The 115343-nt window shown below is 70.7% G+C and carries 81 protein-coding genes (1 of these 81 running past the window's edge); 43 read left to right on the top strand and 38 right to left on the bottom strand.

Annotated elements, in window-relative coordinates; translation table 11 throughout:
* Positions 1 to 583 carry the end of a M4 family metallopeptidase gene (locus JGU66_20000; protein MBJ6763056.1) on the top strand. Its footprint begins 1565 nt before the window's first position, so 583 of the gene's 2148 nt are visible here — the last part of the coding sequence; the start codon falls outside the window, past its left edge; it ends in the stop codon at positions 581 to 583.
* A 71-nt stretch (positions 584 to 654) separates the two neighbouring features.
* On the opposite strand, the gene JGU66_19995 is transcribed toward JGU66_20000, so the two are convergent.
* Together JGU66_19995 and JGU66_19990 are read right to left on the bottom strand one after the other, a co-directional pair.
* A complete protein-coding gene (locus JGU66_19995) occupies positions 655 to 1965 on the bottom strand; it encodes a M18 family aminopeptidase (protein ID MBJ6763055.1) in 1311 nt (436 codons plus the stop codon).
* A gap of 54 nt (positions 1966 to 2019) precedes the next feature.
* Positions 2020 to 2811, bottom strand: coding sequence for a hypothetical protein (locus JGU66_19990; protein ID MBJ6763054.1), 792 nt, complete (start codon positions 2809 to 2811; stop codon positions 2020 to 2022).
* Positions 2812 to 2930: 119 nt separating this feature from the next.
* Between JGU66_19990 and JGU66_19985 the strand changes: the two genes are divergently transcribed.
* Positions 2931 to 3641 carry a hypothetical protein gene (locus tag JGU66_19985; protein MBJ6763053.1) on the top strand — a complete coding sequence of 237 codons (711 nt, stop codon included), beginning with the start codon at positions 2931 to 2933 and terminating at the stop codon, positions 3639 to 3641.
* 66 nt (positions 3642 to 3707) lie between these two features.
* On the opposite strand, the gene JGU66_19980 is transcribed toward JGU66_19985, so the two are convergent.
* Positions 3708 to 4652 (bottom strand): acyl-CoA dehydrogenase family protein, encoded by a 945-nt coding sequence (locus JGU66_19980; protein MBJ6763052.1) that lies wholly within the window; start codon positions 4650 to 4652, stop codon positions 3708 to 3710.
* A gap of 25 nt (positions 4653 to 4677) precedes the next feature.
* Complete coding sequence (locus JGU66_19975; GenBank protein ID MBJ6763051.1) at positions 4678 to 5340, bottom strand: SET domain-containing protein; 663 nt, start codon at positions 5338 to 5340, stop codon at positions 4678 to 4680.
* Between the two features lie 101 nt (positions 5341 to 5441).
* Here JGU66_19975 and JGU66_19970 point away from each other — a divergent pair, with 101 nt between their 5' ends.
* Positions 5442 to 5816, top strand: coding sequence for a DUF423 domain-containing protein (locus tag JGU66_19970; GenBank protein ID MBJ6763050.1), 375 nt, complete (start codon positions 5442 to 5444; stop codon positions 5814 to 5816).
* A gap of 43 nt (positions 5817 to 5859) precedes the next feature.
* Here JGU66_19970 and JGU66_19965 read toward each other — a convergent pair whose 3' ends face one another.
* The gene (locus JGU66_19965) at positions 5860 to 6168 is read right to left on the bottom strand and encodes a hypothetical protein (GenBank protein ID MBJ6763049.1); all 309 of its coding nucleotides are present in this window, start codon (positions 6166 to 6168) and stop codon (positions 5860 to 5862) included.
* A 131-nt stretch (positions 6169 to 6299) separates the two neighbouring features.
* Here JGU66_19965 and JGU66_19960 point away from each other — a divergent pair, with 131 nt between their 5' ends.
* Positions 6300 to 7577, top strand: a complete 1278-nt coding sequence (locus JGU66_19960; protein MBJ6763048.1) for an amidohydrolase family protein — start codon at positions 6300 to 6302, stop codon at positions 7575 to 7577.
* Here the strand turns inward: JGU66_19960 and JGU66_19955 are convergent.
* Together JGU66_19955 and JGU66_19950 are read right to left on the bottom strand one after the other, a co-directional pair.
* Positions 7546 to 8802, bottom strand: a complete 1257-nt coding sequence (locus tag JGU66_19955; GenBank protein MBJ6763047.1) for a DUF2029 domain-containing protein — start codon at positions 8800 to 8802, stop codon at positions 7546 to 7548. The genes JGU66_19960 and JGU66_19955 overlap by 32 nt on opposite strands.
* 73 nt (positions 8803 to 8875) lie before the next feature.
* The gene (locus JGU66_19950; protein MBJ6763046.1) at positions 8876 to 9838 is read right to left on the bottom strand and encodes a 1-phosphofructokinase family hexose kinase; all 963 of its coding nucleotides are present in this window, start codon (positions 9836 to 9838) and stop codon (positions 8876 to 8878) included.
* 218 nt (positions 9839 to 10056) lie between these two features.
* Here JGU66_19950 and mug point away from each other — a divergent pair, with 218 nt between their 5' ends.
* The gene (gene mug, locus JGU66_19945) at positions 10057 to 10557 is read left to right on the top strand and encodes a G/U mismatch-specific DNA glycosylase (protein ID MBJ6763045.1); all 501 of its coding nucleotides are present in this window, start codon (positions 10057 to 10059) and stop codon (positions 10555 to 10557) included.
* A gap of 4 nt (positions 10558 to 10561) precedes the next feature.
* Here the strand turns inward: mug and JGU66_19940 are convergent, their stop codons facing one another.
* Positions 10562 to 11395, bottom strand: coding sequence for a 3'(2'),5'-bisphosphate nucleotidase CysQ (locus JGU66_19940; GenBank protein MBJ6763044.1), 834 nt, complete (start codon positions 11393 to 11395; stop codon positions 10562 to 10564).
* A gap of 212 nt (positions 11396 to 11607) precedes the next feature.
* Here JGU66_19940 and JGU66_19935 point away from each other — a divergent pair, with 212 nt between their 5' ends.
* Both JGU66_19935 and JGU66_19930 read left to right on the top strand, forming a co-directional pair.
* Entirely contained in the window at positions 11608 to 12114 is a 507-nt protein-coding gene (locus JGU66_19935) for a DUF3592 domain-containing protein (protein ID MBJ6763043.1), read from the top strand.
* Positions 12115 to 12251: 137 nt separating this feature from the next.
* Complete coding sequence (locus tag JGU66_19930) at positions 12252 to 12743, top strand: GNAT family N-acetyltransferase (GenBank protein ID MBJ6763042.1); 492 nt, start codon at positions 12252 to 12254, stop codon at positions 12741 to 12743.
* A gap of 36 nt (positions 12744 to 12779) precedes the next feature.
* On the opposite strand, the gene JGU66_19925 is transcribed toward JGU66_19930, so the two are convergent.
* The 3 genes from JGU66_19925 to JGU66_19915 all read right to left on the bottom strand — a co-directional run bounded on the left by JGU66_19925 (position 12780) and on the right by JGU66_19915 (position 16914).
* Entirely contained in the window at positions 12780 to 14468 is a 1689-nt protein-coding gene (locus tag JGU66_19925; protein ID MBJ6763041.1) for a glutamine--tRNA ligase/YqeY domain fusion protein, read from the bottom strand.
* Positions 14469 to 14578: 110 nt separating this feature from the next.
* Entirely contained in the window at positions 14579 to 15724 is a 1146-nt protein-coding gene (locus JGU66_19920; GenBank protein MBJ6763040.1) for a glycosyltransferase, read from the bottom strand.
* 26 nt (positions 15725 to 15750) lie between these two features.
* Complete coding sequence (locus tag JGU66_19915) at positions 15751 to 16914, bottom strand: GNAT family N-acetyltransferase (GenBank protein MBJ6763039.1); 1164 nt, start codon at positions 16912 to 16914, stop codon at positions 15751 to 15753.
* Positions 16915 to 17226: 312 nt separating this feature from the next.
* Here JGU66_19915 and JGU66_19910 point away from each other — a divergent pair, with 312 nt between their 5' ends.
* Positions 17227 to 18009, top strand: a complete 783-nt coding sequence (locus tag JGU66_19910; GenBank protein ID MBJ6763038.1) for an alpha/beta fold hydrolase — start codon at positions 17227 to 17229, stop codon at positions 18007 to 18009.
* 4 nt (positions 18010 to 18013) lie between these two features.
* Here the strand turns inward: JGU66_19910 and JGU66_19905 are convergent, their stop codons facing one another.
* A complete protein-coding gene (locus JGU66_19905) occupies positions 18014 to 18781 on the bottom strand; it encodes an arginyltransferase (protein ID MBJ6763037.1) in 768 nt (255 codons plus the stop codon).
* Positions 18782 to 18911: 130 nt separating this feature from the next.
* On the opposite strand from JGU66_19905, the gene JGU66_19900 reads away from it, so the two are divergent.
* From JGU66_19900 to JGU66_19890, 3 genes are all read left to right on the top strand, one after another.
* Positions 18912 to 19145: a hypothetical protein gene (locus JGU66_19900; GenBank protein ID MBJ6763036.1), complete on the top strand. Its 234-nt coding sequence runs from the start codon at positions 18912 to 18914 to the stop codon at positions 19143 to 19145.
* Between the two features lie 204 nt (positions 19146 to 19349).
* Positions 19350 to 20192 (top strand): glycosyltransferase, encoded by an 843-nt coding sequence (locus JGU66_19895; GenBank protein MBJ6763035.1) that lies wholly within the window; start codon positions 19350 to 19352, stop codon positions 20190 to 20192.
* 16 nt (positions 20193 to 20208) lie between these two features.
* Complete coding sequence (locus tag JGU66_19890) at positions 20209 to 21660, top strand: pyridoxal-dependent decarboxylase (protein ID MBJ6763034.1); 1452 nt, start codon at positions 20209 to 20211, stop codon at positions 21658 to 21660.
* Between the two features lie 186 nt (positions 21661 to 21846).
* Here the strand turns inward: JGU66_19890 and JGU66_19885 are convergent, their stop codons facing one another.
* Positions 21847 to 23124, bottom strand: a complete 1278-nt coding sequence (locus JGU66_19885; protein MBJ6763033.1) for a carbamoyl-phosphate synthase — start codon at positions 23122 to 23124, stop codon at positions 21847 to 21849.
* A 332-nt stretch (positions 23125 to 23456) separates the two neighbouring features.
* Positions 23457 to 24269: a methylase gene (locus tag JGU66_19880; protein MBJ6763032.1), complete on the bottom strand. Its 813-nt coding sequence runs from the start codon at positions 24267 to 24269 to the stop codon at positions 23457 to 23459.
* Between the two features lie 353 nt (positions 24270 to 24622).
* Here JGU66_19880 and JGU66_19875 point away from each other — a divergent pair, with 353 nt between their 5' ends.
* From JGU66_19875 to thrS, 3 genes are all read left to right on the top strand, one after another.
* Complete coding sequence (locus tag JGU66_19875) at positions 24623 to 25639, top strand: hypothetical protein (protein ID MBJ6763031.1); 1017 nt, start codon at positions 24623 to 24625, stop codon at positions 25637 to 25639.
* Between the two features lie 200 nt (positions 25640 to 25839).
* Positions 25840 to 27687, top strand: a complete 1848-nt coding sequence (locus tag JGU66_19870) for an OPT/YSL family transporter (GenBank protein ID MBJ6763030.1) — start codon at positions 25840 to 25842, stop codon at positions 27685 to 27687.
* A 289-nt stretch (positions 27688 to 27976) separates the two neighbouring features.
* Positions 27977 to 29179: a threonine--tRNA ligase gene (gene thrS / locus JGU66_19865; GenBank protein MBJ6763029.1), complete on the top strand. Its 1203-nt coding sequence runs from the start codon at positions 27977 to 27979 to the stop codon at positions 29177 to 29179.
* 87 nt (positions 29180 to 29266) lie between these two features.
* Here the strand turns inward: thrS and JGU66_19860 are convergent, their stop codons facing one another.
* A complete protein-coding gene (locus JGU66_19860; GenBank protein ID MBJ6763028.1) occupies positions 29267 to 29683 on the bottom strand; it encodes a CBS domain-containing protein in 417 nt (138 codons plus the stop codon).
* Between the two features lie 211 nt (positions 29684 to 29894).
* On the opposite strand from JGU66_19860, the gene msrB reads away from it, so the two are divergent.
* Positions 29895 to 30317 carry a peptide-methionine (R)-S-oxide reductase MsrB gene (msrB, locus tag JGU66_19855; GenBank protein MBJ6763027.1) on the top strand — a complete coding sequence of 141 codons (423 nt, stop codon included), beginning with the start codon at positions 29895 to 29897 and terminating at the stop codon, positions 30315 to 30317.
* A gap of 55 nt (positions 30318 to 30372) precedes the next feature.
* Here msrB and purL read toward each other — a convergent pair whose 3' ends face one another.
* The gene (purL, locus tag JGU66_19850) at positions 30373 to 34272 is read right to left on the bottom strand and encodes a phosphoribosylformylglycinamidine synthase (GenBank protein ID MBJ6763026.1); all 3900 of its coding nucleotides are present in this window, start codon (positions 34270 to 34272) and stop codon (positions 30373 to 30375) included.
* Positions 34273 to 34465: 193 nt separating this feature from the next.
* On the opposite strand from purL, the gene JGU66_19845 reads away from it, so the two are divergent.
* Complete coding sequence (locus JGU66_19845; protein ID MBJ6763025.1) at positions 34466 to 36337, top strand: M4 family metallopeptidase; 1872 nt, start codon at positions 34466 to 34468, stop codon at positions 36335 to 36337.
* A gap of 60 nt (positions 36338 to 36397) precedes the next feature.
* Here JGU66_19845 and JGU66_19840 read toward each other — a convergent pair whose 3' ends face one another.
* Positions 36398 to 37576 carry an SDR family oxidoreductase gene (locus tag JGU66_19840; GenBank protein MBJ6763024.1) on the bottom strand — a complete coding sequence of 393 codons (1179 nt, stop codon included), beginning with the start codon at positions 37574 to 37576 and terminating at the stop codon, positions 36398 to 36400.
* A 184-nt stretch (positions 37577 to 37760) separates the two neighbouring features.
* Between JGU66_19840 and JGU66_19835 the strand changes: the two genes are divergently transcribed.
* Both JGU66_19835 and JGU66_19830 read left to right on the top strand, forming a co-directional pair.
* The gene (locus JGU66_19835; protein ID MBJ6763023.1) at positions 37761 to 38321 is read left to right on the top strand and encodes a DUF2378 family protein; all 561 of its coding nucleotides are present in this window, start codon (positions 37761 to 37763) and stop codon (positions 38319 to 38321) included.
* Between the two features lie 29 nt (positions 38322 to 38350).
* Positions 38351 to 39445 carry a hypothetical protein gene (locus JGU66_19830; GenBank protein MBJ6763022.1) on the top strand — a complete coding sequence of 365 codons (1095 nt, stop codon included), beginning with the start codon at positions 38351 to 38353 and terminating at the stop codon, positions 39443 to 39445.
* A gap of 16 nt (positions 39446 to 39461) precedes the next feature.
* Here the strand turns inward: JGU66_19830 and JGU66_19825 are convergent, their stop codons facing one another.
* Positions 39462 to 40268: a hypothetical protein gene (locus tag JGU66_19825; protein MBJ6763021.1), complete on the bottom strand. Its 807-nt coding sequence runs from the start codon at positions 40266 to 40268 to the stop codon at positions 39462 to 39464.
* 201 nt (positions 40269 to 40469) lie between these two features.
* The gene (locus tag JGU66_19820) at positions 40470 to 40901 is read right to left on the bottom strand and encodes a DUF2383 domain-containing protein (protein ID MBJ6763020.1); all 432 of its coding nucleotides are present in this window, start codon (positions 40899 to 40901) and stop codon (positions 40470 to 40472) included.
* A 241-nt stretch (positions 40902 to 41142) separates the two neighbouring features.
* Between JGU66_19820 and JGU66_19815 the strand changes: the two genes are divergently transcribed.
* From JGU66_19815 to JGU66_19780, 8 genes are all read left to right on the top strand, one after another.
* Complete coding sequence (locus JGU66_19815) at positions 41143 to 42633, top strand: hypothetical protein (GenBank protein MBJ6763019.1); 1491 nt, start codon at positions 41143 to 41145, stop codon at positions 42631 to 42633.
* Between the two features lie 690 nt (positions 42634 to 43323).
* Positions 43324 to 48774, top strand: coding sequence for an amino acid adenylation domain-containing protein (locus JGU66_19810; protein MBJ6763018.1), 5451 nt, complete (start codon positions 43324 to 43326; stop codon positions 48772 to 48774).
* Positions 48775 to 48850: 76 nt separating this feature from the next.
* The gene (locus JGU66_19805; protein MBJ6763017.1) at positions 48851 to 53527 is read left to right on the top strand and encodes an SDR family NAD(P)-dependent oxidoreductase; all 4677 of its coding nucleotides are present in this window, start codon (positions 48851 to 48853) and stop codon (positions 53525 to 53527) included.
* A gap of 47 nt (positions 53528 to 53574) precedes the next feature.
* Positions 53575 to 59553: an SDR family oxidoreductase gene (locus JGU66_19800; protein MBJ6763016.1), complete on the top strand. Its 5979-nt coding sequence runs from the start codon at positions 53575 to 53577 to the stop codon at positions 59551 to 59553.
* A 1-nt stretch (position 59554) separates the two neighbouring features.
* Complete coding sequence (locus JGU66_19795; GenBank protein ID MBJ6763015.1) at positions 59555 to 62887, top strand: amino acid adenylation domain-containing protein; 3333 nt, start codon at positions 59555 to 59557, stop codon at positions 62885 to 62887.
* The gene (locus JGU66_19790) at positions 62880 to 67409 is read left to right on the top strand and encodes an acyltransferase domain-containing protein (protein MBJ6763014.1); all 4530 of its coding nucleotides are present in this window, start codon (positions 62880 to 62882) and stop codon (positions 67407 to 67409) included. Before JGU66_19795 ends, JGU66_19790 begins: the two co-directional genes overlap by 8 nt.
* Positions 67410 to 67496: 87 nt before the next feature.
* A complete protein-coding gene (locus JGU66_19785; protein ID MBJ6763013.1) occupies positions 67497 to 68906 on the top strand; it encodes an MFS transporter in 1410 nt (469 codons plus the stop codon).
* Positions 68903 to 71332, top strand: a complete 2430-nt coding sequence (locus JGU66_19780; GenBank protein ID MBJ6763012.1) for a penicillin acylase family protein — start codon at positions 68903 to 68905, stop codon at positions 71330 to 71332. The genes JGU66_19785 and JGU66_19780 overlap by 4 nt, the downstream gene beginning before the upstream one ends.
* A gap of 25 nt (positions 71333 to 71357) precedes the next feature.
* Here the strand turns inward: JGU66_19780 and JGU66_19775 are convergent, their stop codons facing one another.
* Positions 71358 to 72203, bottom strand: a complete 846-nt coding sequence (locus JGU66_19775; GenBank protein ID MBJ6763011.1) for an NAD-dependent protein deacetylase — start codon at positions 72201 to 72203, stop codon at positions 71358 to 71360.
* A gap of 47 nt (positions 72204 to 72250) precedes the next feature.
* Positions 72251 to 73702, bottom strand: a complete 1452-nt coding sequence (locus JGU66_19770; GenBank protein MBJ6763010.1) for a tetratricopeptide repeat protein — start codon at positions 73700 to 73702, stop codon at positions 72251 to 72253.
* Between the two features lie 556 nt (positions 73703 to 74258).
* Here JGU66_19770 and JGU66_19765 point away from each other — a divergent pair.
* The 5 genes from JGU66_19765 to JGU66_19745 all read left to right on the top strand — a co-directional run bounded on the left by JGU66_19765 (position 74259) and on the right by JGU66_19745 (position 79385).
* On the top strand, positions 74259 to 75530 hold the full coding sequence (locus tag JGU66_19765) for a hypothetical protein (protein ID MBJ6763009.1): 1272 nt from the start codon (positions 74259 to 74261) through the stop codon (positions 75528 to 75530).
* Positions 75531 to 75660: 130 nt separating this feature from the next.
* The gene (locus JGU66_19760; protein ID MBJ6763008.1) at positions 75661 to 77061 is read left to right on the top strand and encodes a hypothetical protein; all 1401 of its coding nucleotides are present in this window, start codon (positions 75661 to 75663) and stop codon (positions 77059 to 77061) included.
* A gap of 151 nt (positions 77062 to 77212) precedes the next feature.
* Positions 77213 to 77575: a YciI family protein gene (locus JGU66_19755; protein ID MBJ6763007.1), complete on the top strand. Its 363-nt coding sequence runs from the start codon at positions 77213 to 77215 to the stop codon at positions 77573 to 77575.
* A gap of 48 nt (positions 77576 to 77623) precedes the next feature.
* On the top strand, positions 77624 to 78898 hold the full coding sequence (locus tag JGU66_19750) for a sigma-70 family RNA polymerase sigma factor (protein ID MBJ6763006.1): 1275 nt from the start codon (positions 77624 to 77626) through the stop codon (positions 78896 to 78898).
* 25 nt (positions 78899 to 78923) lie between these two features.
* Positions 78924 to 79385, top strand: a complete 462-nt coding sequence (locus JGU66_19745; GenBank protein MBJ6763005.1) for a GNAT family N-acetyltransferase — start codon at positions 78924 to 78926, stop codon at positions 79383 to 79385.
* On the opposite strand, the gene JGU66_19740 is transcribed toward JGU66_19745, so the two are convergent.
* Complete coding sequence (locus JGU66_19740) at positions 79382 to 80848, bottom strand: amidase (GenBank protein ID MBJ6763004.1); 1467 nt, start codon at positions 80846 to 80848, stop codon at positions 79382 to 79384. The genes JGU66_19745 and JGU66_19740 overlap by 4 nt on opposite strands.
* 137 nt (positions 80849 to 80985) lie before the next feature.
* On the bottom strand, positions 80986 to 81711 hold the full coding sequence (locus JGU66_19735; GenBank protein MBJ6763003.1) for a L,D-transpeptidase family protein: 726 nt from the start codon (positions 81709 to 81711) through the stop codon (positions 80986 to 80988).
* Between the two features lie 346 nt (positions 81712 to 82057).
* On the opposite strand from JGU66_19735, the gene JGU66_19730 reads away from it, so the two are divergent.
* A complete protein-coding gene (locus JGU66_19730) occupies positions 82058 to 84265 on the top strand; it encodes a hypothetical protein (protein MBJ6763002.1) in 2208 nt (735 codons plus the stop codon).
* 49 nt (positions 84266 to 84314) lie between these two features.
* Here JGU66_19730 and JGU66_19725 read toward each other — a convergent pair whose 3' ends face one another.
* Together JGU66_19725 and JGU66_19720 are read right to left on the bottom strand one after the other, a co-directional pair.
* Positions 84315 to 84941, bottom strand: coding sequence for a LysE family transporter (locus JGU66_19725; protein MBJ6763001.1), 627 nt, complete (start codon positions 84939 to 84941; stop codon positions 84315 to 84317).
* An 11-nt stretch (positions 84942 to 84952) separates the two neighbouring features.
* Positions 84953 to 85894: an NAD-dependent epimerase/dehydratase family protein gene (locus JGU66_19720; protein MBJ6763000.1), complete on the bottom strand. Its 942-nt coding sequence runs from the start codon at positions 85892 to 85894 to the stop codon at positions 84953 to 84955.
* 115 nt (positions 85895 to 86009) lie between these two features.
* Here JGU66_19720 and JGU66_19715 point away from each other — a divergent pair, with 115 nt between their 5' ends.
* Positions 86010 to 86936, top strand: coding sequence for a LysR family transcriptional regulator (locus JGU66_19715; GenBank protein ID MBJ6762999.1), 927 nt, complete (start codon positions 86010 to 86012; stop codon positions 86934 to 86936).
* Between the two features lie 45 nt (positions 86937 to 86981).
* Here the strand turns inward: JGU66_19715 and JGU66_19710 are convergent, their stop codons facing one another.
* From JGU66_19710 to JGU66_19690, 5 genes are all read right to left on the bottom strand, one after another.
* Positions 86982 to 87878, bottom strand: a complete 897-nt coding sequence (locus tag JGU66_19710) for an alpha-ketoglutarate-dependent dioxygenase AlkB (GenBank protein ID MBJ6762998.1) — start codon at positions 87876 to 87878, stop codon at positions 86982 to 86984.
* Positions 87879 to 87883: 5 nt separating this feature from the next.
* Complete coding sequence (gene deoD / locus JGU66_19705) at positions 87884 to 88597, bottom strand: purine-nucleoside phosphorylase (GenBank protein MBJ6762997.1); 714 nt, start codon at positions 88595 to 88597, stop codon at positions 87884 to 87886.
* A gap of 13 nt (positions 88598 to 88610) precedes the next feature.
* Positions 88611 to 89999 (bottom strand): penicillin-insensitive murein endopeptidase, encoded by a 1389-nt coding sequence (locus JGU66_19700; protein MBJ6762996.1) that lies wholly within the window; start codon positions 89997 to 89999, stop codon positions 88611 to 88613.
* Positions 90000 to 90191: 192 nt separating this feature from the next.
* Positions 90192 to 91295 carry a peptidase M35 gene (locus JGU66_19695; GenBank protein MBJ6762995.1) on the bottom strand — a complete coding sequence of 368 codons (1104 nt, stop codon included), beginning with the start codon at positions 91293 to 91295 and terminating at the stop codon, positions 90192 to 90194.
* A 162-nt stretch (positions 91296 to 91457) separates the two neighbouring features.
* Positions 91458 to 91919 (bottom strand): putative toxin-antitoxin system toxin component, PIN family, encoded by a 462-nt coding sequence (locus JGU66_19690; protein MBJ6762994.1) that lies wholly within the window; start codon positions 91917 to 91919, stop codon positions 91458 to 91460.
* A gap of 197 nt (positions 91920 to 92116) precedes the next feature.
* On the opposite strand from JGU66_19690, the gene JGU66_19685 reads away from it, so the two are divergent.
* Both JGU66_19685 and JGU66_19680 read left to right on the top strand, forming a co-directional pair.
* Positions 92117 to 92455 carry a hypothetical protein gene (locus JGU66_19685; GenBank protein MBJ6762993.1) on the top strand — a complete coding sequence of 113 codons (339 nt, stop codon included), beginning with the start codon at positions 92117 to 92119 and terminating at the stop codon, positions 92453 to 92455.
* A 9-nt stretch (positions 92456 to 92464) separates the two neighbouring features.
* Positions 92465 to 94072 (top strand): amidohydrolase family protein, encoded by a 1608-nt coding sequence (locus tag JGU66_19680; protein ID MBJ6762992.1) that lies wholly within the window; start codon positions 92465 to 92467, stop codon positions 94070 to 94072.
* A 3-nt stretch (positions 94073 to 94075) separates the two neighbouring features.
* Here the strand turns inward: JGU66_19680 and JGU66_19675 are convergent, their stop codons facing one another.
* Positions 94076 to 95359, bottom strand: a complete 1284-nt coding sequence (locus JGU66_19675) for a S8 family peptidase (protein MBJ6762991.1) — start codon at positions 95357 to 95359, stop codon at positions 94076 to 94078.
* A gap of 121 nt (positions 95360 to 95480) precedes the next feature.
* Positions 95481 to 97028 (bottom strand): DUF4173 domain-containing protein, encoded by a 1548-nt coding sequence (locus JGU66_19670; protein ID MBJ6762990.1) that lies wholly within the window; start codon positions 97026 to 97028, stop codon positions 95481 to 95483.
* 234 nt (positions 97029 to 97262) lie between these two features.
* On the opposite strand from JGU66_19670, the gene JGU66_19665 reads away from it, so the two are divergent.
* Together JGU66_19665 and JGU66_19660 are read left to right on the top strand one after the other, a co-directional pair.
* Complete coding sequence (locus JGU66_19665) at positions 97263 to 98540, top strand: alpha-amylase (protein ID MBJ6762989.1); 1278 nt, start codon at positions 97263 to 97265, stop codon at positions 98538 to 98540.
* 100 nt (positions 98541 to 98640) lie between these two features.
* A complete protein-coding gene (locus JGU66_19660; GenBank protein MBJ6762988.1) occupies positions 98641 to 99606 on the top strand; it encodes an endonuclease/exonuclease/phosphatase family protein in 966 nt (321 codons plus the stop codon).
* Positions 99607 to 99621: 15 nt separating this feature from the next.
* Here the strand turns inward: JGU66_19660 and JGU66_19655 are convergent, their stop codons facing one another.
* A complete protein-coding gene (locus tag JGU66_19655; protein ID MBJ6762987.1) occupies positions 99622 to 100761 on the bottom strand; it encodes a hypothetical protein in 1140 nt (379 codons plus the stop codon).
* A gap of 153 nt (positions 100762 to 100914) precedes the next feature.
* Here JGU66_19655 and JGU66_19650 point away from each other — a divergent pair, with 153 nt between their 5' ends.
* Positions 100915 to 102540, top strand: coding sequence for a glucosyltransferase domain-containing protein (locus JGU66_19650; protein MBJ6762986.1), 1626 nt, complete (start codon positions 100915 to 100917; stop codon positions 102538 to 102540).
* A 27-nt stretch (positions 102541 to 102567) separates the two neighbouring features.
* Here the strand turns inward: JGU66_19650 and JGU66_19645 are convergent, their stop codons facing one another.
* Positions 102568 to 102822 carry a hypothetical protein gene (locus JGU66_19645; GenBank protein MBJ6762985.1) on the bottom strand — a complete coding sequence of 85 codons (255 nt, stop codon included), beginning with the start codon at positions 102820 to 102822 and terminating at the stop codon, positions 102568 to 102570.
* Between the two features lie 246 nt (positions 102823 to 103068).
* On the opposite strand from JGU66_19645, the gene JGU66_19640 reads away from it, so the two are divergent.
* Entirely contained in the window at positions 103069 to 103725 is a 657-nt protein-coding gene (locus JGU66_19640; GenBank protein ID MBJ6762984.1) for a hypothetical protein, read from the top strand.
* A gap of 10 nt (positions 103726 to 103735) precedes the next feature.
* Here the strand turns inward: JGU66_19640 and JGU66_19635 are convergent, their stop codons facing one another.
* Entirely contained in the window at positions 103736 to 105916 is a 2181-nt protein-coding gene (locus JGU66_19635) for a DPP IV N-terminal domain-containing protein (GenBank protein MBJ6762983.1), read from the bottom strand.
* A 54-nt stretch (positions 105917 to 105970) separates the two neighbouring features.
* Positions 105971 to 106483: a DUF2007 domain-containing protein gene (locus JGU66_19630; protein ID MBJ6762982.1), complete on the bottom strand. Its 513-nt coding sequence runs from the start codon at positions 106481 to 106483 to the stop codon at positions 105971 to 105973.
* Positions 106484 to 106664: 181 nt separating this feature from the next.
* Between JGU66_19630 and JGU66_19625 the strand changes: the two genes are divergently transcribed.
* Together JGU66_19625 and JGU66_19620 are read left to right on the top strand one after the other, a co-directional pair.
* The gene (locus tag JGU66_19625; GenBank protein ID MBJ6762981.1) at positions 106665 to 107900 is read left to right on the top strand and encodes an APC family permease; all 1236 of its coding nucleotides are present in this window, start codon (positions 106665 to 106667) and stop codon (positions 107898 to 107900) included.
* Positions 107901 to 108101: 201 nt separating this feature from the next.
* Entirely contained in the window at positions 108102 to 108827 is a 726-nt protein-coding gene (locus tag JGU66_19620) for a hypothetical protein (protein MBJ6762980.1), read from the top strand.
* 3 nt (positions 108828 to 108830) lie between these two features.
* Here the strand turns inward: JGU66_19620 and JGU66_19615 are convergent, their stop codons facing one another.
* Together JGU66_19615 and JGU66_19610 are read right to left on the bottom strand one after the other, a co-directional pair.
* Positions 108831 to 109718, bottom strand: a complete 888-nt coding sequence (locus JGU66_19615; protein MBJ6762979.1) for an RNA polymerase subunit sigma-70 — start codon at positions 109716 to 109718, stop codon at positions 108831 to 108833.
* Positions 109715 to 112840, bottom strand: a complete 3126-nt coding sequence (locus JGU66_19610) for a tetratricopeptide repeat protein (GenBank protein MBJ6762978.1) — start codon at positions 112838 to 112840, stop codon at positions 109715 to 109717. Before JGU66_19610 ends, JGU66_19615 begins: the two co-directional genes overlap by 4 nt.
* Positions 112841 to 113166: 326 nt before the next feature.
* On the opposite strand from JGU66_19610, the gene JGU66_19605 reads away from it, so the two are divergent.
* The gene (locus JGU66_19605; GenBank protein ID MBJ6762977.1) at positions 113167 to 113691 is read left to right on the top strand and encodes a hypothetical protein; all 525 of its coding nucleotides are present in this window, start codon (positions 113167 to 113169) and stop codon (positions 113689 to 113691) included.
* Positions 113692 to 113995: 304 nt separating this feature from the next.
* Positions 113996 to 115343: AMP-binding protein (locus JGU66_19600; protein ID MBJ6762976.1), on the top strand; the 1348-nt coding region annotated here is incomplete at its 3' end.

The following is a 115343-nucleotide window of genomic DNA, read 5'->3' as shown; positions in this document are numbered from 1 at the left end:
TGCCGGCCCGCTCACCACGCTCGACATCGCGGGCCATGAGATCACCCACGGCCTGACCGAGCGCACCGCCGGCCTGGTGTACAGCGGCGAGTCCGGTGGCCTGAACGAGGCCATGAGCGACATCATGGGCACGGGCGTGGAGTGGTACGCCGCGCAGAAGAACCCGGGCGTGAAGGCCAACTGGACGGTGGGCGAGGCTGCCTGGACGCCGAACAACGGCGACCCGAACGACGGCCTGCGCTACATGAACGACCCGACCAAGGACGGGTACTCGATCGACAACTACAAGAACTACCCGAAGCAGACGGAGGTGCACGGCTCCAGCGGTATCGCCAACAACGCCTTCTACCTGCTCGTCGAGGGCGGCAAGAACCGCACGTCCGGCCTGGAAGTGAAGGACGGCATCGGCATGGAGAAGGGCCTCAAGGTCTTCGGCCGCGCGCTGACCACGTACATGACCCCGAAGACGACGTTCGCCCAGGCCCGCGAGGCCACGGTGAAGGCGGCCACGGACCTGTACGGCGCGAACTCCACCGAGGTCCAGAAGGTGAAGGACGCCTGGACCGCGGTCGGCGTGAACTAGTCTTCCTGTCGTAGTTCCCCGAGGCGGGCCCGGCCAACCAGCCGGTGCCCGCCTCGTCATTTTTCAGCGACTCACGCGAACAAGCGGCGCAGCACGGACACCATCGCGTGCACGTCCGAAGCCGCCGCCATCTCGCGGATGGAGTGCATGGACAGCATGGGGTTGCCCACGTCCACCGTGCGGATGCCCAACTGTCCAGAGGTGATGGGCCCGATGGTGCTGCCACAGCCCAGGTCCGTGCGCGTGACGAAGTGCTGGGGCTTCACGCCCGCCTCGCGGCACAGCGCCGCGAAGTGCGCCCACGACTCGCCGTCGGTCGCGTAGGACTGGTTCACGTTGGACTTGATGACCGGCCCACCGCCCAGGAGCGGATGGTGCTTGGGCTCGTGCAGCGAGGCGTAGTTGGGGTGCACCGCGTGCGCCATGTCCGCGCTCACCAGGAACGAGTGCCGGATGGCCCGGAGCAGCGCGTCCGCCTTCCCGTCCGAGTGCGTGAGCACGATGCGCTCCAGCACGTCCTTCAGGAACGGAGACGCCGCGCCCTGCGCGCTCCGGCTGCCGCACTCCTCGTGGTCATACAGCACCACGCCGCACGTGGCCTCGCGAGGGCCCGAGTCGGCGAGGAGCGCGGAGAGGCTCGCGTGGCAGCTCGCCAGGTTGTCCAGGCGGGCCGCGTGGAGGAACTCGCCATGCGCGCCCGAGCGGGTGGAGGGCTGCACGTCGTACAGGCACAGGTCATAGCCGAGGATGTCTTCGCCGCTCACCTTCACGCCGGCTCGCGCCAGCTCCTCGGTGAGCAGTCCGCGCAGCTCGACCTCACCGGAGCGCTCCAGGCCGAGCACCGGCACCATGTGATCCTGGGCGTTGAGCTTGAGCCCGTCCGTGTTGACGCCGCGGTTGAGGTGGATGGCCAGGTTGGGCACGCGCAGCAGCGGGCGGCGGAAGTCCACCAGGTGGTGCCGCGGACGGCCGTTCTCCAGGACGACCACGCGACCGGCCAGCGACAGGTCTCGGTCCGTCCACGTGTGCAGCAGGACCCCGCCGTAGATCTCCACGCCGAGCTGCTGATAGCCGTGGCGAGACACCTGCGCGTTCGGCTTCAGCCGCAGGTTGGGCGAGTCCGTGTGCGCGCCCACCAGCCGGAAGCCGACCTGATCCACCGGACGCGAGCCCACGTGGAAGGCGGCGATGCTGGTGTCTCCGCGCACGACGAAGAAGCGGTCGCCGGCCTTGAGTGACCAGCTCTCTCGCTCGTCCAGCGGGCGGTAGCCGGCCTCGGTGAGGCGGCGCGCCGTCTCGCGCACGGCGTGATACGGCGTGGGAGAGGCGTCGATGTACTGCAGGAGGTCGGTGGCCAGGGCGTCGGTATCGGTGGGGCTCATGGGCGTCCCACGCTAACCCCGTCCGGCCCCTCCGCCACTCCCAACCGACGCTCCCTAGGCGGGCGTCCTGGCCCCCGCTGGGTGGATCACCTTGGAGGCGCGCGCCCCCGGGGCCGCATCCAGGAAGGTGCCGAGCAGCACCCAACGCCGCGCGTCCGCCTCCTTCCCCCGCCGCGCCAGCAGCGGCGTGGTGTAGTGCCAGAAGGGCAGCCGGTACACCGTGATGCCCCCCACGGTGCTCACCGGGGTCATCTCGGAGAAGTGCCCGTCCTGCGCATACACGAGGTACTGATGATCCACCCCGGGCAGCGTGAGGCTGAGGTGCATGTCCACGTAGCCGTCGCGGGCCTCGGGCTCCTCGGGGTGATGATCATTGTGCGGCCCGCTGTAGTCCCCCGGGCTGTAGCACAGCACCTGGATGCCCCAGGGTCGGCTCAGCGCCCGCCCGCTCACCACCGCCGCGAAGGCCGCGTAGGTGTCCGAGCGCATCATCGCCGTGAGCCCCACCGACTCCGCCGCGCGCCACGAGCGCGAGCGACGGTTCTCCATCAGCGCCGTGCGCACCCGCACCGTCTTGGGCAGCCGCTCCTCGTAGTTCTCCACCATCCCCTGGATGGAGTCCTCGGGGATGGGGTCCTCCATCAGCACCAACGTGTCGCGCATCGCCTTGTCCAACGCATCGCGGCATCGCGTGGCCTTGCCCGCGTCGATGACGCCCTGGAGCGACACGAAGGGCCGAGCCGGGTCGAGCAGCACACCGCACACGGCGCGGTCCTTCCCCTCCAGGATGCGGCGCCCCTTGGGCGTGAGGAGATCGGCGAACTCGGAGGGAAAGGGCTGGGGCATGCGCGCACCATACCCAGCACGGACGGGAACGCACGCTCCGGCTGCGCTCCGGCGCAACTCCACGCATTCCCTGACGATAATGTCTTATTCCGGAATCCCTGTACGGAGAGCCGCCCCGCATGAGCTCCATTCGTCCCCGCCCCAACTTCATCCCGCCCTCCCCCGTGCGCACCGCCGCGCCGCAGTCCTCCGCGCAGACGGCGGCGGCCGCGCAGACGAGCGCTGCCTCGCGCGTGAAGGAGAGCAGCTTCGAGTCCGCCACGCCCGCGCGCGCGACGGCCGCGGCTCAGCCCACGGCGGGGGCATGGCGTGGTGGGCCGGACACCGAGGTGGGCAAGGCCATCAACCAGATGCTGACGCGCCTGGAGGGCACCAACATCACCATCAAGGGTGACACGCCGACGAGCCTCTTCAGCCGCGCCATCCTCGACAACAAGCACATCACCAACGAGCAGCTGCTCGCGATGACGCAGGTGAAGCTGGAGCAGCTCGCCACGTCTCCCGAGGACCGCGCCAAGGTGCTGGAGAAGGTCCCGAACGCGCGCGAGCTGCCCGTGCACAAGTTCACCGTGGCCATGCTGTCCGCCGCCACGGGCGTGGATCCCAAGGAGCTCTCCGAGGCCTGTCCCGACCTGGGCCTCACGGGCGCGACCAACACGCCCATCCTCTACGCCGCCAAGACGGAGCGCATGCAGCGCTCCACCGCGCTGCACGACTTCACGGACTACCTGCGCGGCGCTGGCATCAAGGGCGTCAACAAGGCCGTGTGGGGCGTGGAGAACCGCGTCCTGTCCGCGCTCGTCTCCGCGCTCGGCGGCGGTCGCTACTAGTCCCTCCGCGCGTCGCGCGTCGCACCCCAGGGCCGCGTCCTCCACCTGGGAGGCGCGGCCCTTCGTTCATTCTTCCGACGACGACGACGCGGAGCCCGCGAGCCGCTGGCGCGCCGCGGACAATCGCTTGGCGCGCACCTTCCCGGCGACGTCGAGCAGCCGCCGATCCCTCTCCCAGCGCTCGCGCGTGACGGCATCCACGCGCGCCCACTCCGGCTCGGCGCTCGTCAGCGTGCGACGCACCTGCTCCAACGCACCGCCCAGAACCACGTGGGTCTCGGACGCGGAGGGATCCGCGTGGGAGACTCCTCGCAGCATCACCGCGAGGGCCAGCAACTCCTCGCGCAAGCTCTCTGGCCACCCGTGGCGCCGCCCCAGTTGGCTCAACCAGCCCACGAGCGCGAGCTGGACGTGGCAGTCCTCCACGGTGCGGAACGGCTTGAGGTAGCGGGCATATCCGTCTCCTGGCAGCACGTCCGACGCGGACACGCGCACGCTTGCGAGCCGCAGCTCCGCGTGGGGAATCTCCGGCACGAAGGGCAGCTCGGGCAGTGCCTCGACGTGGACCCCCGGAGACTGCGCGTCCACCGCCACCAGGCGCAGGCGGTTGCGGCCTTGCGCATCCTGCCCCTCGGTGGCCACCACGAGCAGCAGCTCCGCGCGCGTCCCGAGCGTGACGAAGGTCTTCTCACCCTCCAATCGCCAGCCCTCGCCGTCAGGGACGAGCCGCGTCTGGATGGCGCTGGGGTGCGCGCCCCCCGGCTCGGTGGCGCAGAGCGCGGTGGGCCGCTCTGCGGGGAGTTGGGGGAACAAGCAACGATGCGCGGCGTGGTAGCCCGACGCGAACGCATAGCCGAGGCGATCCGCGCTGAAGCCTCCCGCCAACGCCAGATCCGCCGCGTCCGGGAAGCGCGGCAGCAGCGCGCGATGGCGCTGCCACCAGGCCTCCACGCCGTCGAGGGCGGGAGGCTCACAAGGCTCGGTGAGCAGGAAGCGCAGGATGTCTTTCACGGGTCTTCCTCCCACCGCGCGGACTTCAGCCGCTGACGCGACGCCCGCGTCCCGCCGACTTCTTGGACGACTTGCGCCCCGGCGACGACGACCGCTTCGCCTGCGTCTTCTTCACGCGCGAGTCCTGGCCACGCGCCTTCGACTTCGCGCCGGAGTCCTTGCCCCGCACCTTCGACTTCGCGCGGGTCGCGGGCTTCTTCTTGCGCGCCGGTGCCTTCGCGGGCGGCGCCAGGATGGTGCCTCGGCACGAGGGCGTGCCGCAGCGGCAGACATAGAGGGCCTCCGCATCGGGGCCCATGTCCTCGCCGCGCTCGTAGGCGTAGTCGTACGTCAGCTCCTCGCCCGGCTCCAAGGAGCGCAGCGCGAAGACGTAGATGCGCTTCTTGTCGATGAGCGCCTGGCAGTTGGGCTCGCACGAGTGGTTGATGTAGCGCGACTCGTTGAAGACGTTCCCCGCGTCCAGCACCGTCTTGGCGTCGAGGTTGAAGAGGAACGTGTGGTGGCGCTCCATGGACTCGTCGTCGTAGCGGCGGTCCGCCTCATCCTGGGTGATGCGCTCACCGATGTACTCGATGATGCGCGCGCCCTTGCGGATGCGGCGCGTGGCGAAGGCCCCGAGTCCCTGGATGGGAGACGGGCGAAGCTCGAAGGGAATGTCAGCGGTCGTTCGTGGCGTGGGGGATGTCATCGGGGGACGGGAGCAACCTGGGGAGGAGTGCACATCGGCCAGGACGCTCCACCTGTGGCGGTGTAGCGTGCCGCAGTCGGACACGCGAAGGAAGGCAATCGATGACGCGGTGGTGGATGGCCCTCGGGGCGGTGAACGCATTCCTGGCCGTGGCGGCGGGCGCTTTCGGCGCGCATGCGCTCAAGGCCCGGCTCTCGCAGGACCTGCTCGTCATCTTCGAGACAGGGGCCCGCTACCACATGTACCACGCGCTCGCGCTCGTCGCGGTGGGGCTGCTCGGACTCTCGCGGCCCAGTCCCCTGTTGACGGCCGCGGGGGGCGCGATGCTCGTGGGAATCGTGCTGTTCTCCGGCAGCCTCTACGCGCTCGCGCTCACCGGCGTGCGCGGCCTGGGCGCCATCACCCCTCTGGGCGGCCTGGGGTTCCTCGCGGGCTGGGCCCTGTTCGCCGTGGCGGCCTGGCGAAGCGCGGCGTGAGGCGCTGAACGCTCGGCTTGCCCTCGGGCCCGAGCGGGCGCGCTCAGCCCCGCCACTTCGGTGGCATGGGGTAGACGACATCGAGATCGCGGTGGCTGCGCATGCCCACCGCCTCGCGCTGCACCATGAGGTTCCAGCGCTGACGCTCGGCCTCCTGGTAGCGCTCGCGGTAGCGAACAAGACTCGACTCCCGCGCGGCGCCCGTCGAGGCTCGCAGCGCCTGCTCCGCCTGAGCCAGCGCCTCCAGGGCCTTCTCCACCTTCTCGCCCGTGCGCCGCAGCCCCGAGGCCCGCTCCTTCTGGAACTCGACCTCGACCGGCAGCAGCGCGCTGATTTTCGGAGGCTGGGGCATGGCCTGCTCTAACTCCGAGCGAGCCGCTTCGCCGCCCGCACATGAGCCGCACTGAACGGAGCCACGAGGCGACCTTGTCCGCCCGTGTGGTCGCGCGCCATCATCGCGCCTCCCTCCTCCCCCACTCTCCCATGCGCGCCTCCCTCCTCCTTGCCTTCGTGGCCGTGCTCGCGACGCCGCTCGTCCAGGCCCAGCCTGCCGCTCGCTCGTACCTGCTGCGCCCCGCCCGGGTGTTCGACGGCGTCGACGCGAAGCCCCACGCGGGCTGGGCCGTGCTGGTGACGGGCGAGCGCATCGTCGCGGCGGGACCGCCCGAGAGTCTCACGGTGCCCGCAGGCGCGGAGGTGCTCTCACTGCCGAACACCACGCTGCTCCCGGGTCTCATCGAGGGCCACTCGCACCTGTTCCTCCATCCGTACAACGAGGCCTCGTGGGATGATCAGGTGCTCAAGGAGCCCACGGCGCTGCGCGTGGCGCGGGCCACCCAGCACGCGCGCGCGGCGCTCCAAGCGGGCTTCACGACGACGCGGGACCTGGGGACCGAGGGCGCCGGCGAATCCGACGTGGGCCTCAAGCAGGCCATCGCGCAAGGCATCATCCCGGGGCCTCGCATGGTCGTCACCACGCGGGCCATCGTCGCCACCGGCAGCTACGGCCCCAAGGGCTTCTCGCCCGAGTGGCACGTGCCCCAGGGCGCCGACGAGGCCGACGGCGTGGACGCCCTCGTGCGCGTGGTGCGCAAGCAAGCGGGGATGGGCGCGGATTGGATCAAGGTCTACGGCGACTACCGCTGGGGTCCCAACGGCGAGGCCCGCCCCACCTTCTCGCTGGAGGAGATGCGCCTCATCGTGGACACGGCGCGCTCGAGCGGACGCCCGGTGGCGGTACACGCGGGCACGGCGGAAGGCATCCGCCGCGCGGTGCTCGCGGGCGCGGAGAGCATCGAGCACGGCGATGACGGCACGCCGGAGGTGTGGAAGCTGATGGCCCAGCGGGGCGTGTTCCTGTGCCCCACGCTCGCCGCCACCGAGGCGATGCAGCTCTACCGAGGATGGAAGCGAGGCGTGGAGCCAGAGCCCGCGCCCCTCCAGAAGAAGCGCGACAGCTTCCGCGCCGCGCTCGCCGCGGGCGTGCCCATCTGCGCGGGTGGCGACTCCGGCGTCTTCGCCCACGGCACCAATGCGCGCGAGCTGGAGATGATGGTCGAGTCCGGCATGACGCCCGCGCAGGCGCTCCAGTCCGCGACCTCCGTCAACGCTCGGATGCTGCACTGGGAGGACCGCGTGGGTCAGGTGAAGCCGGGCCTGCTCGCGGACCTCGTCGCGGTGGAGGGAGACCCCACCCAGGACATCACCGCGCTGCGCCGGGTGCGCCTCGTCATGAAGGGGGGAGCGCAGGTTCCCCGCTGACGCCGACCTCGGCCGAGACGCCCTGCCCCGCCGCGCGCCACACCTCCCACGTCCACGCCACCGCCGTGCCCAGCAGCATGAAGTTGCGCACGAGCAGGAGCACCGTGTGGGGCCACTCCAGGCCGATGCCGTAGGTGCTGCCGGCCCACAAACCTCGGGTGATGGCCGCGGCGACGAGCAGCACCGCGGGCGGCGTCACCGGACCGGAGAGCAGCGCGAGCGCGGCGGCCCCCGTGAGCCAGATGAGGTACTGCGGGCTCAGCACCGGGTTGAGGATGACGAAGGCGGAGAGCGGCACCAGCGCCAGCCGGGCCAGGTCCTCCATGCGCCGAGGCGTCACGCGCCACACCGTGCGCACGCTCACCGCCGCGGCGGCCAACGAGCCCACCACCCACGCGTAGCGCGTCACGGCCTTCACGGCCTCGGCGGCCTCGCCATGCAGCTCGAAGGAGGCGGGCGCGTGCACCCACTCCACCTGCGCGCGGCCCCATAGGTGCACCGCCCACAGGAGCCCCGCGCTCAGGGCCTCCACCTGCAGCCCGCGCTCGACATGGAACGCCGCGAAGTTCCACCACGGCCACACGGCGCTCAGCGGCACCAGCGGCAGCACACCCGCGACAAGCCCGCCCACCAGTGACTTCACCGTCCCGCGCCGCCAGCACAGCACCAGTGCGAACGGCACGAGGACCACCGGATACAGCTTCGTCACGATGCCCACCGAGAGCGCCACGCCCGCCCACGCGTCGCGCTTGCGCATCAACGCCACCAGCGCGCCCAGCGTCAGCGCGGCGGGGATGAGGTCATAGCGCTTGAGGTAGTGGACGCTCTGGATCCAGCTCACCACCGTATACGCGCCGAGCGGCAACCACGCCCGCGCCGAGGTTCCCCAGCGCCGCACGCCCTCGGACAACAGCAGCCACTTGATGAACGCGTCGAAGAGCGTGAGCTGCAAGCCGAACGCGAGGATGAAGCCACTCAGGTCACCGCCCAGCCACGCGGCGGGCACGAACCAGAGCAACGCATAGGGCGGATACTCGAAGCGGAAGTCGCGGTTGGGGACCGCGCCCTCCAGGAACGCGTGGGCCGTCCGGAAGTACAGCGGGAAGTCCCCGGGGCGGGTGGAGAACGCATAGGCCACCAGGGGCAGCACGCTCACGGCGAACGCGAGCCAATGCCAGGGGCCCAGCCGGGACGCGGAGGGCGCGGACGGAGAGGGAACGGACACGCGCGCGACTCTGCCCGGCCCACCGCCCGCTTGTCGCGGAGAAAGGGGGAGCCCGCGCTCCCCTCCTCGCCTGCTACGCCGGGACGCCCGAACCCGGCGACACCGGCCCTGGCTGCACCCGAGGCAGCAGCCGATCGAAGTCCGCCCGGTGGCAGAGGTCGGTGCCCGCGGACAAGAGCGCCGCGGTGCCCGACGCGATGCCCCAGCGCAGCGCCTCCTCCGGCGGAAGTCCGCGAGACAGCGCCAACGTCATCCCCGCCAGGAAGCTGTCGCCCGCGCCCACCGAGCTGCGCGGTTCCACCGGAGGCGGCTTCGCGTGGAGCTGCGCGGTGCGCGTGGTGAGCATGGCCCCATCCGCGCCCAGCGACACCACCAGCAGCTCGGCCTTGCCCTTCGCCACCAGCTCGCGCGCGGAGGCCGCCTGCGTGACGAGGTCCTCCGAGGTCTCGCCCGTCAAATCCCTCAGCTCGCGCCGGTTGGGCTTGGCCAGGTGGACGCCCTCTTCCAGCGCCGCGCGCAGCGGGTCGCCCGCGGTGTCCACCACCGCCTTGGCGCCCAGCTTCTTCGCCAGCCGCGCCACGCGCGCGTAGAAGTCCACCGGCACGCCGGGCATCAAGCTGCCGCTGGCGATGATGAACGACGCGCCCACGCCCACCTGGGCCACCGCGTCCAGGCACGCGCTCCACTCGCGCTCGGTGAGGGTGGGCCCCGGAAGGATGAAGCGGAACTCGCGCGAGCTGCCGGCCTCCGCCACGGTGAAGCTCTCGCGCGTGTACGCCGCGATGGGAATGGAGCGGCGCGTCAGGCCATGCTCCTCCAGCAGGTGCTCCAGGAGCTGCCCGGTGGGACCGCCCCGCGTGTAGAGGGCGATGGACTCGCCGCCCAGCTCGCGCACCACGCGCGCCACGTTGATGCCGCCGCCACCTGGGTCGTACCGCACCGGACCGCAGCGCAGCTTGTGCTCGGGCGTGACCTCCGGCACCTCCGTCGCCAGGTCGACCGCGGGGTTCAAGGTCAGCGTCACGATGTGCGCCATCTCGCACGTCCTCCAAGAGAGCCCCAGAAGTGGGCCCCAGAAGTGGGCCCGAGCGGGCGCGGCCCAGCCTGCCCCACCGTGGCCCTCTCGACCAGCCGCGCGTACCGAGCCTGTCCCGCACGCGAAGGGATAGGCTTCGGGTGTCATCCCCCGGACACGCGCCCATGCCTCCTCGCGGCCCCACGAAGGACGAACTGCTCGCCGCCACCGGCAGCACCATGCCGGACCTCATCGCGCCGGGGCTGCGCGTGCTCTTCTGCGGCATCAACCCCAGCCTCTACTCCGTGGTGGTGGGCTTCCACTTCGCGCGGCCCGGCAATCGCTTCTGGCCCACGCTGCACGCCTCGGGCTTCACGCCGCGCCGCCTCGACCCCTCCGAGCAGGACCTGCTGCTGGAGTGGGGCTGCGGCATCACCAACGTGGTCGACCGCGCCACCGCGTCCGCGGATCAGCTCGCCCCCGAGGAGCTGCTCGAGGGCGGTCGCGCGCTGGAGCGCAAGGTGCGCCGCCACCGGCCGACCTTCCTCGCGGTGCTGGGACTGGGGGCCTACCGCGCCGCGTTCAACCGGCCCAAGGCGAAGTTCGGACTCCAGCCGGAGACGCTGGGCGCCACGCGCCTGTGGGCCCTGCCCAACCCGAGCGGGCTCAACGCGAACTACCAACTCGCGGACCTGGCGCGCCTCTACGCCGAGTTGCACCAGGCCGCGATGTCGCCCTGACGCCCTACTTCAGGATGCCCGCCTCACGCGCGAACTGCTCCACCACGGGCTGCACGCGCGGGAAGGCCGCGGCGTTGCACGCCAGGAGCCCCCGGTGGTTCTGCAGCTCCGAGCCGTCATAGCGATACGCCACGCCGCCCAGGTCCGTGAGGATGCCGCCCGCCGAGCGGAGCACCGCCTCCGGCGCGCAGTTGTCCCAGCGGTAGCTCTTGCCGCTCACGTGGATGTAGAGGTCCGCGTGCGCCTCGGCGAGCAGGCCGCACTTGAGTCCCACCGAGCCGGACTCCTTCTCCCGCGTGATGCCCAGCCGCTGGACGACCTGATCCGTCAGCGCCGAGCGGTGCGAGCGCGACACCACGAGCCGCAGCTCCGAGGGCTCGGCCACGTCCGAGACGCGCAGCGCGCGACGTCCGCCCGCGTCCTCCACGAAGCCCTGCTGCCCCACCACGCCCGCGAAGAGCGTGTCGCCCACGGGCCGGTACACCACGCCCACCGCGGCCTTGCCCGCCACCGCCAGCCCGATGTGGATGGCGAACTCGCCGTTGCGCTTGACGAACTCCTGGGTGCCATCGAGCGGATCCACGTACCAGCACCGATCGAAGCGCTTCGCGTCAGAGGCGTCCTCGGACTCCTCCGCGACCACCCCGTCCCCCGGGAAGGCCTTGCGCAGCTCGCCCACGATGAAGGCGTTGGCGCGCTCATCCGCCACGGTGACGGGGCCGGCGCCGCCCTCCTTGGCCTGCACGGAGAAGTCCGTGGCGTAGACCTGCTGGAGGATGTCTCCCGCCTGGCGAGCGATGCGCCGGGCGATTTCGAGTTCACGATCGAGGATGGACATGGAGGCCCGGCAGTCTGCCCTGCTCCCCTGTCAGGGGGAACCCAGGCGCTCACAAGCTGGGGCACATTGCCCCATTCGGGGCACATTGCCCCGGCCCTTTGCGCCCCGCGCGCCCGCCCCCCCGAGTGAGGCCCAGGTGGCCCGACGCCTGCACAACCTGCGGGATACGTCTCCTGGGTCCGGGCACCTGGGAGCAACAAGGACTGCCGACGATGATGAAGTGGCTGATGGGGCTGATGCTGCTGGTGTTCGGAGCCGGGTTGGCCTTCTCGGGCGGCCGCATGGTGTACCGGTCCCAGGTGAGCCCGGGCTGGCCCACCGTGGAGGGCACCGTGACGAGTTCCACCGTGGAGACGCTGCGCAGCAAGCGCTCCGTGAGCTTCCACCCCGAGGTGCGCTACCGCTACGCGGTGGGCTCCGAGGTGTTCACCTCGGACACCCTGTCCTTCGGTGGCAATGACTCAGGCGTGCTGGCCGATGCGCAGTACTACACCCGGCACTACCCCTCGGGCGCGAAGCTCACCCTGCACTATCAGCCCTCGGATCCGACCGTGTCCTGCGTCGAGTGCGGCAGCGCGGGCGTGGCCAACTACGTGGTGACGCTGGGCGGCGCCGCGCTCGCGGTGGTGGCCGCGGCGGGCCTGCTCGACATGGCGCGAGCGAGCCGCAAGGAGAAGAAGCGCACGCAGCAGCCCGCCCGAGCCGGCGCCGCGCGCTAACCGCGCAGGCACTCCGACGGCTGCGCCCTCGCGCAGGCACACCGACGACTGTCTCGGCGAGGACGGCGAAGGCACAAGACAGTGGGGTCCCCGTGGGGTTCCGTGGCAGCGTCGCGAGGAACCTGAAAGGACCCCACATGCCCGTCATCGTGCGTCCCGCGACCCCCTCCGACGCGCCCGCCCTGGGCCGCATGGGCGCGTCGCTCGCGCGCCAGCACCACGACTTCGACTCGCAGCGCTTCATGCTCCCCGACGACGTGGAGTCCGGCTATCGCTGGTGGTTGGGCAAGGAAGCCCAGCGTCCCCAGGAGGCCGTGGTGCTCGTGGCCGAGCTGGGCGGCGCGGTGGTGGGCTACTGCTACGGCCGCGTCGAGGGCGTGGACTGGAACATGCTGCTGGACCGCCACGGCGCCCTGCACGACCTCTGGGTCGAGGAACAGGCGCGAGGCACCGGGACCGGCAGGCTGCTCGTGGAGGAGATGGTGAAGCAGCTCACGGCACTGGGCGCGCCGCGCATCGTGCTGTCCACCGCCGCGAAGAACGAGGCCGCGCAGAAGGTGTTCGCGCGGCTCGGCTGGCGCCCCACCATGGTGGAGATGACGCGCGAGACTTCGGCACCGAGCAAGTGAGCCCGGGGCACTCGCGCGCCCCGGGCCCGGCGAGGGCTACTTGCCCTTCGCCTGCTCCTTCGTCCACGAGTCCTTCAGCGTGACGGTCCGGTTGAAGACGGGCCGGCCCGCGGTGGAGTCCTTGGGGTCCGCGTAGAAGTACCCCAGGCGCTCGAACTGGAAGCGCGACTCCGGCGCGGCCTGCGCCAGCATCGGCTCGACGCGCGCCGAGGTGATGACCTCGAGGCTGTTCGGGTTGAGGAACTCCTTGAAGTCGCGGTCCTTGTCCTTGTCCGGGTGCTCCACGGAGAAGAGCCGATCGTACAGGCGAACCTCGGCGGTGGGCGCGTTGCCCGGCACCCAGTGCAGCGTGCCCTTCACCTTGCGACCATCCGGCGAGTCACCGCCGCGCGTGGCCGGGTCATAGGTGCAGCGCAGCTCCGTCACGTTGCCCGCGGCGTCCTTGATGACCTCCTCGCACTTGATGAAGTACGCCGAGCGCAGGCGCACCTCCTTGCCCGGCGCCAGCCGGAAGAAGCCCTTCTGCGGGACCTCCTGGAAGTCATCCGCCTCGATGAACAGCTCGCGCGAGAACGGGACCTGCCGCGTGCCCAGCTCCGGCTTCTGCGGGTGGTTGGCGACCTCCAGCAGCTCCGTCTGGCCCTCGGGGTAGTTCGTCACCACCACCTTGAGCGGGCGCAGCACGGCCATGGCGCGCGGGGCGCGCTCATTGAGGTCCTCACGGATGCTCAGCTCGAGCACGCCCATGTCGATCCAGCTGTCCGTCTTGCTCACGCCGATGCGCGTGGCGAAGTCGCGCAGCGACTCGGGCGTGAAGCCCCGGCGACGCAGGCCGCTGATGGTCAGCATGCGCGGGTCATCCCAGCCGGACACGCTCTTGTCGCCCACCATCTGGAGCAGCTTGCGCTTGCTCATCACCGTGTAGGTGAGCTTGAGCCGCGCGAACTCGTACTGGTGCGGGCGGTCGCCCTTGATCAGCGCGTCGACAATCCAATCGTAGAGCGGGCGCCGGTTCTCGAACTCCAGCGTGCAGATGGAGTGGGTGATGCCCTCGATGGAGTCCGACAGGCAGTGCGCGAAGTCGTAGAGCGGGTAGATGCACCACGCATCGCCGGTGCGGTGGTGGTGCGCGTGACGGATGCGGTAGATGGGCGGGTCGCGCAGCACCGGGTTGGGCGACGCCATGTCGATCTTCGCACGCAGGGTGTGCTTGCCGTCCGGGAACTCGCCCGCGCGCATGCGGCGGAAGAGGTCCAGATTCTCCTCCACCGTGCGGTTGCGATACGGGCTGTCACGCCCCGGCGTGGTGAAGTCGCCGCGCCACTCGCTGATCTCCTCCGCGGTCAGGCTGCACACGTAGGCCTGGCCCTGACGGATGAGCTGCTCGGCGTAGGCGTAGAGCTTCTCGAAGTAGTCGGACGCGAAGAACTTGCGGTCGTCCCAGTCGAAGCCGAGCCACCGCACGTCCCGCTGGATGGACTCGACGTAGTCGGTGTCCTCGGTGAGCGGGTTGGTGTCGTCGAGGCGCAGGTTGCACTTGCCGCCATACTGCTGCGCCAGGCCGAAGTTGATGCAGATGGCCTTCGCGTGACCGATATGGAGGTAGCCATTGGGCTCGGGCGGGAAGCGGGTGTGCACCCGGCCGCCGTACTTCCCGGCCTGCTTGTCCTCCGCGACAATCTCCTGGAGGAAGTTGCGGGCCTGCGTCTCGTTGCTCGTCGTCATGATGGGCGAATCCTGTTGAACCCTCTTCAACCCCGCAAGGGATTCCTGACATTCCGCGTCGTCCGTCCCACGTCGCGCCCCCGCCCCATTCCACCCGGGTGCCTGGGAGTTCACACGGAGGCCAGCAGGGAATCCCAGGTCTTGAGGGCCCGCTCGGCGGAAAGCTCCTCGGCCCGCTGGCGCGCCCGGGAGGCCAGCTCCGCTTGGAGCGTCGGGTCCGACACCACCTTCATCAGCGCGTCCGCCAGGGCCTGGGGCGCGTCCACCGGGACGAGCAGCCCCGCCCGCCCCCCATCCAGCGCCTCGGCCGGGCCGGAGGGGCAGTCCGTGCTGACGATGGGGCAGCCCAGCGCCAGGGCCTCCAGGAGGACCATGGGCAGGCCCTCGAAGCGCGAGGACAGGGCGAAGACGGTGGCGTGGCGCATGAGCGCGTGAGGGTTGGGCGCGAAGCCCGGCATGAAGACCGAGTCCTCCACGCCCAACGCCCTCACCAGGGCCTTGAGCGCCTCCCCCAGCGCCCCCACCCCGAGGATGAGCAGGTGATGGTCCACCCCCGCCTTGCGCACGAGCGCGTGGCTGCGCACGAGCACGTCGAACGCCTTCTGGTGCTCCAGCCGCCCCACGGCGATGACCACGGGCTTCTGGAAGATGGGGACGGCCCAGTCCGGAAGCGGTGCCTCGCCCGCGGCGCGGATCCGCTCCCCGTGGACGAAGTTGGGGATGACCTGGAGGCGGCGCGGGTCCACGTGCACCAAAGTCGAGAAGGACCGGGCCGAGTCATGCCCGCACGACACGATGCGGGACATGCCCGGGTAGAGCACGCGCAGGCCCCAGAGCTGGCGCTTGCGCTGCTCGCGATGAAACGCGCCCCAGTCGAAGTGGATCATCCCCACCACGGGCTTGCGCAAGAGCCACCCCGCCAGCCGAGCCAGCAGCGTGGCGCGGCCCTCCTGCGCGGCGACGATGACGTCCGCCTTGCGCGCCTCCCGCAGGAGCCGCCAGAGGTAGCGCGGGAGGTTGAGCCGGCGGTAGGCCCCCTCGGTGGCCCAGGACACCTGGGTGTCCTGCGGGATGCGGTCGCGGTGGCCCTCGGGTGGAGGGCCGTGGTGGAAGAAGAGCGCGGTGTCGAACTGGGCGCGGTCGAGCCCGGCGAGCACGTTGCATACCGAGCGCTCGATGCCACCGGGCCCCAGGTACACCAGGGTGAAGAGGATGCGGCGCTTGCCGGCCGCTCTGAGCGCAGGCTGTCGCAACATCCGTTGAGCGCTCCCGGAGTCTCGGCTCAAGTCCCCGCGCGCCGCGCGAGGAACCGACGGGCCCACCCCTGGACCCGCTCGTCGTCCAGCATCTCGCGCACGCGTCGATACGTCGCGAAGGCCATCTGTCCTCGGCGCGCCGGCGAGAGTTGCAGCGCCTCGTGGTAGACAGTCTCGTCCGGGCTCCACCGCGTCTTGGACACATCGCGGCCGGTGGACAGATTGGCGACCTGGAAGCCCTCCGCGAAGGCGTACTTGAGCGACTCGGCCACCGTGGTGGTCATCACGCTGTAGTCGCCCCAGCGCGGGTCATAGCCCGAGTAGTAGAGATAGAGCGTCGAGCCCAGCACGAAGCCCACCCGCGCGGCCACCACCTCACCCGCGATGCGCAACTGGAACACGCGCACGCGGTCCTGCGTGGAGAGCCGATCGCACAGCTCCTTCAAGAACCCGCTGGCCTGCACCGAGTCGAACACATCCCGGTGCTGCACCGTGTCCGTGGCCGTGGAGCGCGCGTGGTGCAGACGCAGCAAGGTGTCCAGCGCGTGCGCCACCTCGTTGCGCTCGCGCGCCACGTCGAAGGTGAACGCGTGCCCGTCACGCTTGAGCGAGTTGTAGCACTTGCGCAGCGACTCCTTGATGTTTCGCGAGCGGGTGGACTTGAAGGCCTCCCAGTTCCCCTCCAACGGCAGGGTGAACATGGGGACCTCGCGCGTGGCGGACAGCGGCGCCAGCGCGGCCAGCTCGCGCGCCCCGTCCCCGTCCATGCGCAGCCCGCTCCACATCATCCAATCCCAATCATCCGCGTGCTCGCGCAGGTAGCCAGCCAGGGCCGCGTAGATGTCGCGCTCACGGGCGGGGTCGCGCACGAGTCCCCGCAGCTCGGTGACGTTGGGATCCGCGCCGAAGAACTGGAGCACCCGGGCGCGCAAAGGGCCCATGCCGGGGCGCTCGGTGCGCATCAGCGGCGCCACCGCCACCAGGGCGCCCGAGGCGTCTCGCACCGCGAGGACGAAGAGGCCGTCGCGCACGCTCACGCGGCGCTCGCGGAAGTGGGCCCACCAGGTGGCGTTCCACTCCCAGGTGGTGAAGGGGACTCCGCCCCCATGGGCTTGCGCCAGCCGCTGCCAATCCGAGCGCAGCGCGTGCAGCCCTTCCACCGTTTCGACCTTGTCCACACGCAGTTGCATCAGGGCCACCACAGCTCCGAGTCGCGTCCGGCAAGAGCACTTCGGGTTGTGCGCCCCCCAGGACCGCGGGGCAAGCTAGCGGATCACCCCCAGCGTGCCAAGGCAGCCCAGGGTCTCGATTACCCCGCCCTCCCTCCTGAACGAGCTGAGCGCTCAAAGCCCGTCCAATCGCGAGGTGGGTATATCGTCCAGGCCACGCCCACCTTGAAGAACTCGACTTCCTTTCGACTCGTCCTCACCGCGCTGGCCCTCTTGTTGCTGGCCGCGGGCGTCGCCATTCCCTATCGCAACGTGCGGCTGGCCCAGTCGCTGATGCACCCGGCTCGCAAGGCGGTGAGCAAGCCCGCGCCGGACGCGGACCTCGCGTCGCTGGAGGACGTGACGCTGCGGGCCTCGGACGGCGTGGCGTTGCGCGGCTGGTATCAACGCGCGCGCAACCGGGCCGCCGTGGTGCTGCTGCATGGCTTTGGCGAGAACCGCGAGCAGATGCTCTTCGAGGCCCGAGCCCTGGCTCGCGCGGGCTACGGCGTGCTGCTCTTGGACTTCCGCGGGCACGGCGAGAGCGCGGACGCGCTGGTGACGTGGGGTGACCGCGAGCGCTTGGATTTGAGTGCCGCGGTCGACTTCCTCGCGAAGCGGCCGGACGTGGAGGCGACTCGGCTGGGCGTCCTGGGCTTCTCCATGGGCGGCACGGTGGCCATGCTCGGGGCCGAGGCGGATCCTCGGCTGCGCGCGGTCGCGGCCTCGGGCTCGTACCCCTCGCTCACGGCGGACGCGCACTACAGCTACGGACGCTGGGGTCCGCTCAGCACCCAGCCCGTGCTGTGGACCATGCGCTGGGCCGGCGTGGACGTGGACGCGGTGGATGCCGTCTCGCACCTGTGTCAGCTCGGCGGCCGGCCGCTGCTGCTCATCAACGGCGACGTGGACCCCTACGCGCCCGCCTTCCTCCAGGACTCCATCTTCCAGGCGGCGTGCGAGCCCAAGTCCTACTGGGTCGTCCCCGGCGCGCGCCACGGCGAGTACGCCGTGAAGGCGCCGGCCGAGTACGAAAAGCACCTGCGCGAGTTCTTCGACGCCGCGCTGCTGCGCTGACGGCTCACGACTCCGGCGCGGTCCCCTCCTCGGGCCGCGCCACGCGCCACGTGGGGCTGGCGTTGAACGCGGGCCGGCTCTCCAGCAGCTCGTGCGGACGGAACGTGGCCTTGTAGCGCAGCGACGCGCACGCCAGCACGCGGTAGCCCAGGTACACGTGGGGGATGCCCCGGGCCCGCGCCAGCTCGACCTGGAAGACCACGTTCGCCTTGCCCAAAGACAGGCGCGACAGCTCGGGGTCGAAGAAGAAGTAGACGGCGCTCCAGGCGCGAGGCGTCTCGTCGCACAGCCCCAGCCCCACCAGCCGAGGCCCCTCCGCGCCGCTGTCGTCGTACCAGGCCACCTCGCGCGCGGACGGGTGCGGGAAGGCGAACTGCAGCGAGTAGTCGCGCGCGGTGAGCGCCGACGGCTCCCACTCGCGCGAAGCCTCTCGCTCGGCGTGCCAGCGCTGATAGAGCGCCAGCCGCTCCGCGTCCACGCGCGGCGGACCCACCTCCACCCGCAGGTGGGCGCACGCGGCCCGCGCGCGGCGTTGACTGCGATTGGGCTGGAATGACTCCACGGGGATGCGCAGCGACACGCACGCCTCACAGGTGACGCACGCGGGCCGGAAGTACAGCGGCCCGAAGCGGCGCCACCCCCGCACGAGCAGGTGCTCGTACTCCTCGGGCGTCACGTCGCGCATCACCAGGTTCTCCAGCGAGGCTTCCTGATCCGCCAGATAGCTGCACGGGCGAGGAGGCTCGACGTCATGTGCCAGCAGGAGGGCCATGCGCAGTCCTCTACCCGGCGCGACGCGCGGGCGCCATCGCGCCCGAAGCGCGTGTCCGCCCCCTTGGTTTTGACTGGCACAAAGCCTGCACAGATTCACGGCAACACGCCGCACCGGCGAGGGAACGAACATGGCCCGTGACAGCATGCAGTCCTGGCAGGCACCCTCCGGCCCCAACCGCCTCTGGGAACCCCGCGAAAACACTCGGGCGCGTGAGGCCTTCCGCGCGTCCCGTCGCCCGCGCCCGGCCAACGATGCGGCCCTCGACGCGCGCTCGCTCTTCGCGGTCGCGGCGCGAATCGAGGTCGATATCAACCCGCCCGAGGCGTTTGACCCACTGGAGTTCGGGGTCGCGAGCTTCTGAGGCATGAGTCGTTGCGTGGTGGCGTGACGGCCGCGCGTGTTCTCGACACGCGCAGGCCCGCGCCAGTGATTCAACTGCGGTGGCGGCCCTCGCATTGCGAGCGAGTGAAGCGCGCCAGCGGCGTCGCGGTTCCGGTGAAAGCCAAACATGACGCGGAGGGCCACCCGCCTTTCGGTCGTGGGGCCCGGCCGCTATAAGGCTGACATGTCCCAGATTGACGTCTCGGTGGTGATGCCCACACACCGCCGCGAGAAGGAAGTGGTCGAGGCCATCCGGTCGGCGCTGCGCCAGGAGGGCGTGCGCGTCGAGGTCATCGTTCTGGACGACACCGCCGAGGGCACGGCGCGCGAGGCCGTGGAAGCCATGGGCGACGCGCGCGTGCGCTACCTCAAGCAGGAGGTCCCTTCGCGCGGCAAGCCGGCCCTGGTGCGCAACCACGGGGCCACGCTGGCGCAGGGGCGCTACCTGCACTTCCTCGATGACGACGACATGCTGGCGGACGGCGCGCTGCACGCGATGGTGAGCGCGCTGGATGCGCGGCCGGACGCGGGCGTGGCGGTGGGCTGGGTGGTGCCCTTCAGCGAGGACGCCGACTGGCTCCAGGACAAGCGCACCTACTTCGAGTGGGCCGCGAAGGTCGGGGCCAGCACGCCCAACAGCGCGTGGACGGTGGCGCACATCCTGTTCCGCGGGACGCTGATGGTGAACTCGGCCTGCATGGTGCGCCGCGAGCACTTCGCGAAGCTGGGTGGGTTCGACCCCAACATCCCCGTCTACGAGGACGTGGACTTCTACCTGCGCGGCATCCGCCACCACGGCCACGTCTACGTGAACCGCCCCATCCTGCACTACCGCGTGGGCAAGCCCTCGCTCATGCACAACCTGGGCAAGGACGGCACGCTGGTGATGGAGTCCAACGCCATCATCCACTCCAAATACCGGCGCGCCCACGGCGAGCTGGAGTACCGCGCGCTGCAGCTCGCCCTGCGCGCCCTGCCCTTCGACGTGGCCCGCCGCCTGCCGCTGCGGCTGCCGCGCGCCTCGTGAGAGAGAGAACGCCCGCGTGAGCCTGCGCCATCGACTCGTCGGGGCCGCCCGTCAGCGGCTGAAGGAAACGCTTCGTCCCGTGGTGCGCCGGGCCCTCGCGCCCTCGCGCACCGCGCTGCCCGCCTCGCTGTGGGGGCTGGAGTTCGTCCCCGGCCGGGGCCTGTGCCTGGAGGGCGTGTCGCTCGCGGAGCTGACCCAGCGCTGGGGCTCGCCGCTGCACGTGGTGCACCTGGCCGCGCTGCGCCGCAACCTGGAGCGGTTCCTCGCGGTGCCGCCGGGACGCGCCGGGGGCTGCGAAGTGTATTACTCGTACAAGACCAACCCCGTGCCCGGCGTGCTGTCGTTCATGCACGAGCGCGGCGTGGGCGCCGAGGTCATCTCCGCGTACGAGATGTGGCTCGCGCTCCAGCTGGGCGTGCCACCCGAGCGCATCGTCTACAACGGCCCCGTCAAGTCGGACGCCTCCATCCGCGAGGCCATCGAGCGGGGCATCGGCCTCCTCGCCGCCAATCACGTGGAGGAGCTGGACGTCTTCGCGCGCCACGCCGCCGAGCTGAAGCGGCGCCCTCGCGTGGCGGTGCGCGTCTCCACGGGCCACGGCTGGACGGCGCAGTTCGGCACGCCCATCGCGGGCGGCGCGGCGCTGGCGGCGTTCCGCAAGGCGCGCGAGCTGGGCACCCTGGACGTGGTGGGCCTGCACGCGCACCGGGGCGCCACGCTGCGCACCGAGGCCGAGCTGGAGGGCTTCGTCGGCGCGGTGCTCGACTTCACGGACACGCTCCACCGTGAGCTGGGGTTGAATCTGGAGGTGCTCGACCTGGGCGGCAGCCTGTGCACGCCCACGGTGGAGCACGTGGATCCGCGCGCCTGGCGCCTGAACCAGACGTTCCAGCGGGACCTGCCCGCGCCGGATCCGGCCGCCGCGCTCTCCATCGAGCGCTATGTGGCGCGCGTGGTGGAGCAGGTGGAGTCGCACTTCGAGCGCCGAGGCCGGGCCCGCCCGCGCATCTTCCTGGAGCCCGGCCGCGCGATGACGGGCGACACCCAGTTGCTGCTGGGCCGCGTGCACACGCTCAAGGCCGGCCCGGAGCGCACCTGGGCGGTGATGGACATGGGCATCAACCATGCCGAGTGCGTGCGCAACGAGTACCACCAGCTCCTGCACGTGGATCGCCCCGAGGCGGAGCTGGCGGCGCGGCCGTACACGGTGGTGGGTCCCATCTGCACCCCGGGCGACACGCTCTACAACGCGGTGCGCCTGCCCGAGCTGCGCGTGGGGGACACGCTGGCCATCATGGACGCGGGCGCGTACTGCGTCCCCTTCGCCACGTCCTTCTCCTTCCCGCAGCCGGCCATCGTCGCGTTGGACAACGGCGAGGAGCGACTGCTGCGCCGCGCGGAGACGTTCGAGGACTTGGTCACCTTCGACGCGACGACCCCTCCTGCCCCGTTTCGCGCAGCGTCCTGACGCCGAGTGGACGCTCTTCGCGCCGGCTCCCGACGCTTGGTCGGAAGCCACATGCGATGCGGTGGCAGTCGATGGTGGCTGGAGCCAGAACTCGCGGGCAGCCGCGACCGCGACGAGGCCCTGCTCCTGGCCCGGGCCGTGTCGCAGCATCTGGACCTGACGCTGCGACAGGACTGAGCCGAGCGCTCAGCGGTTGAGCACCATCATCCGCAGGAAGGCGCGCGGATGGCGCGCGGAGCCATAGACAATCTGGGCCAGCTCCACGGCGGCGGGCATGAGGTCATCCGGGTCGATGAGCGGATCCACCGCCAGGGCGCGGTTGTCCTCGAACCAGCGCCGCCACTGCCGAGCCTCGTCCGCTGGCAGCGCGCCGGACAAGCGCTGGAGGCTCAACAGCATCTCCAATGCAATCCGGTTGCAGAACACCTCACCGCTCGCGTCCTGCCCCGCCGCGCGGGCCGCCTCCACCTCGCGGCGCAAGGACACACGGTCCCCCAGCGCCGAGTGGTACGCGAGCATCGGCAGCGGCAGGCCACGGGCGATGTCGAAGCCCATCTGCCCGTAGTAGCGCGGGTTGAAGTCGATGAGCAGGAAGTCATCCTTCGTCTGGATGAACTCCACCTCGAAGACGCCGTGGTAGCCCACGCGCTTGCACAGCCGCGCGAGCCCTTCGGCCAGCTCGGGCTTCACCTCGGCGGACTCGAAGCACACGCCCACGCCCAGCCGGCGTGGACGCTGGAGCACCTTCATGGCGCCGCGCAGCTCGAACAGGTCGCCGGATTCATCCACGAAGCCGGACAGGCTGTAGATGCCCTCGGCGGCCTCGGGGTGGAACTCCTGCACCATGGGCCGCACCACGGCGGGGTCGAAGTTCACCAGCATGGGCGCGTAGGTGTCGCGCGCGAAGTCGCGGTACTCGCGCTCCAGCGCCTCGGGCGTCGCGACGGGCTGGCCCTTGCGGTGCGTGGCGTGGAGGATCTGCGTGGTGGGCTTGAGGAGCACCGGGAAGCGCGCGTGGCGGCGCACGTGCTCCAGGTCCGCCGTGGACTCGGGGAACCAGGTGCGCGGCAGGTGGAGCCCCACCGCGGTGCCCTCTTCGTAGAGGCGCCGCTTGTTGAGCAGGCCGTACACCGCATCCACGCCCGGGTCGTAGAGGTGGAAGAGTCCCTCCAGCTTCTCGCGGTGCGCGGAGATGAGCCAGGCCAGCTCGTCACTCGTGGGATAGAGCACGTGCTTGACGGGCTCGCGGCGGCCGAAGTCGATGAGCCACGCGAGGAAGGCCTCGGGGTCTGACTCGCGCGGGCATTGGACGCGCCGGCCCACGAAGCGCGACCAGCTCGCCGGGCCCAGCCGGCCGGGGTCCGCCACCGTCACGTCCACGCCGTGGCGCCCGAAGCAGCGAGCCGCCGCGAGCGTGCCGTAGAAGCCGGCGGAGAACAGCAGCACGGGAGGCTTCCCGTGGATGCGTGCCACCGCCGCGGGCTCGGTCGAGGCCTCGTCCTCGCGGGAGACTTCGAGCGAGGCGGCGTCCCGCTCTTCGCGGCGTGGACGCAGCGGCGACCTGCGGTGGGGGCGATGGTGACGAACCGCGCCCGGATCTACGACCGGGGTGCTCGCCAGCGCGGTGCTCGCCATCAGGCTGGCGGTGAGAAGCGTCAGCAGGTGCCGTTTCATGGAGGCCGTCGTGAGGGGAAGTCTTCGAAGGATAGCGGTTCGCCCTTCCCTCTAGGAATGCCCGCGGGTCGGAAAAAGCCAGCCCCATGCGAAGCCTGCCCCACGAGGTGGGACGCCTCGCGTCAGGGGACGCCCTCGGAGGGTGCCCACCGCAGGTAGCCACGCGAGAGCAGCCAGGGGTCCGTCGTGACGCCTGGGACGCGCGAGGCCAGCCCCACGACGGATTCGCGGAACGCCTCGAGCGGCGCGGTGTGTCCCTCGGCGCGGGCCTGGGTCCAAGCGGCCTCCCATTCACTGAAGAAGGCGTGCAGGGGCTCGCCGGGCCGGACGCGGCGGCGCAGGTCACGGGGCAGCCAGTCGCGGAACAACCATGGTGCGAAGCCGCGCGAGAAGTCCGTGTGGAACAAGAGGGCCTCGCGTGTGAGGTCCCCACTGCCCTCGCCGCGCCGCAAGAGGTGTGCGACGAGCACCGCGCCGGGGGTGTCACTGCTGCCCTCCACGACGAGCCCCGTGGGCAGCAGCGCCTGAGCGAGCCGCTGATGCGCCTCGGGGACGCGCTCGGGAGCGCCCTGGCGCAGCAGGTTCATGGCTCGGACCAGGCGGGTGGGTTCATCCGGTCCCAGCGGCAGCGCGAAGCCGCCCTGGCGAAAGTGGGTGAGCGCGTCCGAGTGCGCGGAGGCCGCGGCCTGGGCCCGAGCCTCGTCCAGCTCCACGCCAATGACAGGCAGGTCCGGGTTCAGGGCGCGGAACGCGGCGGCGCTCTCCAGCGTCGTCCAGGGGTGCTCTCCAAAGCCCACGTCCACGAAGGCCGCGCGGGCCCAGGGCCCCTCGTGACGAGAGAGCAGCGTGGACTCGGCATGACACAAGTAGTCGTCGAGCGCGCGGAGGCGCCCCGGCGCGGTCCGACCGCGCGTGGGAGTGTCGAGGCCCGTCATGATTCCGGGTCATGGGCGAGCCCCGAGCGAGCGTCAAGTCGCGACAGCACGAAACGCCCCCAGGCCCCGCCGACCTCTCGCGCAGCACGGAATGACGCGCGCCCGCACCGCGACACCTCGGTGCCGACCTCAATCATTGCAACGGGCCGGCCCTTTGCGCCTGGCAGTCAATGCCATGCACGTCGCGACGATGCAGCGTCTCCAGCCCATCCACGCATCCGGTTCGCCCTTTGCGAGCATCCCGCCATGACGCGCTCCCACGCCCACCGACGGAGCATTGCGCGCCGTGCATGCGCCTCGAAGTCACGCCCCCTCGGAGCGTCCGGCCCACGCCTCGCGATAGGCTGGCTCGCGTGACGCCCGCCCCCGTCCTGACCTGCCCACGTTGTGGAGCCGCTCGCGCCGAGAGCCCCGAGTGCCCACGCTGCGGCGTCATCTACGCCAAGGCGGACGCACGGGCTCGCCAGGCCGCCACGGCGCGCGAGGCCGAGGACCGACAGCGCGCCTTGCAAGAGGTGCGGGAGTCCCTGCCGCAGACTCCCACGTTCACCCCGCTGCTCGCTGAACTCCGGCCTCCCGAACCCACCGACGCACCGAGCCCCGACGAGGCGGAACTCGCCCTGGCTCGCCTGGAATGGCACCAGCGCTTCTGGGTCCTCCCCGTGACGATGGGACTCGCCTACGTCGTGATGGGCACAGGCTTTCGCGGCCTCGCGCGCATCTTCCTCTCCATGCACGTGCACGAGTTCGGGCACGCGGTGACAGCGTGGTTCTGCGGCTTCAGCGCGATGCCCTCGCTGTGGGTCACGTACACGGCGGAGACACGCTCGCCCGTGTTGAGCCTGATGTTCGCGGGGATGTTCGGCGCGCTCGGCTGGCGTGGCTGGAAGACGGGCCGAAGGTCGTGGATGTTCGGCGCGGCGGCGCTGCTCCTGCTCCAAGCAGTCGCGACGCTCGGAACCAGCGCGCAGCAGGCGCGCGCGCTCATCACCTTCGGTGGGGACGCAGGCTGTCTGGTGCTGGGGACCGCGCTGATGTCCCTGTTCTATGCACGCCGAGGCACCGCGCTGCGCGAGCGCGGCCTGCGCTGGGGCTTCCTCGTGATGGGAGCGATTGCGTTCATGGACAGCCTCCACACGTGGTGGGGCGCACGAAAGGACGTGGACCGCATCCCCTTCGGAGACATCGAGGGCGTCGGCCTGAGCGATCCGAGCAAGCTCGTGGATCAGCACGGCTGGAGCGTGGGCACGCTCATCGATCGACACGTCGGCGTGGCGGTCGCGTGCCTCGTGCTCCTCGCCGCGCTCTACGCCTATCGGCTCTACGAGGTCCGAGCCGCCGCCCCGCGGCTGCGTGACTTCCGCACCTGATCCCCAGGGCCTCCGGGTCGCCCGCGGCTCTCCGAACCAAGGTGGGCCAAGCCCGACTGACGCCTGGGCGCAGCATGAATCCCCTCAGGCATGCCGCGCCGCGCGACGAGCGGGGACCCTCCTCGCCATGGGGCCGGGCAGGCTCGCCTCACCAGTCAGGTTGTGACCGCAGGTGAAAGGCCGCTACCCTTCGCGCCCGAATGGCACAACCCGCCCAGCCCCTCCCCTCGAATTCCGCCGAGTCTCCGTCCGCCGCGCCCGGCGCTGAAGCGCCCCGCTTCAGCTTCCTGCCCGCGGTGGGCACCTGGAAGTACCACCTGCTCTTGAGCACGGTGGCCATCTTCATCCTCGGCCCGTTGGGCGGCGTGGCCGCCTCGTACATGAACTTCAGCCTGGGCTTCTTCGTGGGCGGGCAGGTGCTGGCCGGCATCCTCGGCAGCGCCGTCACCTACGGCTACGGCGCGGAGGGCAAGCACGGCGCCAACTACATGCAGACGATGGCCGCCTCGGTGGCCTCGCTGTGCGCCATGTCCGTGCTCGTGCAGGCCATGGTGTGGCTGGGCATGCCCATGCCGCCCGCGTGGCAGCTCATGCTCTTCGTGGGCTGCGTGGGCATGTTCGGCGTGGGCGTGGGCATGCTCTACACGCCGCTGCTCGTGGACCGGCTCCAGCTCGACTATCCGTCCGGCTACGCGGTCGCCAACATCCTGCGCGCGCTGACGGACAAGCGCCTGCTCAAGGCCTCCATCGCCAAGCTGGGCGGCGGCGCCGGCATGGGCGCGATGGTCGCGTGGTCGACGGAGAAGGTGGCCTCGCTGGGGAGCCTGGGCCTCAGCGCCTCCACCGTGGGCGCGGGCATGGTGGTGGGCAGCACCGTCGCCGTGCCCGTCGCGGTCATGGGCGTGGCCGGCTATGCCTTGACGCCCTACCTGCGTGAGATTGGCTGGCTCGGTCCTCAGGACCCCTTCCGCAAGATTGGCTTCCTCATCGGCCTGGCGATGATCTGCGGCGCGGCCATCGTGGACCTCTCCCTCCTCGCGGTGCAGGCCGTGGCGCGCATCCGCGGCGCCGCGCCGGTGGCCGAGGGCGACGAGCCCGCGTGGAAGAAGGTGAACGTCCCGCGCCTGCTCGCGTGGGTGCTGTTCTGGGGCGTGGCCGTGGTGGCGGTGGCCACGCAGGTGCTGCACCAGCCGGTGGGCTTCATCGTGTTCGGCCTCGTGCTGGCGCTGCTCTTCGTGCTCATCAACGGCATCGCCTACGGCATCAGCGACAACAACCCCATCTCCAGCGCCTTCGTCATGTCGGTGCTGCTGATGTCCATGCTCGGCCTGAAGGATCCGCTGGTGGGCCTGATGTCCTCCACCATCCTGCTCATCTCCACCGCCGTGGGCTGTGACATGCAGCAGGATCGCTCCACGGGCTGGCGCCTGGGCACCAACCGCGTCGTGCAGTTCCGCTATCAGGTGCTCGGCATCACCATGGGCGCCATCCTGTGCGTGGGCCTGGCGCGCGTCTTCATGGGGGCCTACCCCGTGCTCGCCATCAACCAGCTCGACAACCCGGGCGTGAAGACGGGCCAGTGGGGCTCGGCCATGACGTACAAGCTGGTGGGCGCCATCCGCGACCTGGGCTCGCTGTCCGACCATAAGATCAAGGCCCTGCTCTTCGGGCTGGCGTTGGGCTTCGGCCTCGAGGTGCTGCGCAAGTTGGTGCGCCGCAACGCGGGCATCCAGCGCTTCCTCAAGGAGCACTCCGCCGGCCCCGCGGTGAGATGGACGCTGGACTCGGTGGTGCTGGCCAGTCCCTACGCGTCCTCGTTCGGCGCCTTCATCGCGCTGCCGGTCTCCCTCTGGTTCGCCGCGGGCGGCACGCTCGCCTCGCTGTGGAACGTCGGAACCAAGCGCTTCGCGTCTCCGCCGAAGCCCGGCGAGCAGGCCCTGCCCGAGGACATGAGCACCACCTCGCTGGTCGGCGGCGGACTCATCGCGGGCGAGTCGTTGTACTTCCTCTTCGTGGGTCTCTACGGCCTGCTCGCGCTGATGACGTGAGCGGTTGTCTCGCGCCGTGAGGTGTTCATCACCCACCTCACGCGCATTGCGGGTCGCCTTGACTTTTCGCGCGGCCCAGAACATTCATGTCCGCATGAGCTGCGTCAGCTTCACGACCGCGACTACGAGCACCACTACCGCTTCGGCGGAGGTGGCGACCGTGCGCGTGTCGATGGACTGACGAGCGCACGGTCCCTGCCCCGCCGATTCCGGCCGGGGCGACCGTGCGAAGACTCAGCGCCCCGTGTCCGGACCGGCAACTTCCCTTCCGACACGGAGACACGCAGTCATGCTCGACGAACACGATCACCGCGCGATTGGCCAGCGCCTGGACCTCTTCCACCTGCAGGAGGAGGCGCCCGGCATGGTGTTCTGGCACCCGCGCGGCTTCAGGCTGTACCAGCTGCTGGAGGACCAGGTCCGCCAGCGCATGCGGCGCGAGGGCTACCAGGAAGTCCGCACGCCGCAAATCCTGTCCCAGGAGCTGTGGGAGCGCAGCGGCCACTGGGACAACTTCCGCCAGAACATGTTCGTGCTGGGGGATGGTGAGCGGCAGCTCGCCGTGAAGCCCGTGAGCTGCCCCGGCCACATCGAACTCGTGCAGCGCATGTCCCCCAGCTACCGGGACCTGCCCCTGCGGCTCGGCGAGTTCGGGCTCGTGCACCGCAGTGAGCCGAGCGGCGCGTTGCATGGCCTGTTCCGCCTGCGGCAGTTCACGCAGGACGATGGCCACATCTTCTGCTCCGAGGAGCAGGTGGAGCGAGAGGTCATCGCGTTCGTGCGCGCGCTGCATGCGTTCTACGCGAGCTTCGGCTTCGAGCACGTGGAGGTGGCCTTCTCGGGGCGCCCGCCGTCCCGCGCCGGAAGTGACGCGGTGTGGGATCAGGCCGAGTCCTGGCTCCTGTCCGCCGCGCGCGCCGCGGGCCTGGATTGTCGGATGCAACCGGGCGAGGGCGCGTTCTACGGCCCCAAGCTCGAGTTCATCCTGAAGGACAGACTGGGCCGCGATTGGCAGTGCGGGACGATCCAACTCGACCTCGTGCTGCCCGAGCGCTTCGACCTGCGCTACACGGACGCGTCGGGCGCGCGGCGCCACCCGGTGATGCTTCACCGCGCGCTGTTCGGCAGCGTGGAGCGCTTCATCGCCATCCTGCTGGAGCACCACGCGGGGGCCCTCCCCGCCTGGCTCGCGCCGGAGCAGGTGGTGGTGGCCTCCGTGGGAGAGAAGGCCGTGCACTACGCGGAGAAGCTCGCGGAGCGCCTGCGCGAGGCAGGGTGTCGCGCCAGCGCCGACGTGCGAGGGGAATCCCTGTCGCGGAAGATCCTCGACGCGCACCAGGCCGGCCTGCCCTACATCGCGGTGGTGGGCGCGCGCGAGGCGGAGGCGAACAACGTGCGCCTGCGCCTCCGCGACGGCTCGCAGCAAGACCTGTCATGGGATGACGCCGTGGCCCGACTGGCCGCGGACTGCCAGCCACGCCGAGCCGCCTGAGCCCCCGCGCCTCCGGGGTGGAACGGCGCCACGCCGCGCTTCCACTCCGGAGGTGCCCCGACGCCCTCGCGTGGGGGGCGCCTTGCTTCACAACGGGGAGCGCTGCGCCTCTTCCCTCGCCTCGACCATCCGCTCGCTCGGCACGGTGGCCAGGTCATCCAGGCTGATGAGGCCCAGCGGATGGCGATCCGCGTCCACCACGATGAGGCGGCGGACCATCCAGTCCTCCATGAGGCGCTCGGCTTCGCTCAAGGGATCATCCGGCCCGCAGGTGATGACAGCGGACGTCATGGCCTCGCGCACGCGCGTGGCGTTCGGGTCCTTGCCCATGGCGGTGGAGCGCACGGTGATGTCCCGGTCCGTGAGCATCCCCACGAGCTGGCCCCCTTCCATGACGGGGAGCGCGCCGATGCTGTGGACGCGCATGCGCTCGGCGGCCTGGCGCAGGGGCTCGTCCGGTCCGATGGTCTCCAGGCTCTTGGTCATCAGGTCACGAATGCGCATGGCGAAGCTCCCTCGCGTCCATGGGTGGATGGACCTTCGCATCAACGCTGGAGCCTCCGCGGCCGCCGCGCCGCGCACCCTCGCCAGTCCGCGCCCACGTCACCCGCGCGAGTGGGCGCACGCGTGCTCGCACGCCGCCCGGCGCGACCGAATAGAGTGACGCGCATCCAACCTGCCACGGGCAGGAGACCCGACGAGGAGAACACGACCCATGGTGGACAAGCTCATCCTCACCGACGCCGAGTGGCGCAAGCGCCTCACCCCCGAGGAGTACGACGTGCTCCGCCGGCACGGGACCGAGTATCCCGGCACGGGCTGCTTCCTCGGCACGAAGGACCCCGGCACCTACGTGTGCGCCGGCTGCGGCAACCCGCTGTTCAAGGCAGGGACGAAGTTCGAGTCCGGCACGGGCTGGCCGTCGTTCACCCAGACGCTGAGCCCGGACTCCGTCACCGAGATTCGCGACGTGTCCCACGGCATGGTGCGCACCGAGGTGAGGTGCGCCCGCTGCGACGGGCACCTGGGCCACGTCTTCCCGGACGGCCCGCCGCCCACCGGGCTGCGCTACTGCATGAACTCCGTGGCCATGAAGCACGTGGCCGAGGGCCAGCCCCTCGAGCTGGTGAAGGCGTAGCCTCGCGCCTCGGACGACCGTCGCGGCAACCCGCGACGGTCCCGATGTCGACAGCTCAGCCCAGCCACGCCCGCGCGTTGCGGAACATCCGCATCCACGGGCCTTCCTCAGCCCAGCCGCGCGGGTGCCACGAGTGCTGCGCGGTGCGGTGCACGCGCTCCGGATGCGGCATGGTGATGCTGAAGCGCCCGTCCCGCGTGGTGAGGCCGGCGATGCCGTGCGGCGATCCATTGGGGTTCGCCGGGTAGGTGCTCGCCAGTCGGCCGTGGTTGTCCACGTACCGCGTGGTGACGAACCCCAGGCCGTTGACGCGCGCGGCCTCCGCGTCGCTGGAGAACTCCGCGCGCCCCTCGCCGTGGGACACCACGATGAGCATGCGGCTGCCCTCCATGCCTCGGTAGAAGAGCGACGGCGTCGGAGCAATCTCGACCGTGCCCAGGCGCGCCTCGAACTGCTCGGACGCGTTGCGCACGAAGCGCGGCCAGTGGTCCGCGCCCGGGATGAGGTCCCGCAGCTGCGCCATCATCTGGCAGCCGTTGCACGCGCCCAGGCCGAAGCTGTCCGGCCGCGCGAAGAACGCGGCGAACTCATCGCGCGCGCGCGGGTTGAACAGGATGGACTTCGCCCAGCCGCCGCCCGCGCCCAGCACGTCGCCGTAGCTGAAGCCGCCGCACGCCAGCACGCCCGAGAAGTCCTTCAGCGACACGCGCCCGGTGAGCAGGTCGCTCATGTGCACGTCCACCGCGAGGAAGCCCGCGCGGGTGAAGGCCGCCGCCATCTCCTGCTGGCTGTTGACGCCCTGCTCGCGCAGCACCGCCACGCGCGGCCGAGCCCCCTTCGCGATGAAGGGCGCCGCCACGTTCTCGTTCGGATCGAACGTGAGGACCGGAGACAGGCCCGGGTCCTTCGCGTCGCACTTCGCCGCGTACTCCTGCTCGGCGCAGACGGGGTTGTCGCGCAGCTTCTGCATCTCGTAGCTGACGCGCGACCACGTGCGCCGCAGCGCCAGCGTGTCCTCGGAGAACAGCGCGCGCTCGCCCTGGCGCACCCGCACCTGGAGCCCCGGCGTGGGGCGTCCCAGCTCGTGGCAGTGCGCACCCAGGCCGTACTGGCCCAGCACCTCGCGCACGCGGGCCACGTCGGCGGCGCGCACCTGCACCACCGCGCCCAGCTCCTCGTTGAAGAGGGCCGCCACCGCGTCCGAGCCCAGCGCCGCCACGTCCACGTCCACGCCGCAGTGGCCCGCGAAGGCCATCTCGCACAGCGTGGCCCAGAGGCCGCCGTCGGAGCGGTCGTGGTAGGCCAGCAGCCGGCCCTCGGCGTTGAGGTCCTGCACCGCCTCGAAGAAGCCCTTGAGGCGCGCCGGGTCGTCCACGTCCGGCCCCTGGGGGCCCACCTGCCCGTAGCACTGCGCCAGGACCGAGCCGCCCAGGCGCTGCTTCCCACCCGCTACGTCGATGAAGAGCAGGCGCGAGTCCGTGTCCACGTCCACGAGCTGCGGCGTGAGCGACTGGCGCACGTCCAGCACCGGCGCGAACGCGGAGATGATGAGCGACACGGGCGACGTCACCGACTTGCGCGCGCCATTCTCCTCCCACTGCGTGCGCATGGACATCGAGTCCTTGCCCACGGGGATGGCCAAACCGAGCGCCGGGCACAGCTCCATGCCCACCGCGTGCACGGCCGCGTAGAGGCCCGCGTCCTCGCCCGGGCTGCCCGCGGCCGCCATCCAGTTGGCGGACAGCTTCACGTCCGACAGCGCCTCGATGCGCGCCGCGGCGATGTTGGTGAGCGCCTCGCCCACCGCCATGCGCGCCGAGGCCGCCGCATCCACGAGCGCCAGCGGCGTGCGCTCGCCCATCGACATCGCCTCACCGGTGGTGGACAGTACGGTGGACAGCGTCACCGCGCAGTCGGCCACGGGCACCTGCCACGGCCCCACCATCTGGTCGCGCGAGACGAGGCCCGAGACCGTGCGGTCACCGATGGTGATGAGGAAGCCCTTGTCCGCCACCGTCGGGTGCGCCAGCACGCGGCCCACCATGTCCGCCCACGAGGCCTCCAGCTTCAGCGGCGGGTGCGTCAGCGGACGCGACACCGCGTCCCGGTGCATGCGCGGCGCCTTGCCGAACAACACATCCATGGGCAGGTCGATGGGCGCGTCGCCCAACTGCTGATCCGCCAGCTTCAGCACCTGCTCGGCGGTGGCCTCGCCCAGGACGGCGAACAGCGCGCGCTCGCGCTCGCACAGCGCCCGGAACCGGGGCAGGTCCGCCGGCGCCACCGCGAGCACGTAGCGCTCCTGCGCCTCGTTGCACCAGATCTCCACCGGAGACATGCCCGGCTCGGCGTTGGGGATCGCGCGCAGCTCCAGGCGTCCGCCCAGGTCGTTGTCGTGCGCCAGCTCCGGCACCGCGTTGGAGAGGCCGCCCGCGCCCACGTCATGGATGGAGCGCAGCGGGTTCTCGTCGCCGAGCGCCCAGCACCGGTCGATGACCTCCTGACACCGGCGCTGCATCTCCGCGTTGTCACGCTGCACCGAGGCGAAGTCGAGGTCCGCCGCGCTCGCGCCCTGCGCCATGGACGAGGCCGCGCCGCCGCCCAGGCCGATGAGCATGGCCGGCCCGCCCAGCACGATGAGCAGGTCGCCCGGCTGGAGCGTCCCCTTCTTCACGTGCTCCGCGCGGATGTTGCCCAGACCGCCCGCGAGCATGATGGGCTTGTGGTAGCCGCGCACCTCCACGCCCTCGGGCGTGGACACCTGCTGCTCGAAGCTGCGGAAGTAGCCCGCGAGGTTGGGACGGCCGAACTCGTTGTTGAACGCCGCGCCGCCAATGGGGCCCTCCAGCATGATGTCGAGCGCGGACACGATGCGCTCGGGCTTGCCGTAAGGCAGCTCCCACGGCTGGGGCATCCCGGGGATGCGCAGGTGGCTGACGGAGAAGCCCGTGAGGCCCGCCTTGGGCTTCGCGCCGCGCCCCGTGGCGCCCTCGTCGCGAATCTCGCCGCCCGCGCCGGTGGCCGCGCCGGGATAGGGCGAGATGGCCGTCGGGTGGTTGTGCGTCTCCACCTTCATCATGATGTGAGCCGGCTCGCGCTTCGAGCGCCACTCGCCGCTCTGCCCATCCGGGAAGAAGCGCTCCGCCTCGAAGCCCTCGATGACGGCCGCGTTGTCCTTGTACGCGGACAGCACGCCACCCGGGTGGGCCGCGTGCGTGTTCTTGATGGCCTGGAAGAGCGAGCGCTCCATCGCCTTGCCGTCGATGGTCCACGATGCGTTGAAGATCTTGTGGCGGCAGTGCTCGCTGTTCGCCTGCGCGAACATCATCAGCTCGACGTCCGTGGGGTTGCGCTTGAGTTCGCCGAAGCGCGCCACCAGGTACTCAATCTCATCGTCCGCCAGCGCCAACCCCAGCTCGCGGTTCGCGGCCACGAGCGCGGCGCGGCCCCCACCGAGCACGTCCACCCGCGTGAGCGGCCGAGGCGCATGCGTGGAGAAGAGGATGGCCGCGTCCTCCATCCGCCGCACCACCGCCTGCGTCATGCGGTCATGCAGCACCGAGGTCAGCGCCTCCAGCTCCGCCTCCTCCAGCGCGCGCCCCTGCGGGCCCGCGACGTAGAAGGCCGTGCCGCGCTCCATGCGCCGCACCTTCGCACCCAGCCCGCAGTTGTGCGCGATGTCCGTGCCCTTGGACGACCAGGGAGACACCGTGCCGGGACGGGGAATCACCAACAGCAAGCTGCCCGAGCGCTCGCCCGGGACGCTGCGCGGGCCGTACTCGAGCAAGCGATGAAGCTGCGTCTGCTCGGTCTCGGAGAGAGGGGCCGAGGTGTCGGCGAAGTGAACGAACTCCGCGTAGACGGAAGCCACCGCGGGAACGCGCTCACGGCAGTGGGAAAGAAGTTTGGCGAGCCGGAAATCAGAGAGGGCGGGAGCCCCACGCAGGGTGAGCATGTGGAACCTGGGAATGGGGAAAGGCTCTGGTAACAGCCGACGCGTCCTTATCACCGCGCGCCCGCCCCCAAAGCGCGGAGATTGAGCCCGCCCGATTGCTCGACAAGCCGGGTGGGAGAAGCACGCCTCATGGCGCCAAGCTATTCGTGGTTTACTGCGCGATCGCCGTATTCACGACTATTGGGGGAAGACCATGAAGCGCAGCACCCGGTGGCTCGCCGCATCTTTGTCGTGCTCCCTTCTGGCGTGTGGCGCCGAAGTCCCCGCCGACGCGAAGGGTTCCCGAGACGTGGGAGTGGCGCTCGCCGCGCTCCCCGGTGTCGAAGTGGTGGGCACACACAAGGACGGCGTGCCGTTCATGTTGCGAGGGCTGATGGGGGACGCGGGGCGGCCGCTGCCCGGAGCCACCGTGTGGCAGGCGCACGGACTGCTGAGCCCCACCCTGGCGCGTGTGGCGCCCGCGTTCCGCCTGGATCCGAAAGATCTGCTCGTTCAGCGAATCAACCAGGACGACGAGGGGCGCACCCACGTGCGCTACGCGCAGACGAAACACGGCCTGCCGGTGGTGAGCCAGGAGCTCATCGTCCACCTGGACGCGCAAGGCCGCGTGTACGCCGTGAACGGTGACGCGCGCGACGACAGCGAGGACGTGTCGGCGGAGCCTCGGCTGGACGCGAGCGCGGCGCGCGACACGGCGCTGAAGAACACGATGGGAGAAGCCACCGTGGAGGGCGAGCCACGGCTCGTCTATGTGCGCCCCTCCGAGGATGGCCCGCTGACGCTGGCGTACGAGGTGGAGGTGCGCGGCGACGGCGACGAGATGCCCGTGCATGACCGCGTCTATGTGAGCGCGAAGGACGGCGCGGAGGTACAGCGTGTCTCGGACATCCACGGCATCAAGGACCGCAGCGTGTGCTCGGTGAGCGGCGTGACGAAGGGGACGTGTCGCACGGACACGCCGGTGGTGCCGCCCATCGGAGATCCGGTCATCGACAAGGCCTTCGACAACCTGGGCCTCTTCTATGACTGCTTCTATTTCAACTACGGCCGCGACTCGGCCAACGGGGCGGGTGGGAAGCTGCGGCTCAACGTCCATGGGACGACGACCGCGTGCTACGCCTACGCCGACACCAACGGCACCATCACGTGCTCGGATGGCGACGGCGTCACCTGCGGGCCCATGTGCTCGGACCCCGACACGGTGGTGCACGAGTTCACGCACTCCATCACCAGCGACTTGACCTACAGCGGCGAGAGCCTGTCGCTGAGCGAGTCGTACTCGGACATCTACTCGGCGGTGTGTGAGAGCTGGGCCACGGGCCTCTGGTCGCTCACGCCCGACGTCTGGAAGATCGACGAGGACGTGTGGACGCCGGGCGTCGCGGGAGATGCCCTGCGGTACATGGATGACCCGTCGCTGGATGGCGTGTCGAAGGACTACTACCCGGACCTCTACGGGAGCAGCTCGCCCAACTACAACGCGGGCTCGGGCATCATCAACCTCGCGTTCAAGCTGCTCGTCACGGGCGGCACGCATCCGCATGGCAAGACAACGGTGAACGTGGCCGCCATCGGCGCGCAGGCCGCGGGCCGCATCTTCTACCGCGCGCTCCAGAACTACTTCACGTCCAACACCAACATGCTGAATGCAAAGGCATATACCCGCCAGGCGGCGATAGACCTGGGCTACAGCACCGCCATCCAGGACTCGGTGACGCATGCCTGGGAGGCCGTGGGCGTGCCGGCCCCCATCACCTGCGCGAAGCTGGCCAACGGCATCACCGTCACCAACATCACCGGCGCGGCGAATACGCAGAAGTACTTCTGCCTGGATGTCCCCGCGGGGCGGCCCGCCTCCTTCGTCATGGGCGGCGGCACGGGTGACCCGGACCTCTACGTGCGCTTCGGCACCGCTCCCAACCTGACGACCTACGACTGCCGGCCCTACACGAACACCAGCACCGAGTCGTGCAACATCGCGGCCCATGCCGCCGCGGGAACGTACTGGGTGATGATCAACGGCTACAGCGCGTACTCGGGTGTGTCGTTGACGGGCTCGTACTGACGGGCACTTCGCGGCGGAGGGCTCGACCTTGCCTCCGCCGCGGAAGCCCGTGCCGCGGGACTACCCGCCCTTGCCGGACGCGGCGGGCTGCGGCTTCGTGTCGCCGCCCTTCGAGGCCTGAGCCCAGAGTCCGAGCAACTCCTTCTCACGCTCCGGCGTCAGGCCCGCGCGGAACTTGTCGCGGCGCTCCTGCGGCTGCGCGTTGAACCACGCCAGCGTGTCTCGGATGGTGTCCGTCACGGGGCGGAACTTCAGGCCCGCCTTCACGGCCTTGTCGCTCTTGCGCAGGTGCGCGCCCGCCGTGGCGCCCGACGGCGTCATCCAGATGGGCAGACTGCCGTCGCCCTTCTCGCCGTTCTTCTCCAGGAAGTCCGCCGGCACCCAGGTGACCTTCGTGTCCTTGCCCGTCACCGTGCGACACGTGTCGATCATCCCGCCCATGGTCCAGGCCATCCCTGGGCCCACGGCGTTGTACGCGCCGGAGGTGTCGTTCTCGATGAGGTGCACCAGCCACTCGGCCAGGTCGCGAACGTCGATGACCTGGAACGGATCCGAGGGCGCACCGGGGGCGAGCATCTCGCCGCCCCGCGCGAAGCGCACCGGCCAGTAGGTGAAGCGGTCCGTGCGGTCCTCCGGGCCCACGATGTAGCCGGGCCGGACGATGGTCGCCCGAGCGGCGAACGCCTTCTCCACGACCTCTTCACAGGCGCGCTTGAGGCCGCCGTAGAACTCGAACTCCTTGCCCATCGTCTCCACGGTGGGGTCGGCGAGCGTCGCGGTGGGCGCGCTCTCATCCTCGCCGGGCGTCTTGTCGTTCGCGTACGCCGAGGTGCTGGAGATGAAGACGTACCGCTTCACGTTCGGGGCGAGCAGCTCCGCGGAGGCGCGCACCAAGCGCGGGTAGTAACCCGAGGTATCCACCACCGCGTCCCAGCTGCGACCGGCGAGCGACTTGAGTCCCTCGTCCTTGTTCGGATCGCGATCCCCGTGCAGCTTCTCCACGTTGGGGAACAGCTCGGGCCGCGTCTTGCCTCGGTTGAACAGCGTCAGCGTGTGGCCGCGCGCCTGCGCCGCCGTGACGATGGCCGGGCCCAGGAAGCCCGTACCACCGAGGATGAGGATTCGCTTGCCAGGGCGCTTCTTGGTCGGGTTCGGGCCGGCCAGGGCGAGCCCGGGCAGGGCCAGCAGGGAAGACCCCGCCAGCGAATACTGCAGGAACCGCCTGCGAGACGTCGTCATGTTCGTGAAGCTCCGCGGGAACGGGGCACTCGGGGGGAGTCCACTTCCAATCCCTGGCGGGCCATCCTATTCCCGGTCCCGCCGGGCAATGGACAACCCTTGCACGCGCGAAGGGCTGGCCTCTTCTCCACGGCTCTGCGAAGAATGCGCACGGGTCGTCCGGTACCCCTGGGGGCACGACGGAATGGGCAGCGACGAGCGCGTCATCTTCGGCAACACCGTGGACAGCCTGTATCGCAAGACGCTCGCCCGCGACCTGTCGCCGGACCTGCGCCGGCGACTGCGCGAGTTCGGCATGGACGTGGAGGCGCCGCTGCTCGCGGCCTACCCCCACCCCGTCTGGGTGAAGTGTCTGGACGAGGTCTCCCAGGCGCTCTACCCGGGAGTGCCCACGGACGTCGCGCGGCGCCAACTGGCCAGGCGATGGATTGAAGGTTACGCCCAGACGCTCGTGGGCGCGGCGGTGCTCACGCTCGCGCGCGTGGTGGGCCCCATGCGCTCGCTGGAGCGCATGACGCACAACTTCCGCAGCGGCAACAACTTCACGGAGACGCGCCTGACGGTGCTGGGCGCCTCGTCGGCGGACCTCTGGTTCAACGAGCCCGAGGCGACCGAGGGCTTCGTGGAGGGCGTGCTGGAGGAAGGGCTCGTGCGCATCGGGGTGAAGGGACTGACGCTGGCTCGCACGCGCCACGGACCCGATGCGTGCACGTATCACCTGCAATGGACCCACCCGTCTTCCTGACGGTCCTGTAGCCCACGAGACACCCTCCCATGCCTCGAATCCTCGACAGCCTCCCCGCCCTCTACCAGAACCTGTTCCCCGCCTTCTTCCAGGGGCAGGTGCCCGTCGAGGTGAAGGCCACCTGCGCCAACTGCGCCATGAGCAAGCAGGGCGCGACGGGCACGGTGGGCGCGGTGGATGGCGTGGACCGGCTGTTCCGGCCAGACACCAAGTGCTGCACGTACTACCCGCGGCTGCCCAACTACCTGGTGGGCGCGCTCTTGTCGGATGACTCGCCGGCCATGGCGGAGGGGCGCCGGCGCATCGAGGAGAAGATCGACAGCCGCATTGGCATCACGCCGCAGTGGGTGAAGCCGCCGGCCAAGTTCAACTACCTCTACAAGAACGGCAACCAGTTCTTCGGTCGCGCGCGCTCGCTGCGCTGCCCGTACTACGCCGAGGACAGCGGCGGTTGCACCATCTGGGCGTATCGCGAAGCGGTCTGCTCCACGTATTTCTGCAAGTACGTGGCGGGCGCGGACGGGCGCCGCTTCTGGATGTCATTGAAGACGTACCTGTCGCTGACGGAGATCCAGCTCGCGCGCTACGCGCTGCTCCAGCTGATGCCGGAGTACATCGAGACGGGCAAGGACAAGTCGGAGAACGCCACCCTGCCCTTGTCCGTGGAGGACCTGGATGACGCCGCGCCTCCCGAGCGAGCGTACTCGGAGCTGTGGCGCGCGCACGCGGGCCGGGAGCGCGACTTCTATCGGGCTTGCTACGACGTGGTGAGCGCGCTGCCGCCCGAGGGCCTGACGCAGATGCTGGGGCTGGATGGCACCATCGAGCTGCGCGTGTTGGAGAAGCTGCAGCACTCGGCCAACGCGCCCCGCCTGCCTCGCGTGCTGCGCTTCAGCCCCGAGGCCACCGTGAAGTGGCTGCCCGATGGCAGCGTGGCCCTGGGCGCGTACAGCGAGTTCGACGCGGTGGCGCTGCCAGGTGAGGCCTACGCGCTGCTCGTGGAGTTCACCGGCACCGACCCCGTGGACGTCGTCCGAGAGCGGCTGCGCACGCTGAAGCAGGCGGACCTGCTGGAGGACGTGCTGCTGGAGCTGTACCGGCACCGCATCCTCGTGGAGCCGTAGCGCGGCCGGGCCGGCCTCAAGGGTGGCCGGCCAGCCCGCCCACTTCCTGGAGCCAGCGCGCGGAGGCGTGGGCCTGACGCCACGCGGGCTCGAGCGTCATGAGGTGCTCGGCCAACCACGCGATGAAGCCCGGGTCGCCCGCGCCCAGCCACGACGCGGACTCGGACAGATCCTCCGCGGTGGACTCCCAGGCGCGGCGCACCGCGCTGGACGAGGCCATGACCTCGGCGACCCCGCGCGTGAAGGACTCGATGCTCGCGCGCAGCTCCGCGGACGCGGGGCCCTCGGCGCGACACAGCTCGCGCAACCGGCCCAGGTGCATGAGCAGGCCCTGCTCCAGCGCGAACGCCGTGCCCAGGCGGGCCTGAGCGGCGCGCTGAAGCAGCTGAACGTCCTCGCCGAGCTGACGCCAGGAGGCCTCGTCTCCCGCGCGCACCGGCACGCGGGAGAGCCGCGCGCAGACGGCCTGCCAGAGGTTGCAGAAGCCCAGCAGCTCCACCACGCCGCGCCGCACATGGGGCGGGATGTGATCCAGGAACTCGAGCACGCTGGCGCGCGCCTCGGCGGGGATGTCACGCGCGCCAGGCAGGGTGGGCTCGGTGTTCGCGCGCGCGAGCTGCAGCACGCGCCAGGCCCACTGCAGGGCCCGCTCCGAGGCGCGGAAGAGGGCCTCGACGCTGACCGCGAGCGCGCCGGCCACGTGGCTGCCATCCGCGAGCAAGGGGGAGGCGGCCTCCGACGAGGTCAGCCCCCGCGAAGCATCCGGGGAGGACTCGCGGGCAGGAGGCTCCGCGCGCGCGTCGTCGGCGCTCTCGAACGGCATGCCTCGTCTCCCGGCCTCTCCTCCCATAGGACGGGCCAGCCCATATCGCAGGCGGGACCCGAACCTCCAGGCCCGGTGACGTAGGGTGTGCGACGTGCCACGGAGGGCGGGGGCAAGCGCCCCCGTGCGTCCAGCGACGGCGCATTGCCCCGGTCTCGAGTGCCGCCTCCGGGCGAGGCCTCGTCCGAAACACGACGCGCGTCAGTGCAGGGTGCGCTTGAGCTTGCTCAGGCGCTCGTGCGTGCGCTTCTGCGCGGGCAACAGCTCCATCTTCACGAAGCGACGCGCCTCGCCGTGCAGCTTGTCCACGTCGCGCTGATAGTCCGCGAGGCCGTGGTCCTCGTCGTGCTCCAGGGCTTGGATGGCGGACTTCTCGCCCAGCATGTCCGCGCCCTGCTGCACCAACTCCGCGAAGGTGCCCCACATGCCGGAGCCCTCGGCCGGGGAGCCGCCCAGTCGGGTGATGCGCTCACGCAACATCTCCACGCGGTGCTCGTGGTCGTGGAGGCAGCCATCCAGCTCCGTGCGAGCCAGGTCCGCCTTCACGTGCCCGAGGGCATGCCGGTAGGTCTCGACGGCGGAGAGTTCTCCGCGAAGGAAGGAGTTGAGCGTGTCGACGTCCGAGTGCGCCATGACATCCTCCGGTGTGACGGGTGCGTGCTCGCGCAAAGGTGAGGCGCGCCGGTATTCCCGCAACGGGGGCCCATCCCCTGCTCCCTCGACGACAGGGCGTCGTGGGGGTCGTCCTCTCGCCCGCCGCGACTGTCATCGAGGAGGGCGGATGCTCGGTTATGGTGCAGGCAGGCGATGGGGCCGGGGCGTGAGGGAGATTGGAATGAGGATGCGCGTGGGTGGGAATCGGCTTCTCGCCGGGATGGTCGGAGCACTCCTGTGCCTGGCTGGCTGCTCGGGTGAAAAGAACGGCTCGGAGGTGGACGCGGGCACGGAAGCCCCGATCGACGACGCGAACACACCGGACAGTGGAATCGACGACGCGGGGACTCCGGACGCGGGGCCCGCGCCGTGCGAGAAGACGCGCGGCGTCTGCGGTGGGGCGCAGCGGGCCATGGTCGACGGCGTCTATGAGAGCGTCTGCACGGCCCTGTCCTATGGCCCGGGCTACGAAGAGGTCGAGACCCGCTGCGACGACCTCGACAACGACTGTGATGGCGTCGCGGATCCGTCGGTCACCCGCACCGTCACGCGACTGAATGGCGAACTGCACAGCGGCATGGCCAGCAGCCTCGCGGTGGCCGACGGCATCCTCGTGGCGGTGTTCGACACGCCGCATGTCGTCCGCGTGCTGCATGTGGATCGACAAGGGAAGTTGATGGGCGTCTCGGAGATTCCTCTCGCCACGGATGATCCCGCCCCCTGGCGAGACTCCGTGACCAGCCAGTTGGTGCGCACCAATCAAGGGCCAGCGCTGTTCTACGCGCGGTACGACGATTCATCATGGCCGCGGCCCGGGACAACGAAAGCGTTTCTGCGGCCGCTCACTGAGACCGGTGCGTCGCGGACGGACCAGGAGGAACAAGCCGTCTTCGCACGCAACGTCGCGCCCTATTCAGCGCGCGCCACGAGTTCGACCGATGGCACCGCACTGCTCACCACCTGGAGGGAGATTTCCCCGGAACATGTCTCGAACATCTACGGCCTCGTCCAGGATGTAACTGGACAAACCCACACGGGCCCGACGCTCTTGTTCAGCTCCGCGACGAGCGGTCTGTATCCATCCGCGTTGTTGGGGCTGCGCAACGGCGAGTTCTTGGTCGTGATGGAGGAGACCCTCCTCGAGCCGATTCCGCCCGGCTCCCCCACCACGGTTCACGTGCGCCGCTTTGACCGAGAGCTTGTCCCGATTGATCCAGAGCGAGTTCTCGTCGCGAGCGAGTTTCCGAATCTCAAGGCCGTCGAACTGGGTGCGGGAGGAGGAGATCCCCACGACTCGATTGCACTCGTCATGCGGGACTACTCAACGACCGCGCGGCAACTGACTGTCTTGAAGAATCCCTTCGCGGGAGGGCGACCGGAACTCTGGGCGGAGACACTCAGCGGCCCGAACTCGACGGTCTTCTGGACAGGTGCCCGAGCCAGTCCGCAGGGGCTCCAGGTCGCGTGGCTCGCCAAGCAGGGCCTTCCGCCGAGTCCCAGCCCAGTGAAGTACCACGGCTGGCTCTGGACCCAGAGCGAAGGCTACGCCGCCGTTCAACAGACGCCCCAGGCCGAGCCCATTCCCCTCGTCCCTTACGCGCAATGGGTGCTGCTCGAGGACGTAGGAGCACGGAGACAAGCGGCCTTCTACATGCGCAGTGACGAGAAGGGGCACACCCTCGAAGTCACCCGCACCTGCCTCCTCCCCTGATGCCTCGGGGCTGATCCACGAGCACACCCTCCACGCCTGATCCGCTCGTGGATCTCACGGGCGGCGACGAGCCCTCGCGCTCGCTCGCCGACCCGTACGCGCGGCGCGTCGTCTGGATTAAGTCGCACTCCATTCCAAACAAGAATTTCCTGATTATTTATTGGCGGAATCAACATCGCTGGCGAGGCCACCCTTTGAGGTAGGGCGCACCCGAGAACTCACACCCCGCGCGTGTTCCCGTGGAGAGAGAAGCTGTGCCACGTTTCTTAGAAAGTCAGGAACGGCTTCCTTGTCGGGTGCGCTCATGCTTCTGACCTATTGGGGTGTTTGCATGTTTCCAGTTTCGCGGGAGAAGATCGGTGCGCCGCACTGCGTGAGGCCTCCTATCCGCGATGACATCCCAGCCTGGAATCACCCGCCCACTTAGCGAGCCCCTCGGGGCCCTGCTCCACCGCGCGCCTCGGCGCAGCTCCAAAGATTCACCGGAGCAAGACATGCGCGATACACGGCCGATTCACAGTCGGTGTATGGCGCGGCCTCCCTACTGAGGCCCTGTCAGACCGGGCTGGAATGCTATTTCGCCCTTTTCAGGAACGTTCACCCCTGCGTTGAATCCGCGCCCCGCCCGCCCCCCGGTTCCCGCCGGAGCGTGAAACGGCGCCCCACCGCCGCTGCCCAGGAGTAGGCCTCATGTCCTCTGGCCCGATTTCCGCTTTCACGTCGGCAACCGACGTCTCGTGCTCCACGCTCGTGGAGTTGCTGCGCACGCGTGCCCGGCTCCAGCCGGACCTGCGCGGCTTCACGTTCCTCGTCGATGGCGACAGCGAGGAAGCGCACCTCACCTACGCGGAGCTGGATCGCAAGGCGCGCGCCATCGCGGCGGCGCTCCAGGCGCGCGGGGCGCAAGGACAGCGGGCGCTGCTGCTGTATCCGCCGGGGCTCGACTACATCGCGGGCTTCTTCGGCTGCCTCTACGCGGGCGTCATCGCGGTGCCCATCTATCCGCCGGACCCCATGCGCCTGGGCCGCACGATGCCGCGCCTCCTGGCCATCTGCCAGGACGCGCAGGCCACCGTCGCGCTCACCACGGACTTCATCTACGGCATGGCCGAGATGCTGTTCGAGCAGGCCCCGGAGCTGCGCTCGCTGCACTGGATGGCCACGGACACGCTGGACGCGGAAGTCGCCGAGGGCTGGCGCGAGCCCACCGTGGACGCCGGCACGCGCGTGTTCCTCCAGTACACGTCCGGCTCCACGTCCTCGCCCAAGGGCGTGGTGCTCACGCACTCCAACCTGCTGCACAACTCGAAGCTGATCTACCAGTGCTTCGGGCACTCGAAAGAGAGCCAGGGCGTCATCTGGCTGCCGCCGTACCACGACATGGGGCTCATCGGTGGCATCCTCCAGCCGCTGTATGGCGGCTTCCCGGTGGTGCTGTTCTCGCCGGTGGACTTCCTCAAGCGGCCCATGCGCTGGCTCAACGCCATCTCGCGCTACCGCGCCACCACGAGCGGCGGACCCAACTTCGCGTTCGACCTGTGCGTGCGCAAGTCCACGCCCGAGGAGCGCGCCGCGCTGGACCTGAGCCGGTGGAACCTCGCCTTCAACGGCGCCGAGCCCATCCACCCGGACACGCTCACGCGCTTCGCGGAGGCCTTCGGTCCCTCGGGCTTCAAGTCCGAGGCCATCTACCCGTGCTACGGCCTCGCCGAGGGCACGCTCATCGCCTCGGGTGGCCACAAGGACGAGCTGCCCACCCAGCGCACCGTGAACGGCGCCGCGCTCAAGCAGAACCGCGTGGAGTACCTGACGCCGGGGGCGCCGGGCGCGCAGACGCAGGTGGGCTCGGGCCGCAACCTGCCGGATCAGCGCATCGTCATCGCGAGCCCGGAGACCGGCGCGCCGTGCGCTCCGGGCGCGGTGGGTGAAATCTGGGTGTCCGGCCCCAGCGTGGCTCAGGGCTACTGGAACCGCCCCGAGCAGTCCGCGGCCACCTTCCACGGGAAGCTCGCGGGCACGGAGGACCCCACCGAGTTCCTGCGCACCGGCGACCTGGGCTTCCTCTCGGACGGCGAGCTGTTCGTCACCGGCCGCCTCAAGGACCTCATCATCATCCGAGGCCGCAACCACTACCCGCAGGACATCGAGCGGACGGTGGAGCTCACCCACCAGGCCATCCGCCCGGGTTGCACCGCGGCGTTCTCCGTGGAGCTGGGAGACGAGGAGCGCCTCGTCGCGGTGACCGAGGTCGACCGCCGCGCCGTCGAGTCGGGCGGCCTGGACCTGGACGCGCTCGCGCAGTCCATCCGGCAGAACGTGGCGGATCAGCACGAGCTGCAGCTCTACGGCGTCGTCATCCTGGGCGCCGGAGCCATCCCCAAGACGTCCAGCGGCAAGATCCAGCGCTTCGCCGCGCGCGCCGAGTTCGTCGCCGGCACGCTGGAGGCGCTGCACCAGAGCATCCTCACCAGCACCGCGCCCACGGCCCCCGCCGCGGCCACCGCGCAGACGCACCAGGCCGAGGCCGCGCCGCAGCCCGCGCGTGAGCCCAGCTTCATCCAGAAGATGCTGGCCGCGGTGCAGGACCCCACCGCGCGCCGCGCGATGCTGACCGTGTTCCTCCAGGAGCAGGCCGCGCAGGTGCTGCGCCTGCCCACGTCGCAGGTGGATCCGTCCAAGCCCCTCCACGCCTACGGGGTCGACTCCCTCATGGCGGTGGACTTCAAGAGCGGCCTGGACGCGAGCCTGGGCGTGGACGTGCCCCTGTCGGACATCCTCCAGGGCGTTCCGCTCGCGAAGCTGGCCGAGGTCGTGGAGGCACTCCTGTCCGCGCCCGCGTCGTCCCGCGCCTCGGGCCCGGTGGCGGCCGCGCAGCAGAGCGGTGACGCTCCGCTGTCTGGCGGCCAGCAGTCCCTCTGGTTCCTCCAGCAGCTCGCGCCCGAGAGCGCGGCCTACCACGTGCCCGTCGCGGTGCGCGTGCGCGGGGCCTTGGATGCCACGGCGCTGCGCGGCGCGTTCGAGTCCATCGTCGCGCGGCACCCCGCCCTGCGCACCACGTTCGCCATGGGCGCCACGGGCCCCGTGCAGCGCGTGCACCCGCAGCTCCCGCTCGACTTCGCGACCACGGACGCGGCGGGCTGGAGCGAGGCGCAGGTGCTGGAGCACCTGTCCGCCGAGGCTCGCCGCCCGTTCGACCTGGAGAAGGGCCCGCTCCTGCGCGTGCGCCTCTTCACCCGCGCGGCGGATGACCACGCGCTGCTCATCGCCCTGCACCACATCGTCACGGACTTCTGGTCGCTGGCGGTGATGGCCGAGGAGTTGGACGCGCTCTACCCCGCGCTGCGCCTGGGCAAGCAGCCCGCGCTGGCGGCGCCGTCTCGCAGCTACGCGGACTACGCGCGGTGGCAGGCGGAGATGCTCGCGGGTGCTCGCGGCGCGGCGCTGGAGAAGTACTGGCGCGAGCAGCTCTCCGGCCCGCTGCCGGTGCTGGAGCTGCCCACGGATCGCCCGCGCCCGCCCGTGCAGACGTACCACGGGCAGGTGTTCGCCACGCGGCTGGACGCGAAGCTCACCGAGGCCGTGAAGGCACTCGCGCGTGAGCAGGGCGCCACGCCCAACATGGTGCTCCAGGCGTCCTTCCAGGCGCTCCTGCACCGCTACACGGGCCAGCAGGACTTCACGCTCGGCGTGGTGAGCGCGGGCCGTGGACGCGCGGAGCTGGCGCAGGTGACGGGCTACTTCGTCAACCCGCTCGTGGTGCGCACGCGGCCCTCGCCCACGCTCTCCTTCACGGACTACCTGGCCCAGACGCGCACGACGATGCTCGGGGCGCTGGAGCACCAGGACTACCCCTTCAGCACACTGGTGGATCGCATCCAGCCGGTGCGCGACCAGAGCCGCTCGCCGCTGTTCCAGGTGATGTTCGTCTACCAGCGCGCCTCCAAGCTGGATGAGCGCGGCCTCACGCCCTTCTCCCTGGACATCCCCGGCGCTCGGGCCCAGGTAGCGGGGCTGCCCATCGAGTCGCTGGTGCTGGAGCACCAGGATGCGCAGTTCGACCTCACGCTCACCATGGGCGAGGCGGACGGCGAGCTGGTGGCGTCCTTCGAGTTCAACACCGACCTGTTCGACGCGGCCACCGTGGAGCGCATGGCGGGCCACCTGCGCACGCTGCTGACCGGCATCGTCGCGCATCCGAGCCAGTCGCTCGCGGCCCTGCCCGTGCTGACGAAGGCCGAGCAGCAGCAGCTCCTGGAGACATGGCGGGGCCCGCGCGTGCCGCTGACGGACGCGGACATGCTGCCCGCGCTGTTCGCCGCGCAGGTCGCGCGCACGCCGGAGAACATCGCGGTCTTCTTCCAGGACGCGAGCCTGAGCTACCGCGAGCTGAGCCAGCGCGCGGGCCACCTGGCCGTCTGGCTGCGCGAGCACGGCGTGAAGCCGGGCGACGTGGTGGGCCTGTGCCTGGAGCGCTCGGTGGAGACGCTCGTGTCGGTGCTGGGCGTGCTGTCCGCGGGCGCGGCGTACGCGCCCATCGATCCGGCCTACCCCGCGGAGCGACTGGCCTTCATCCTCGAGGATGCCCAGGCCGCCCTGCTGCTCACCCACTCGTCGCTGCGGCGCGTGCTGCCCTCGGGCGCGGCGACGCGGCTGGTGAACGTGGATCAGGACATCGACTGGAGCGCCGCGGCGAGCACCTCGCTGCCCGCGCCCGCGGTGGCCAAGGCCGGGGACCTCGCGTGCCTCGTGTACACGTCCGGATCCACGGGTCAGCCCAAGGGCGTGATGCTGGAGCACGGCGGTCTGGCGAACCTGGTGCGCTCGTTCCTCGAGTCGTACCACCCGGACGCGGGCGACCGGATGCTGCCCCTCACGTCCGTGTCCTCGGCCAGCTTCGTGGGCGAAATCCTCCCGCTGCTGTGCGTGGGCGGCGCGCTGGTGCTGCCCACCGAGGATGAGATCCTCGACCAGGAGAAGCTCTTCGGCCTCATCTCGCGGCACACCGTGAGCATCGTCAGCACGGTGCCCGCGGTCATCGCGGGCCTCAACGCGCGCAAGGACGAGCTGCCGCCCCTCAAGCTCGTGCTGAGCGGTGGCGAGGCGCTGGTGGCCGGCGACGTGGAGAAGCTCCTGGGCACCACGCCGGTGGTCAACGGCTACGGCCTCACCGAGACCACGGTCTGCACCACGTACCACCACCTGAAGGTCGAGGACCTCCAGGGGCACACGTGGGTGCCGATTGGCCGCCCCATCATCAACACGGACGTCTACGTGCTGGATGGCGAGCGCAACCTCTTGCCGGTGGGCGCGCCGGGCGAGCTGTACGTGGGCGGATTGGGACTGGCGCGCGGCTACTGGCGCCGTCCGGAGCTGACGTCCGAGCGCTTCGTGGCCAATCCCTTCCAGCCCGGGTCCAGGCTCTACCGCACGGGCGACATGGCGCGCTGGAGCACCGAGGGCGTGCTCGAGTTCCTGTCTCGCGCGGACGACCAGGTGAAGATCCGCGGCTTCCGCATCGAGCTGGGTGAAGTGGCCGCCGCCGTGCGCCGCCACCCGGCCGTGCGCGAGGCGTTCCTCATGGCCCGCGAGGACTCGCCGGGCGACAAGCGGCTCGTGGCCTACGTGGTGCTCGGAGAGCCCGCGCCCACGCACACGGACCTGCACGCCTTCCTCTCCGAGGCGCTGCCGCCGTACATGCTGCCGTCCGCGTATGTGCCGCTCGCGTCGCTGCCGCTCACCCCGCACGGGAAGGTGGACGCGAAGGCCCTGCCCGCGCCCGAGGGCGCCAAGCTGGCCACGGCCGCCGCCTACGCCCCGCCGCAGAGCGCGGTGGAGCGCAGCGTCGCCACCATCTGGCAGTCCGTGCTGAAGGTGGAGCGCGTGGGGCTGCACGACAACTTCTTCGAGCTGGGAGGCAACTCCATGCTCATCGCTCAGGCGCACCGTCGCCTGCGCGAGGAACTGGGCGCCAACCTGGCCTTGGTGGACATGTTCAAGTTCACCACGGTCAGCGCGCTCGCCCAGCACCTGTCCCGCAAAGACGAGGACAGCGGCGCCGCCGCGCAGAAGCTCAAGGACGAGGCGGAGCGACGTCGGGCTGCACAAGCCCGCCGGCAGCAGGCCCGCGGTCGCGGCAAGTAGGCCTCGCGTGGGACCCCTGGTCTACACACGCAAGGCGGCACAGGTTCATACGTTTTGATGACACGGGATTTTGCACATGACCAATGACACGCTTCCCGAGGTGGACGGCATCGCCGTCGTAGGTCTGGGTGGCCGCCTTCCCGGCGCGAAGACCATCTCTGAGTTCTGGAAGAACCTGTGCGGAGGGGTGGAGACCATCACCTTCTTCACGGACGAGGAGCTCATCGCGGAAGGCGTGGACCCGGCGATGGTGCGCGCGCCCAACTACGTGAAGGCGCGCGGCGTGCTCGGCGACACCGACATGTTCGACGCGGCGTTCTTCGGCATGAACCCGCGCGAGGCGGCGCTGATGGACCCGCAGCACCGCGTCTTCCTGGAGTGCGCGTGGGAGGCGATGGAGACCGCGGGCTACAGCCCGGACCGGCAGCCGGGCCGGGTGGGCGTGTTCGGCGGCATGAGCATGAACACGTACCTGCTCTCCAACCTGTACTCGCACCTGGCGCACGTCGCGTCGGTGGAGAGCCTCCAGGCGTCCATCGGCAACGACAAGGACAGCCTCACCACGGAGGTGGCCTACCGGATGAATCTGAAGGGCCCCGCCGTGACGGTGCAGTCGTCATCGTCCACGTCGCTCACGTGCATCCACTACGCCTGCCAGAGCCTGCTCGCCTACGAGTGCGACATGGCGCTAGCTGGCGGCGTGTCCATCCACTTCCCCGAGAAGGCGGGCTACCTGTACTACGAGGGTGGCACCACCGCGCCGGACGGGCACTGCCACACGTTCGATGAGAAGGCGGCGGGCTTCGTCGCGGGACACGGCGCGGCGGTCGTCGTGCTCAAGCGGCTGGAGGACGCGCTGAAGGACGGCGACACCATCTACGCGGTGGTGCGCGGCTCGGCGGTCAACAACGACGGCTCGCACAAGGTCAGCTACATGGCCCCCAGCGTCGAGGGGCAGGCCGAAGTGATTGCGCTCGCGCAGGCGGTGGCCGGCGTGGAGCCCGAGTCCATCGGCTACGTGGAGGCGCACGGCACCGCGACCGTGGTGGGCGACCCCATCGAGGTGACGGCGCTCACGCAGGCGTTCCGCGCGGGCACGGACAAGAAGGGCTTCTGTGCGCTCGGCTCGGTGAAGAGCAACATCGGCCACCTGGACTCGGCGGCCGGCGCGGTGGGCTTCATCAAGGCGGCGCTCACGCTACACCACAAGCTGATCCCCCCCAGCCTCAACTACGACACGCCCAACCCGGCGTGTGACTTCCCCAACAGCCCCTTCTTCGTGAACACGCAGCTGCGCGACTTCCCCAAGGGAGAGACGCCGCGCCGCGCGGGCATCACCTCGCTGGGCATGGGCGGCACCAACGCGCACGCCGTGCTGGAGGAGGCCCCGCCGCAGGCCGCCACGGACGCGCCGCGCCGCGGAGGACAGCTCGTGCTGCTGTCGGCGCGCACGGAGCAGTCGCTGGAGGCCGCCACGGACCGGCTGGTCGCGCACCTGCGCGAGAACCCGGACGTGCCGCTCGCGGACGTCGCGTTCACGCTGCAGCAGGGGCGCAAGCGCTTCTCCAAGCGCCGCGCGGTGGTGGCGCGCAGCACCGCGGAGCTGGTGGAGGCGCTGGCCTCGCGCGAGCCCGGCCGCGTCTTCACGGGCGCCTCGGAGAACGAGGGGCGCCCGGTGATGTTCATGTTCAGCGGGCAGGGCTCGCAGTACGTGGACATGGGCCGCCAGCTCTACGAGCAGGAGCCCGCCTTCCGTGACGAGGTGGACGCGTGCGCGCAGAAGCTCAAGGCGCACCTGGGTCTGGACCTGCGCACGGTGCTCTACCCCGCCCCGGAGGCGCGCGAGGCGGCCACGGAGCGGCTCAAGCAGACGTCGCTCACGCAGCCCGCGCTCTTCGTCGTGGAGTACGCGCTCGCGAAGCTGTGGATGTCGTGGGGCGTGAAGCCGCACGCGATGGTGGGCCACAGCATCGGCGAGTACGTGGCCGCGTGCCTGGCGGGCGTGTTCACGCTGGATGACGCGCTGGCGCTGGTGGCCGCGCGCGGCCGGCTCATGCAGTCCATGCCCACGGGCGCCATGCTCGCGGTGCCGATGACGGAGGCGGAGGTCAAGCCGCTCCTGTCCGGCGGGCTGTCCGTGGCCGCCGTCAACAGCCCCTCCACCTGCGTGGTGGCGGGCCCCACGGCCGCGGTGGATGCGCTCGTGGAGCAGCTCACCGCGCGCGGCGTGCACAGCACGCGGCTGCACACCTCGCACGCGTTCCACTCATCGATGATGGACCCCATCCTCGATGCGTTCCGCGAGGCGGTGCGCAAGGTGACGCGGCAGGCGCCGCAGATGCCGTACCTGTCCAACGTCACCGGTACCTGGGTGACGTCCGAGGAGGCCACGAGCCCCGACTACTGGGCGCGGCACCTGCGCGGCGCGGTGCGCTTCGCGGACGGCGTGGCGGAGCTGATGAAGGAGTCGGACGCCATCCTGCTGGAGGTGGGCCCCGGCAACACGCTGGCCACTCTGGCGCGGCAGCACCCCGCCAAGGGCGCGCAGCACGCCATCCTGTCCTCGCTGCGCCACCCGAAGGAGCAGCACGCGGACGTGGAGTTCGTGCTCGCCACGCTGGGCCGGCTGTGGATGGAGGGCATCGAGCCGAACTGGGACAGCTTCCTCGGCGGCGAGCGCCGTCGTCGCGTGGCGCTGCCCACCTCGCCCTTCGAGCGGACGCGTCACTGGGTGGAGCCGCGCAAGGACTCGGGCGATTCCGCGCGCACCGAGAGCGCCTCCGCCGAGCAGAAGCAGCCCGTGGCCCGTTGGTTCTACCTGCCCTCGTGGCAGCGCACCCTGCCGCCCCCCACGGGCGCATGGAGCGCGAAGAAGGCGTGCTGGTGGCTGTACCTGCCGAACACCCAGGCCACGGGCCTGGGCGCGCAGCTCGCGAAGCGGCTGGGGGATGCGGGGCAGGACGTCGTCACGCTCACACCCGGCATCCTCACCGCGAAGGTGTCCGAGCGGCACTGGACCGTGAACGCCTCCGACGCCGCGAGCCACGGCGTGCTGCTGGACAACCTCTCGGCGATGGGGCTCGCGCCAGACCACGTGCTGCACCTGTGGAGCACGCAGCCGGGTCCGGAGCACGGCGCCGCGGCGCTGGAGCCCGCGCTGGACAAGGGCTTCCACGGACTGCTGTTCCTCGCGCAGGCGCTGGGACGTCAGCCGGGCACGCGGCCCGTGTCGCTCGTGGCCGTCACGCACCGCATGCAGGCGCTGGGCGATGAGCGCCCCAGCCCCGAGCAGGCGACGGTGCTGGGCCCGTGCCTCGTGATTCCCCAGGAGTATGCGCACCTGTCCGCCAAGGCCGTGGACGTGAGCGTGCCCATGGCGGGGAGCTGGCAGGAGGGCGCGCTCGCGGAGGCACTGCTGTCCGAGTGCGCGACGCCGTCTCGCCAGGAGAACGTGCTCGCCTACCGAGGCGGTGCGCGGTGGGCGCAGACGTACGAGCCCGTCCCGGCCGAGCAGGCCCGTCCCGCCCAGCTCCCGCTGCGCACGGGCGGCGTGTACCTGCTGCTCGGCGGCTTCGGCACGCTGGGCTTCGTGCACGCGCAGGTGCTGGCGCGCAAGGTGGGCGCGAAGCTGGTGCTCGCCAGCCGCACGGCACTGCCCGAGCGCGCCACGTGGGACGCGCACCTCGCCTCGCACGGCGCGACGGACGCGGTGAGCCGCCGCATCCAGCAGGTGCGCGAGCTGGAGGCGCTCGGCGCCGAGGTCCTGGTGGTCGCGGCCAACGCGTCCGACCGGGCGCAGCTCCAGGCGGCGGTGGACGCGGCGGTGGCTCGCTTCGGCGCGCTGCACGGCGTGGTGCACGCGGCCGGTGACGTGGGGCAGGCGCTGTTCCGGGCCATCCCGGACACGCGCCCCGAGGACGTGCGCGCGACCTTCCAGGGCCGCGTGCTCGGCGTGTACGCGCTGGAGGAGGTGCTGCGCGGCCGTCCGCTCGACTTCGTCCTCTTGTCCTCGTCGCTCGCGGCGGTGCTGGGCGGGCTGGGGCTGGCGTCGTACGCGGCGGCCACCCGGTTCATGGACGCCTTCGCGGCGCGCATGGCGCACGAGTCGCCGGTGCCGTGGATGAGCGTGGGCTGGGACGCGTGGCGCTTCGAGTCGGGTGCGGAGGGCGCGACCTCCAACCCGTTCGGCTCGCTGGCGATTACCCCCGCCGAGGGCGCGGAGGCGTTCGAGCACCTGCTCCAGTTGGGCGCGGTGTCGCAGGTCGCCGTGTCCACCAGCAGCCTGAAGGCGCGCGCGCAGAAGTGGGCCCGGCCCGCGGACAGCGCGAAGGCGGAGGCCGTGGTGCAGAAGGAGGCCACGCTGGGCCAGGAGAAGACGCCTCGGCCGGCGCTCCAGAACGCCTACGTGGCGCCGCGCGACTCGCTGGAGGCGGACATCGCCCGCCTCTGGGAGACGACGCTGGGGCTCGCGCAGGTGGGCGTCCACGACAACTTCTTCGAGCTGGGGGGCAACTCGCTGGTGGGCGTGAAGCTCATCGCCCGCGTGCGCGAGGAGTTCGGCGTCGCGCTGCCCGCCGTCACCCTCTACGAAGGCCCCACGGTGGGCGCGCTGGCCAAGCTGCTCAAGGAGGCCAAGGGGACTTCCGACGAGGAGTCCAGCCCTGAGCCCACCGAGGCGCTCAGCCGAGGCGAGCGCCGCCGCGCGCGCCGCGCCCAGCGCCAGGACGACACGACCCCGGACGAAGAGCGCTGAGCGCCCGCGTCCCTCCGCTTTCCGACCTCTGACTTCCGAAGACTCTCATGGCATCCGACTCCCCCATTGACGCGCAGGCAGTCGCCATCATCGGCATGGCGGGCCGCTTCCCCGGCGCCGCCGACCTGGACACGTTCTGGCGCAACCTCTGCCAGGGCGTGGAGTCCATCCGCCCCGTGAGCGACGCCGAGCTGGAGAAGCTCGGGGTCAGCGCGGAGCAGCGGAAGGACCCGCAGCACGTGAAGGCCTCCGCGGCGCTGGACGGCATGGAGCTGTTCGACGCCGGCTTCTTCGGCTTCACGCCGCGCGAGGCGGAGCTGATGGATCCGCAGCACCGCGTCTTCCTGGAGTGCGCCTGGGAGGCGATGGAGCGCGCGGGCCACACGCCGGAGGGCTTCGACGGGCCCATCGGCGTGTTCGCGGGAGCGGCCACCAACACGTACCTCGTCTACAACCTCGTCTCGAACCTGGACCAGCTCAGCGGGTTGGATCAGGTGCAGATCGACGTGGGCAACGGCGGTGACTTCCTCAGCACCCGCGTGGCCTACAAGCTGAACCTGCGCGGGCCCAGCTACTCCATCGCGAGCGCGTGCTCCACGTCCCTGGTGGCCACCCACGTGGCCGTCCAGAGCCTCCTCAACGAGGAGTGCGACATGGCGCTGGCGGGCGGCGTGTCCGTGCACGTGAAGCACCCGGAGGGCTACGGCTTCGTCCCCGGTGGCATCGTGTCTCCGGACGGGCACTGCCGTGCGTTCGACGCGAAGGCGGACGGCACGGTGTTCGGCAGCGGCGTGGGCGTGGTGGTGCTCAAGCGGCTGGCGGATGCCATCGAGGACGGTGACCACATCCACGCGGTCATCAAGGGCACGGCCATCAACAACGATGGCGCGCTGAAGGTCGGCTACACGGCCCCCAGCGTGGAGGGACAGTCCTCCGTCATCAGCGAGGCGCTGGGTGCAGCGGGCGTGGCGCCGGAGACCGTGGGCTACGTCGAAGCGCACGGCACGGGCACGAAGATGGGCGACCCCATCGAAGTGCGCGCGCTCAACAAGGCCTTCAAGCCGCGCTCGGCCGCGGCGAAGGCGAACCCGCCGCGCATCGCGATGGGCTCGCTCAAGAGCAACATCGGACACCTGGCCAACGCGGCCGGCGTCTCCAGCCTCATCAAGGCGGTGATGACGCTGGAGCAGAAGCAGATTCCCCCCAGCCTCCACTTCGAGCAGCCCAGCCCGGAAATCGACTTCGCGGGCGGCCCCTTCTACGTCAACACCACCCTGAAGGACTGGCCTGCTCCGGCGAAGCATCCGCGCCGCGCGGGCGTCAGCTCGTTCGGCGTCGGTGGCACCAACGGGCACGTGGTGCTGGAGGAGGCGCCCGCGCGCCCGGCCTCGAGCCCCTCGCGTCCGAGCCAGCTCGTGGTGCTGTCCGCCAAGACGCCCGCGGCGCTGGAGGCGGCCACGCGCAACCTGGCCACGCACCTGAAGGCGAACCCCAGCGTCTCCCTGCCGGACGCGGCCTGGACGCTCCAGGTGGGCCGTCAGCCGATGACGCAGCGGCGCGTGCTGCTGTGCCGCGACCGCGACGATGCGGTCGCCGCGCTGGAGGCCACGGACAGCCAGCGACTGTGGACGCAGGCCGCCGCGGTGCAAGACCGCCCGGTCGCGTTCCTCTTCCCCGGCCAGGGTTCGCAGTACGTCGGCATGGCGCGCGGCCTGTATGCGTCCGAGCCGGTGTTCCGCGAGCACCTGGACACCTGCGCGAAAGAGCTTCAGCCGCACCTGGGCCTGGACCTGCGCACCGTGCTCTTCCCCGAGCCCGCGCGAGAGGACGAGGCGCGCACGCAGCTGGGCCAGACGTCGCTGACCCAGCCTGCCCTCTTCGCGGTGGAGTACGCGCTGGCGAAGCTGTGGATGTCGTGGGGCGTGAAGCCTGTCGCGATGCTCGGTCACAGCATCGGCGAGTACGTGGCGGCCTGCCTCGCGGGCGTCTTCGAGCTGAAGGACGCGCTGGCGCTGGTGGCCGCGCGCGGTCGGCTCATGCAGTCCATGCCCTCGGGCGCCATGTTGTCCGCGCGCCTGACGGAGGATGCGCTCAAGCCGCTGATGGGCCCCACGCTGTCGGTGGCCGCCGTCAACGCGCCGGGCTTCACGGTGGTCGCGGGCCCCACGCCCGCGGTGGACTCGCTCCAAGCCGTACTGGAGACGCAGGGCGTGGACGTCTCGCGCCTGCACACCTCGCACGCGTTCCACTCCGCGATGATGGACCCCATCCTCGCGGCGTTCACCGAGCGGGTGCGGCAGGTGAAGCTGTCCGCGCCCAAGCTGCCCTTCCTGTCCAACGTGACGGGGACGTGGATCGACGCCGCGCAGGCGACGGACCCGGGCTACTGGGCCACGCACCTGCGGCAGGCGGTGCGCTTCGCCGCGGGCCTGCAGGAGCTGGCGCGCAAGTGGCCCCAGGCCGCGCTGCTGGAGGTGGGCCCGAGCAACGTGCTCGCCACGCTCGCCCGGCAGCAGCCGGACGCAGAGGGCCGCGTGGTGCTCAGCGCCATGCGCCACCCGCGTGAGCAGACGGAAGACCTCTCCGTGCTGCTGGGCACCGCGGGGCGGCTGTGGCTCCAGGGCGTGTCGGTGGATTGGAAGGGCTTCAGCGCGCACGAGGAGCGCCGTCGCGTGCCGCTGCCCGCCTACCCCTTCGAGCGGCAGCGCTACTGGGTGGATGCCCGTCCGCTGGGTGCTGGGGGCGCGGCGCGTCCCGCCGAGGCGCCTTCGCTGGCGAAGAAGGCGGACCTGGCGGACTGGTTCTACACGGCGTCGTGGAAGCGCGCGCCGCTGTCGCGCGGCGCGAAGGCGAGCACCACGGGACGCGGCTGGCTCGTCTTCGCGGACGGCGCGGGCGTGGCCGAGGCGCTGGCCCCGATGCTGTCCGGTGGCGCGGTGACGCGCGTGGTTCCGGGCCCAACGTTCGCGCGCCGCGCGGACGGGCTCTATGCCATCGCCCCCGAGCGGCCGGAGGACTACGCCGCGCTGCTGCGCGCCCTGAAGGACGAGGGCCGTGACTTCGACGGCGTGATGCACCTCTGGGGCGTGACGAAGGAGGCCCCCGCGCTGGCGACGACGCTGGCGGTGGGCTTCCACAGCCAGCTCTTCCTCGCGCGCGCCCTGGGCGAGGCGGGCCGCAGCGAGCCGCTCGCGTGGTGGGTGGTGGCGAGTGAGGCCGCCCGCGTGGAGAGCGCGGACCGACTGTCCGCGGACAAGGCCCTGCTCATGGGCCCCGGCCGCGTGCTGGCCCAGGAGTATCCGCACTTCACCTGCCACTTCGTGGACGTGGTGGCCTCGGATGCGGGCGTGGTGGCGCGGCAGCTCGCGGCGGAGCTGGCGGCTTCGTCCTCCGACGCCGTCGTCGCGTGGCGCGGCCGTCAGCGCTGGGTGCAGACGTTCGAGCCGCTGCGGCTCGAAGGCACCTCTGCGCCCGTGCTGCGGGACTCGGGCGTGTACCTCATCACGGATGGCCTGGGAGGCATTGGACATGCGCTCGCGGCGGAGCTGGCGCGCACGCACCGCGCGAAGCTCGCGCTGGTAGAGGCGCCGGACTTCCCCGCGAAGGAGCAGTGGGCCGCGTGGGTGAAGGAGCGCGGCGCGGACGACGCGGTGAGCCTGCGCATCCGCAGCGCGCAGCGCTTGGAGGAGTCCGGGGCCGAAGTGGCGGTGTTCCCCGCGGACCTCGCGAACGAGGAGCGGATGCGCGCCGTGGTGGAGGGCGTGCGTGCGCGGTTCGGGAAGCTCGATGGCGTCATCCACGCGGCGGGCGGCATGCAGGGCGCCACGCTGGGCATCATCGCGGAGACGAGCCCCACCGAGTGCGAGTGGCACTTCCGCCCGCAGGTCCACGGCGTGCGCGTGCTGGAGAAGGTGCTGCCCGCGCGCGGCCTGGACTTCTGTCTGCTCGTGTCCTCGCTGTCCTCGGTGCTGGGTGGCCTGGGGCAGGTGGCGCAAGCCGCGGCCAGCTCGTTCATGGACGCCTTCGCCGAGCAGCGCTCGGAGACGGCCGAGTACCCGTGGCTGAGCGTGGACTGGGACGCGTGGCAGTTCGCGGACGCGCGCGCCATGGCCGAGCTGAGCCCGGTGCTCGCACAGTTCGCCATCCAGCCCGCCGAGGGCGTGGAGGCCACGCGTCGCGTGCTGGCCCATGTCGAGGGCGGGCGCGTCGCGGTCTCCACCGCGGACCTCGCCGCGCGTCGCATCCAGCGCCCGCGTCCCACGCAGGCGCAGGGCGCGGCGGCTCGGGCTTCGGGACAGAAGAAGCACCCACGCCCCGCGCTCGTCACCGCGCATGTGGCGCCGCGCAACGAGTTGGAGAAGACGGTCGCCGCGGTGTGGGAGCAGGTGCTGGGAATCGACGGCATCGGCGTCAACGACAACTTCTTCGAGCTGGGCGGCCACTCGCTGCTGGCCACGCAGCTTCGCAATCACATCCACGCGGCACTGAAGGTGGACCTGTCGCTGCGCGGCCTGTTCGAGACGCCCACGGTGGCGGGCATCGCGCAGCGCGTGGAGGCGGAGCTGGCGAAGCGCGCCACCACGAAGGAGAAGCCCATCGCGGAGCGGCTGCGCACGGCCTTCCCCACCGAGCGCCCGGCGCTCATGACGGAGTACCTGCAGCAGCACATCGCCGAGGGCCTGCGCATCCCCGTCGCGCAGCTCCCCGCCGATGGGAGCCTGAAGCAGTACGACCTGCACCGGCTGGGCGCGGAGCTGGAGTACAGCCTGCGCCAGGACTTCAAGTTCCAGCTCTACCCGCACGAGGTGCAGGCCAACCCGTCCATCCCCGCGCTGTCCAAGTACCTGCTGGTGGAGATGGACCGTCAGGCGGATCCGCTCCGCTTCGCGCAGAACCGGCCGCTGGCGGACTACCCGCTCAAGCCCTACCGCAAGCGCGGCTCGGGTGAGCAGAGCGGCTCGGGGCGCAAGAACCCGCCCATGGTGTTCGTGCACTCCAGCCCGCGCGCCGGCTCCACCCTCTTCCGCGTCATGCTGGCCGGACACCCGCAGTTGTTCTGCCCGCCCGAAGTGAACCTGCTGTTCTTCGAGACCATGCGGCAGTGGAAGGAGAACATCGGCTTCGGCAGCGAGATGGAGTGGACCACGGGCGGTCTGCAGTGGGCCTTCATGGAGCTGCAGGGCCTGGACTCCACCGCGGGCGCGGCGCTGGTGGACAAGCTGGTGGCGGACAACGTGTCGTCGAAGGAGGTCTTCGGACAGCTCCAGGCGCTCGCGGGCTCGCGGCTGCTCGTGGACAAGACGCCCACGTACGCCATGGAGGCCGAGACGCTGTGGCGGGCCGAGGAGATGTTCGACCGGCCCAAGTACATCTACCTCTACCGGCACCCGTACCCGGTGATGGAGTCGGTGCTGCGCATGCGCTTCGACCGGCTCTTCGCGCAGGGACTCTTCGGCACGCAGGACGTGGACCCCTACGTGGTCGCCGAGACAGTGTGGGCGCTGTCCAACCGCAACCTGCTCCAGTTCTTCGATCGCATCGACCGCGAGCGCTGCCACTGGGTGCGCTACGAGGACCTGGTCGCGGATCCGACCAAGGTGATGACGGGCGTCTGCAACTTCCTGGGGCTGCCCTTCGACGAGCGCATGGTCCAGCCGTACGACGGCAAGAAGGAGCGCATGATGGGCGGCCTGGGGGATCCCAACATCCTCCAGCACCAGGGCATCGAGAAGAACCTCGGTGACTCGTGGAAGCGCATCAAGTGGCCGCGCGGACTGGACGCCACCACGCACGAGGTCATCGCGCGCCTGGGCTATCCGATGGAGGGCGCGATGGCGGCTCCCGCGCCCAGCGCCGCGGCGAAGCCGAAGCAGGCCGGGAAGGCCACCACCGCGGCGGAGGCGGCGAAGCTGCTCGAGAACCTGGATCAGCTCTCCGACGAGCAGGTGGCGGAGCTGCTCGCGGTCCTGGAAGCCGAGGGTGGCGCGGACGGTGGTGATGCGTCCGGCGGCCAGGAGGTGGCCTGACATGGCGTCCAACCCCGATGACAAGCGCGCCCGATTGGCGCTGCTGCTGAAGGACAAGCAAGCGCAGGCGACGAAGCAGGCGCCGCTGTCCTTCGGCCAGGAGCGCATGTGGTTCCTGGACAAGTGGAGTCCGGGCAGCGCCGCGCTCCACATGCCCGTGTCGGTGCGGATGTCCGGCACGGTGCACCTGGAGGCGCTGCGCCAGGGCCTCAAGCTGCTGGCGGCGCGCCATGAGACGCTCCGCACCACGTTCCAGGATCGCGACGGTCGGCCGCAGCAGGTCATCTCGACCAGCGCCGAGCTGGAGCTGGAGGTCGTGGACCTGTCCAGCGTGCCCGAGGCTCAGCGCGACGAAGAGGCCCGCGCGCGCGTGGTGGCGCTCTCGCAGCAGCCCTTCGGGTTGGAGCGCGGGCCGCTGTGGCGCGCCTCGCTCCTGCGGCTGTCGGAGCGTGAGCACGTGCTGCTCGTCAACATGCACCACATCGTCTCGGACGGGTGGAGCATGGGCGTGTTCGTCAGCGAGCTGGCCGCGCTCTATCGCGCATGCGCCGAGGGACAGCCGTCCCCGCTGAAGCCCCTGCCCCTCCAGTACGCCGAGTACGCCGCGTGGCAGCGCGACTGGCTCCAGGGCGCGGAGCTGGAGCGTCAGCTCGCGTACTGGAAGCAGCGGCTCAACCCGAACGCGCTGCTGGAGCTGCCGGCGGACAAGGCTCGGCCCGCGCTGCTCAGCTCGCGCGGCGCGCGGCAGGTCTTCCATCTGTCCCCCGAGCTGACGCAGGGACTCAAGGCCCTCTCGCAGCGCGAGGGGCGCACGCTGTTCGTCACGCTGCTGTCCGCCTTCCAGGTGCTGCTGTCGCGCTACACGGGCCAGGACGACGTGGTGGTGGGCACGCCCATCGCGGGCCGCTCGCGCACGGAGGTCGAGGGGCTCATCGGCCTGTTCGTCAACATGCTCGCCCTGCGCGCGGACCTCTCCGGACGCCCGACCTTCCGCGAGGTGATGCGCCGCGTGCACGAGACGACGCTGGACGCGTACGCGCACCAGGACGTCCCCTTCGAGCGACTGGTGGACGGCCTCAAGCCCGAGCGACACCTGAGCCACACGCCGCTGTTCCAGGTGATGTTCGTGCTCCAGAACGCGCCCATGCCGCCCCTGGAGGCACCGGGGCTGGTGATGGAGTCGCAGCCCGTGGACACGGGCACGACGAAGTATGACTTGTCGCTGCTCGTGGTGGACCTGCCCCAGGGGCTTCGTGTCACCGCCGAGTACAGCACTGACTTGTTCGAGGCGGAGACCGCGACGCGCGTGCTCGCGCACTACCGCGAGCTGCTGGAGGGCGTGGTCGCCCGGCCGGACACGGCCATCTCCCAGCTCCCCGTGCTGCCGGAGGCCGAGCGCCGCCGCGTGCTCGTGGAGTGGAATGACACCGCGGCGCCCATGCCCGAGGGCGCCACGCTCACGTCGCTGATGGAGGCGCAGGCGGCTCGGACTCCGGACGCGGTCGCGCTGGAGTACGACGGCGCGCGGCTCACCTACCGGGAGTTGGACGCGCGGGCCAATCAGCTGGCGCACGCGCTGCGCGCGCGAGGCGTGGGTCCTGAGTCTCGCGTGGGCCTGTGCGTGGAGCGCTCGCTGGAGATGGTGGTGGGGCTGCTCGGCACGCTCAAGGCGGGCGGGGCCTACGTGCCGTTGGACCCGGGCTATCCGCCCGAGCGCCTCACGTGGATGCTGGAGGACGCGCGTCCCACGGTGCTGCTCGCGCAGGAGCGGCTGCTGTCGCGGCTGCCTGCCTCGCACGGCGCCCAGGTACTCACGCTGGACACGGGCTGGGACGCCATCGCGCGCGAGCCCACCACGGCGCCGGACTCGAGTCCCACGCCGGACTCGCTCGCGTACATCATCTTCACCTCGGGCAGCACGGGCCGGCCGAAGGGCGCGATGAACGCGCACGGCCCCGTCGTCAACCGCCTGCTGTGGATGCAAGCTGCTTACGGGCTGCGCGCCCACGACGTGGTGCTGCAGAAGACGCCGTTCAGCTTCGACGTCTCCGTCTGGGAGTTCTTCTGGCCGCTGATGACGGGCGCGAAGCTCGTGATGGCGCGGCCCGGTGGCCACCAAGAGCCGGCGTACCTGTCTCGGCTCATCACCGAGGCGGGCGTGACGACGCTGCACTTCGTGCCGTCCATGCTCCAGGCCTTCCTGGACGAGCCCGGCGTGGAGAGCTGCGTCTCGCTGCGCCGCGTGGTGTGCAGCGGTGAAGCGCTGCCGCTGGAGCTGAAGGAGACGTGCCTGCGCAAGCTGCCCGGCGCGGGGCTGCACAACCTCTACGGCCCCACCGAGGCGGCCGTGGACGTGACCTATCATGCGTGCGTGGCGAACGACGGGCGCCGCTCGGTGCCCATCGGCAAGCCGGTGGCGAACACGCGCATCCTCATCCTGGACGCGGAGCTGCAGCCCGTGCCGCAGGGCGTGGCGGGCGAGCTGTTCATCGGCGGCGTGCAGGTGGGCCGGGGCTACCTGTCCCGGCCGGACCTCACCGCCGAGCGCTTCATTCCGGATCCGCACGCGGCCACGGCCGGCGCGCGCATGTACCGCACGGGTGACGTGGCGCGGTGGCTGCCGGACGGGGAGGTCGAGTACCTGGGCCGCGCGGACTTCCAGGTGAAGATTCGCGGCCTGCGCATCGAGCTGGGCGAGATCGAGTCCTCGCTGGAGAAGCACCCCACCGTGCGACAGGCGGTGGTGCTGGCGCGCGAGGACAAGCCCGGCCAGAAGCGGCTCGTGGCGTATGTGGTGGCGCGCGAGGGCGCGGTGGACGCAGGCGCTTTGCGCGCGTGGCTGCGCGACCGGCTGCCCGAGTACATGGTGCCGTCCAATGTCGTGGTGCTGGAGCGCATGCCGCTCAGCCCCAACGGCAAGGCGGACCGCAAGGCGCTGCCCGCGCCGGAGACGGGCAAGGCGGATCCGTCGCGGCCCTTCGAGGCGCCGCGCACGGACGTGGAGCAGAAGATTGCCCAGGCGTGGAAGGAGCTGCTCCATGTGGAGCAGGTCGGTCTGGATGACGCCTTCTTCGAGCTGGGTGGCAACTCGCTGCTGGCGCTCCAGCTGCATCGCCGGTTGACGTCGGAGCTGGGAGCGAAGCTGGCGTTGACGGAGCTGTTTCAGTACCCCACGGTGCGCTCGCTGTCGGAGCGCCTGTCGCGCCGAGACGAGGCGCCCGCGGTGGACGCGGCGCAGGCCGGGCGGGCTCGCGCCGAAGCGCGCCGCACGGTGAACCGTCGGGTGGGCAGTACGAGGGGACGCGTGGAGACGGACGGAGAGATGGATGAGTGACGCAGTGGATGGCGTGGAGCGGATCGCGATTGTCGGCCTGTCGGGGCGCTTCCCCGGGGCGCGCGACCTGAAGGGTTTCTGGGACAACCTGCGGCGCGGCGCGGATGCGCGACGGGTGCCCACCGACGCGGAGCTGGACGAAGCCGGCGTGCCGCGCGCCATGCGCGAGCAGCCCCAGTGGGTGCGCGCGTCGTACGTGCTGGAGGATGCGAGCCACTTCGACGCGGCGCTGTTCGGCTACAGCCCGCGCGAGGCGGAGCTGATGGATCCGCAGCAGCGCCTGTTCCTCGAGTGCTCGCTCGAGGCGATGGAGCACGCGGGCTATGACCCCGAGCGCATCTCGGGCGCGGTGGCCGTGTTCGGCGCCACGAGCCCCAGTTCGTATCTGCTGCGCGCGCTCACCCGCCAGCCGGACCTGCTGGACACCGCCGGCACGTACGCGCTGATGCTGGCCAACGACAAGGACTACCTCACCACGCGCGTGTCGCACCGACTGGGCCTGCGCGGCCCCAGCGTCGCGGTGCAGACGGCGTGCAGCAGCTCGCTCGTGGCCATCCACCTGGCCTGCCAGAGCCTGCTGTCGGGTGAGAGCGACATGGCGCTCACGGGCGGCACCTCCGTGTCGTTCCCGCAGACGGCGGGCTACCTGTACCAGGAGGGGATGATCCTCTCCCCGGACGGGTACTGCCGAGCCTTCGACGCGGACGCCAAGGGCACGGTGCGCGGCGCCGGCGCGGCGGTGGTGGTGCTCAAGCGCCTCTCCGACGCGGTGAAGGACCGGGACACCATCCACGCGGTCATCCTGGGCACGGCCATCAACAACGACGGCTCCGCGAAGGTGGGCTACACGGCCCCCAGCGTGGAGGGCCAGGCGGCCGTCGTCGCCGAGGCGCTCGGCATCGCGGGCGTGGAGCCCGGCGACATCCAGTACGTGGAGGCGCACGGCACCGGAACGCCCCTGGGCGACCCGATTGAAGTGGCCGCGCTGAATCAAGCGTTCGGTGGCACGGAGCTCGGCGCGCAGCGCTGTGTGCTCGGCTCGCTCAAGGCGAGCATCGGCCACCTGGACGCCGCGGCGGGTGTGGCGGGCGTGATGAAGACGGTGCTCGCGCTCCAGAATCGCGAGCTGCCGCCCACGCCGCACTTCCAGCGCCCCAACCCGGCCATCGACTTCGCGGGCGGGCCCTTCTTCGTGACGTCCGAGGCCCGGCCTTGGGAGTCGCGGGGCGGACCTCGCCGCGCGGGCGTGAGCGCCTTCGGCATCGGCGGCACCAACGCGCACGTGGTGCTGGAGGAGGCACCTCCCCCGTCCGCGGCCACCGCATCGCGCCGCCCGTGGCACGTGCTCACGCTGTCGGCTCGGACGCCCGCCGCGTTGGAGGCGGCCACGACCCGGCTGGCCGAGCACCTGGACGCGAATCCGAGCCTGCCCCTGGCCGACGTGGCCTACACGCTGCAAGTGGGGCGTCGCGCGTACGAGCACCGCCGTGTGCTCGTGTGCCGTGACACCGCGGACGCCCGCGAGGCGCTGCGTGATGCGCGGCGTGCGCTCGGTGGCTCGGGCACGAACACGCGCCGTCCGGTGGTGTTCGTGTTCTCTGGTCAGGGCACGCAGCACGTGGGGATGGCGCGCGGCCTCTATGAGTCCGAGCCTGTCTTCCGCAAGCACCTGGACGCGTGCTGCGACGCGCTGACGCCTCGACTGGGGCGTGACTTGCGCGCGGTGCTCTTCCCCGCCCAAGGCGGCGAGGAGGCCGAGGCCCTGCTGCGGCGCACGGAGCTGGCGCAGCCCGCGCTGTTCGCGGTGGAGTACGCGCTCGCACAACTGTGGCGCTCGCTGGGCGTGGAGCCCGAGGCGATGGTGGGCCACAGCCTGGGTGAGTACGTGGCCGCGTGTCTCGCGGGCGTGTTCTCCCTGGAGGACGCGCTGTCGCTCGTGGCGACGCGGGGCCGGCTGATGCAGGCGCTGCCCTCGGGCTCGATGCTCTCCGTGCACCTGCCGGAGGCGGAGCTGTCGCCGCTGTTGCCCTCGGGCGTGTCGATCGCGGCGGCGAACGCGCCGGGGCTGACGGTGGCCTCGGGGCCCGAGGCGGACATCGTCGCGCTGGAGGCCGCGCTCACCCAGCGCGGCGTGGAGACGCGGCGGCTGCACACCTCGCACGCGTTCCACTCCGCGATGATGGATCCGGTGCTGGAGGCGTTCTCGCGCGAAGTGGCGCGCGTGCGCCTGTCGCCGCCCAAGATTCCCTACGTGTCCAACCTCACCGGCACGTGGGTGACGGAGGCGGTGGCCACGGACCCACGCGCCTGGACGCGGCACCTGCGCGAGGCCGTGCGCTTCGGCGACGCGGCCACGCTGCTGCTCCAAAACTCGGAGCGCGTGTTCCTGGAGATTGGCCCGGGCAACGCGCTGGCCACCCTGCTGCGGCGCAACGCTCCGGCGGGCACGCACCCGATGGTGCTCACCTCGCTGCCGGGTCCTCGGGACGCGCAGCAGGACGCGCTGAGCCACCTGACGGAGGCCACGGGCCGACTGTGGCTCGCGGGAGGCCGCGTGGAGCTGTCGCGCGGCTACAAGGGCGAGCCGCGCCGTCGCGTGGGACTGCCCGGCTATCCCTTCCAGCGCGAGCGGTTCGACCTGCTCCGAGGACCGCCTCCCGCTCGCGCGGCCGTGGCTGCCTCGGCAGTGCGAGCCTCGTCGGACGTGCGAGGCCTCGAGTTGTCCGCGCCCGTCTGGCCTCGAACGCCGGCCTCGGTGACGGTGCCGTCGCTCCAGGGCCAGCGCTGGCTGGTGCTGGAGTCGGACACGGCTCTCGCGGCGCGCGTGACGGAGCGACTGCGGGGCGCGGGTGCGGACGTGGTGACGCTGGTGGCGCCCGAGCGCGGTGACGCGCCCGCGCAGCGCCGCTACGCGGTGAGCCCGGAGACGATGGGCGAGACGCTGGAGCGGCTGCGTGACGAGGGCTGGACGCCCGAGCGCATCGCGTACCTGTGGCCGCTGACGGCCATGGGCACGCCCGCCAGCGAGGCCACGCTCGACGTGACGTTCCACGGCCTCATGGCCTTGGGCCGCGCGGTGGGCCCGAGTGCGGAGGCCGCGCCGGTGTCGCTGTACGTGGTGACTCGCGGCGCGCGCGATGTCACGGGCGAGGAGCCCTTGGATCCGTGGCAGGCCGCGGCAGTGGGCGCATGCCGCGTCATGGCCCAGGAGTATCCGGGCCTGCGCTCTCGCGCCGTGGACGTGACGTGGCCTGGGGAGCAGGCCGAACTGACCTCGCCCTGGGTGGAGCGGCTGGTGGCGGAGCTGGCTCAGGACAGCTCCGACGGGGTCGCGCTGCGCGGCGCGCACCGCCACGTCGAGGCGTTCGAGCCCGGGGCGGAACCCACCGCGTCCGCGTCGCTGAAGCAGGGCGGCGTCTACGTCATCGTGGGCGGCCTGGGACGCGTGGGCCTCGCGCTGGCGGAGGAGCTGACGGCCGCGGCCAGGCCTCGGCTCGTGCTGCTGTCTCGCAAGGGACTGCCCGCGCCCGAGGAGTGGAACGCGTGGCTCTCGGGACACGACGCGAAGGACGTCACGTCGCGGGCCATCGAGCGCGTGCGCGGACTGGAGCGCGCCGGAGCCCAGGTGCTGGCGCTGCGCGCGGACGCGGGCGAGCCCGGTGAGCTGGAGCGCGCGTTCCAGCTCGCGGAGTCTCGCTTCGGTACGGTGGACGGCGTGTTCTACGCGGCGGGAGACGGGGGCATGTCCGCCCGCATCCCCGTGGCCGAGTCGACTCGCGAGGCGAGTGCGCCGCTGTTGCGCGCGCGCCTGGGCGGACTGACCCAGCTCGTGTCCGTCCTCGCCTCGCGGAAGCCAGACTTCGTGGCGGTGCACTCGTCACTCACCACCGTGCTGGGTGGCATGGCGTGCAGCGCCGTCGCCGCCGCGCACGCGGGCATGGACGCGCTCGTGGCGCGCCAGGCGCGCGGCGTGGGCACGCGCTGGTTCGCGGTGGACTGGGACGTGTGGGGCGTCGGCGAGGGCTTCCGCCCCGAGGCCGTCATCCCCCCCGCCGAGGGCTTCCGCCTGCTGCGCGGACTGCTCACCTTGCCCCAGGGTGGACGGTGGGTAGTGACGCGGGGCTCGCTCGCCACGCGCCGTCAGGCCGCGACGACGGGACAGGCCCAGGCCACCGCGGGCGCCGCCACACCCGCGAACCGCCACCCGAGGCCGCCGCTGGCCAATCCCTTCCTCGCACCTCGGGACGAGACCGAGGAGCGCGTGGCGGGCATCTGGAGGGACCTGCTCGGCGTGGAGGAAGTCGGCGTCACCGACAACTTCTTCGAGCTGGGCGGCCACTCGCTGCTGGGCGTGCAGGTGCTCTCGCGGATCCGCGAGGCGTTCCACGTCGAGTTGCCCATGCGCGCGCTGTTCGACTCGCCCACGGTGGAGGTCATGTCCGTGGCCATCGTCGAGGCCAGCGCGAAGCAGGTGGATCCGGCCGAGTTGGAGGCCTTGCTCGCGGAGCTGGAGCAAGGCTGAGTCGACCCATGGATTGACGGGGCCCACACGGTGTACGAACCGGGGGTGGGCCCTTCCCCTACGCGCCTACGACGAGCGAGAGCCAGAATGAGCCTTCTGCAACGCATGACCGTCACCAATCCCCAGAAGGTCTTCTGGATGACCTGGCTGGGACAGCTCGTCTCGCTGCTCGGCTCGGGGCTCACCAGCTTCGCGGTGGGGGTGCAGATCTTCCGAGACACCCAATCCACCACGCAGTTCGCGATGCTCACCTTCTTCTACTTCGCGCCCATGGTCGTCCTGGCGCCCATCGCTGGCGCGTACATCGACCGGTGGGACCGCCGACGCGCCATGCTGCTCGCCGACCTGGGCAGCGGCGTGAGCACGCTGCTCATCTTCGCGCTGGTGGTGGCCGGCAACCACGGGCTCATGGAGGTGCGCCCGTGGCACTTCTATCTGCCCGTCGGCCTGGCCGCGTGCTTCGGCGCGTTCCGCTGGCCCGCCTTCTACGCCACCGTGGCGTTGGTGGTGCCCAAGGAGCACCTGAGCCGCGCCAACGCCATGGGCGACATCGCGCACGGCGCGGGACAGATTCTCTCGCCCATCATCGCCGGCGCGCTGGTGGCGAGCGTGGGCCTGCAGGGCGTCATCCTCGCGGACCTGTCCTCGTTCGTGTTCGCGGTGGGAACGCTGCTGCTCGTGCGCTTCCCCCGGCCCACGGCCAGCAAGGAAGGCCAGGTGGGCAAGGGCTCACTGCCACAGGAGATTCGTCAGGGCTGGGCCTTCATCCGCGCGCGGCCCGGACTCTTCGGGCTCCTGTGCTACTCGCTGCTCACCAACTTCATCCTCGCGCTGGTGTCGGTGCTCATCACCCCGCTGGTGCTGAGCTTCACGGACATCCCCACGCTCGGCGTCATCCTCTCCATCGCCGGCACGGGCGCGCTCGCGGGCGGCGTGATGATGGGCGTGTGGGGCGGACCCAAGCGGCTCATCCTCGGCATGTTCGGGTTCCAGATTCTCTCGGGCCTGGTGCTGTTCCTCGCCGCGCCGCTGCCCAGCGTGCCCATCGTCGCCACGGCCGCGACGCTCTACCTGTTCTGCACCCCGCCCATGTCCGCGTGCAGCGCGGCCATCTGGCAGCGGAAGATTCCGCCTGACCTCCAGGGCCGGACCAGCTCCGTCAAGCGCATGTTCGTGCTGTGCGCGCCGCCGCTGGCGAGCCTCGCCGCGGGTCCGCTCGCCGACCACATGTTCGAGCCGTGGATGGCGCCGGGTGGACTGCTGGCGAACAGCTTCGGCCGGGTGTTCGGCGTGGGCCCGGGGCGCGGCATCGCGCTGCTGTTCCTCTTCCTGGGCATCGTCGTGCTCATCAACGTGCTGATGGCGTGGCTCAACCCGCGCGTGCGCAACGTGGAGTCCGAGCTGCCTGACGCGCTGCCCGAGGTGCCCACGCCCGCCAGCCTCTCGGATTCCGACGTCGCCCCGCTCACACCCTCGCCCGGAGCCACCCCGTCATGAGCGCGCTCAACAACATCCTGCGCATGTTGCGCATGCTGCCGTCCGCCTTCGCGGTGGCGAGCCCCGGCCTGGGTCCCTGGCTGGCCCGCCGCCGCTGGCCGCGCACGCAGGGCTCGCGGACGCTGCAGGGCCTCCACGGCAAGGTGGAGGTGATTCGCGACACGTGGGGCGTGCCGCACATCTTCGCGAACGACGAGCACGACCTCTTCTTCGCGCAAGGCTACGTCCACGCGCAGGACCGCATGTGGCAGTTGGAGATGGGCCGCCGCATCGGCAACGGGCGGCTGGCCAGCGCCGTGGGGCCCATGGGCGTCGCGGCGGATCAGCTCATGCTCACCCTGGGCCTGCGCCGCGTCGCCGAGCGCACCTGGGAGCAGGTGGACCCCGAGGCGCGCGCCATGCTGGAGGCCTACGCCGCCGGCATCAACGCGCGCGTGGCCAACGAGCCCCTGTCCTACGAGTTCAGCGTCCTGGGTGTCACGCCCGAGGCCTGGACGCCGATGGACACGCTCATCCGCGGCAACCTGCTGTCGCTCATGCTGGGCGGCAACCACCGGCTGGAGCTGCTGCGCGCGAGACTGGTGGCGGAGGCTGGCGAGGAAGTCGCCAACGCCATCCTCCCGCAGAACGCGCCCGAGACGCCGCTCATCGTCCCGCCCGAGGCCCGGCTGACGGGACTCCAGGGCGTGAAGGCCATGGAGGGCCTGGACGGAATCGACGGCGTGCTGGGCGACCCCAACATCGTCTCGGGCAGCAACAACTGGGTGGTGCACGGCCAGCGCACGCAGAGCGGCAAGCCGCTCTTGTGCAATGACGTCCACATCGGCCTGGGGCTGCCGTCCACCTGGTACGAGAACGGCCTGCACGGCGGGCGCTTCCACCACGTGGGCTTCTCGCTGCCCGGCGTGCCGCTCATCGTCGTGGGGCACAACGGGAAGATTTCCTGGGGCATGTCCAACCTGGGGCCGGACACCCAGGACTTCTACATCGAGAAGTTGGACGACGTGAAGGCGCCCCGGCAGTACCTGTTCCAGGGCGAGTGGCACGACCTGGACATCCGCCGCGAGGAGATTCCCGTGCGCGGCGCGGCGCCCGTGGCGCTGGAGGTCCGCTCCACCGTGCACGGCCCCATCATGAACACGGTGATGAGCCGCGTGCTGGCGGACAGCGAGCCGCTGTCGCTGCGCTGGGCGCTGTTCGAGTGCAAGCCGTTGGTCAACTCGCTGCTGCGGCTGAACCTGGCGACGAACTGGGAGGAGTTCCGGGGCGCCATGGCGCTGTGGGAGAGCCCGGGCCAGAACTTCGTCTACGCGGACACGGCGGGGAACATCGCGTACCAGTCCACGGGGAAGATTCCGATTCGCGCGGGCGGCCACCAGGGCCTCCTGCCCATGCCCGGCTGGGGCGGCGAGTACGAGTGGCAGGGCTACATCCCCTTCGAGGAGCTGCCCGCGTCCTTCAACCCGCCCGCGGGCTTCGCCGTCACGGCGAACAACAAGATCACCTCCGACGAATACCCGTACCTCATCGCGCACAACTGGTTCCCGGGCTACCGCGCCAAGCGCATCACGGACCTGCTGGCGCAGGGCACGCAGCACACCGTCGAGGACATGCAGCGCATCCAGTCGGAGACGTACTCGCTGCCCGCCGAGGCCCTCAGGCCCTTCCTGCTGGCGGTGTCACCCGCGGACGAGTCCCAGGCGCGCGTGATGGACGCGCTCAAGTCGTGGGACCTGCGCTTCGAGACGGACCGCGTGGGCGCGACCGCGTTCCAGGCCTGGTACATCCACATCCTGCGCAACGTGCTGCGCCACAAGCTGGGGCCGGAGCTGGTGGAGCGCTACCTGGCCAGCGAGTACGAGCGCCACGGCAGCCTGCACATGCCCTTCATCATCGGGCTGATGTCCCAGCCGGACAGCCCGTGGTGGGACGACCCGAAGACGCCGGAGAAGGAGACGCGGGACGACATCCTGCGCCGCTCCCTGGCCGAGGCGGCGAAGTGGCTCATCGAGAAGTTCGGGGCGCAGCCCTCGGGTTGGGCGTGGGGCAAGGTGCACACGCTGACGTATGCGCACGGCATGCTCGGCGGCCCGGCCATTCCAGGCCCGGTGCGGCGCGTGTTCAACACGCGCACGGTGCCCGCGCGCGGTGACAACTACTCGGTGGATGGCGCGTCGTTCCTGTGGAACCGGCCCTTCACCGTCGTGCACGGCACGGCGCTGCGGATGATTGTCGACATGAGCGACCTGTCGAAGTCGGTGTCGGTGCACGGGCCCGGGCAGTCCGAGCACCTGTACCACCCGCACCGCGACGACATGTTGGACCTCATCCGCGACGTGAAGTTCCACCCCATGCTCGCCACGCGCGACGCGGTGGAAGCGCACCAGAAGCAGACGCTGACGCTGGAGCCCGCGGCGAAGGCGTGAGTCAGGAAGCGCGGCCCGGGCGCGCTCAGCCCCGGGCCAGCCGCTCCGCGAGCCGAGGCAGCACCTCTCCGGCGGACGCCTCCACGCGCACGTCCGCCAGGCTGTCGCCTCGGCTCTCGCCGATGTTCAGCAGCGCGATGGGCATGTGGCGTTCGGCGGCGCGGGTGACGAAGCGGAACCCCGAGTAGACCGCGAGCGACGAGCCCACCACGAGCAGCGCGTCGCCCTCCTCCAGGAGCGAGAACGCCTCCTCGACGATGGGGAGCGCCACGTTGTCGCCGAAGAACACCACGTCCGGCTTGAGCGTGCCGCCGCAGCGCAGGCACGCGGGGACTCGGAAGGACTGCACCGCCTCGACGGGCAGTTCGGCGTCACCGTCCGGACGCCACTCCGTCGGCGTGTGCGAGAAGTCCGGGTTGAGCGCCAGCAGTCGATTCTGGAGGTCCGGCCGAGTCTCCATGCCGCCACAGTCCAGGCAGCGCACCCGCGACAGCGCACCGTGCAGCTCGATGACTCGCACGCTGCCCGCGTCGTGGTGCAGCCGGTCCACGTTCTGGGTGATGAGGCCGAGCACGTGTCCGTCGCGCTCCAGGTTCGCCAGCGCGTGGTGCGCGGCGTTGGGACGGGCGGATGAGAAGCGGGGCCACCCCAGGAGGCTGCGCGCCCAGTAGCGCGCCCGGACCTCGGGCTTGGTGAGGAACTCGCGGTGCTGGATGGGGTTGCGGGCGCGCGCGCGGGTGCCGGGGCCTCGGTAGTCGGGGATGCCGGACTCGGTGCTGCACCCCGCGCCGGTGAGCGCGACGATGCGGCGCCCGCGCAACAGCGAGGCCAGGGCCTCTACGCCAGCAGCGGCTGCGATCGGAGCGTCCATGGGACAGGCCTTATAACGCTCCCCTGCCCCGCGCGCCGCGAGCGACCTCAGGGGTGGGCGCGCAGTCGCGCGAGGCGCTCGCGGTAGGGCTTCGCCTCCTCGGCGCGGCCCTCTTGCTCCAAGACAGCGGCCACCCGAGCGAGCGCATCCTCCAACCGGGGATGCTCGGTCCCGAGCGCCCGCTCCAGCACCGCCAGCGCGCCCAACGACAGCCGCTCCGCCTGCGCGAAGTCTCGCTCGCGCACGCGGGTCTCGGCCTGCTCCAGGCGCAGGCGAGCCACCTCGGGGTGGTCCGGGCCCAGCGCGCCGCGCACGGTGCCGAGGGCCCGCTCGTACAACCCCAGCGCCTCGGCATAGCGCCCCTGTGCGCGCCGCACCGCGCCCAGCTCGGCCCGCGCGTGAGCGACCTCGAACCCCTCGGCACCGAAGCGCCGCTCCAAGCGAGGCAGCGCGAGCGCGAGCTGCTGCGCGGCCTCTCCCAGTCGGTCCTGATGCGAGAACAACCGCGCCACCTCCACGGCGAGCACGCCTTCCAACTCGTCGTCCCCACCGAGCCGCGCCAGGGCGGCCGAGGCACGCTCGCGCCACTGCTGGGCCCGAGAGGCCTGCTCCGGAGGATTCCCCACGAGGTGCATGGCCAGCGTCCACGCGCGAGCAGCGGAAGCATCGTCCCGCGAAGCCTCTGCAAGGCGACCCGCCTCCACCGACAGGGACTCCGCGTTGGGCCCGGAACGGGCTGCCTCCAAGCGGGCGCGGATCAACGCACGCCCCACGGGATCCACCGCCGCGACCAAGTCCCGAGCAATCGCCGAAGCACCGGCCCCAGCTGCGCGCCCGGAAGCACCGTCGTCGCGAGTGCGCGTCGCAGCCTCTGTATCGCGAACTCCCGCAGGAGCCCTCGCGTCGAGAGCGCGCGCTGCCGCCTCCGTGCCGCGCGCGCCCACAGGAGCCCTCTCGTCGAGCGTGCGCGCTGCCGCCTCCGTGTCGAGCACGACCGGACGAGCAGTCTCGTCACCCGAACCCTTCGCAGCCTCCGTGCCGAGCGCGATCGCACGAACAATCTCGTGACGCGTCCGCGCCGAGGCGTCGCTATCGCGCACACCCGAGGCAGCAGACTCATCGCGCGCGCTCGTCGCGCCCTCCGTGCCGAGCACCGCCCCGGCAGCAGATGACAGTCGGCGCAGCCCTTCTTCCGGAAGTCCGAGCGCCCACAAGGCCCAGGCATCGAGCACGACCGCATCCGCAGGCACCACGCCCGAAGCAGTCCCCACCGGCTTCATGCACGACGCCGACGAGGGCAGTGCCTCCACCGCGAAAGGCGCACGCTCCACCCGAGCCTCCTCCCCGGGCATGAGGCTCCGAAGCAGTGCATCCACCTGCGCGAGCCGCGCGCCCAGGCACGCCATGCGCTGGGAGAGGAGCTCCTCCTCGCCCCGCGCGCACGCGGCGGTCCGCGTCACGTCCCAAGTGTGGGAATAGGCATCCAGCGTGCGTCGCACATGCCTCCACGACTCGTGGGCAAAAGGTCGCCCCGTCGCGAGGAACGCCGCCTCCAGGGTCGTCTTCCGTGGCCCGTCCCACACTCCGGCCCACGCACGGTCCGCGCCTTCACAGACATGCGAATCGCTCACACGGGACGGAAACCGACCACGCCGCAGGCCCATGACGAGCGCCATCCCCGCCGCGAGCAACACCAAGGCCCCCGCGATTCCCCAGACACGCCCGCGCCTCGAGCCCCAGAACATCTTCATCGAATCCCCCACACCGAGCCCCGAGTCCACCCCGTGAAGAACAGGCGCGCCGCGACGTCCATGCGGACCTCGGGCACGCGCCACCGGGCGCAATCCCTCGCGCGGCCCGGCGCCTGCGCCCTCTCGGGGCTCCATCGAAGGGTGAGGAAACGAGACATGGAAAGCGCGCGGCAGCACAGCAGGAGTCTCGGCTGGCGTCGAGCCACCTGCAGCGTCCTGCCATCTCTCGGACAGGTGGCGCGAGCGCAAGGATGAATGCGTGACACCGGTTGAGCGACGGCCTCCTTTCTGGAAGGGTCACCCCATGCGGCGCCTCCGACGCCTCGAGCGGGCCGTCCTGGTCTCGCTCGTCATTCACGCCCTGCTCCTGGCGCTCCTCTGGAACGTGACGCCGGCGCAGCCGCCTTCGCTCGCGCCCTCGCCGCCCAAGCCCCCTCCGCTCTGGATGGACGTCGCCTCGAAGACAGACGCCATCCCGGATTCCCCGAAGCCCGCCACGACAGCGCCCGAAGACAGCGACTCAGCCCGCCCTCCCCTTTCCGGACACGGGCCGCGCTCCCGCCCTCCCGCCTCCAGCCACGCCACGGCGCACGGCGGGACGGCTGCCTCCCCCGGGACACCGCCCCCTGTCGCCTCCGCACCGCCGCCGCGCGGAACGCCCCGCGTGGACACGCCCCGAGCCCAGTTGCCCGGGTCGCTGCCGCCGCACCTCACGCCCTCGCAGGCCCCCCTCGGAGGACTCACCCCGAGCGCCAGCGACGTGCCGCGCGGCCGGACCCTCTACCCCGATGATCCCAGCCTGACCCCCGCGGTGCTCGCGGCGCAGGAGCACGAACGGGTCAGCTCGCGCGTGAGGACCTTCGTCGAGGAGCGCATTGCCCAGGACCGCGTGGAGACCGGCCGCATCCATCCCTACTTCGGGCGGATCCGCGCCTCGCTGGAGAAGCAGATGGCGGAGCCGCCGCTGTTCGACACGCCGAAGATCGCGGTCTCGCTGCTCCAACACTGGGCGGAGCGAGCCAAGGCCTTCGGCGAGAACGGCGCGCCGGGAAGAATGTCCGCCGCGGCGCCTCCCTCGCCCGGGGAGCTGCTCGCCGCGCGAGGTAAGGACAACCCCAACCTCAACAGCCTGCGCCGCCACATCCAGGCCGGTGAGGAGCTGCAACGCTTCGCGGATGGCGTCGCCAAGACGAGCCTCACCGTCACGCTCGAACTGCTCCAAGGCCCCGATGGCACCCTGCGCGACGCCACGGTGCTCATCCCCAGCGGCAACAAGTCCTTCGACGCGTATGTCTTGAACTCGGTGTCCCCCTCGCTGAAAGCCTTGGGGGCGCCGCCCTCGGACGCACCGGGCATCCGCCCCGAGGGAATCCGCAGCGTCTGGGAAGTGGAGGGCCGCGTCTCGTACTTTCGCAAGCTCAAGAAGATGCGCGGCCAGGATGCCTGGTACGTCGCGGCAGCGGCGGTCGCGGGCGTGCTCGCGGGCCGCTTCGAGGAGACCACCGGCGAGGTCGACGTCATCGACGTGCGCAATCCCCACTTCGTCGTGCGTCCGCGCTTGCTGCGTGTCTATTGATTCGTCACGCGGTCGCAACACGAATCGCGGTGCTCTTCGTCAGGCGCTCATGTTACCGATGCGCGCGCTCGAGGCGTGCAAGGGATTCGCGCGCGCCCGAGCGTCATCCATTCGAGAAGGAGTCCCCACAATGCAGTGGCAAAAGAAGCTGAGTGTCGTGGCGGCGGTTTCGGTGGGTCTTGCGGCGGGCGGGGCATACGCGACACCCGGCGATCACCTCTGGAGTCAGAGCTTCGGTGACGGTTCGCAGCAGTTCTCCGAGGACGTCGCGGTGGATGGCGCGGGCAACACCGCCGTGGTGGGGCAGTACACGGGCGGGGCCTTCAACCTGGGCACTGGCGCGCTGCCGCTCGGGGGCTACTACTTCAATCTCTATCTGGCCAAGTACGACAGCACGGGCGCGGCCGTATGGAGCCGAGCCATTCCTGGCATCGATGACGATGACTTCGGCTTCGTGGACTACACGCGTCGCATCGCGTTCGACTCGGCCGGCAATCTCTTCATCGCGGGCAACTACTACGGCACGCCGGACTTTGGCTGCGGGCCGCTCGCGCGGGGCAGCGGCAGCGCGTTCGTGGCGAAGCTGGACGCCGCGGGGCAGTGCGTGTGGAGCAGCGCGTTCCCGGGCGCCTATGTGGAGAACCCGAGCCTCGCCGTGGCGAGCAACGGCTCCGGCGTGGCGCTCGCCGGCCGCTTCCAGGGCACGCTGAACTTCGGCGGCGGTCCGCTGACGACCACCGGCCAGTGGGGCGTGTTCGTGGCGCGCCTGGACAGCGCGGGCAACCACGTGTGGAGCAAGCGCTTCGAGACGACCAACGGCGGCGCCTTCGCGAGCGCGGTGGGCGTGGCCATCGACGGAGCGGGGCGCACGGTGCTGGCGGGCGGCTTCAGCGGCTCGACGAACCTGGGCGCCAACGGGATGAACAGCCACGGCGGGCAGGACGCGTTCGTCGCGCGCTACAACGCCACCGGCGGCCTCATGTGGGGCCGGCACTTCGGTGACGCGGCGGATCAGGTGGCCCACGGCGTGGTCGCGGACGCGGCGGGCAACATCGTGCTCACGGGTGGTTTCGCGGGGACGCTCGGGGTGGACACGGTGAGCCTGAGCGCGCAGTCGGCGTCGGACGCCTTCCTCGTGAAGGTGGACAGCACCGGCCACGGCGTGTGGGGCCGTCAGTTCACGGACACATTCGGCACGCAGCATGGCGTGCAGGTCGCGCTGGACGCGGAGGGCAACATCGCCACGAGCGGCGAGTACACGGGCTACATCGACCTGGGCGCAGGTCCCATCGAGAACGAGGGCGACTTCAAGCGCTACGTCGCGAGGTTCGACAGCGCCGGCACCCTGCTGTGGGGCCTGCCCTTCGTCAGCGATAACGCCGGGTTCGAGGCCCGCCTGGGCGTGGGGCCCTCGGGTGACGTGAGCGTGGCCGGCCAGTACACGGGCTTCGGCTACTTCTACGGCAACGTCTTCCAGAGCCAGGGCAACGTCGGCGTGCTCGACGTCTTCCTCGCCCGATTCCAGGGCTGAAGCAGGGCAGTGACCTGGAGCCGGTCGTCTCCGGGTCACACTCTCGGGCCGGGTCGAAATGCGCCGTGAAATGCCAGTCGAAAATCAGGCTGGCCGTTCGACCTCTGGGTGGGGAGACTTCACTCCCCACCTGGCCTACGAGAGCACGACCATGAAGTACCTGCTGATGATCTACGAGAACGAGAAGGGCTGGATGGAGCTTCCCCCCAAGGAGGCCGACCAGCTCCTGGCCGAGTACGGCGCGTTCACGGCCTCGCTCAAGAACAGCGGCAACTACATCGCGGGCCACGGCCTCCAGCCCACGGCGACGGCCACCACGGTGCGCATCCGCGACGGCAAGCGGCTGACCACGGACGGCCCGTTCGCGGAGACGCGTGAGCAGCTCGGCGGCTTCTACCTGGTGGATGCCAAGAACATCGACGAGGCCGTGGCCATCGCCTCGCGCATCCCCGGCGCTCGGGCCGGAAGTATCGAGGTCCGCCCGGTGGCCGAGTACGCGAACATGCCGGACTGAAGTGCCCCGGACCTCGGGAGCAGGTGCTCCCGGGGCCGGCGCCCGCGCGTGATGGACCTCTCCCCCTCCTCTCACCTCGACCGCGTCTATCGCGAGCACCATGGCCGCATCGTGGCCACGGTCATCCGCGTGCTGGGCGGAGACTTCCTGGCGGCGGAAGAAGTGGTGCAGGAGGCGTTCGCCGACGCGCTGGTGCAGTGGCCCCGGGAGGGCACGCCCCGAGAGCCCAAGGCGTGGCTGATGCGCGCTGCGCGCAACAAGGCGGTGGATCGCCTGCGACGCGGCGAGCGGCTCGACGCGCGAGTGGACGCGCTGGAGGTCGCGGCGCAGGTGGAGCAGGATGCCGCCACGTCTCCGGATGAGCGGGGCTGGTCAGACACGGCGGACGACACGCTCCGTCTGCTCTTCACCTGCTGCCACCCGGCGCTCTCCAGCGAGGCGCAGGTGGCGCTCGCGCTGCGCACGCTGTGCGGACTCACCACCGACGAGATTGCCCGCGCGTTCCTCATCCCCTCCGCCACGCTGGGGCAGCGCCTGGTGCGCGCGCAGCGCAAGATTCGCGACGCGCGCATCCCGTACATCATCCCGGACGAGGAGATGCTGGCCGAGCGCACGCTCGGAGTCCTGCACACGCTCTACCTCGTCTTCTCCGAGGGCTACGCGGCGACGGAGGGCCCGGAGCTCCTGCGCGTGGACCTGTGCGCGGAAGCGCTGCGCCTGGGGCGACTGGCGCGAGAGCTGATGCCGCGCGACGCGGAGGTGGCCTCGCTCCTGGCCCTCATGCTGCTCCACCACGCGCGGCGCCATGCGCGGGTGGCCCCCGACGGCGGACTCATCTTGCTGGACCACCAGGACCGCTCGCGATGGGACCGCGCGGAGCTGAACGAGGGGTTGGAGCAGCTCGACATAGCGCTCTCCCTGGGCGCGTGCGGTCCCTACGCGCTCCAGGCGGCCATCGCCGCGCTGCACGCGCAGGCCCCGAGCGCGCAGGAGACCGACTGGGAACAGATTGTCGCGCTTTACGGCCGCCTGTGCGTCATTGCCCCGGGGCCGGTGGTGGAGCTGAATCGCGCCGCGGCCGTGGCCATGGCGCGCGGACCGGATCAGGGGCTCGCGCTGGTGGACGACCTGGAGGCCAGCGGCCGGCTGGAGGGCTATCACCTGCTGCCCGCGGCGCGCGCGGACCTGCTGCGCCGCTTGGAGCGATGGAAGGAAGCCGCGGCCGCGTACCAACGCGCGCTGGCGCTCGTGCGCACGCAGCCCGAGCGGAGGTACCTGGAAGAGCGGCTGCGCGAGGTGCTCGACGCGAGCCGCGAGACCTGACGCGGTGACTGCTACGCTCCAGCGCATGGTGCGCTGGCAATGGAAGACGTTCTCGGAGCTGACCGTCGATGCGCTGTACGACGTGCTCGCGCTCCGCTCGCGGGTGTTCGTCGTGGAGCAGCGTTCGATCTACCTGGACCCGGATGGGTTGGACCCCGACAGTCATCACCTCCTTGGCTGGGACACGACACTCCCCCGTCCCGCGCTCGTGGCGTACCTGCGGGTGCTGCCGCCGGGGCTCAAGTTCCGGGAGGCGAGCCTCGGCCGCGTCGTCGTCGCGCCTGAAGCCCGAGGCCAGGGACTCGCCGCGCCGCTGACGGCCCAGGCCCTGGCGTTCCTCGACGCGCGCTTCCCCGGAGTGGACACCCGCATCTCCGCGCAGCACTACCTGCAGGGCTTCTATGAGCGCCGCGGCTTCCACGCCGAGGGCGACGTCTACGACGAGGACGGCATCCCGCACATCGAGATGCGCCGCCCCGCGCGCTAGGCGTACCGGGCAGGGCGCACGAAGCCGCCGCCCAGGGGCGCCACCGCCTCCGCCACGTCGAGCAACGCCCCATCCTCCCAGCGCCGGCCCACGAGCTGCGCGCCCAGGGGAAGGCCCGCCTGCGTGCGCCCCACCGGGAGCACGACGACGGGATTGCCGGTGAGGTTGAACACGCTGGTGTAGGCCCCCAAGGAGGACAGGTACGCGCGGGGCTCGCCGTCCACGCGCACCCACTCGCCGGGCCGCGTGTGAGGAATCGCAGGGCCCGTCGTCACAGGCACGAGCCACGCGTCCCATCCCGAGAGGAACCGCTCCAGGCTCGCGACGAGCGCCTCGCGCCGCTCGAGGATGGCCATGTAGTGCGCCATGTCCGAGCGCGCGCCCCGGGCGATGGCTCGCGCCAAGGGGTCCTTCCCCGCCATGGCGAGGAACTGGAGCTGGAAGCGCAGCCGGTGCCACAGGGGCAGCGGCGCGCCCACCTCGGCGCCCTCCAGCTCGCCCCAGGTGGACCAGGCCTCGTGGAAGTCGAACGCGGGGGGCGAGACACGCTCCACGGTGGCGCCTTGCGCGGACAGCTCGGCGACGAAGCGAGCGAGCGCCGCGCGCGACTCGCGGCACGGCACCACGCCTCCGAAGTCCTCCAGCCACGCGATGCGCAGCGAGGACACCGCGCGCGGCTTCGGCGGAGCGAGCGGCGTGAGCGGCGGCACCTCCAGGTTGCGCGCGTCCGGCCCTTCGATGACAGAGAGCACCAGCCGCAAGTCCGCCACGGTGCGCGCCAGCGGCCCCGAGCACGCCATGTGCCGCACCGTGCGCGGCCCACCGGGCAGGTCCGGGATGTGGCCCGCGTTGGAGACACGGTGCTCGGTGGGCTTCAACCCGAAGAGGCCACAGAAATGCGCGGGGATGCGAATGGAACCGCCCAGGTCGCTGCCCAACTCGAACGGCGTGAAGCCCGAGGCCACCGCCGCCGCCGAGCCTCCGCTGGAGCCTCCCGGCGTGCGCTCCAGGTCGTGGGGATTCTGCGTGCGGCCGAACAGCGGGCTCTGCGTCTGGTAGTCGCCCGCCAGGAGCGGCAGGTTCGTCTTGCCCCAGATGATGGCGCCCGCCCGCTTGAGCCGCGCCACCGCCGTGGCGTCCTCGGTGGGCACGTAGCCAGAGAGCGGCGGGAAGCTCGCCGTGGTGCGAAGGCCCGCCGTGGAGAAGGCATCCTTCACGGTGATGGGGACGCCGTGCAGCGGCCCCCAGGACTCACCTCGCGCGAGCGCCGCGTCCGCCTCCACCGCGCGCTGCCGAGCCGCTGCTTCGTCGCGCGTGACGACGGCGTTGAGCGCCGGGTTGTGCGCCGCCGCCTGCGCCAGATGCGCCTCCAGCACCTCCACCGCTGTCACCCGCCGCTCGCGAACGGCGGCCGCCAGCTCCGTGGTGGACTGAAACACGAGCCTCGACGCGGAAGTCTCCATGCGCGCATGTCCCTCGGCGTGACCGGCCCAAGCGCCGGTGCCGGGACACGGTTCTACCAGGGACATCCCGCTCCGTGCGCCCGCCCCTCCGGGTCCAATGCGGGACACATCTGCTTATGTTGACTTCAGAGCAATTCCTACAAACCCCGCCGGACGATGTATCGGCGGGCGCGGGTGTCGACCGAGGTCGCGGGTGGGCGGTGCGTCTGCTCGAAGAGGGTCCACGCGGGCTGGAGGCTGCGCCAGAAGGCCTGTTGCTCGGGCGTGACATCGGGGAGCCTGGAGAGGGCGTCCATTCCCGCCGCATCGAGCTGGCGCGGGAAGACGTGGATGGGGACGTCCTTGCCCATGTGGGCGCGCGCCTCGGTGACCATGACGTACAGCGCCTCGATGGGCGCGTCCTGGATGGCGATGCACCCGATGCTGACGCAGTCGCCGTGCACGAAGATGTTGCCACCGAGCCGAGGGCGTCCCACCAGCCGATCCAACGCGTTGGGGTAGCTGACCCGCATGGACAGGTGGAACTGGCTGCGCGGATTGAACAGGTCGATGGTGTAGAAGCCCTCGGGAACCTGGAGGTCGCCCTCCTCGCGCTTCGGCCCCAGCTCACCCGAGGCCGCGCAGAAGGGGAACGTCTTCACGCGCTGGAGCGGCTTGCCCTTGGGGCCCGCCCAGACCTCCAGCTGCCGCTCCGCCTTGAGCGCGCGCAGGTACAGCTCTCCGGGCGGCCAGGCCACCCCGGCCTCGGCGAACGCCTGGCGAACGGCGGGAAGCTGACGCTGGCGCGCGCTCGCGACGCGATCCTCCGCGAGCGCCACGAGGGGCAGGCACCACCCCAACACGACGAGGGTTCGGAATCTCATGCCTGCTTGGGACGCCTGCGGCAAGGCAAGCGTTCCCCCGTCCCGAGGCATGAAGGACCCAGGGCTTGTATCAAACACCGGGCGGTGTTGACCGATGGGAATAAGCCGCCGGCAAGTTCCTTGCCAGTTCGAATGGATGGACGTGGGGTACCCTGGCTCCGTGCCCGGCAAGCTGCTAGCAAGGCATCCTCGGGCCCCTCGGGCCGCTGCCGCTGAGACAGCGACAGCAAATCCGAGGTGCGGGATGTTCTCATCCCGTCACGCACCCTGGCGAGCTGGGGCCGCCCGGTGCGAAGACCCATGACCGACAACCTCGCCCCGTGCCGTTCCGGCCTCTCGCGTTCGAATGACTGATTCCCTCGATACCCTCCTCGCTGACGGCATCATCGACGCCGTCATCGGACAGCTGAAGACAGGCAAGGAGGCGGAGGTCTGGCTCGTCCAGCACGCCGGCCAGGTCATCGCCGCCAAGCTGTACAAGGAGCGCCACGAGCGCAACTTCCGCAACAACGTCGGCTACCGGGAGGGCCGTGAGGTTCGTAACTCGCGCACCCGCCGCGCGATGGAGAAGGGCAGCCGCTTCGGGCAAGCCGCCGCCGAGGACGCCTGGAAGAGCGCGGAAGCGGACTCGCTCTACAAGCTGCACGCCCAGGGCGTGCGCGTGCCCACGCCGGTGATGTTCTACGAGGGCGTGCTGCTGATGGAGCTGGTGGTGGATGCGCAGGGCAGCCCCGCGCCGCGTCTGGTGGAAGCACCGCCGACGACGCCCGAGGAAGCCGAAGCGCTCTACGCGGACCTGCGCAGCCAGGTGATTCGCACGCTGTGCTGCGACCTCATCCACGGCGACCTGTCGCCGTACAACATCCTGATGAGCGGCGTGGGGCCGACCATCATCGACTTCCCGCAGACGGTGGCTGCCGCGCGCAACAACCGCGCGGAGTTCTACTTCCGGCGCGACCTGGACAACGTCCGCAACTTCCTCGCGGGGTTCTCGTCGCGGCTGCGGTCGCTGGGTGGGGACACGGCGGAGATTTGGAACGCGTACGTGCGGCGGGACCTGACGCCAGAGTTCGTGCCCTCGGGCGCGTTCCGGGACGCGCCCCGTCGCGGAGGCGGAGCGGGCTTCCGTGACTCGCAGCGCCGCCCGCAGTTCCGGCCGGAGCCCGTCCTCGAACCCGTCGTGGAGGAGACTCCGGGGCCCGCGCTGACCGCCGAGGAGCAGGAGGAGGCCGAGCTGCGAGCCCTGGAAGCGCTGGTGCTCAAGCAGGGTGGCGGCGAGCGAGGCAAGCCCGCGGTGATGTCGAGTCCGCGAGACAACCGTCGCCGGCCGTTCTCGTCCAACCGCCCGCCCCCGCGCTCGGGAGGCCCGAACCGTCCGGCATCGCCCGGGGGTCAGCGTCCCGCGAACGCGAGCAACGCCAACGGCGCCCGGCCCAACGGGGGTGCCCCGAACGGCGCCCGCGCTTCGGGCGATGCGCGCAGCGCGAACGGCGCTCCGGTCAACGGTTCGGCTGACACGCGCAACGGGAACAACGGACCGCGCAATGGCGCGGGCGCCTCCGGCAACGCGCGCAACGGAAACAACGGGCCGCGCAACGGCGCGAACTTCTCCGGGGATGCGCGCAACAACGGACCGCGCAACGGCACGAGTTCTTCCGGGGACACGCGCAACGGGAACGGTGGACCGCGCAACGGTGCGAGCTTCGCCAGCGACGCGCGCACCGGGAACACCGGAGAGAGCTTCACCAGCGACACACGCAATGGAAGCAACGGACCGCGCAATGGCTCGGGCTTCTCCAGTGACGCACGCAACGGAGAGGGCTTCTCCGGCGACACGCGCAACGGACGCAACGGACCGCGCAACGGGGCGGGATTCGCCAGCGAGGCGCGCAACGGAAGCAACGGACCGCGCAACGGTGCAGGCGTCTCCAGCGAAGCGCGCAACGGAGAGGGCTTCTCCAGCGACGCGCGCAACACGAACGGCGGACCGCGCAACGGAAACAACGGACCGCGTCGTGGGAACGGTGGACCGCGCAACGGTGCGAACTTCTCCGGCAACGCTCGCGGCACGAACGGCGATTCGAGCAACGGCGCGAACTTCTCCAGCGACGCAGCCGGTGGCCAGGGCAGCAGCGCAGGCTTCTCTGGCGACGTGAACGGTGGGCAGAGCAACGGCTCGAATGCGTCAGGCAGGTCGCGCGGCGGGAATGGCGCGCGCTCCGCACGGGGCAACGACGCCTCCCTTCCGACCTCGAATGACCGAAGCGCCGAGGGCTCGACGCGAGACGCCTCCAACGCACGACCGGTCAACGAGCGGCCGCGCGGCAACGGCGGGCGTCCTCCTCGCGACGCGCAGGCTCCTGCCGGAGAAGCTCGCACCAACGGGCATCCTCGCGGCCCCCGAGACGACGCTCGCGCCTCGGGCAACACGCGCCAGCCTCGCCCTAATGGCAACGGAGGAGCGCGGTCACAGCCGCGCTCCGGCCCACAGGTGAGCTACGTGGGCCGGCCGAAGCCCACCCCCAACATGGGCTCCTCGGAAACGAGTTCGTAGCCCCGTGCGGCGAGGAGGCGCTCTCGCCTCCTCGCGCACACCTCGGTCCTCAGGCGAACGCCGCCACCAGCGTGACTGCGCCACAGAGCACCAGGCCATAGCCACTCACCTTCTTGAAGCCTCCCGCGGCGAACCGCACGAAGAACGGCGTGTTCCGGAGCTGGGTGAACACGGTGATGAGCGCGGCGAAGTAGAGGAGATTGATGACCTCGAACAGTCCCCCGAGGGCATAGAAGCTCCCCATCCACGACTGCGCGCCCTTGTCGATGAACACCGGGAAGAAGGCGCCGAAGAAGAGGATGGGCTTGGGATTGGTGAGTGTGATCAAGAAGCCCTTGAGGACGCCTCCCGAGGGAGGAGCCTCTGCCGCGCGCGCCTGAGCATCCGCCGCGGGACTGGCGCGCAGCAGGTCCACGCCGAGATACGCGATGTAGAGCGCTCCGGAGACCTGGATGGCCTGGAGAAGCATGGGCCATCGGGACACGAGCGCGGCGAACCCTGCTCCCGCGAGGGTGATGAGCACGACGTCGCCCGCCACGATTCCGGCGGTGGCGAGGCCCGCGCTCCGGGTGGAGTGCTGCGCCCTGCCCGCCACATAGAACGTCGCCGGACCCGGGACGATGATGACCAGCGTCGCGGCGAGCAGGAAGGACGCGATGTTGTCGATGCCAAGCATTCGCGGCGCTCCTATCGGCCCTGGTCCTGAAGCGCCGCGTCGTGCTGGCGGATCAGCCCGTCCAGCCACTCGCGCGTGTGTCCCAGGCGATAGCCGAGCGACCGCGCGCGCTGCGTGTCCATGACGTAGGGCTCCGGATAGTCGAAGGGGCTGAGCTCCGTCGGATTCACGGGCGTGTCCACCGTCTCCACGAGCGGCGGCACGTCGAGCACCTCGGCCACCCGTCGGTGGATGTCGAGGGCCGACAAGGCCCCCTCGCTGCTCGCGTTGATGGGCCCCAGGAAGGTGCCGTCCCCCACCCAGCGAAGGAAGGCGCTGATGCCCTCGGCGTCGATGAAGGAACTCCCAGCGCCCCCCTGCGAGCACCGGAGCGGAGCGCGCGCCTTCACGAGCCTCACGTAGTGCGCCAGCCGCCCGGTGAAGTCCTCCGGGCCCGCCAGCACATGCCCGATGCGCACGCTGACCACGGGGAGCGAGCCGTCCTGCTGGAAGTACGCCTCTGCCTGACGCTTGCCCTGGCCATACCGAGCCTCGGGCAGCTCGGACTCATGCCACGGGAACGCCCGCTCGATGGGCTCGCGCGACAGGTCGAGCGCCTCCTCGCGGAACGGCGTGCCCTGCGAGCCGTACAGCGCTCGGTAGACTTCAATCGTCGAAGCCATCACGTAGCGCGACACCCGTCCCGCGAAGACCCGGGTGGAGATCGCGGCGTCCAGCGGACTGTAGCACATCTGATCGTAGACGACGTCGAAGTGCCCAGCGGCGGCGAAGGCCGCGGACATCGCCGCCTCGTCGCGACGGTCCACTCGGATGCGCCGGACCTGGCTCCCGAACGCATCGGTCGCCCGACCTCGCGTCGCGAGCGTGACCTGGTGCCCCACGTCCACCAGCCCGCGCACCAGCAGTCTCCCGAAGAAGCGCGTTCCACCAATGACCAAGATGTTCTTGCCCATGACTCCACCTCTGTTCGTCGATGGCGGCATGCTGTGCTCGGGGCCTTGGAGCAACAACCCGGAAGAACTTGACCTTGAATCAGCTTTTCTTAGCCTCGACGAGATGAGGCAGCCCTTGCACAGCCTGTCGGGCTTGATGGACTTCGAGTGCGCCGCGCGCTGGAGCAGCTTCCGGCTCGCGGCCCGGGAGCTGAACAAGACGCCGGCGGCGGTCAGCCAGCAAGTGAAGCAACTGGAGCAGGCGCTAGGCTTCCAGCTGTTCACGAGGCACCCACGCCACATCACCGTCACCGAGAAGGGCCGCGAGCTGGCGGGCACCGTCTCGCGACTCCTGCGGGAACTGAACGCGAGGATTGGTGCCCTCCAGGACGGAGACGCCGAGCTCGTCCTGCGCATCTCGGCGACCCACTCCTTCGCCATGAAGTGGCTGGTGCCGAGGATGCATCGGTTCACCGAGCTGCACCCCGAGCTGGACCTGCGCGTCGAGGCGGGAGACCACGTCGTCTCTCTGGACGATGGCGCGTGCGATGTCGCGCTTCGCTACGGCCGGGTCGCGAGCGGTGGCGCAGCCGACCTCCTCTTCCAGGAACGACTCGTGGTGGTCCACGCCCCCGAGTTGGTTTCGGCGCGGCGCAGGCCACTCCCCGCGCCCTCCCCTGCGACCCTCTGGCGCTATCCGCTCGTCTACGAGGACACCCCGGAGCTGTGGCTTCGCCTGTTGGAGGCCCACGGCCTTCGGGACCGCCGCTATGACTTCTCGCGGAGCTACAGCCACGGGGGCGTGCTGGTGCAGGCCGCGGTCGCGGGGCTCGGCGTGGCGCTGGTGCCGCACTCCCTCGCCTGGGAGGACCTGGAGAGGGGCCGGCTGGTGCTCGCCCCCTTCACGCCGCTCGACTCCGAGTACGGCTACCGGCTCCTGAGCAGTCGCGAGAGCCAGGGGGCATCGAAGGTCCAGCACTTCACGCGCTGGATGCACGCGGAGGTCGCGGAGATGACCCGAAGCTTCACCGGCCGCCTGGGCTCGCTCCTCGCGTCCTCGTGAGTCAGGACGCGGAAGAGTCCCGCGGAGCCTGGGGGCACCGCGGATTCATGGCTGGGGAGGCGGCGGCTTCGCCGCTTCGCGCTCCAGTTCGGCGCGGAAGAACGCGCTGTGCTGGGCGAGCGTCTCCATGTACGGCCGCACGTCCTCGCGCGCCTCGGGTGACAGCCGCGCGAACAGCGTCACGTGCTCGTCCGGCACAAAGCGGAACGTGAGGTTGATGCGGCGGGTCTGGAAGTCCGGCAGCTCCGGCTTCAACACATGGCCCGCGCGCGTGTCCACCCGCTGCACCCGGTGGAAGGTCTGCTCCTTCCACTGCGCGCCTCCGAACAACTGCAGCGAGCCGTCATCCAACCACTGCTCCAGCAGCACCGCGTCCCGCTCGCCCGGCCGGGACGACGTGACGAACTGGATGAGCGCCCGCTCCCCGAAGGACAGCGACGCCACGGGGCCCGGCTCGAAGTCCTTGTGCTCGCCCACCCGCGCGGTGTCCACCCAGCGCCCATCCTCCAGACGGTTGCCGTAGAAGTTCACCAGGCACGTGTTGAGGTGCCAGCCCCGAGGCATGTCCGGCCCTCGGAACATGCGGCGCGCATGCGCCTCCACCTTCTCCACCTGACGCTGGAGCACGTCCGGGAAGGGCTCGGCCTTCACGCACCGGTTCCACACGCCCTTCGGCGGGCGGTAGTAGTCCAGACACGCGAACTGCCAGTTGCCCAACCAGTACACCGGACGCAGCAAGCGCCGCTGCGTCTGTCCCGCGGGCGGAGGGAAGTGCTGGGAGTAGCGCTCCTCCCACAGCGGATGCAGCGCGCCCAGCCACGCGAGGATGGCCCCGCGGTCCACCGCGGACAGGAAGCTACCGTTGTAGTGGTGGCCCGGCGTGCGCTGGCTCACCCGGTGGCGCGGGGCGCCTCCACGGCCAGGACGAGGTGGAGGCGCCATCGAACTCACGCCTCGGAGACGGCGACGTCGAGCGCCAGCTCGATCATCTCGTCGAAGGTCGTCTGACGCTCCTCGGCGGTGAGCTTCGCGCCCGTGCGGAGGTGATCCGACACGGTCAGCAGCCCGAGCGCCCGCGCCCCGAACTCGGCCGCGACGCCATACAGGCCCGCGACCTCCATCTCCACCGCGAGGATGCCCATGCGCTCCAGCGCGTCATTGAGCGCCGGCTGCGGGTGGTAGAACAGGTCCGAGGTGAACACCGAGCCCACGCGCACCGAGCGCGAGCGCTTGCGCGCGGCATCCACCGCCTTGCGCGCCAGCTCGAAGTCCGCCACGGCCGGGAAGTCGTGGTCCATCAACCGCATGCGGTTCACCTTGGAGTCGGTGCCCGCGCCGAGCGCGACGATGACATCGCGCACCTGCACGTCCTGGCGCAGGGCGCCGCAGCTCCCCACGCGGATGAGCACGCGCGCGCCAAACTCCTTGATGAGCTCGGTCGCGTAGATGGAGATGGACGGGACGCCCATGCCGTGGCCCAGCACGGACAGCTTCCGGCCCTGGTACGTGCCGGTGTAGCCCAGCATGTTGCGCACCGAGGTCACGTTGCGGGCGTTCTCGAAGAAGCGCTCGGCGATGTAGCGGGCGCGAAGCGGGTCCCCCGGCATGAGGACGACGTCAGCGAAATCACCAGGGGCAGCGGAGATGTGGGGGGTAGCCATGGATGAGACCTCTTCAGCGCGCGGTCGACAGACCGGCCGTGCCCGTGGCAGGGACCGTCACGGTCGCCGGCGCTACGGGGGTACAGGGAGCGGAGACGGACGGCGACGCGGCCACGTCCGAGGAAGCCGCGGCCACGGCGGGAGCCTGCGTCGCGGGAGGCATGCGACGCGGCGGCAACACCATGGCCGGAGGAATGGGGCAGTGCGTGCACGGGCCTCGCAGCGGGATGGTGAGCACCTGGCCGATGCGCAGGAAGGTGTTCCGCATGCGGCTGGCCTTCTTGATGCCCGCCACGCTCGAGTTGTAGCGCAGCGCGAGCGCGCCCAGCGTGTCGCCCGAGCGCACGCGATGCGACAGCAGGTTGTGCTCGGGCTGGAGCGCCAGCAGCGGCGCCACCCGGCGACCCAGCTCCTGCGCGCGCGCGTTGTAGAAGCGCACGTGGAAGTGGTCCCGGTGGTGCCGGGCATGCTTGAGGATGGAGGACGGGCCCGCGTTGAACAGTGAGTTCAGCCACGCCTTGTCCTCGCCGTGCGCCAGCGCGTAGTCGTACAGGACCTTCTGGACCCGCTTGTCCACGAGGATCATCTGGACGTCGGTGGTCGTCACCAGCGTGCGCACCAGCTCCCAGTTCATGGCCACGTCGATGTAGCGCTCGCGCTCGCGGGCCCGCACCGGGTCCACCGTCGGATAGTAGAATCCGAGGTCCACGTCCCGGCCGTTCTGGTGGCTCTTGTGCGGGCGGATGTAGCCGCCTTCCTTGGCGCTCATCGCGTTGACCCGGATGGGCGGCACGTTGGGGAAGCGCGAGCGCACGTCGCGGATGACGCCCGCCAGCGCGTCCACCGTCTCGTTGGTGGCCCACGCCTGCTCCGGCGAGACGACAATCCAGTCCTTGCCCTGGGGGAACTGGACGCTGTTCACCATGCGCCCGCTCTCCACGAAGCCCACCGACATGGAGCCCAGCGACGCGGGCTCCTTCTTCCACTTGTCGGCCAGCTCCGAGTCAGACAGCTCCGCCGTGTACACCGGCCCCGCAGGCGCGGCGCTCGTCGCGGAGTCCTGCATCTCGCCGACCTCGCCGTCGGTCTCGGCGTCGGCCGGAAGGCTCTCGGCGTCATCGTCCTCCTCGGCCAGCGCCTCGGCGGACTCGGTGCACGGAGCCAGCGCGGTGGCGCCCTCGGTCGGAGCGGCCGTGGCGCTCGCGGGTGCCGGAGCAGCGGTCGCGCTCGCAGGTGTCGCGGCCCCCGGACTCGTGGGCGCCGCACTGCTCACGGGCGCGGTGGCCTCGGGCGGAGGCGCGGCGGACTGTGGCGCGGTCGCGGCGGCTTCCGGACGCGCGGCGACAGCGGCGGGAGCCGCGACGGGGGACACGACACGCGCGGCACAGCCCGCGCAGACCAGGAGGAGCCAGTAGGGATAACGCACCGGGGCGCAGGATGGACCGACTTGGCCCTCACCTCCAAGGTTTGAACGCGTTTTTGACTCGCGGTACGGACCTGCGCCTGCCCGGTCCCCAGCGCGCCAGGCATCGGCGCGCCAGGGCTCGGACCTGCCTCGGTGGGGGCTCAGCGTCCCCACCGCATGCGCAAGGGACTACGGCAGGCTCGGGTTGTTCTCCGCGAAGTACTCGTGGCTGTCGGCGTTATCGAGCGCCTGGCTCGGATCCGACAGGGCGAGGCTCTGCGCTCCACTCTGGCCGTAGACCCAGTCATCCGTGCCAGCCGTCGCGGTGAAGTGGCTCATCTCGTGGATGAGCGTGCCGCCCTTGGAGTCCGTGCCCGTCATCGGCGCGGACCAGAACGCCTTGCACACGTAAATCTTGTACGGCTGATTCGGGTAGACGTAGGCGTAGTAGGTCTTCTTGCAGCCGCAGTCGACCGTCACCGGCTTGGTGTCGAAGGCGTTCTTGATGGACGTGAAGTGGCTCGCCGCCGTGTTCCAGCCGGCCGAGGAGAACGCCCCGAACCAGGTGGTGTAGCGCGACGTCGCGGACGACGGGCCGCCCAGGTAGCTCGTGGCGCCGTTCGCATAGTTCGACGCCGCGTTCACGGCCTGGAGGACGGTGGCCTGCTGGGTGGCGTCGCACTTCGTATAGGACAGGTTGGCGGTGAGCGGATACACGGGCGCATCCGCCTCCAGTCGCGCGTTGGCGCGGCCGGAGATCCACAGCGACACCTCGTTGGACTGGAGCAGCGCGCCCGCCTTGCCGGAGCCGTGCAGCTTCGAGCGATCCACGCGGAAGCGCACCACGTAGCGGCCCGAGCGAGACAGGTCATAGAGGTCCGAGAGAATCACGGGCCCCGAGATGGTCTCTCCCGGATGCAGCCGGCGGTAGTCGACCTCCGCGGGCATGGGACGCTTGTAGTGAGGCCCCAGGAACGGCACGGGCTTGCCGTCGAGCGTGACCTGGAACAGCGGCTCCTCCATTCCATCCAGCGGCATGAACCAGCGCAGCAGGCTGACGGGGCGCGGAGAGATGTTGGTGAAGCTCACGGACAACTTCACGGCGTCGGCGGAGTCGAAGCTGGACTGAGCCGTGCTCAACACCACCGAGACATCCGAGGACTGCAGTGCCGAGTCACTCTCGGCCAGCACCGGTGTGGCGTCGGAGAGTTCCTCGCCGGGTCCACCGCACGCACCCAGCAGCGAGACTCCGAGGGCCAACCATCCAAGACGATCACGCAGGCTCTTGTTCATGAGAAGCACTTCCTTTGTTGGGGGAACTGTCAGCGAACGTGCCCACCATGGAATTCGCGCATGGCAAGCCAGTCGCGGGCAAGGCCCCTCGCGTTCGTCCCCCGTGAGCGCGAGGCGCAAATGACACTGCGGGTCCCGTGAGACATCGCACGTGACACTGACTTACGGCCGCGGGGTGACCTCCGGATCCACGTGCAAAAGCCGTCTGGCGGCCTGCCGGGGAGAGAGGATGTCGAAGGGAAGCCGCTGGCCACCGGCCATGGATAACAGCCGTCTGTCCTTGCTCACCAGCCAGGCCGCGCCCGAGCGATCCGCCAGCTCCAGGAACTTCTGATCATCCGCGTCACGGCAGCGAGGCAGCTCGCGGGCGGGCCCGTCCAGCGAGGACACCCGTGTGAGCGATTGATAGCGCACCAGGACGGCACGCTGCGCCACCGCCTCCAGCGCGAAGGAGGGATAGGCCAGCACCAGCTCCAGCTCTCTCAACGTCGCGGCGTCCACCCACGCGACCAGCTCGCCCTGCTCCAAGGGCGCTCGCAGCGGACGAGCCCATGCGTCATCGAAAACAAACAGATCCAACACGACGTTGGTATCGAGCACGACGGAGCGCGGCGTGGCGGGCACGCAAGGTCCTTCCTCAACCGCCTCGCCTGTTCGAGACGTCCCGGGCACCCCCGGCGCCGCGCAAGTCTAGACACCGTCCTGGGTAGACGCGACCCCTCCCTGGAGGGCCAAGGCACCTTCGATGCGCGGGCAAGGCTCCCGGGGCATCCTGTCGCCAGGCGGTGGCGCCGCGTGGCCTCGCCGGTATCGGGGGAGTCATGACCGCACCTGTCATCCTCGACGACGCGCAGCGCGTGGCCCAGGTTCGCACGCTCGCGGACGCGATCCGCCTCGCGCTGGACACGGGGCGGAACCTCGCGCGCACCGCGGCCAATGAGTACCGGGTCGAGACGTGGCGCACGGAAGAGGATGCCGCGCAGGCCGCGCGGGTGGCGGTGCGTGCGTCGCTGCGAGAAGACGGCAGCCTCGTGCTCCATGCCTCGCGGGACACGAACGAGGCCGTGCCCCACGCGCTGCCCCTGGTGGTGTTCGCCCGTGGCGAGCAGCGGTCCGAACCGTCGGGAAGCACTCCGAAGGACCCACGCATTCCCCATTGAGGACACGCCATGAACTCACGCGACAAGGTCCGCGCCCCCGCGCCGCTCCGAGAGGGCGAGGTGGACACGGACACGGGCTCGACCTTCGTGCTGAAGGGACGGCTCGTGACGATGAACGACGCGAACGCGGTCATCGACGCGGGACGGCTCGCCATTCGCCAGGGTCGGCTGGAGGCGGTGCTCCGCCCGGGCGAGCCGCTGCCTCCGGGCTTCGAGTCCGCGCCTGTCATCGACACCCGCGCCACGCTCTATCCGGGCCTCATCGACCTGCACAATCACTTCGCCTACAACATCCTGCCGCTCTGGCGCGTGCCGGCCGCGTATCACAACCGCGACCAGTGGCCGCGCCACGCGGAATACAAGTCCAGCATCTCCCTGCCGCTGCACGCGCTGGCCGCCGTGCCGGAGACAGCGCGCGCCATCGTCCGCTACGTCGAGGCCAAGGCCCTGCTGGCGGGAACGACCACGGGCCAGGGCATCAAGACCCAGGTCGCGGGCGGCATCCGCTTGTTTCGCGGCGCCATGCGCAACGTCGAGCAGACCGACGACGCGCGCCTCCCCGAGGCCAACACGCTGGTGCCCGACCTGCGCCCCGTGCCCGAGGACATCGCCGCGTTCCGCCGCTCGCTCACGCGCTACCCGGCGTTCTTCTACCACCTGTCCGAAGGCACCGACGCGAGCGCGCGTCAGCACTTCGTCGACCTCCAGGCGAACGCCTTGCTCGCGCCTTCGCTCGTGGGCGTGCACGCGCTCGCGCTCCAGCCCGAGGACTACGTGGCCCTTGCTCGCGCGGGCGCGAAGGCGGTCTGGTCTCCCTTCAGCAACCTGCTGCTCTATGGGCGGACGCTGGACTTGAACGCGGTGCTCGACGCGGGCGTGCCGCTGTCGCTCGGCTGTGATTGGTCGCCCACGGGCAGCAAGAACCTGCTGGAAGAACTCAAGGTGGCGCGGTGGGTCTCCGCGGCGCAGGGCGGTCGCCTCGATGAGCAGCGACTGGTGAGCCTGGTCACCCGCGAGCCGGCCGCGTGCCTCGGCTGGAGCGCGGAGCTGGGGACGCTGCGCGCGGGGGCCTTGGCGGACGTGGTCGCCATCGCGGGAACGACGGGCGACCCCTACTCGCTCCTCGTGGATGCCACCGAGGCGGAGGTCCAGCTCGTGGTGGTGCATGGCGTGCCACGCTGCGGCGCCGAGAACCTGATGCGAAGCCTGTGGGCCTCGCCCGGCGCGCCGCTCGAAATCCTCCCGGTCGCCGGAGCGCCGAAGGCCTTCGCGTTGGAGACCCCGGGCTCCGAGCTGGCGGGCCTGAAACTGACCCAGGCCAGCGCCACACTGGAGGCCGCGCTCTCGGACCTGCCCGGCTTCATCCAGACACGTCATCGCGCGGGGGCGAAGGACGCCCACGAGCGCCCCTTCGTGCTCGCGCTCGACATGGAGCAAGACCTGGAGCACGGCGACATGGCGGCACTGGTGCCCGAGCTGCTCGCGGACGCCACGGGCATCGCGCCCTCGGTGCCGCTGGACGCGCTCGCCGTGGACGCGACCCACCTGGAGCGCGTGGGCCAGCAGCACAACCTGCCGCCGGCGCTCCAGGACGTGCTCACGCGTGCGTATGCCTGAGCGCTACTCGGCGCCCTGACGAACCGTGGGCTGCTGCACGGGCGAGATGAAGCCCGAGAACGCCATCCGCGTGGGCGAGCAGCGCCCCGCATGGCTCACCTTGTCGGGCGTCGCGTTGTCCACCAGCGCGCGCGCCACCGCCTCGGGCGAGGCCGTGGGGTTCTCTTCCAGGTAGAGCGCCACGGCCCCCGTGACGTGTGGGCTCGCCATGGACGTGCCGCTCAGCACCTGCGTGGCCGAGTCATCGGTAATCCAGGCCGACACGATGCCCTCTCCCGGCGCGAAGAGGTCCACGCACTGGCCATAGTTGGAGAACGAGGCGCGAGCGTCTCCCACGTTGGTGGCGCCCACGCTCAGCGCTTCATCGACTCGCGCCGGAGAGTGCTGACATGCGTCCTCGCTCTCGTTGCCCGCCGCCACCACGAACGTGACGCCCGCGTGGACAGCCCGGCGCACCGCCTCGTCCAGGACCGCGTCCACCGGTCCGCCCAGGCTCATGTTCGCCACCGCGGGAGACTGATGGTGCTCCGCGACCCAGTCCACGCCCGCCACCACCCCGGCCGTCGTGCCGCCTCCGGTGCAGCCGAGCACCCGCACCGCGTGGAGCTGCGCGTCCTTCGCCATGCCATACATGCGTCCGCCCACCGTGGCGGCCACGTGCGTGCCGTGGCCATGGCAGTCGATGCCCTTGCCTCCCACCTCCGCGGAGTCGAACGGAGCGTCGGCCCGCCCACCGAACTCCCGATGCGTGGGACGGATGCCCGTATCGAGCAGGTACACGTGCACGCCGCGCCCGCTCCGGCGATACAGGTACTGCTGATTCAACGGGAGGTCGCGCTGATCCATGCGGTCGAGCCCCCACGTCGCGCCCGTCTGCGTTTCCTCCAATCGCAGCACGCCGTTCTCCTGCACGAGCGCCACCTCGGGCGCCGCGGCCATGGCCCGCGCCTGCGCCTCGGTCATGCGGCTGGCGAAGCCGCGCAGCGCGTGCGCGTAGACCTGGAACGGCGTGCCGCCATGGCGCGCGGAGAGCTGCGCGACGCTCGCGGAGACCTCCTGCGCGCTCAGCTCTCGCGCGGGCTCGGCGAGCACGACGACATACTCACCGGGGACCTTCCGCGCGACGGTGAGGAACTTCTCGCGCGTCGCGGTGGGAGCGACCATCGAGGCGCGACACGGGGTCTCCTCGGGCGGCGTGGGGGGCGGTGAGTGCGACGTGCGACACGACGCGCCCACGGCCAGGGACACGACGCAGACCAACACCCGCGACAGCGACGGTGGCGACATGGATTCCCCCGAGTTGAGGTGCCGATGGAACCCTCGGCACCCGCACCATTCCAGCACGGCGCGCTGTCGCGGAGAGCGCCCGGCACTCCCGGGCTGGCGAGCGTCGCGCGGTGGGCAGCGGCTACTCCGCGGCGGGCTTCGCGACGCGGTCCGCCAGCAAGGTCGCGTGCCGACGCGCCAGGTTCCACTCCCGCCACGCGCTCTCGGGCCCCGCGCCGGGGTGCAGCACGAAGCGATGGAAGAACCGCGCCGTCCACTCCGGCTCTCGCTCGGACAGCAGCGCCAGCACCTCGGGCGCCGCGTCCGCGGACAGACCCATCAGGTAGTCGAGGTCCGGCAGCTCATCCCCCTCCACGCGCGCCAGGTTGTGCCGGACGATGAACGCATCGGGGTTGATGACATTGAGCGCCAGCACCGCACCCAGCGCCGTGACGAACGCGCCCACCGCGAAGCGCTCGGGCCGCCACCAGAGCGTCACCGCGCGCCAGGTCAGCACGCCGCCCAGCGCGAACATGAAGACGTGCGTGTAGAGGCGAAGCTGCGTGTAGCCGAAGGCATCCTCGTAGAGCCCCATCCGCTTCACGGCCGAGGCGAGGATGACCAGCGTGAGCGCCACCATCACGGACGTCGCGCCACGGAACAGCAGCTCGGCGGAGCGAGACTCGCGGCGCGTCCATCGCGCCAGGGCCATCACCAACCCCAGCGTCAGCGCGGAGACGAGCACCAGCTCGGAGAAGCCCTGACGCGCATACTGCGCATAGGTGTACCCAGGCGCCGGTGACGTCGCGTCCCCGATGAACAGGTACATGACCTGGAACGCGGCGAAGACGAGGAACAGCGCGTCCACCGTGACCACCAGCGTGAGCGCCTCGATGAGCCCCAGGCGAGGCGCGACCGGCGCCTCCTCCTGCTCTCCCGCCTCCACGAAGCTCCGCCTCCGCAGCGCGTGCCCGAGGATGCCCGCCGCCACGCACGCCGACAGCACCGTGGCGATGCCCCGCGCCGTCGCCACCGCCACGAACTCCGTCAGCACCGCCGACGACAGCAGGCGCTCCACCGCCTTGCTGAACGCCACGTCCGCGGACTCCAGCAGGACGCCGAACACGAAGAGCACCGGCACCGCGAGCAAGAGGCCCCGCCCCAGCGCCTTCAAGCCGACGGAGTGCTGGCGCACCCCCTGGAGGTTCACGCCGTCTCGCACCAGCACCTGCGGATAGCGCAGGGGCTGGAGCGCGGCGTTCAGCACCACGCGCGGGTAGCCCATCAACCCCAACCGCTCCACGCGCCCCGCCGCCCAGAAGTGCGTCAGCAACATCATCAACACGGCCGAGGTCAGCACGTTCACCACCGTCAGCCAGTCGCTGTCCCGCACCGCGACGAACCCCGACACCACCACCAGCGGCGCCACGAGCCAGGCGTTCGGCCGCGCGCGCTCCCACCCTTCCTGGCCCCCCATCCACAGCAGAGCCCCGAGCACGACGAGCACCACCAGCGGGAAGGACACGCCCCACATACCGGGCTGGTACAGCAGGGCCTGCGTCACGTAGCCCACCGCCAACGCGGCCAACAGCATGCGTCGGGGGTTCGTCACCGCGGGCAGCCACGACGGCGACCGGTGGGCGGAGAGGACCTTGTAGGGCTCGGACGGAGACGAAGCGGACAGGGACATGGCGGCGCACCTCGGGCCGCGCGCTCGGCGCGGCAATGACCGCCACCATGCCCAGTGCGCGGGCTCCGGTTCGAACCGAGCGACCGAGCGGTCGGGGCGCTGTCCTGAACGGCTCCGGTCCGCCCCTGGCCGGCCCCCGCTCGGCACGCCGCCAACGATTTACAACTTGAACAACGTGATTTACTTGAAAACCAGCGATAGGTCCCGCGCGCCTCTCAAACGTGGGAGTCGTTCATGGACAAGAAGCGAGTGATGCATCGGGCGTGGACGGTGGGGGTGTCGCTGTGCGTCGGGTTGTTCGCCGGGCTGTTCGCCATGTCGGCCAGCGCGGGCGAGCTGGACGGCAACAGCAGCGCGGTGATGTTGCAGGGCTTCCACTGGCGCTCGCAGGAGACGAAGCCGTGGTGGAACGTCATCCAGACCAACGCCTCGAGCATCGCGGCGGGCGGCTTCACGATGGTGTGGTTGCCGCCGTCGGGTGACGCGGCCTCGCTGGAGGGCTACCTGCCGCGCCGGCTCTCCGTGCAGGACAGCGCCTACGGCACCGAGGCGCAGTTGAAGGCGGCCATCGCCGCGCTGCACGGCCAGGGCGTGCGCGTGCTGGCGGACGTCGTCATCAACCACCGCGTGGGCACCACTGGCTGGGCGGACTTCACCTTCCCCACGTGGGGCTGCAACGCGGTGGTGGCCGGCGACGAGTGGACCGGCGCGTGCGGCGGCGCGGACTCCGGCGACGGCTTCAGCGCGGCGCGGGACATCGACCACAGCAAGGCCTTCGTCCAGACGGACCTCATCGCGTGGCTCAACTGGATGAAGACGACCATCGGGTACGACGGCTGGCGCTACGACTACGTGAAGGGCTACGCGGGCAGCTACGTGGGCCAGTACAACGCGGCCACGTCGCCCTACTTCTCCGTGGGCGAGCTGTGGACCGACCTCAACCTGGCCAACCCCGACGCGCACCGTCAGCTCATCATGAACTGGCTGGATGCCACGGGCGGGCGCTCGGCGGCGTTCGACTTCACCACCAAGGGACTGCTCCAGCAGGCGGTGCAGTACAACGAGTTCTGGCGACTCAAGGACAGCCAGGGCAAGCCCGCGGGCGCGATGGGCTGGTGGCCGGCCAAGACGGTGACGTTCATCGACAACCACGACACCGGCCCCAGCTACCCGAGCGGCGGACAGAACCACTGGCCGTTCCCCAGCGACAAGGTCATGCAGGGCTATGCCTACATCCTGACCCACCCTGGCGTGCCCACCGTGTACTGGGTGCACTACTACGACTGGAACCAGGCGCCGGAGATCAACAAGCTCATCCAGGTGCGGCGCGCCAAGGGCATCACGTCCACGTCGGCCGTGAACATCGTGGTCGCGGACACCAGCCGCTACGCCGCCATCATCACGGGCAACAGCGGCAGCGTGGCGATGAAGATTGGCCCCGGCGCGTGGACGCCCGGCGCGGGCTGGACGCTGGCCACCTCGGGCAGCAACTACGCTGTCTGGACGCAGTAGTCGCGGTCCAGAAAGTCCCGGACGCCTCGCGAGCCCTACCGCTCGCGGGGCGCCCGAGCCAGGCCGAGGCCCCCGAAGCGGGTGCTACGCTGCCAGCCCCATGGCTCGTCTCCTGTGTCGCGTCGGCGCGTGGTTCGGACTCCTCCTCGCCGCGGCGGGATGTGACGGGCGCTCCATCGCCCGAGAGCCCGAGGACGTGGACCCGTGCGCCATCGAGGCGTGTCCCCCGCCGACTCCTCCGGTCGCCCGCGCAGACGTCATCCGCATCGCCGCCTACAACGTGCACCGCCTGTTCGACACCGTGTGCGACTCCGCCGCGTGCGGCGGTTCGAACTACGAGGCCCTGCCCTCTCCCGAGGCCTTCGCGCTGCAGGTGCAGCAGCTCGCGACCGCCATCGCCTCGCTCGACGCGGACATCGTCATGCTGGAGGAGGTGGAGACGCAGGCCTCGCTGGACGCGCTCCAGGCCCTCCTGCCGCGCTACCCTCACGCGGTGCTGGGCGAGACGGGAGCGCCGGCCTCGGTGGACGTCGCGGTGCTCTCCGCGTTCCCCATCACCCGCGTGACGAGTCACTACCGGGAGGTGCTCACCCGTCCGGATGGCACCTCGACGCGCTTCTCGCGAGACCTGCTGGAGGTCCACGTGAGCGCGAAGGGCGGCGAGACCATCGTGTTCCCGGCGCACTTCCGCTCGAAGGTCAGCGACGATCCCGGCCGCCGCGAGGCCGAGGCGAACGGGGCTCGCACCATCGTCTCCGCCACCGCGGCCGCGTCGCCGCGTGCGCTGGTGGTGCTCGGCGGGGACCTCAACGACGTGCCCGGCTCGCCGCCCCTCGTCGCGCTGGAGGCTGGGGGCGCGCTGTCACGCGTCGCCGCGGACAGGCCCAGCGGGGACACCTGGACGTATGCCTACAACGGGCAATTGCAGGCCATCGACCACCTGTACCTGGCGCGCAGCGGCGGCGCGTACGTGCCCGGCTCGTTCCGCGTGGCGCGCGACCGGAGCGGCCTGGGTGGCTCGGACCACGGCGCCGTGTTCGCGGACTTCCAGTACGCGGCGCCCTGAGTCCGACCGCGGCCCTCAGGCGGTCGGCGGCAGGGCGAGCCCCGCGCGCCTCCTCCAGGCGCGCCGCACCTGCGCCGCGAGCGTCTCCACGCCCAGGCCCGCGCAGACCGACAGCGCCGGGAGGACGAGCAAAAGGTACTGGGGCCAGCGCGTGGGCCAGACCATGAGGAACACCAGGCCCACGCCCGCCCACGCCAGCCACACCGGACGCGTGCGCGCCGCGCGGGGCACGCCCACCACGGCCAGGGGCACCATCAGCCACGCGACCGCGCCTGTCAGGAAGACGCCGTCATGCCACCGCACCGGCTCCGCGTGCGTCAGGTAGAGCCAGGGCTGGTACCAGGGCAGCGCCGCGCGCTGGACGTGCGCGCTCTGGGAGTAGCTCCAATGGAAGGTCACCGACTCCCATAGATTGGCCACGGGCGAGGACCACAGCGCCGGATGCAGCAGGAGGAACGCCGCGAGCGTGGCCGCTCCGAACACGGCCCAGGCCCCGAGCCGCGCGCGCGTGGGCAGCCCGAGGAAGGGCACCAGGGTGAGCCCAATCACCAGCCCATAGGGGTACTTGCACGCCGCGGCGGCGCCGAGCAGCACGCCCGAGAGGCCGAGCAGCCCCAACCGGAACGCGCGCGCCGAACCCGGAGCCGTCCGCCGCGCCCGCTCGAAGGCGAGCACCGCCCACACGGCCAGCAGGCCCGGCACCGCCTCCAGATAGGCCTGGGACGTGTACTTCGCGTGGTACGCGTCGAACGCGAGCAGGAGCGCGCCCGGCGCCGAGACGACCGCGACCAGCGCCACCTGGAGCACGCCCATCACCGCGGACAGGCCGCGCGTCACGCGGAAGACAGGCACCGCCGCCGCGGGAAGGGGGTGCCCCACCTCCACCTGCTTCCACTCAGGCTCGGGCGCACCCGTCACCCACAGCTCCGTGGCGAAGAGCAGCTTCACCAGCGGGGGATGCTCGAAGTTCTCGCGGAACGTCGCCACCTCGCCCCAGTGACCGGACGACAGCATCGCCTCGTAGCGATACGCCACGGGCAGATAGGTCAGCTCGTCGTAGTCCGGAGGCAGCCGCCGGACGGCCACACCGCGCTGCCATGCCGCCCCCGCCACCGCCACCGCCACCAGGATGAGTCCCAGGAGAAGCGCGCGCATGGGGCCCGACATAGCACACGGCCCGTCAGCCCCCCGCCCGCCGCGCCGGGCTCGCCCCGCGCCTGGGGCCATCCCTTGGAATACAAACGATAATCCGCGACCGGTCAGCGGGCTGTCACGCAAGGCGTTCGCCGGGCCACTTGTCGGAGGGGCATGCGACTCTCAGCATGCTTTGTCGTGACACCCGAGGCACCACAACAAGCACGCCAGCCGCTGCGGCGCCCTGGTAGTGTCGCGCCGCTCTTCAGAAGGTCTCCCATTCTTCCGATACGTCATCACCGCCGCCCGGACTCGGGCGTGCTGGCATTGGCCACCCTGCTGTTCGTGCTTCCGCTGGTTGTCTATGGGAGCGCGGTCTTCCATCGCTACGGGTTGCGCGATGACTACGCCATCCTGCGCGAGGCGCGCGAGGACCCGGGCAAGATTCCCCGCGTGCTCGCCTCCCAGGGGCGCCCCATCTACGGCTGGCTCCTCGAGCGGTCCGCGCACGCCGCGAACACCATCGATGGCTTGAGCGGGCTGCGCCTGTTGGGCGTCGTGGGCCTGGGCCTGCTCGGCGCCTCGCTCTTCCTGCTGCTGCGCCGCGAGGGCTGGCCCCTGATTACCTCGGCCCTGCTCGCCGCGCTGCTCACCCTCACGCCCTCCGCGCAGGTCATCGCGAGCTGGGGCATCTGCTGGCCGCAAGCCGTGGCCCTGGTGCTGGGCGTGGCGGCCTTCGGACTGGCTCGCCGCGGCCTGCCCCCGCCCTCCGAGCCCGCCACCGGCGGCGTGGGCTGGCGCATCGCCGCGGCCGGCGTCATCGCGGTGGCCACGCTCATCTATCAAGCCAGCGGGCTCGTCTACGCCGTGCTGCTCGCGGCCGTCCTGGTGCTGCGCCACGACGACCACTTCCGCGACACCATGCGCTGGCTCATGCGCCACCTGACCATCATGGGCGCGGGCCTGCTCATGGCGTTCGCCGTCACCAAGACGCTCTTCCTCACGGGCATGGTGACGCCCTCGCCGCGCATCGCGTTCGAGACCCACTGGGTGGACAAGACGCTGTGGGCCATCACCCACGTGCTGCCCAACGCGCTGGCGCTCATCGCCCTCAACGACACCCCCACCGGGATGCCCGCGGGCTCCGAGTTCATGGTGGCCGCGACGCTCGCCGTGCTCGCCGTGGGCCTCGCCGTCGAGGTTCGCCGCGGGGGCCTGCGCGGGGGCGGACGCTGGCTGCTCGTGCTGCTCACGCTCTCCGCCGCGGCGTACTCGGTCAGCTTCCTCGCCTTCGAGCGGTGGCCCACCTACCGCACGCTCTATGCGCTCACGGGCGTGTGGGGCGTGTTCGTCGCCGGCTCGCTCATGAACCTGGGGAGCTGCTGGCCTCGGCGCGGGCCGTGGGTCATGACGAGCGTGCTGGCGCTGTTCGTCGGGGCCGGCGCGCTGCTGGCCCACCGTCAGTCCCTGGAGCTGTTCGCGCTGCCCCAGGCCCGCGAGCTGGCGCTCATGGAGCAAGGCGCGCGGCAGGTGGAGCCCGCGAAGCAGTCGCGCGTCTTCGTGCTCACCGCGCGCCAGACGGACACGTCCGCCCCGCGCCGCTACCTGGACGAGTTCGGCTCGGTCTCCGTGGATGCCGAGTGGGTGGCCAAGGAGATGCTCAAGGCCCTGATGAAGGAGCGCTTCCCGCTGGAGCGCGACCCGAGCCACCTCTACCGCTTCGCCGCGGGCCCCAACCTCCCCGAGCCGCGCAACTACGACATCCTCATCGACATGCGGAAGATGCGGCAGGGCGGCTGAAGTCTCGCCGCCCTCCGCGGCCTCACCTCAGTCCAGCGTGGTGCACTGCCACTGATTGAACGGGATGTCCTGGCAGTAGCAGGTGCCGGGCGTCCCGTCGCTGAAGACACACGGCAGCTCCGAGAACGGGCCACAGCCACGGCCCTGGAGCCGCGAGCACGAATCCACCAGCCCCGCCTTCTGCTGCCCCGTCGTGGACTCGTCCGCCACGGGCTCGGTTCCGCCACACCCCAGCGAGACACCGGCCGCGAGCAGCGTCGATACAAGAATTCGTCGCAACATGGGCAAAGCTCCTTTTGTGAGAAATGCCCCCGGATAAGATGACGGGACTCCGTCGTCAGGCAATGGGAGCCCGGGGCCGCGCATGAATGCGACACAGTGGAGTGAGTTCAAGAAAGACCCAGTGGCGTATCTCGGCACCCGGACGGTGCGCATCCCAGACGACAAGGTCGGCAACAAGTCCCAGACGACAAGGTCGGCAACAAGACGGAGAGCGCCGCGGGCAAGCTGGTGGTGGAGAGCGAGGAGATGGCGACGCTGCAATACGCAGCGCGACACAACGTGAGGGACCTCTACCTTCGCGACCTCGGGGATGGCGGCCTGGATGTCGCGTTCCAAGCGCCCCCCGCGCCCACGGGCTTCTTCAGCATCTTCCAGTCCGCGCCCGTCTCGAAGAAGGTGCGCGCGTACTTCCTGCCCTGGAGCACCGGCAAGGCCTATCACCTGACCTTGCACGCCACGGCGGAGACGGAGTTCTTCGCCACCGCGCCGCTCAATGGCTGTTGCTTGTATGTGAATGGACTGGAGCGCAAGCCGCTGGTCGCTCACGCCAACTATGACTCCCCCCGGCTCGTCGTCGCATTCGACGCGTCGAAGACGGTGGAGGAGCAGTTCGCGGCCACCGCCGTGCACCAGATGAAGGTGTACACGAAGTATTACGGGAAGCTGGAGACCGTGATGTCTGGCTTTCTGCCGGGATGGAAGAAGGGCGAGCCGACCTCGCAGTTCGGCCCGGCCCAGTATCTCCACGTCAGCTCGCAGGCCCGGGTGTTTGGCTTCAACCGGGGCGGCGACTGGACGCTGTATTACAACCTGGAGCGCGTCACCCGTGTCGGCGGCCGAATCACCGCGCGCACGGGCATCACCGCCGAGCTGTGGCCCCGCTTCCAGGCCACCGACGCGTAGGGCGCGCCGTTCAGAGGTTGTCCTGGAAGAAGCGCATCACGCGCTGCCACTGCCGCTCGCTGACCGCGGGATTGGACAGCATGTGCGAGGAGCCCGCGAGCGGGAGCAGCTCGTGCGCCTTGCCGGCCTGGAACAGCGCGTCCGACAGCTTCAGCGAGTGGAGGAAGAAGACGTTGTCGTCGTTCGTGCCGTGGATGAGCAGGAGCTTGCCCATGGGCTTGTCCTGCTTCGCGTAGGTGAGCAGCGAGGTCTTCTCGTAGGCCTCCGGGTGCTCCTGCGGCGTCCCGAGGAAGCGCTCGGTGCAGTGCGTGTCGTAGTCCCGCCAGTCCACCACCGGCGCTCCCGCCACCGCGGCCTTGAAGACATCCGGTCGCTTGAGCACGGCCATCGCGGACATGTAGCCGCCGTGGCTCCAGCCGGTGATGCCCACGCGCCGCAGGTCCATCTCGGGAACCTCGGCGGCCAGCGCGCGCAGCGCGGTCACCTGGTCATCCAGCGGAACACCCCCGAAGTCATACTTGAGCGCGCGCTCCCAATCCCTTCCCCGCAGCGCGGTGCCACGCCCGTCGAACTTCACGACGATGAAGCCCTGGTCCGCCATCCACTGGGACAGGAGGTTGCGCGCCATGGCGTGCTGCACGAGCGGAACGGCGGCGCCGTAGATCTCCACGATGACGGGGAGCTTCACGCCAGGACGGAAGTCGCGAGGCCGGGTGATGGCGGTCCAGAACTTCTCCGCGCCCACCTGACGCACCTCCGTGGTCGGGGTGAAGGAGGGCTCCTCGGCGAGCGAGGGGAGCACGCCCACCTCGGTGCCGTCCGCGCGGACGATGCGCTGGCGCCGCATCTGGGTGAGCCCCTCGGACGTGATGACGAAGAGGCCCGCCTGGGCGCTGGTGCGCGCGGACTCCACGGCCGGGCCGCCGGACGTCACCCGCGTGGGCGCCCCACCCCGCGTCACGCGGTACAGGTAGCGCTCGGTGGGGTTGGGGCCGCCGAGGAAGTCCACGATGTCCGCCTGGGGCTGGTAGTTCACCAGCGCGCGATACCCCGCGTCAGGCTTCACCAGCGAGCGGACGAGGCTCCCATCCGGAGCGCGCAGCTCCAGCTCGGGCGCACCGTTGCGCTCGGTGGACCAGAGGAAGCCGCTGCCGTCGTCCAGCCACTTGGGGAAGGGCTGATCCAGGTTGACCCACGCGGCGTCGCGCTCGGTCAGCAGGGTGCGCGTCTTGCCCGTCTTCTCATCGACCGCGAGCAAGAGCTCCTCCGTCTGGGTGCGGCTCTGCACCAGGACGGTCAGCGGTCCCTTCTTGGGCCACGTGACGGTGGCGAGATACGGATACGCCTTCGCGTCCCAGTCCACCCAGACGGTCGCGCCGCCGGTGAGCGACGCGATGCCCAGCTTCACCTGCGCGTTCGGCGTGCCCGCGCGGGGATAGGACAGCGTCTCACCGCCGCGCTCGGGGAACATGGGGTCCACGAAGGTGCGCTTCTCCACCCCGCTCGTGTCCGACTCGGTGAAGGCAATGGCCTTGGCGTCCGGGCTCCACCAGTAGCCCTCGAAGCGGCCCATCTCCTCCTGGGCGATGAACTCGGCCAGGCCGTGGCTCCTGGCCGCCGTGCCGCCCTTGGTGACGCGCTGCACGCGGCCCGTCGCCAGGTCCACGCGATAGACATCGTTGTCGCGGACGAACGCCGCCTGCTTGCCGTCTCGCGAGAACGAGGGCACGAGGACGCCCGGCTCCAGCGGCAGCTCCGTCACCTTCTGGGTGGCGGTCTCCACCACGTACACCCGGCCCGACAGCGTGAGCCGCACCTTCGTGCCATCCTCGGACAGCTCATACGAGCTGAAGCCCGCGGAGGACATGCGCATGCGCTCGCGCCGGGCGCGCTCCTCGGGGCTCAGCGTCTCGGCGGCGCCGTGCAGCACGGTCGCGGGGGTGAGCACCTCGCGCGTCTGGCCGGTCGCCACGTCAAAGGCAAACAGCGTCATGACGTTGGAGCGGGGCGGCGCGCGCAGGAAATAGACGGTCTTCTCGTCGGGCGAGATGCTCGCCGCCACGGGGCGCCCGCTGTTGAACATGCGCGTCTCCGCGAACTGCCGGAGAAACGACGGCGGACCCGCTGGCGTCTGGCTTTGGGCCAGGGCCGGGGTGGACAGCATGACAAGCAACACGAGGAGGCTTCGCATGAGGACCTCGGGGACCCTGAGAAAGAATGACTCCGATGGGCGCTCGCCCACCGCTCACTGAAACAGCTTGCGCAGCGTCAGGACGCACAGACTCACGAGCGTAGGCATCACCATGCAGAGGATGATGAACCATGCCGCCAGCTTGCGTCGCCTCGCGCGGCGCTGCTCCCCCGTCTCGCTCGCCCGGTCCTGGCAGTCCTCGCAGCGCCCCGCTGCGGCGCGCGTGCATTGCTCGCAGAGGAAGACCCCACAGCGCGTGCAGGTCGTCGTGGCGCTCGCGCCATGGACGGCGCAGACCCCATCCGCCAGGGCGCCTGGTGACTCCGAGGACGGCGGAGCCTCCATGTCCTCGGCGTCGAGCAGGGCGCGCGCCCGCGCGCGGTCCTCTGCGGTGACGAGCACGGTGACTTCGATGTAGCTGCCCAGCGCGCCCAGCATCGCGCGATGGTGTCCGCCCCGGACGACACAGGCGATGCCGTGAGCCTCGAGCAGCGAGCGAATCACCGCGGCTTCGGGCTCATCGGCGCAGGCGTGAAGCGGCACCCACTGCGACGCAACGACGTCCATCCACCCTCCCCTTGGGCCAGCCCCTCTGCCCGAGCCACGACGGCCGGCGGAGCCTGAAGGCAAACGCCAAGAGCGTCAACCGCAGACGTCGCAGGGGATGGCGCGCGCGGGTGCGTCCGTAGTGAACTGCTCCGCCGTGCCCACACTCGCCACCGCCGCGACTCCGTCCCAGACACGCCCTGTGGGGCCGTGGCAGCTGTTGGCGCTCGGCGTCAACGGCATCGTCGGCGTGGGCATCTTCTTCGCGCCCGCCGAGGTGGCCGCGCTGGCCCCCGGGCGCGGCGCGGTGCTCGCGTTCGCGCTCACGGGATTGGCGCTCGTACCGGTGGCGCTCGCCTTCGCGGTGCTGGGCCGTCGCTTCGACGCGGATGGAGGTCCGGTCGTCTTCGCTCGCGCGGCCTTTGGGGAGCGCGCGTCGTTCCTCGTGGGCTGGGTGGCGTACGTCAGCGCGTTCCTCAGCACGTCCGCCGTGGTGGCCGGGCTCGCGCGGGCCCTGGCGCCTTCACTGGGGCTCTCGGAAGCCGTGGGGCAGCGCGCGCTGGCCACGGGGTTGGCGACGGTGCTCGCGGCGGTGGTGGCCTCGGGCATCCGCGTCTCGGCTCGCGCGTGGACCACGCTCACGGTGCTCAAGCTGCTGCCGCTCGCCGGATTGATCCTCGCCTTCGTCATGGCCGGTGGGCCTCGTGTGGCGCTCGTCCCCGCGGAGTCAGGGGCCTCGTGGCTGCGCGCGGGGCTGGCGGTGATGTTCGCGTACCAGGGGTTCGAGATCGTCCCGGTCATCGCCGGACAGGTGCGGTCCTCGGAGCGCACCGTGCCGCTGGCGACCGTGGGCTCGCTGCTCGCGGCCGTCGGGCTCTACGTGGGCCTGGTGTGGGCGTGCGTCGCGGCCCTGCCCCAGCTCGGGCAGGCGACCGCTCCGTTGGCGGCGGCCTCGGGCGTGTGGGGCGGCGCGAGGATGGAAGAGTGGGTGGGCCTGGGCACGAGTGTCTCCGCGCTCGGCATCTGTCTGGGGATGCTGGTGACGACGCCGCGCTACTTGTCCGCGCTCGCCTCGGGGTCGCGCTCGCTCCTGGGGCTGGAGCACATGACGGCGGCGGGAGTGCCCACGCGAGCGCTCGCGGTGACGTGGGGACTGGTGGTGCTGTTCGTCAACCTGGGGGACTTGTCGGAGCTCTTCGCGCTGTCGAGCATCGCGGTGCTGCTCCAGTACGGCGTGACGGCCACGGCGCTGGCGGTGCTCGCTCGGCGTGGAGAACGGGGACTGCGCCCCGCGCATGCGCTGCTGGCGCTGCCCACGCTCGTGCTGGGCGCGACGCTCGTCATCGCGGGAGCGAGTGCCCGCGAGGCGATGGTCGCCAGCATCACGGTGCTCGCGGGACTGGGACTGATGCGTCTGACGCGTGCCCGCGAGGGGTGACGCCGGGCGGGCCCGCGCGCGAGAAGCAGGAGCACCGCTCGGTCGCACTCCTGCCCTGCGAACTCGCGGTCCCCTGGCGGCGAAGGCACACAACGGTCGCGCCCGCTGGCTCGTGCCTCGAGCGACCGCGAAGGGGCGTGGGAAGAACGGCTTGCCGCGTGGGACGTGCTCCGGAACAGTCGACGGCGGGGGTCGACGGCAATGCTCGGCTATCAAGCGAATTCACAGTGGCGGGACATGTCCGACTTCGTGGTGCACTTCACGAGGCCCGGGCCGCCGTACGACGACGCCTACCAGAACATGATGAGCATCCTGGGCATGCGCACGCTCATCCCCGGCGCGGAGGGCTTTGGCATCGCGCGGCGCGAGCCCTCGGTGGCCGAGCGCCAACGCTCCGTGTGCTTCAGCGAGATTCCGTTCGATCAACTGGGCCGGCTCGTCGAGCGGCGCAGCCTGTATGGCATTGCGTTCCGGAAGAGCTACGTGCTGTCCCAAGGTGGCGGCCCCGTCTGGTATGTCCAATACGGCTCGCCCGCGCACCTCGCGATGAAGCAGCAGCTCCAACAGGCGCTCGCGGCGCCGGACGCGTCGCGCGAGCCGCTCTGGGCCATGACGCCATTCGTGGACATCCAGGGTGACACCCACAACGCGCCCTACAGCTACCGCTTCGACTGGGAGCGGGAATGGCGCGTCCCCGGCCTGCTGCGCTTCACCGAGTACGACGTCGCCGTGCTCTTCCTTCCCGAAGAGGTCCACTCTGTGGCGCGAGACTTCTTCGCCTGGGCCGTGCGCGAGCAGGTCGGGCCGGGCTACTTCTGCCCCGTGTTGGATCCGCGCTGGTCCCCGGAGCGCATCACCCAGGCGCTCGCGGGCGAGTCGGCGGATGCGCCTCGACCTCAGCCGGGTCGAGACCGCGCCGCGCGCTGAGGCTCAATCCATCCAGCGGTGGATGCTGAAGTCCAGACGACTGCGCACCAACCCCAGGAGGCTCTCCAGCTCGGAGCCCTCCAGTTGCGTGCGCGAGGCCAGCGCCGCGCGGATCAACTTCAACAACCGCTCGCGCGCCTGCGTCACCTTGCGCGCCACGCTCGAGCGCGGCTCGCCATACATCGTGGACAGGCGGTCCATGGTCAGGCCGTGCACATGGTGCAGCCGCAGGAGCGCGCGCTCCCGCTCGGACAGCGCGGCCAGTCCCGAGCGCAGGGCCTCCGCCAGCGCCTGCCGCGTGTCTTCCTTCAGCAGCGCGCGCTCCGGGTCGTCCGGCGAGAACATCCGCGCCAGCGCCTCGGGCGGCTCGTCGAAGAGCTCCTGGCGTCCGTCCTGGCTCGCCAGCTCCCCCACGATGCGCGTGGCGATGATGCGCACCCACGCCAAGAGCGGCCCCCGCCCCGAGTAGTCCGCGATCTTCGCGGGCGCGTCGGGACGCCCCAGGAGCAGGCGCTGGCGCATCACCTGGAGCACCTCGTCCACGGTGGCGGGAGGCAGCGCGCCCAGCCGAGGAGGGACCTTCTCCAACACGTGCTGCTCGAAGGCGGCCAGCGCCCGGCGCTCTCCCGTGGCGCACGCGCACGCCAGATAGAGGTCCGCCACGTGAAGCTGGCCCAGCGCATCCGGCACGGGCGCCGACGGGAGGTGGCGCGCCACATGCTCGATGAACACCGCTCCGCGCATCTCCAGCTCGGGCCACGCCGTGTGGGCCTTCTCCACCAACTCCGCGAGCCGCGCCTCCAAGCCCTCCACGGCGTCCAGCTCGGACTGACGCGTGGCGGGCAGTCGCGCCCGAAACACCGCCACCAGGGAGTCACGGGCTTGGCTCATGGAGTCACCTCGTGTCGGGCAAGGGAGGGGGCCTCGGGCGGGTGGGCCAACCAGTCCTGCACCTCCTTCAGCTCCAAGGTGGCGCGCACGCCCAGCTTCGTCATGCAGGCTCGCGCGGACTCCACCCGCTCGGTGGCGCGCTCCGCGTCGCCAGGTCCTCCTCGCGCGGCCAAGGCCTTCCCCAACAGGAAGGTGGCCCAGCCCTCGTCGAGAGGATCCCGCGAGGCGATGGTGTGCACCCGCAGCGCCCGCTCCAACAACGGCACGGCGGGGTCCACCGCGCCCGACTGGAGCTGCGCCTCCGCCACGCACGCGAGATCCAACGCCACATCGGGGGACTCGGCGCCCTGCGCCTTCTCATCGAGCTTCAAGGCCCGCTCGCAGTGGGCCTGCGCCTGCTTGGGTACGCCGGTGGCCAGCTCCAGGTGCGCCAGCGGACGGAGCGCGAAGCCCAGCGTGGCGCTCTCCGGCCCGTTCTCCGTCTCCCAGAGTTGCAAGGCGCGCAGCATGTTGCGCCGCGCCTCGGCGTTGCGTCCCAGGCGCTGCTGCGCCATCCCCATGTACATGAGCGACGGCGCGGCCCGGGACGTGTCCGCGCCCAACGCGCGCTGCAGCCGCTCCACCGCCTGCCGGTGATAGGACAGGGCCTCCTCGAAGTGCTGCGAGTCGTAGGCCACCATGCCCACGCCCGACAGCGCGATGGCCGTGTTCGGGTGGTCGGTCCCCTTGCTGTGCTCGAAGATGGCGACCGCTCGGGTCAAGTACTCGCGCGCCTCGTCCAGCCGGCCCAGCACGCGCAGCACCGAGCCCAGGTTGTTGAGCGGCGCCGCCAGGCTGGGATGGTCCGCCGCGCGAGAGGCCTCCAGGAGCGCCAGCGAGCGGCGCCACACCGAGATGGCCTCCTCTCTTCGCCCCAGGGCCATCAGCTCCGCGGCGATGTTGCTCAGGTTGAGCGCCAGCCCGGGATGGTCCGGTCCCCAGATGGCCTCGCGCTGCGCCTGGGCCTTGCGGTACAGCGTGAGCGCCTCGGCGGACCGGAGCTGGCGCGAGCGGACCCGGCCCAGCCCTGAGACGAAGTAGGAGGTGCGCAGGCTCTCCGGACCATAGGCCTTGCGCGATAGGGCCAGGCCCTCGGTGAACTCCTCGGCGGCGCGCTCCAGCCGGCCCTCCACCAGCCACACGCCACCCAGTCGCAGATGCAAGTCCGTGGCGATGGCGGGGAAGCGGTCACGCCCCAGCCGATCCACGGCGGCGCGGGCGTGCTGGGCCAACCGGTCCGCCTCTCCCACGCGAGCGAGCTGATCTCCCACCACCCAGATGAGGAGGATCCAGGCGCGAGCCACGGTCTCGTCGTCGCGACTGGCCTCGGCCGCCCAGAGCGCGCGGTAGAGGATGCCCTCCGCCTCGGTGAGCTTGCCGGCCATGCCGTGCAGGTGGCCATGGAGCAGCAGGACCTCGGCCTCGAGCGGGCGGTAGTCGATGCTCGCGATGTCCTTGAGCAGCGCCGTGGTCAGCACGATGCCGTCGGCGTGACGCCCGGCCTCCATGCGAGCACGCGCCTCGGCGAGCTTGCGGCGGGCCGCATCCACCTTGGGACGGAGCGCCTCCAGCGGCTGAGGCCGGGTGGAGAGCACCGGCGCGTCGCGGCACCCCTCCAGTCCTTCCAAGGAGGAGATCATCTGCTGCGCGTTCTGGACCGTCTGCGCGTCCGCGTTCTCCAGCACCTCGGTGATGGCGGCGAGCTGCCACAGCCGCGCGTCCAAGCAGGCCTGGGTCTGCCAGGCCGCCTCGGGCGCGGAGCCTCCCGTCGCGAGGCAGGCCTCGGTACGCAGCGCGCGCCACTGGCCCGCGTGCGCGTCCAGCTCGGCGGAGATGGTCTCCCACGCGGAGGCGGCGTAGGGCTTGCCAGTGGCGAGGAAGGCCGAGTGCACGCGCTCACGCTGCGCCGGCCCCCAGACCCGGGCGAGGTTCTCCGCTTCCTGCTCGCAGCGGACCTCGCGGCGGTGCGCGCCGCCGTAACCCACGCCCACGCCCACCAGACACGCGAACGCGACCGCCGTCGCCCACAGCCCCACGCGGCGCACCGGGTGACGAGTGAGCGCGCCGAGCAGCACCTCCATCGAAGGGAAGCGGTCCTCGGGCTTGGGGCTCAGTCCGCGCAACACCACGGCGCGCACCCAGGCGGGCACGCGGCTGTCACGCGGTGGCGGGCGCACCCGACCGGCGAGCGCGGCCTCGCCCAGGGCCTCGGGGGTGACGCCCTCGAACGGGCGCAGGCCATAGAGGGCCTCGTGCAGCGCCACGCAGAAGCTGAACTGGTCCGACAGCGCGTCGGCCCCGCGGCCCATGAGCTGCTCCGGGGCCATGTACGCGGGCGTGCCCAGCAGCGCGCCCGTGCGGGTCAACAGCGCGTCCGCCCCTCCGCCCTCCGCCGGGAGAGGCACCGCCACGGGGGCCGCGACCGGAGGACCGCCGCGGTTGGAGGGTCGGGCCAGACCGAAGTCCGTCACCCGCACGCGCCCGTCCTTGCCCACCAGGACGTTGGCGGGCTTGAAGTCACGATGGACCAGCCCCGCCGAGTGCGCCGCCGCGAGCCCCCGCCCCGCGTCCAGGAAGATGCGCAGCACCTCCGGCCACGGGCGCGGCGACTTCACCCAATCCGCCAGGGTGTTTCCCTCCACCAGCTCCAGCGCCAGGAAGATGCCGTCGCCGCAGACGCCCACGTCATGCACGGCCACCACGTTGGGGTGCGAGAGGCGCGCGAGCGACTGCGCCTCGCGCAAGAGCCGCATCCGCAGCTCCTCCATGTGCCGGCCCTCGGGGCGCAGCAGCTTGAGCGCCACCTGGCGGTCCAGCTCGGGGTCGTAGGCCGCGTACACCACGCCCATGGCCCCCACCCCAATGGGCTCGAGCACGACGTAGCGCGCCAACAGGGCCCCGCGCTGGAGCAGCGCGGGAGGGTCCGTCCAGGGCACCTCCAGCCGGGGCGAGTCCTCCGCCGCCGCCAGCGCGCGCTGACAGGACGGGCAGCCCTCCACATGCGCCAGCACGGACGCCCGGCGCTCCTCCGAGAGCGCGCCGACCAGGAAGTCGCTCAGCGTCGTTTCGTCCGGGCAACCCATCGGCCCCCCAAAGTATCAGAACCTAGAAATTACGGAGGGTTCCGCATCAGGGAGGGCAACTTCCCCCCAGGGGGAAATCATTTTTTTGGGATGCGCGAAGGCTGGGGGCCTCTTCAGGAGTGGGTTGTCCTTCCTCCCTGAAGGCACCGCTCCCGAGCCCTGCTTCCCAGGGCGCCCCGGTCCCGGGGGACTCTCCCCTCCCCCGCGGACCGTGGGCCAGGCGCCCTCTCCCCTCTGGCGCGAAGGGCCTGCTCGTCCGCGTCGCCCTCCGAGCGGCCGGTGAAGCGGCCCCGGTGGCACGAGCTGCCACGGCCTAGTTTTGGGCCATGAAGATCGTCCGGATTGTCGCCGCCTCGCTGCTCGTGGGGAGCCTGGCGTTCGCCCGCTCCGAGAAGCGCCTGGAGCTGAGCGCGCCCAACTTCAACGTCACGGCGGAAGTCACCCCGCGAACCATCACCAGCCCTGAGCTACAGCTCGACCTGTCGCAGGCCGCCGTGCGCGGGCAGGCCTACGGCCAGCCGGTGGACCTGAAGGTCGCGGGGACTCGCATCCAAGGGAGCACGGGCAAGGGCCCGGTGGACCTGCGGCTGCAGAAGGAGCCCGAGTCCGTGGCCGCGAACGGCACGTTCGGCGGCAAGCCCTCGCACCTGACCCTGAGTCCCGAGGAACTCATCGGCAACGTGGGCGCGTGCAGCTACGACCTCATCGCCCACGACAAGCACGAGTACATCGGCTGGCGCGCGTGCGGAGACCGGCGCGAGTCACCCGTGAAGCTCATCATCCCGGAGACGCTCGACCGCGCCCCCGAGGCCCAGCGCATCGCGGCGCTCTCCGTGCTGCTCTCGAAGTAGCGCTGAGCGAACGCACCACGTCGAGGCACAGGCGCCAGCGCGAGCACCGTGAGCTTCACGAACTCGCGCGGAGCGACCGCAGACCGCGGGACGGCAAACGAACTCGCGATGAGCGTCCGAGGACGAGCGCCTTGGCCTCGCGGGAGCAGCCCCACGGACATCCGTCGTCGGCGGAGCACCGCGCGAGTAGGCTCAGGCTTGTTCGGGATCAGTCCCCGCACCGCTCGCAGGTGAGCAACCCGGTCCGAGCCCTGTCGCACGTAGAGCAGCCCGAGCCCGGCACGGATGGAACGACGGAGGCGGCATGGAGTTCGCGGACACCTTGATGGGGCTCCTCTCGCGCGGCGCGGACTCGGACGTCGCGGTGAGCGCGCCAGGAAAGCCAGGGCTGACCCATGGCGGCCTGAGAGAACTCATCCACCGTACGGTGCGCGCGCTGAATGAGCTGGGGCTGGGGCGAGGCGACCGCATCGCGTTGGTGCTCCCCAATGGCCCCGAGGCAGCCACCGCGTTCGTCGCCGTGGCCTGCGGCGCGACCACGGCTCCCCTCAATCCGGCCTACCGCGAAGAGGAGTTCGAGTTCTCCCTCACCGACCGGCGCGCTCGGGCGCTCATCATTCCCCAGGGAATGGACAGTCCGGCACGAGCCGTGGCGGCGAGACATAGCCTGCGCGTGCTGGAGCTGTGCGTCGATAGCCAGGGCCCCACAGGCACCTTCACGCTGCAACCGGACACGACCACGAACACCGAGGCCCCCAGGCCCGGCTTCGCACAGCCCGAGGATGTAGCGCTCATGCTGCACACGTCCGGGACCACCGCGCGGCCCAAGCTGGTGCCACTCAGACACCGGAACCTCGTTGCCTCCGCGACGCGAATCGCCGAGACCCTGGCGCTCCGTCGCGAGGACGTGTGCCTCAACATCATGCCGCTGTTCCACATCCACGGCCTCGTGGCCGCGGTGCTCGCGAGCCTGAGCGCAGGCGCGAGCGTGGTGTGCACCCCCGGCTTCAATGCGCTGCGGTTCTTCTCCTGGTTCGAAGAGGCACGGCCCACCTGGTACACGGCCGTGCCCACCATGCATCAGGCCATCCTCGAGCGCGCGACGCGTCACGCAGCCGTCATCCAAGCGGGCCGCCTGCGCCTGTTGCGCTCCTCCTCCGCTTCGCTCCCACCCGTCGTGATGGAGCGCTTGGAGTCCACCTTCGGCGTACCCGTCATCGAAAGCTACGGGATGACGGAAGCCTCGCACCAGATGGCCTCCAATCCGCTGCCACCTCGCCCGCGATATCCCGGCTCGGTGGGCATCGCCTCCGGTCCCGAAGTGGCCATCCTCGGAGACACGGGCGAACTCCTGCCGCCCGGCGCGCTCGGCGAAGTGGTCATCCGTGGCCCCGGGGTCATGGACGGCTACGAGAACAATCCCGAGGCCAACGCTCGGGCCTTCACGCAAGGCTGGTTCCGCACGGGCGACCAGGGCACGCTCGACGCCGCCGGATACCTGCGCCTCACCGGGCGACTGAAAGAACTCATCAACCGAGGCGGTGAGAAGGTCAGCCCGCTGGAGGTGGACACGGTGCTCCTGGAACACCCCGCCGTGCAGCAAGCCCTTGCGTTCGCGCTGCCGCATCCGATGCTCGGCGAAGAGGTCGCCG

It is taken from the genome of Myxococcaceae bacterium JPH2, assembly GCA_016458225.1.
GTDB lineage: Bacteria > Myxococcota > Myxococcia > Myxococcales > Myxococcaceae > Citreicoccus.
The sequence above is the reverse complement of the archived record's forward strand: the minus strand, read 5'-3'. Positions and strand labels throughout refer to the sequence as shown.

Excerpts from the sequence above, each read along its gene's own strand:
- JGU66_19995 (MBJ6763055.1), bottom strand. The coding sequence starts at position 1,965 with ATGAGCCCCACCGATACCGACGCCCTGGCCACCGACCTCCTGCAGTAC.
- JGU66_19990 (MBJ6763054.1), bottom strand. The coding sequence starts at position 2,811 with ATGCCCCAGCCCTTTCCCTCCGAGTTCGCCGATCTCCTCACGCCCAAG.
- JGU66_19985 (MBJ6763053.1), top strand. The coding sequence starts at position 2,931 with ATGAGCTCCATTCGTCCCCGCCCCAACTTCATCCCGCCCTCCCCCGTG.
- JGU66_19975 (MBJ6763051.1), bottom strand. The coding sequence starts at position 5,340 with ATGACATCCCCCACGCCACGAACGACCGCTGACATTCCCTTCGAGCTT.
- JGU66_19970 (MBJ6763050.1), top strand. The coding sequence starts at position 5,442 with ATGACGCGGTGGTGGATGGCCCTCGGGGCGGTGAACGCATTCCTGGCC.
- JGU66_19965 (MBJ6763049.1), bottom strand. The coding sequence starts at position 6,168 with ATGCCCCAGCCTCCGAAAATCAGCGCGCTGCTGCCGGTCGAGGTCGAG.
- JGU66_19960 (MBJ6763048.1), top strand. The coding sequence starts at position 6,300 with ATGCGCGCCTCCCTCCTCCTTGCCTTCGTGGCCGTGCTCGCGACGCCG.
- JGU66_19950 (MBJ6763046.1), bottom strand. The coding sequence starts at position 9,838 with ATGGCGCACATCGTGACGCTGACCTTGAACCCCGCGGTCGACCTGGCG.
- mug (MBJ6763045.1), top strand. The coding sequence starts at position 10,057 with ATGCCGGACCTCATCGCGCCGGGGCTGCGCGTGCTCTTCTGCGGCATC.
- JGU66_19940 (MBJ6763044.1), bottom strand. The coding sequence starts at position 11,395 with ATGTCCATCCTCGATCGTGAACTCGAAATCGCCCGGCGCATCGCTCGC.
- JGU66_19935 (MBJ6763043.1), top strand. The coding sequence starts at position 11,608 with ATGATGAAGTGGCTGATGGGGCTGATGCTGCTGGTGTTCGGAGCCGGG.
- JGU66_19930 (MBJ6763042.1), top strand. The coding sequence starts at position 12,252 with ATGCCCGTCATCGTGCGTCCCGCGACCCCCTCCGACGCGCCCGCCCTG.
- JGU66_19925 (MBJ6763041.1), bottom strand. The coding sequence starts at position 14,468 with ATGACGACGAGCAACGAGACGCAGGCCCGCAACTTCCTCCAGGAGATT.
- JGU66_19920 (MBJ6763040.1), bottom strand. The coding sequence starts at position 15,724 with ATGTTGCGACAGCCTGCGCTCAGAGCGGCCGGCAAGCGCCGCATCCTC.
- JGU66_19915 (MBJ6763039.1), bottom strand. The coding sequence starts at position 16,914 with ATGCAACTGCGTGTGGACAAGGTCGAAACGGTGGAAGGGCTGCACGCG.
- JGU66_19910 (MBJ6763038.1), top strand. The coding sequence starts at position 17,227 with ATGCACCCGGCTCGCAAGGCGGTGAGCAAGCCCGCGCCGGACGCGGAC.
- JGU66_19905 (MBJ6763037.1), bottom strand. The coding sequence starts at position 18,781 with ATGGCCCTCCTGCTGGCACATGACGTCGAGCCTCCTCGCCCGTGCAGC.
- JGU66_19900 (MBJ6763036.1), top strand. The coding sequence starts at position 18,912 with ATGGCCCGTGACAGCATGCAGTCCTGGCAGGCACCCTCCGGCCCCAAC.
- JGU66_19895 (MBJ6763035.1), top strand. The coding sequence starts at position 19,350 with ATGTCCCAGATTGACGTCTCGGTGGTGATGCCCACACACCGCCGCGAG.
- JGU66_19880 (MBJ6763032.1), bottom strand. The coding sequence starts at position 24,269 with ATGACGGGCCTCGACACTCCCACGCGCGGTCGGACCGCGCCGGGGCGC.
- JGU66_19870 (MBJ6763030.1), top strand. The coding sequence starts at position 25,840 with ATGGCACAACCCGCCCAGCCCCTCCCCTCGAATTCCGCCGAGTCTCCG.
- thrS (MBJ6763029.1), top strand. The coding sequence starts at position 27,977 with ATGCTCGACGAACACGATCACCGCGCGATTGGCCAGCGCCTGGACCTC.
- JGU66_19860 (MBJ6763028.1), bottom strand. The coding sequence starts at position 29,683 with ATGCGCATTCGTGACCTGATGACCAAGAGCCTGGAGACCATCGGACCG.
- msrB (MBJ6763027.1), top strand. The coding sequence starts at position 29,895 with ATGGTGGACAAGCTCATCCTCACCGACGCCGAGTGGCGCAAGCGCCTC.
- purL (MBJ6763026.1), bottom strand. The coding sequence starts at position 34,272 with ATGCTCACCCTGCGTGGGGCTCCCGCCCTCTCTGATTTCCGGCTCGCC.
- JGU66_19845 (MBJ6763025.1), top strand. The coding sequence starts at position 34,466 with ATGAAGCGCAGCACCCGGTGGCTCGCCGCATCTTTGTCGTGCTCCCTT.
- JGU66_19840 (MBJ6763024.1), bottom strand. The coding sequence starts at position 37,576 with ATGACGACGTCTCGCAGGCGGTTCCTGCAGTATTCGCTGGCGGGGTCT.
- JGU66_19835 (MBJ6763023.1), top strand. The coding sequence starts at position 37,761 with ATGGGCAGCGACGAGCGCGTCATCTTCGGCAACACCGTGGACAGCCTG.
- JGU66_19830 (MBJ6763022.1), top strand. The coding sequence starts at position 38,351 with ATGCCTCGAATCCTCGACAGCCTCCCCGCCCTCTACCAGAACCTGTTC.
- JGU66_19825 (MBJ6763021.1), bottom strand. The coding sequence starts at position 40,268 with ATGCCGTTCGAGAGCGCCGACGACGCGCGCGCGGAGCCTCCTGCCCGC.
- JGU66_19820 (MBJ6763020.1), bottom strand. The coding sequence starts at position 40,901 with ATGGCGCACTCGGACGTCGACACGCTCAACTCCTTCCTTCGCGGAGAA.
- JGU66_19815 (MBJ6763019.1), top strand. The coding sequence starts at position 41,143 with ATGGTCGGAGCACTCCTGTGCCTGGCTGGCTGCTCGGGTGAAAAGAAC.
- JGU66_19810 (MBJ6763018.1), top strand. The coding sequence starts at position 43,324 with ATGTCCTCTGGCCCGATTTCCGCTTTCACGTCGGCAACCGACGTCTCG.
- JGU66_19805 (MBJ6763017.1), top strand. The coding sequence starts at position 48,851 with ATGACCAATGACACGCTTCCCGAGGTGGACGGCATCGCCGTCGTAGGT.
- JGU66_19800 (MBJ6763016.1), top strand. The coding sequence starts at position 53,575 with ATGGCATCCGACTCCCCCATTGACGCGCAGGCAGTCGCCATCATCGGC.
- JGU66_19795 (MBJ6763015.1), top strand. The coding sequence starts at position 59,555 with ATGGCGTCCAACCCCGATGACAAGCGCGCCCGATTGGCGCTGCTGCTG.
- JGU66_19790 (MBJ6763014.1), top strand. The coding sequence starts at position 62,880 with ATGAGTGACGCAGTGGATGGCGTGGAGCGGATCGCGATTGTCGGCCTG.
- JGU66_19785 (MBJ6763013.1), top strand. The coding sequence starts at position 67,497 with ATGAGCCTTCTGCAACGCATGACCGTCACCAATCCCCAGAAGGTCTTC.
- JGU66_19780 (MBJ6763012.1), top strand. The coding sequence starts at position 68,903 with ATGAGCGCGCTCAACAACATCCTGCGCATGTTGCGCATGCTGCCGTCC.
- JGU66_19775 (MBJ6763011.1), bottom strand. The coding sequence starts at position 72,203 with ATGGACGCTCCGATCGCAGCCGCTGCTGGCGTAGAGGCCCTGGCCTCG.
- JGU66_19765 (MBJ6763009.1), top strand. The coding sequence starts at position 74,259 with ATGCGGCGCCTCCGACGCCTCGAGCGGGCCGTCCTGGTCTCGCTCGTC.
- JGU66_19760 (MBJ6763008.1), top strand. The coding sequence starts at position 75,661 with ATGCAGTGGCAAAAGAAGCTGAGTGTCGTGGCGGCGGTTTCGGTGGGT.
- JGU66_19755 (MBJ6763007.1), top strand. The coding sequence starts at position 77,213 with ATGAAGTACCTGCTGATGATCTACGAGAACGAGAAGGGCTGGATGGAG.
- JGU66_19745 (MBJ6763005.1), top strand. The coding sequence starts at position 78,924 with ATGGTGCGCTGGCAATGGAAGACGTTCTCGGAGCTGACCGTCGATGCG.
- JGU66_19740 (MBJ6763004.1), bottom strand. The coding sequence starts at position 80,848 with ATGGAGACTTCCGCGTCGAGGCTCGTGTTTCAGTCCACCACGGAGCTG.
- JGU66_19735 (MBJ6763003.1), bottom strand. The coding sequence starts at position 81,711 with ATGAGATTCCGAACCCTCGTCGTGTTGGGGTGGTGCCTGCCCCTCGTG.
- JGU66_19730 (MBJ6763002.1), top strand. The coding sequence starts at position 82,058 with ATGACTGATTCCCTCGATACCCTCCTCGCTGACGGCATCATCGACGCC.
- JGU66_19725 (MBJ6763001.1), bottom strand. The coding sequence starts at position 84,941 with ATGCTTGGCATCGACAACATCGCGTCCTTCCTGCTCGCCGCGACGCTG.
- JGU66_19720 (MBJ6763000.1), bottom strand. The coding sequence starts at position 85,894 with ATGGGCAAGAACATCTTGGTCATTGGTGGAACGCGCTTCTTCGGGAGA.
- JGU66_19710 (MBJ6762998.1), bottom strand. The coding sequence starts at position 87,878 with ATGGCGCCTCCACCTCGTCCTGGCCGTGGAGGCGCCCCGCGCCACCGG.
- deoD (MBJ6762997.1), bottom strand. The coding sequence starts at position 88,597 with ATGGCTACCCCCCACATCTCCGCTGCCCCTGGTGATTTCGCTGACGTC.
- JGU66_19695 (MBJ6762995.1), bottom strand. The coding sequence starts at position 91,295 with ATGAACAAGAGCCTGCGTGATCGTCTTGGATGGTTGGCCCTCGGAGTC.
- JGU66_19685 (MBJ6762993.1), top strand. The coding sequence starts at position 92,117 with ATGACCGCACCTGTCATCCTCGACGACGCGCAGCGCGTGGCCCAGGTT.
- JGU66_19680 (MBJ6762992.1), top strand. The coding sequence starts at position 92,465 with ATGAACTCACGCGACAAGGTCCGCGCCCCCGCGCCGCTCCGAGAGGGC.
- JGU66_19675 (MBJ6762991.1), bottom strand. The coding sequence starts at position 95,359 with ATGTCGCCACCGTCGCTGTCGCGGGTGTTGGTCTGCGTCGTGTCCCTG.
- JGU66_19670 (MBJ6762990.1), bottom strand. The coding sequence starts at position 97,028 with ATGTCCCTGTCCGCTTCGTCTCCGTCCGAGCCCTACAAGGTCCTCTCC.
- JGU66_19665 (MBJ6762989.1), top strand. The coding sequence starts at position 97,263 with ATGGACAAGAAGCGAGTGATGCATCGGGCGTGGACGGTGGGGGTGTCG.
- JGU66_19660 (MBJ6762988.1), top strand. The coding sequence starts at position 98,641 with ATGGCTCGTCTCCTGTGTCGCGTCGGCGCGTGGTTCGGACTCCTCCTC.
- JGU66_19655 (MBJ6762987.1), bottom strand. The coding sequence starts at position 100,761 with ATGCGCGCGCTTCTCCTGGGACTCATCCTGGTGGCGGTGGCGGTGGCG.
- JGU66_19650 (MBJ6762986.1), top strand. The coding sequence starts at position 100,915 with ATGCGACTCTCAGCATGCTTTGTCGTGACACCCGAGGCACCACAACAA.
- JGU66_19645 (MBJ6762985.1), bottom strand. The coding sequence starts at position 102,822 with ATGTTGCGACGAATTCTTGTATCGACGCTGCTCGCGGCCGGTGTCTCG.
- JGU66_19640 (MBJ6762984.1), top strand. The coding sequence starts at position 103,069 with ATGGCGACGCTGCAATACGCAGCGCGACACAACGTGAGGGACCTCTAC.
- JGU66_19635 (MBJ6762983.1), bottom strand. The coding sequence starts at position 105,916 with ATGCGAAGCCTCCTCGTGTTGCTTGTCATGCTGTCCACCCCGGCCCTG.
- JGU66_19630 (MBJ6762982.1), bottom strand. The coding sequence starts at position 106,483 with ATGGACGTCGTTGCGTCGCAGTGGGTGCCGCTTCACGCCTGCGCCGAT.
- JGU66_19620 (MBJ6762980.1), top strand. The coding sequence starts at position 108,102 with ATGCTCGGCTATCAAGCGAATTCACAGTGGCGGGACATGTCCGACTTC.
- JGU66_19615 (MBJ6762979.1), bottom strand. The coding sequence starts at position 109,718 with ATGAGCCAAGCCCGTGACTCCCTGGTGGCGGTGTTTCGGGCGCGACTG.
- JGU66_19610 (MBJ6762978.1), bottom strand. The coding sequence starts at position 112,840 with ATGGGTTGCCCGGACGAAACGACGCTGAGCGACTTCCTGGTCGGCGCG.
- JGU66_19605 (MBJ6762977.1), top strand. The coding sequence starts at position 113,167 with ATGAAGATCGTCCGGATTGTCGCCGCCTCGCTGCTCGTGGGGAGCCTG.